The organism is Streptomyces anulatus (genome assembly GCF_000721175.1).
Taxonomy (GTDB): Bacteria; Actinomycetota; Actinomycetes; order Streptomycetales; family Streptomycetaceae; genus Streptomyces; species Streptomyces anulatus_C.
The window spans coordinates 166,406-253,919 of sequence record NZ_JOEZ01000021.1; the positions used below are offsets into that span (position 1 = coordinate 166,406).

88 protein-coding genes, 1 tRNA gene and 1 pseudogene (1 of these 90 only partly in view) are annotated in these 87,514 nt (G+C 71.1%); 34 read left to right on the plus strand and 56 right to left on the minus strand.

All coding sequences use genetic code 11. From position 1 onward, the window contains the following. Positions 1-409: the 5' end (the start) of a hypothetical protein gene (locus IG90_RS0124625; protein ID WP_030588538.1), read on the minus strand. The gene continues 881 nt to the left of window position 1, outside the view; only the first 409 of its 1,290 coding nucleotides appear in the window; its start codon is at positions 407-409; its stop codon lies off the left edge, out of view. A gap of 63 nt (positions 410-472) precedes the next feature. Then, positions 473-886 (minus strand): hypothetical protein, encoded by a 414-nt coding sequence (locus tag IG90_RS0124630; RefSeq protein ID WP_206433940.1) that lies wholly within the window; start codon positions 884-886, stop codon positions 473-475. A 401-nt stretch (positions 887-1,287) separates the two neighbouring features. Between IG90_RS0124630 and IG90_RS0124635 the strand changes: the two genes are divergently transcribed. Continuing rightward, positions 1,288-3,126 (plus strand): S9 family peptidase, encoded by a 1,839-nt coding sequence (locus IG90_RS0124635; RefSeq protein ID WP_030588543.1) that lies wholly within the window; start codon positions 1,288-1,290, stop codon positions 3,124-3,126. A 51-nt stretch (positions 3,127-3,177) separates the two neighbouring features. After that, the gene (locus IG90_RS0124640) at positions 3,178-4,005 is read left to right on the plus strand and encodes an SURF1 family protein (RefSeq protein ID WP_051860170.1); all 828 of its coding nucleotides are present in this window, start codon (positions 3,178-3,180) and stop codon (positions 4,003-4,005) included. Here the strand turns inward: IG90_RS0124640 and IG90_RS0124645 are convergent. The 11 genes from IG90_RS0124645 to IG90_RS0124695 form a co-directional block, all read right to left on the minus strand. Further along, positions 3,975-5,180, minus strand: a complete 1,206-nt coding sequence (locus tag IG90_RS0124645; RefSeq protein WP_233436039.1) for a hypothetical protein — start codon at positions 5,178-5,180, stop codon at positions 3,975-3,977. The genes IG90_RS0124640 and IG90_RS0124645 overlap by 31 nt on opposite strands. Beyond that, positions 5,177-5,752 (minus strand): SigE family RNA polymerase sigma factor, encoded by a 576-nt coding sequence (locus IG90_RS0124650; RefSeq protein ID WP_030588553.1) that lies wholly within the window; start codon positions 5,750-5,752, stop codon positions 5,177-5,179. The genes IG90_RS0124645 and IG90_RS0124650 overlap by 4 nt, the downstream gene beginning before the upstream one ends. Positions 5,753-6,110: 358 nt before the next feature. Beyond that, positions 6,111-7,184 carry an aspartate-semialdehyde dehydrogenase gene (locus IG90_RS0124655; RefSeq protein ID WP_030588555.1) on the minus strand — a complete coding sequence of 358 codons (1,074 nt, stop codon included), beginning with the start codon at positions 7,182-7,184 and terminating at the stop codon, positions 6,111-6,113. Then, a complete protein-coding gene (locus IG90_RS0124660; RefSeq protein ID WP_030588557.1) occupies positions 7,181-8,452 on the minus strand; it encodes an aspartate kinase in 1,272 nt (423 codons plus the stop codon). Before IG90_RS0124660 ends, IG90_RS0124655 begins: the two co-directional genes overlap by 4 nt. A gap of 216 nt (positions 8,453-8,668) precedes the next feature. Next, on the minus strand, positions 8,669-9,247 hold the full coding sequence (locus IG90_RS0124665; RefSeq protein WP_030588559.1) for a Uma2 family endonuclease: 579 nt from the start codon (positions 9,245-9,247) through the stop codon (positions 8,669-8,671). Between the two features lie 50 nt (positions 9,248-9,297). Then, complete coding sequence (locus IG90_RS0124670; protein WP_030588560.1) at positions 9,298-10,281, minus strand: hypothetical protein; 984 nt, start codon at positions 10,279-10,281, stop codon at positions 9,298-9,300. 332 nt (positions 10,282-10,613) lie between these two features. Continuing rightward, positions 10,614-11,132, minus strand: a complete 519-nt coding sequence (locus IG90_RS0124675; protein WP_030588561.1) for an SgcJ/EcaC family oxidoreductase — start codon at positions 11,130-11,132, stop codon at positions 10,614-10,616. A gap of 147 nt (positions 11,133-11,279) precedes the next feature. Further along, positions 11,280-11,612: a helix-turn-helix transcriptional regulator gene (locus tag IG90_RS0124680; RefSeq protein ID WP_030588562.1), complete on the minus strand. Its 333-nt coding sequence runs from the start codon at positions 11,610-11,612 to the stop codon at positions 11,280-11,282. Between the two features lie 290 nt (positions 11,613-11,902). Continuing rightward, complete coding sequence (locus IG90_RS0124685) at positions 11,903-12,562, minus strand: DUF5063 domain-containing protein (protein ID WP_030588564.1); 660 nt, start codon at positions 12,560-12,562, stop codon at positions 11,903-11,905. Between the two features lie 83 nt (positions 12,563-12,645). After that, a complete protein-coding gene (recR, locus tag IG90_RS0124690; protein ID WP_018961762.1) occupies positions 12,646-13,245 on the minus strand; it encodes a recombination mediator RecR in 600 nt (199 codons plus the stop codon). Positions 13,246-13,354: 109 nt separating this feature from the next. After that, positions 13,355-13,699 (minus strand): YbaB/EbfC family nucleoid-associated protein, encoded by a 345-nt coding sequence (locus IG90_RS0124695; protein ID WP_073775674.1) that lies wholly within the window; start codon positions 13,697-13,699, stop codon positions 13,355-13,357. Positions 13,700-14,044: 345 nt separating this feature from the next. Between IG90_RS0124695 and IG90_RS0124700 the strand changes: the two genes are divergently transcribed. After that, positions 14,045-14,842 carry an SLATT domain-containing protein gene (locus tag IG90_RS0124700; protein WP_030588570.1) on the plus strand — a complete coding sequence of 266 codons (798 nt, stop codon included), beginning with the start codon at positions 14,045-14,047 and terminating at the stop codon, positions 14,840-14,842. 173 nt (positions 14,843-15,015) lie between these two features. Here the strand turns inward: IG90_RS0124700 and IG90_RS0124705 are convergent, their stop codons facing one another. From IG90_RS0124705 to IG90_RS0124715, 3 genes are all read right to left on the minus strand, one after another. Then, the gene (locus IG90_RS0124705) at positions 15,016-15,666 is read right to left on the minus strand and encodes a hypothetical protein (RefSeq protein WP_030588574.1); all 651 of its coding nucleotides are present in this window, start codon (positions 15,664-15,666) and stop codon (positions 15,016-15,018) included. A gap of 60 nt (positions 15,667-15,726) precedes the next feature. Further along, positions 15,727-16,473, minus strand: a complete 747-nt coding sequence (locus IG90_RS0124710) for a GntR family transcriptional regulator (RefSeq protein WP_033894619.1) — start codon at positions 16,471-16,473, stop codon at positions 15,727-15,729. A 210-nt stretch (positions 16,474-16,683) separates the two neighbouring features. Beyond that, positions 16,684-18,066, minus strand: coding sequence for an aspartate aminotransferase family protein (locus tag IG90_RS0124715; RefSeq protein ID WP_030588580.1), 1,383 nt, complete (start codon positions 18,064-18,066; stop codon positions 16,684-16,686). Between the two features lie 494 nt (positions 18,067-18,560). On the opposite strand from IG90_RS0124715, the gene IG90_RS0124720 reads away from it, so the two are divergent. The 3 genes from IG90_RS0124720 to IG90_RS40815 all read left to right on the plus strand — a co-directional run bounded on the left by IG90_RS0124720 (position 18,561) and on the right by IG90_RS40815 (position 22,962). Next, positions 18,561-20,282, plus strand: a complete 1,722-nt coding sequence (locus tag IG90_RS0124720) for a serine/threonine-protein kinase (RefSeq protein ID WP_030588583.1) — start codon at positions 18,561-18,563, stop codon at positions 20,280-20,282. 391 nt (positions 20,283-20,673) lie between these two features. Beyond that, on the plus strand, positions 20,674-21,627 hold the full coding sequence (locus tag IG90_RS0124725; RefSeq protein ID WP_030588585.1) for an aldo/keto reductase: 954 nt from the start codon (positions 20,674-20,676) through the stop codon (positions 21,625-21,627). Positions 21,628-21,699: 72 nt separating this feature from the next. Beyond that, the gene (locus IG90_RS40815) at positions 21,700-22,962 is read left to right on the plus strand and encodes a serine hydrolase domain-containing protein (protein WP_030588588.1); all 1,263 of its coding nucleotides are present in this window, start codon (positions 21,700-21,702) and stop codon (positions 22,960-22,962) included. 103 nt (positions 22,963-23,065) lie between these two features. Here IG90_RS40815 and IG90_RS0124735 read toward each other — a convergent pair whose 3' ends face one another. After that, entirely contained in the window at positions 23,066-23,701 is a 636-nt protein-coding gene (locus IG90_RS0124735; protein ID WP_051860168.1) for a TetR family transcriptional regulator, read from the minus strand. 111 nt (positions 23,702-23,812) lie between these two features. Between IG90_RS0124735 and IG90_RS0124740 the strand changes: the two genes are divergently transcribed. From IG90_RS0124740 to IG90_RS0124785, 10 genes are all read left to right on the plus strand, one after another. Next, complete coding sequence (locus IG90_RS0124740; RefSeq protein ID WP_030588590.1) at positions 23,813-24,934, plus strand: IS701 family transposase; 1,122 nt, start codon at positions 23,813-23,815, stop codon at positions 24,932-24,934. Between the two features lie 122 nt (positions 24,935-25,056). Beyond that, positions 25,057-25,500, plus strand: coding sequence for a MarR family winged helix-turn-helix transcriptional regulator (locus IG90_RS0124745; protein WP_030588591.1), 444 nt, complete (start codon positions 25,057-25,059; stop codon positions 25,498-25,500). 250 nt (positions 25,501-25,750) lie between these two features. Beyond that, positions 25,751-27,196, plus strand: a complete 1,446-nt coding sequence (locus tag IG90_RS0124750) for an AMP-binding protein (protein WP_051860167.1) — start codon at positions 25,751-25,753, stop codon at positions 27,194-27,196. Beyond that, positions 27,196-27,465: an acyl carrier protein gene (locus IG90_RS0124755; protein ID WP_233436038.1), complete on the plus strand. Its 270-nt coding sequence runs from the start codon at positions 27,196-27,198 to the stop codon at positions 27,463-27,465. Before IG90_RS0124750 ends, IG90_RS0124755 begins: the two co-directional genes overlap by 1 nt. A 104-nt stretch (positions 27,466-27,569) precedes the next feature. Then, the gene (locus IG90_RS0124760; RefSeq protein ID WP_030588594.1) at positions 27,570-27,944 is read left to right on the plus strand and encodes an ectoine synthase; all 375 of its coding nucleotides are present in this window, start codon (positions 27,570-27,572) and stop codon (positions 27,942-27,944) included. An 82-nt stretch (positions 27,945-28,026) separates the two neighbouring features. Next, the gene (locus tag IG90_RS0124765; RefSeq protein WP_030588595.1) at positions 28,027-29,157 is read left to right on the plus strand and encodes an acyl-CoA dehydrogenase family protein; all 1,131 of its coding nucleotides are present in this window, start codon (positions 28,027-28,029) and stop codon (positions 29,155-29,157) included. Positions 29,158-29,171: 14 nt separating this feature from the next. Beyond that, the gene (locus tag IG90_RS0124770) at positions 29,172-29,927 is read left to right on the plus strand and encodes a transglutaminase-like domain-containing protein (protein ID WP_030588598.1); all 756 of its coding nucleotides are present in this window, start codon (positions 29,172-29,174) and stop codon (positions 29,925-29,927) included. A gap of 79 nt (positions 29,928-30,006) precedes the next feature. Then, positions 30,007-30,822 (plus strand): maleate cis-trans isomerase family protein, encoded by an 816-nt coding sequence (locus tag IG90_RS0124775; protein WP_030588600.1) that lies wholly within the window; start codon positions 30,007-30,009, stop codon positions 30,820-30,822. Then, entirely contained in the window at positions 30,819-31,061 is a 243-nt protein-coding gene (locus tag IG90_RS0124780; RefSeq protein ID WP_030588603.1) for a DUF6253 family protein, read from the plus strand. Before IG90_RS0124775 ends, IG90_RS0124780 begins: the two co-directional genes overlap by 4 nt. Before the next feature lie 55 nt (positions 31,062-31,116). Beyond that, a complete protein-coding gene (locus IG90_RS0124785) occupies positions 31,117-31,884 on the plus strand; it encodes a 4'-phosphopantetheinyl transferase family protein (RefSeq protein WP_030588606.1) in 768 nt (255 codons plus the stop codon). A 90-nt stretch (positions 31,885-31,974) separates the two neighbouring features. Here the strand turns inward: IG90_RS0124785 and IG90_RS0124790 are convergent, their stop codons facing one another. Further along, positions 31,975-32,898: a ScbA/BarX family gamma-butyrolactone biosynthesis protein gene (locus IG90_RS0124790; protein ID WP_233436037.1), complete on the minus strand. Its 924-nt coding sequence runs from the start codon at positions 32,896-32,898 to the stop codon at positions 31,975-31,977. A gap of 243 nt (positions 32,899-33,141) precedes the next feature. Here IG90_RS0124790 and IG90_RS0124795 point away from each other — a divergent pair, with 243 nt between their 5' ends. The 3 genes from IG90_RS0124795 to IG90_RS0124805 all read left to right on the plus strand — a co-directional run bounded on the left by IG90_RS0124795 (position 33,142) and on the right by IG90_RS0124805 (position 35,404). Then, entirely contained in the window at positions 33,142-33,846 is a 705-nt protein-coding gene (locus tag IG90_RS0124795) for a ScbR family autoregulator-binding transcription factor (protein ID WP_233436036.1), read from the plus strand. Positions 33,847-33,917: 71 nt separating this feature from the next. Further along, the gene (locus IG90_RS0124800; protein WP_030588614.1) at positions 33,918-34,637 is read left to right on the plus strand and encodes a hypothetical protein; all 720 of its coding nucleotides are present in this window, start codon (positions 33,918-33,920) and stop codon (positions 34,635-34,637) included. Then, a complete protein-coding gene (locus IG90_RS0124805; RefSeq protein ID WP_030588617.1) occupies positions 34,634-35,404 on the plus strand; it encodes an SDR family NAD(P)-dependent oxidoreductase in 771 nt (256 codons plus the stop codon). The genes IG90_RS0124800 and IG90_RS0124805 overlap by 4 nt, the downstream gene beginning before the upstream one ends. A 117-nt stretch (positions 35,405-35,521) precedes the next feature. Here IG90_RS0124805 and IG90_RS0124810 read toward each other — a convergent pair whose 3' ends face one another. From IG90_RS0124810 to IG90_RS0124830, 5 genes are all read right to left on the minus strand, one after another. Beyond that, positions 35,522-35,938, minus strand: coding sequence for a DMT family transporter (locus IG90_RS0124810; protein ID WP_030588620.1), 417 nt, complete (start codon positions 35,936-35,938; stop codon positions 35,522-35,524). Positions 35,939-36,013: 75 nt separating this feature from the next. Next, entirely contained in the window at positions 36,014-36,334 is a 321-nt protein-coding gene (locus IG90_RS0124815) for a DMT family transporter (protein WP_030588623.1), read from the minus strand. Between the two features lie 52 nt (positions 36,335-36,386). Then, positions 36,387-36,866, minus strand: coding sequence for a nucleoside deaminase (locus IG90_RS0124820; protein ID WP_030588626.1), 480 nt, complete (start codon positions 36,864-36,866; stop codon positions 36,387-36,389). Between the two features lie 126 nt (positions 36,867-36,992). After that, positions 36,993-38,129: an oxidoreductase gene (locus IG90_RS0124825; protein ID WP_233436035.1), complete on the minus strand. Its 1,137-nt coding sequence runs from the start codon at positions 38,127-38,129 to the stop codon at positions 36,993-36,995. Position 38,130: 1 nt separating this feature from the next. Continuing rightward, positions 38,131-38,790, minus strand: a complete 660-nt coding sequence (locus IG90_RS0124830) for a DsbA family oxidoreductase (protein ID WP_030588631.1) — start codon at positions 38,788-38,790, stop codon at positions 38,131-38,133. Positions 38,791-38,994: 204 nt separating this feature from the next. Here IG90_RS0124830 and IG90_RS0124835 point away from each other — a divergent pair, with 204 nt between their 5' ends. Further along, the gene (locus IG90_RS0124835; protein ID WP_030588634.1) at positions 38,995-39,615 is read left to right on the plus strand and encodes a GNAT family N-acetyltransferase; all 621 of its coding nucleotides are present in this window, start codon (positions 38,995-38,997) and stop codon (positions 39,613-39,615) included. A gap of 164 nt (positions 39,616-39,779) precedes the next feature. On the opposite strand, the gene IG90_RS0124840 is transcribed toward IG90_RS0124835, so the two are convergent. Next, positions 39,780-41,237 carry a helix-turn-helix domain-containing protein gene (locus IG90_RS0124840; protein WP_030588637.1) on the minus strand — a complete coding sequence of 486 codons (1,458 nt, stop codon included), beginning with the start codon at positions 41,235-41,237 and terminating at the stop codon, positions 39,780-39,782. Positions 41,238-41,598: 361 nt separating this feature from the next. Here IG90_RS0124840 and dnaN point away from each other — a divergent pair, with 361 nt between their 5' ends. Next, on the plus strand, positions 41,599-42,726 hold the full coding sequence (gene dnaN, locus IG90_RS0124845) for a DNA polymerase III subunit beta (protein WP_030588640.1): 1,128 nt from the start codon (positions 41,599-41,601) through the stop codon (positions 42,724-42,726). 101 nt (positions 42,727-42,827) lie between these two features. Here the strand turns inward: dnaN and IG90_RS0124850 are convergent, their stop codons facing one another. Both IG90_RS0124850 and IG90_RS0124855 read right to left on the minus strand, forming a co-directional pair. Next, positions 42,828-43,712 carry a glycoside hydrolase family 19 protein gene (locus tag IG90_RS0124850; protein ID WP_030588643.1) on the minus strand — a complete coding sequence of 295 codons (885 nt, stop codon included), beginning with the start codon at positions 43,710-43,712 and terminating at the stop codon, positions 42,828-42,830. A 630-nt stretch (positions 43,713-44,342) separates the two neighbouring features. After that, positions 44,343-45,626 (minus strand): adenylosuccinate synthase, encoded by a 1,284-nt coding sequence (locus IG90_RS0124855; RefSeq protein ID WP_030588646.1) that lies wholly within the window; start codon positions 45,624-45,626, stop codon positions 44,343-44,345. 186 nt (positions 45,627-45,812) lie between these two features. Here IG90_RS0124855 and IG90_RS0124860 point away from each other — a divergent pair, with 186 nt between their 5' ends. Both IG90_RS0124860 and IG90_RS0124865 read left to right on the plus strand, forming a co-directional pair. Continuing rightward, entirely contained in the window at positions 45,813-46,694 is an 882-nt protein-coding gene (locus tag IG90_RS0124860) for a hypothetical protein (RefSeq protein ID WP_030588648.1), read from the plus strand. Between the two features lie 32 nt (positions 46,695-46,726). Beyond that, positions 46,727-46,999 carry a DUF1876 domain-containing protein gene (locus IG90_RS0124865; RefSeq protein WP_030588650.1) on the plus strand — a complete coding sequence of 91 codons (273 nt, stop codon included), beginning with the start codon at positions 46,727-46,729 and terminating at the stop codon, positions 46,997-46,999. 172 nt (positions 47,000-47,171) lie between these two features. On the opposite strand, the gene IG90_RS0124870 is transcribed toward IG90_RS0124865, so the two are convergent. From IG90_RS0124870 to IG90_RS0124945, 17 genes and pseudogenes are all read right to left on the minus strand, one after another. After that, positions 47,172-48,377, minus strand: coding sequence for a cytochrome P450 (locus tag IG90_RS0124870; RefSeq protein WP_030588652.1), 1,206 nt, complete (start codon positions 48,375-48,377; stop codon positions 47,172-47,174). Positions 48,378-48,425: 48 nt separating this feature from the next. Further along, positions 48,426-49,094, minus strand: a complete 669-nt coding sequence (locus IG90_RS0124875) for a response regulator (protein ID WP_030588654.1) — start codon at positions 49,092-49,094, stop codon at positions 48,426-48,428. Beyond that, positions 49,091-50,452 carry a sensor histidine kinase gene (locus tag IG90_RS0124880; protein WP_030588656.1) on the minus strand — a complete coding sequence of 454 codons (1,362 nt, stop codon included), beginning with the start codon at positions 50,450-50,452 and terminating at the stop codon, positions 49,091-49,093. The genes IG90_RS0124875 and IG90_RS0124880 overlap by 4 nt, the downstream gene beginning before the upstream one ends. 153 nt (positions 50,453-50,605) lie before the next feature. Continuing rightward, entirely contained in the window at positions 50,606-51,433 is an 828-nt protein-coding gene (locus IG90_RS0124885; RefSeq protein WP_030588658.1) for an SDR family oxidoreductase, read from the minus strand. Positions 51,434-51,536: 103 nt separating this feature from the next. Then, positions 51,537-52,442, minus strand: coding sequence for an alpha/beta hydrolase (locus IG90_RS0124890; protein ID WP_030588661.1), 906 nt, complete (start codon positions 52,440-52,442; stop codon positions 51,537-51,539). 116 nt (positions 52,443-52,558) lie between these two features. Beyond that, on the minus strand, positions 52,559-53,806 hold the full coding sequence (kynU, locus tag IG90_RS0124895; protein ID WP_030588663.1) for a kynureninase: 1,248 nt from the start codon (positions 53,804-53,806) through the stop codon (positions 52,559-52,561). Next, positions 53,799-54,647, minus strand: a complete 849-nt coding sequence (locus IG90_RS0124900) for a tryptophan 2,3-dioxygenase family protein (protein ID WP_030588665.1) — start codon at positions 54,645-54,647, stop codon at positions 53,799-53,801. The genes kynU and IG90_RS0124900 overlap by 8 nt, the downstream gene beginning before the upstream one ends. Before the next feature lie 230 nt (positions 54,648-54,877). Next, positions 54,878-55,291: a DUF3151 domain-containing protein gene (locus IG90_RS0124905; protein ID WP_030588667.1), complete on the minus strand. Its 414-nt coding sequence runs from the start codon at positions 55,289-55,291 to the stop codon at positions 54,878-54,880. Between the two features lie 217 nt (positions 55,292-55,508). Then, positions 55,509-55,619: pseudogene (locus IG90_RS46120) on the minus strand (MFS transporter); the annotation flags it as partial. A 161-nt stretch (positions 55,620-55,780) separates the two neighbouring features. Further along, complete coding sequence (locus IG90_RS0124910; RefSeq protein WP_030588669.1) at positions 55,781-56,944, minus strand: MalY/PatB family protein; 1,164 nt, start codon at positions 56,942-56,944, stop codon at positions 55,781-55,783. A gap of 92 nt (positions 56,945-57,036) precedes the next feature. Next, entirely contained in the window at positions 57,037-58,068 is a 1,032-nt protein-coding gene (gene fbaA / locus IG90_RS0124915) for a class II fructose-bisphosphate aldolase (protein ID WP_030588671.1), read from the minus strand. 141 nt (positions 58,069-58,209) lie between these two features. Continuing rightward, entirely contained in the window at positions 58,210-58,749 is a 540-nt protein-coding gene (gene pyrE, locus IG90_RS0124920; RefSeq protein WP_030588674.1) for an orotate phosphoribosyltransferase, read from the minus strand. 48 nt (positions 58,750-58,797) lie between these two features. After that, positions 58,798-59,604, minus strand: a complete 807-nt coding sequence (locus IG90_RS0124925; protein WP_030588676.1) for an aldose epimerase family protein — start codon at positions 59,602-59,604, stop codon at positions 58,798-58,800. Positions 59,605-59,642: 38 nt separating this feature from the next. Further along, entirely contained in the window at positions 59,643-60,569 is a 927-nt protein-coding gene (locus IG90_RS0124930; RefSeq protein WP_030588678.1) for an SRPBCC family protein, read from the minus strand. A 127-nt stretch (positions 60,570-60,696) separates the two neighbouring features. Further along, entirely contained in the window at positions 60,697-62,295 is a 1,599-nt protein-coding gene (locus IG90_RS0124935) for a polyamine aminopropyltransferase (RefSeq protein WP_030588681.1), read from the minus strand. A gap of 67 nt (positions 62,296-62,362) precedes the next feature. Beyond that, positions 62,363-62,884 carry a DUF2617 family protein gene (locus IG90_RS0124940; protein ID WP_030588684.1) on the minus strand — a complete coding sequence of 174 codons (522 nt, stop codon included), beginning with the start codon at positions 62,882-62,884 and terminating at the stop codon, positions 62,363-62,365. 321 nt (positions 62,885-63,205) lie between these two features. Further along, positions 63,206-63,487: a hypothetical protein gene (locus IG90_RS0124945; protein WP_030588687.1), complete on the minus strand. Its 282-nt coding sequence runs from the start codon at positions 63,485-63,487 to the stop codon at positions 63,206-63,208. Positions 63,488-63,626: 139 nt separating this feature from the next. On the opposite strand from IG90_RS0124945, the gene IG90_RS0124950 reads away from it, so the two are divergent. Next, positions 63,627-64,823, plus strand: coding sequence for a pyridoxal phosphate-dependent aminotransferase (locus IG90_RS0124950; protein WP_030588690.1), 1,197 nt, complete (start codon positions 63,627-63,629; stop codon positions 64,821-64,823). 94 nt (positions 64,824-64,917) lie between these two features. On the opposite strand, the gene IG90_RS0124955 is transcribed toward IG90_RS0124950, so the two are convergent. Continuing rightward, a complete protein-coding gene (locus IG90_RS0124955; RefSeq protein ID WP_030588692.1) occupies positions 64,918-65,463 on the minus strand; it encodes a type III secretion system chaperone family protein in 546 nt (181 codons plus the stop codon). Positions 65,464-65,624: 161 nt separating this feature from the next. Beyond that, complete coding sequence (gene clpB, locus IG90_RS0124960; protein ID WP_030588695.1) at positions 65,625-68,222, minus strand: ATP-dependent chaperone ClpB; 2,598 nt, start codon at positions 68,220-68,222, stop codon at positions 65,625-65,627. A gap of 177 nt (positions 68,223-68,399) precedes the next feature. Here clpB and IG90_RS44385 point away from each other — a divergent pair, with 177 nt between their 5' ends. Next, a complete protein-coding gene (locus IG90_RS44385; RefSeq protein ID WP_030588698.1) occupies positions 68,400-68,801 on the plus strand; it encodes a pyridoxamine 5'-phosphate oxidase family protein in 402 nt (133 codons plus the stop codon). Between the two features lie 124 nt (positions 68,802-68,925). Here the strand turns inward: IG90_RS44385 and IG90_RS0124970 are convergent, their stop codons facing one another. Both IG90_RS0124970 and IG90_RS0124975 read right to left on the minus strand, forming a co-directional pair. Then, positions 68,926-69,246 carry a Rieske (2Fe-2S) protein gene (locus IG90_RS0124970; RefSeq protein WP_030588701.1) on the minus strand — a complete coding sequence of 107 codons (321 nt, stop codon included), beginning with the start codon at positions 69,244-69,246 and terminating at the stop codon, positions 68,926-68,928. Beyond that, positions 69,243-69,482 (minus strand): hypothetical protein, encoded by a 240-nt coding sequence (locus IG90_RS0124975; RefSeq protein ID WP_030588704.1) that lies wholly within the window; start codon positions 69,480-69,482, stop codon positions 69,243-69,245. Before IG90_RS0124975 ends, IG90_RS0124970 begins: the two co-directional genes overlap by 4 nt. Positions 69,483-69,583: 101 nt before the next feature. On the opposite strand from IG90_RS0124975, the gene IG90_RS0124980 reads away from it, so the two are divergent. Both IG90_RS0124980 and IG90_RS0124985 read left to right on the plus strand, forming a co-directional pair. After that, positions 69,584-70,594, plus strand: a complete 1,011-nt coding sequence (locus IG90_RS0124980) for a helix-turn-helix transcriptional regulator (protein ID WP_206433845.1) — start codon at positions 69,584-69,586, stop codon at positions 70,592-70,594. A 231-nt stretch (positions 70,595-70,825) separates the two neighbouring features. Next, the gene (locus IG90_RS0124985; RefSeq protein ID WP_030588709.1) at positions 70,826-71,350 is read left to right on the plus strand and encodes a hypothetical protein; all 525 of its coding nucleotides are present in this window, start codon (positions 70,826-70,828) and stop codon (positions 71,348-71,350) included. 73 nt (positions 71,351-71,423) lie between these two features. On the opposite strand, the gene IG90_RS0124990 is transcribed toward IG90_RS0124985, so the two are convergent. The 4 genes from IG90_RS0124990 to dnaK all read right to left on the minus strand — a co-directional run bounded on the left by IG90_RS0124990 (position 71,424) and on the right by dnaK (position 75,659). Next, complete coding sequence (locus tag IG90_RS0124990) at positions 71,424-71,870, minus strand: heat shock protein transcriptional repressor HspR (protein WP_030588712.1); 447 nt, start codon at positions 71,868-71,870, stop codon at positions 71,424-71,426. Position 71,871: 1 nt separating this feature from the next. Further along, on the minus strand, positions 71,872-73,062 hold the full coding sequence (gene dnaJ / locus IG90_RS0124995) for a molecular chaperone DnaJ (protein WP_030588716.1): 1,191 nt from the start codon (positions 73,060-73,062) through the stop codon (positions 71,872-71,874). A gap of 96 nt (positions 73,063-73,158) precedes the next feature. After that, positions 73,159-73,809, minus strand: coding sequence for a nucleotide exchange factor GrpE (gene grpE / locus IG90_RS0125000; RefSeq protein ID WP_030588720.1), 651 nt, complete (start codon positions 73,807-73,809; stop codon positions 73,159-73,161). Beyond that, complete coding sequence (gene dnaK / locus IG90_RS0125005; protein WP_030588723.1) at positions 73,806-75,659, minus strand: molecular chaperone DnaK; 1,854 nt, start codon at positions 75,657-75,659, stop codon at positions 73,806-73,808. The genes grpE and dnaK overlap by 4 nt, the downstream gene beginning before the upstream one ends. A 587-nt stretch (positions 75,660-76,246) precedes the next feature. Here dnaK and IG90_RS39745 point away from each other — a divergent pair. From IG90_RS39745 to IG90_RS0125025, 4 genes are all read left to right on the plus strand, one after another. Continuing rightward, positions 76,247-76,900, plus strand: a complete 654-nt coding sequence (locus tag IG90_RS39745) for a sugar transferase (protein ID WP_033894642.1) — start codon at positions 76,247-76,249, stop codon at positions 76,898-76,900. Between the two features lie 95 nt (positions 76,901-76,995). Then, entirely contained in the window at positions 76,996-79,263 is a 2,268-nt protein-coding gene (locus tag IG90_RS0125015; RefSeq protein ID WP_030588729.1) for a (Fe-S)-binding protein, read from the plus strand. Positions 79,264-79,540: 277 nt separating this feature from the next. Further along, positions 79,541-80,692, plus strand: a complete 1,152-nt coding sequence (locus tag IG90_RS0125020) for an FG-GAP repeat domain-containing protein (RefSeq protein ID WP_030588732.1) — start codon at positions 79,541-79,543, stop codon at positions 80,690-80,692. A gap of 118 nt (positions 80,693-80,810) precedes the next feature. Beyond that, positions 80,811-81,767 (plus strand): Yip1 family protein, encoded by a 957-nt coding sequence (locus tag IG90_RS0125025; RefSeq protein ID WP_030588735.1) that lies wholly within the window; start codon positions 80,811-80,813, stop codon positions 81,765-81,767. An 82-nt stretch (positions 81,768-81,849) separates the two neighbouring features. Here the strand turns inward: IG90_RS0125025 and IG90_RS0125030 are convergent, their stop codons facing one another. Further along, complete coding sequence (locus IG90_RS0125030) at positions 81,850-82,350, minus strand: phosphoribosyltransferase (RefSeq protein ID WP_030588738.1); 501 nt, start codon at positions 82,348-82,350, stop codon at positions 81,850-81,852. Between the two features lie 6 nt (positions 82,351-82,356). Then, positions 82,357-82,932, minus strand: coding sequence for a dCTP deaminase (gene dcd, locus IG90_RS0125035; protein WP_030588741.1), 576 nt, complete (start codon positions 82,930-82,932; stop codon positions 82,357-82,359). A gap of 524 nt (positions 82,933-83,456) precedes the next feature. Between dcd and IG90_RS0125045 the strand changes: the two genes are divergently transcribed. Further along, positions 83,457-83,530 (plus strand) — tRNA-Gly (locus IG90_RS0125045). A gap of 259 nt (positions 83,531-83,789) precedes the next feature. Here IG90_RS0125045 and IG90_RS0125050 read toward each other — a convergent pair. Together IG90_RS0125050 and IG90_RS40820 are read right to left on the minus strand one after the other, a co-directional pair. Beyond that, positions 83,790-84,314, minus strand: a complete 525-nt coding sequence (locus tag IG90_RS0125050; RefSeq protein ID WP_209443571.1) for an ImmA/IrrE family metallo-endopeptidase — start codon at positions 84,312-84,314, stop codon at positions 83,790-83,792. Next, complete coding sequence (locus IG90_RS40820) at positions 84,307-84,612, minus strand: helix-turn-helix domain-containing protein (RefSeq protein WP_051860164.1); 306 nt, start codon at positions 84,610-84,612, stop codon at positions 84,307-84,309. Before IG90_RS40820 ends, IG90_RS0125050 begins: the two co-directional genes overlap by 8 nt. 138 nt (positions 84,613-84,750) lie before the next feature. Between IG90_RS40820 and IG90_RS0125060 the strand changes: the two genes are divergently transcribed. Next, positions 84,751-85,791: a hypothetical protein gene (locus IG90_RS0125060; protein WP_051860163.1), complete on the plus strand. Its 1,041-nt coding sequence runs from the start codon at positions 84,751-84,753 to the stop codon at positions 85,789-85,791. 466 nt (positions 85,792-86,257) lie between these two features. Beyond that, positions 86,258-86,758 (plus strand): hypothetical protein, encoded by a 501-nt coding sequence (locus tag IG90_RS0125065; RefSeq protein ID WP_030588753.1) that lies wholly within the window; start codon positions 86,258-86,260, stop codon positions 86,756-86,758. Positions 86,759-86,814: 56 nt separating this feature from the next. On the opposite strand, the gene IG90_RS0125070 is transcribed toward IG90_RS0125065, so the two are convergent. Beyond that, positions 86,815-87,514 (minus strand): tyrosine-type recombinase/integrase (locus IG90_RS0125070; protein ID WP_411572639.1); only part of this gene is annotated, 700 nt, incomplete at its 5' end.

Genomic DNA, 87,514 nt, shown 5'->3' on the forward strand with positions numbered 1-87,514 from the left:
CGATCAGCACCATCACGATGGCCAGGAGCTGGAGTGCGTACAGGTCGGGAAGGACACCGACCACCCACAGGCCGCCCGCCATGACTCCGGCGGTCAGCGTCGAGAGGCACGCCACGGTGACGAGGACGGGTTGCAGCGCGATGCGCCACGTGGGCTGGACGGCGCCCAGCTGCCAGGCGCCCAGCGCCTTGAGCCGGGTGGCCTCAACAGCGGTGAGCCCCGCCGCGGCGGCCGCGGCCATCGGGACGGGGGCGTGCGCGGCGTAGGAGGCGGCCTGTGCGGCCCAGGGCAGGTCGATGAGCTGCTCGATACGCCGGGTGCTGGTCAGGAAGACGTAGCAGAAGAAGGCCCCGATGAAGGGCGTGGCCAGCACGGCCGGGTGCGTGCGGAGAGAGGTGGAGAGTCGCATGGGGCCTCGTCGTGGAGCGCAGAGCCGGGCCTCCGCGCAGGGCGCGCGGAGGCCCGGCAGGGATCAGTCGGCCTTGGTGGTGTCCACGTTGACCTTGTTGACGGCGACGGCGCAGGAAATGCAACCGGAACCGATGTTTCCGATCTCGAAGTAGTAGCTGTCCCTGGGCAGCCCTTCCTCCGTGGCCGTGCTCTTGGAGCCGGAGCCGTTGAAGCAGGCCGTGAACTTGGAGGAGTCGTGCATCTTGTCGCTCCCCCAGTCGATCTGCTGCCAGAGCTCCACGTTGACGCTCGTCCGGCCGTACACCTCTTTGCAACCGGTGAAGTTGATTTCGTTGTACGACTCGTCGACCCACTGCTGGGACATCTTGCCCTGGTCGCCCACCCAGTTATAGGCGGTCCAGTTCGCCCAGGCACCCGTGTTCGTCGCGAACACGAGCGCCGCGGCGGCTCCGGCGACAAAAACAGCCTTGCGCATACGACTTCCTACCATGGGAATCCCCTCCCTGGACTTTCCGGTCGCCGAGACCCCCTCGAACGGAAAACCGAAAAGTCGCCGAACATTAGCACTGGTCAGCGGGTTTCGAAGCCCATTAGAAGCAGCACATGTCCGGTTCATCCGATCTTGATCCGATCCATTACACCCTCATCGAAATCAGAAGAACCGGACTCCTGCATTCCGCCGACTTCCCGTGCGACTTCTGTCACGCCGCCGAAGGTTGACAATCGCCCGGCCCCCATGGATGAGGCATCTTCGAACTCCGCAATTCGACCCCGAATTCAGCCCCGGGAATTCCGTCCCGACCCGCACGCGCCCCCCGGCGAGAGGCATTCCGCATCCCGCTACGGGCAGGCCGGGCGATCGGGTTGGATAGGGGGATGACGACTGATGCAACAGCAGTACCCGACTGGGAGAAGCGGTTCCGCGCGCCCCGGGTGTCCCTTCCCGACTGGGCCGAGGACGCGCCCGACCGCTCGCTGTTCGTCTCCAACGCCACGGGGACCTACGAGCTGTACGCGTGGGACCGGGCGAGCGGGCGGCAGCGGCAGGTCACCGACCGGCCGAACGGCACGACGGACGGGGTGCTGACGCCGGACGGGGAAGCCGTCTGGTGGTTCAGCGACACCGACGGCGACGAGTTCGGGGTGTGGATGCGCCAGCCGTTCGGCGGCGGGGAGGACGAGCCGGCCGCCCCCGGCCTCGCACCCTCCTACCCGGCGGGCCTGGCCATCGGGCGGGACGGTTCGGCGGTGATCGGCCGCTCGACCGACGAGGACGGCACGACGGTCCACGTGGTGCGGACGCCGGGCGCCGAGCCCGTCGAGATCTACCGGCACCGGGAGTCCGCCGGGGTCGGGGACCTCTCCCACGACGGGACCCTGATCGCGCTGGAGCACACCGAGCACGGCGACGCGATGCACTCCGCGCTGCGCGTGGTGCGCCCCGACGGCTCCACGGTGGCCGAGCTGGACGACACCGAGGGCGGCACCGAGGAGCTGGGGCTCGCCGTGCTGGGCTTCGCCCCGGTGGCCGGCGACACCCGGCTGCTCGTCGGGCATCAGCGCCGGGGCCGCTGGGAGCCGATGATCTGGGACCCGGTCGCGGGCACGGAGACCGCGCTGCCGGTCGACCTGCCGGGCGATGTGGGCGCCGAGTGGTATCCGGACGGCTCCGCGCTGCTCATCGAGCACAGCTTCGAGGCCCGCAGCGAACTGTGGCGGTACGAGCCGGGAGCCCCGGAGCCCGTGCGCGTGGAGACCCCCGCCGGCACGGTGTCGGGCGCCACGGCCCGCCCGGACGGCACGGTGGAGTACCTGTGGTCCTCGGCCGCGCAGCCGCCCGTGGTGCGGTCGACGAGCGGCGCGGTGGTCCTGGACCCGCCGGGTGCGAAGGCCCCGCCGTCGGTGCCCGTCGAGGACGCGTGGGTGGAGGGGCCGGGAGGCAGGATCCACGCCCTCGTGCAGAAGCCCGCCACCGGCGAAGGGCCCTTCCCCACGATCTTCGAGATCCACGGCGGCCCGACCTGGCACGACAGCGACGCCTTCGCCTCCGGTCCCGCCGCCTGGGTGGACCACGGCTTCGCGGTCGTCCGGGTCAACTACCGGGGCTCCACCGGTTACGGCCGCGCCTGGACGGACGCGCTGAAGCACCGGGTCGGCCTGATCGAGCTGGAGGACATCGCGGCCGTGCGGGACTGGTCGGTGGCGTCCGGGCTCGCGGACCCGGAGCGGCTGGTCCTGGCCGGAGGTTCGTGGGGCGGCTACCTGACCCTGCTCGGCCTCGGCACCCAGCCCGGCTCCTGGGCGCTGGGCCTGGCGGCCGTACCCGTCGCGGACTACGTCACGGCCTACCACGACGAGATGGAGGCCCTGAAGGCGATGGACCGCACGCTGCTGGGCGGCACGCCGGAGGAGGTTCCCGAGCGCTTCGAGGCCTCGTCCCCGCTGACGTACGTCGACGCGGTGAGCGCCCCCCTCTACATCTCGGCGGGCGTCAACGATCCGCGCTGCCCCATCCGTCAGGTGGAGAACTACGTGGACCGGCTCGCGGCGCGCGGCGCGGTCCACGAGGTGTACCGGTACGACGCCGGGCACGGCTCGCTCGTGGTGGAGGAGCGGATCAAGCAGGTGCGGCTGGAGTTGGAGTTCGCCCTCAAGCACCTGGGAGGAGGCGTGGCCGCCTCCACGGGCCCCGGGGCGGGCGTGAGCGCCGGATGAATCACGGACCCCGCTCCGGGCGCCCGGGGCGGGGAACCGTACCTTTGAGGGGTGTACCGGTTCCTGCTGACCCCGCGATGGTGGGGGATCAACCTCTTCGTCGTGCTGGCCATCCCGTTCTGCGTGTTCATGGGCACCTGGCAGCTCGGCCGCTTCGAGGACCGTGTGCAGTCGCACGAACAGGCGGAGAAGCGGCCCGATCCCAGCACGCGGGCCGCGAAACCCCTGGACGAGCTGCTGCCCGTCGACAAGGTGACGTCCGGCCGCCCGGCCGTCGCCACCGGCACGTACGCCGACCAGTTCCTGGTGCCCGGCCGTGAACTGGACGACCGGCAGGGCTTCTACGTCCTGAGTCTGCTGCGTACGGACAGCGGCAAGGCCCTGCCGGTGGTACGGGGCTGGCTGCCCGGTTCCGCGAGCGACGCCCCGGTGCCCGCCGCGCCGGAGGGCGAGGTCACGGTGACCGGCGACCTCCAGGCCTCCGAGAACACCAACAGCGACGGCGTCGACGTCCGGGGCGGGCTCCCCGCGGGCCAGGTCGGCATGATCAGCGCCGCGACCCTGGTGAACCTCGTCCCGTACGACGTGTACGACGCCTGGGTGACGCTTCCCGAGGCCGGGGCGGGCGCTACGGGCGGTGCGTTGAAGCCCGTGCCCGCCGCGGCCCCGCAGGGCAGCGGCCTCGATCTGAAGGCCTTCCAGAACCTGGGGTACACGGGCGAGTGGTTCGTCTTCGCCGGCTTCGTGCTCTTCATGTGGTTCCGGCTGGTGCGCCGCGAGGCCGAGGCCGAGCGCGACATCGCGCTGGGCCTCGTACCGGAAGACGCGCAGGACCCGCCCTCGCCGGACTACGACGTGGCGAGCACGCCCGTGCGGTAGATCGTGCCCGCGCAGGCGTTGGGGATCTTCGTCTCCGCGGTGGGCGCTCCCGTCTCCGGGGTGTGCGTCACGGCGACGCTGCCCTCCGCCGTGCCCCCGTCCTCGTACAGCGACTGCGCCTCGACGCCGGACTGGTCGGTGCCCTCGCCGACCGATCCGCCCGCGCCGTCCGCCGACGGGGTCGGGCTCGGTGAGGGCCCCACGGCGGGACAGGTGTCGGTCGGCACCCAGGCGAACTTGACCTCGTACGCCATGGCCGGCTTCAGCAGCACCGTTCCCGGCTCCTGCGAGGGGTCCGGCAGCCCGGGGGCCGCGTCGCCCGCCGCGTGCTGGACGACGCCGATCCTGAGCGGGTCGGCCGCGCCGGTGGCGGTGAAGCCCACCGTGCCGTTGCTGCTGACCGTGCAGTCCTTGCCGGACACGTTGGCGATCTTGAAGCTGCCGTAGACCGTGCCGTCGGCCCCCGGTGCGTCGGTGCTCGCGGAGGCGACGCCGAGCTGACTCGGGTCGCAGACCGGCAGGGACGCGAAATCGGCGCTCGGGGAGTCGGTCTCCTCGCCCGCCACGGCCCCGTCGGGGTCGCTGCCACCGCGTTCGGTGGGGCTGGGGTCCGGGTCGGCCTCGCCGATGCCGCCCTCGCTCTCGCGCTCGGTGGGCTCCACGGTCCGCCGGCCGGGCTCCTCGGGGCCGGTGTCGTCCCCGTTGCCGCCCTGGGCCTGCTCGCCGTGTCCGGCGATGGCGGGGCGGGCAGTGGACGGGCCGTCCGAGGCCGCGACGTGGACGAAGGCGGGGACGGCGGTGCCGATCAGCAGGGCCGCGGCGGCCGCCCCGACGACGGCCTGCCGTCGCCTGGCCCGGCGGGCGGGGACGGCGCGGTGGAGATGGTCGAGGGTCCCCTCGGAGGGGGCGAGCTCGCGCACCGCGCCCTGCAGCATGCGGCGCAGGGCCACCTCGTCCAGCTCGTCCGGGTCCTCGCCGGTCTCGTCGTCCACCCGCGCGGGCGGCGCGGGTTCCGGGGTCCGGCCCGGCTCGGGTCCGGCGCTCCCGTCGTGCGGGCGGTCCGGATCGGTGTGCGGAGTCTTCTCCGGCCCGTGGTTCACCATTCCGCTTCCCGTCGGGTCATTCTCGTTCCTGTGCTCGGGGCCCTGTCCGGGGCGCTGCTCGGGCCCGCTCACGCCTGGGCCTCCATCACGACGCGCAGCGCCGCGATACCCCGGGAACCGTACGCCTTGACCGACCCCAGGGAGATACCCAGCGTCTCGGCGACCTGGGCCTCCGTCATGTCCGCGAAGTAGCGCAGCACCAGCACCTCGCGCTGGCGTCGCTGCAGCCCCTTCATCGCCTTGATCAGCGCGTCCCGCTCCAGCTGGTCGTAGGCGCCCTCCTCCGCGCTCGCCATGTCCGGCATCGGCTTGGAGAGCAGCTTCAGCCCGAGGATGCGGCGGCGCAGTGCGGAGCGCGAGAGGTTCACCACGGTCTGGCGGAGGTACGCGAGGGTCTTCTCCCGTTCGCGGACCCGGTTGCGCGCGGAGTGCACGCGGATGAACGCCTCCTGCACCACGTCCTCGCAGGACGCGGTGTCGTCCAGCAGCAGGGCCGCGAGGCCGAGCAGGGAGCGGTAGTGGGCGCGGTAGGTCTCGGTGAGATGGTCGACCGTGGTTCCGGCTGCCACGCTCTCGTCAGCACCTCCGCGCTGCGAGGGCAGCTGGGCCGGGCGCGCAGCGGGCATGGGCGCGATCACCGGCATGCCGCCGGGCGCGCGGGGCCGCCGGAGCGGACGCGTCGACGCGCCTCGCAACGGGCCCACCACTGTGATGTCGAGAACCTCTGCCACGCCTGTTGGACACGCTGCCCCCCGTCAGGGTTGTACGCGGACGGTGCCACGTTCAGCACTGTGCGACATGCCCTCATACGTACCTGCTCTTCCCCAAATGCCCCGTCATAGCGTCTGGCCACGCAAGAGTGACCGCATAGACGCCGCCCGGCCGAGGTGCGGTTGCAGATGGCCGGGAGATCATCGTCGGATAAGACAACGTCCCAGCTCAAGAGGTTCAGACCAGCAAATCACTCATAGGGCGTTCACAGATCCTACAAAATAGGTTCGATCATGCCCGGGGGAATTCGGCGGCAACCGATTCGGCGATCTGCGCCACGTTCAAAGCCGCACCTTTTCGGAGATTGTCACCGCAAAGGAACATTTCCAGGGCGTGCGGGTCGTCCATCGACCGCCGGACGCGGCCCACCCAGGTGGGATCGGTGCCGACCACATCGGACGGAGTGGGGAAATCTCCGGACTCCGGACTGTCGAACAGCACCACGCCGGGGGCGGTCGCCAGGATCTCGTGCGCCTTGCCTACGGCGACCTCGTTCTCGAAGCGGGCGTGGACGGACATCGAGTGCGTCGCGACGACGGGGACGTACACACAGGTCGCGGTGGCCTTGAGAGCCGGCAGAGCCAGCACCTTGCGGCACTCCTCGCGGATGGCCATCTCCTCGGAGGACCAGCCGTCGCCGGCGTGGGTTCCGGCCCAGGGCACGACGTTCAGGGCGACGGGCGCGGCGAACGGGCTGTCCGCCGTGGCGGCCTCGTCACCGAGGGCCCGGCGTACGTCCCCGGGCCGGGTGCCGAGATCCGTGCCGGCCACCAGCGCCAGCTGCTCGCGCAGGGCCGCGACGCCGTCCCGGCCCGCACCGCTGACCGCCTGGTAGGAGGAGACGATCAGCTCGCGCAGCCCGAACTCGGCGTGCAGCGCGCCGACCGCGACGATCAGCGACAGCGTGGTGCAGCTCGGGGACGCGACGATGCCGCGCGGCCGGAGCCGGGCGGCGTGGGGGTTGATCTCCGGGACGACCAGCGGTACGTCGTCGTCGAGCCGGAAGGCCGCCGAGTCGTCGACGACGACGGCGCCCTTGGACGCGGCGATCGGGGCCCAGTGGGCGGACACGTCGTCCGGCACCAGGAAGAGGGCCACGTCGATGCCGTCGAACACGTCCTCGGCGAGCGCGAGCACCTCGGTCTCCTCGCCGCGCACGACCAGCTTGCGGCCGGCCGAGCGCGGTGAGGCGACGAGTCTGACCTCGCCCCAGACGTCCGCGTGCTGCGAGAGGATCCGGAGCATGACGCCGCCGATCGCCCCGGTCGCACCGACGACCGCGAGCGAAGGGCGGCGTGCGGTCATCGGCCGGTGCCTCCGTAGACGACTGCCTCGTCGGAGTCGCTGTCGAGACCGAAGGCGGTGTGCACGGCGCGCACGGCCTCGTTGACGTCGTCGGCACGGGTGACCACCGAGATGCGGATCTCGGACGTCGAGATGAGCTCGATGTTGACGCCCGCGTCGGACAGCGCCTCGAAGAAGCCGGCGGTGACGCCCGGGTTCGTCTTCATACCGGCGCCGACCAGGGAGATCTTCGCGATCTGGTCGTCGTAACGGAGCGAGTCGAAGCCGATGGAGCTCCTCGTCCGCTCCAGGGCGTCGATGGCCTTGCGGCCCTCGGCCTTGGGCAGGGTGAAGGAGATGTCCGTCAGCCCGGTCGTCGCGGCGGAGACGTTCTGCACCACCATGTCGATGTTGATCTCGGCGTTCGCGATGGCGCGGAAGATCGCGGCCGCCTCGCCCGGCTTGTCCGGGACGCCGACGACGGTGACCTTGGCCTCCGAGACGTCGTGGGCGACTCCGGAGATGATCGCGTGCTCCACCTTCTGGTCCCCTTGCGGCTCGTTGCTGACCCAGGTGCCGCGCAGTCCGGAGAAGGACGAGCGGACGTGGATCGGGATGTTGTAACGGCGTGCGTACTCGACGCAGCGGTGCAGCAGCACCTTGGAACCGGACGCGGCCAGCTCCAGCATGTCCTCGAAGGAGATCCAGTCGATCTTCTTCGCCTTCTTCACGACCCGGGGGTCCGCGGTGAAGACGCCGTCGACGTCGGTGTAGATCTCACAGACCTCGGCGTCCAGCGCGGCGGCCAGCGCGACGGCGGTCGTGTCCGACCCGCCGCGGCCGAGCGTGGTGATGTTCTTGCCCTCCTGGCTCACGCCCTGGAACCCGGCGACGATGGCGATGTTGCCCTCGTCGATCGAGGTCCGGATGCGGCCGGGCGTGACGTCGATGATGCGCGCTTTGTTGTGGACCGAGTCGGTGATGACACCGGCCTGGCTGCCCGTGAACGACTGGGCCTCGTGGCCCAGGTTCTTGATCGCCATCGCCAGCAGGGCCATGGAGATCCGCTCGCCGGCGGTCAGCAGCATGTCGAATTCACGGCCGGTAGGCATCGGAGACACCTGCTCGGCGAGGTCTATCAACTCGTCCGTCGTGTCACCCATCGCGGACACCACGACAACCACCTGGTTGCCGTTCCTCTTGGCGTCGACGACTCGCTTGGCGACCCGCTTGATGCCCTCGGCATCGGCTACGGAGGAGCCTCCGTACTTCTGCACGACAAGGCCCACGTGCGCTCCTCGCTCAGTCATTACTGCGGTCGGCTCAGTCTAACGAGCAGTCCGGAATCGACCCGTCCATACCAGATGGTGAGATGTCCCGCTCATCACCCGGTACGGCGTGTCGCCCCGAACCGCTCGTACGGGGCTGTTGCCCACCCAGCCCGGGAGCACTCCCGTTTGTGTCCCAGCCCACACGATCGGGCACGGACCGGCGAGCCGGGAGGGTCAGTCGGCGTACTCCTTGAGCTTCTCGGTGTCGAGCGTGAAGCCGACGGGCTCGGGCAGCTCGACGACCGCGCCGAAGGGCCGGGTGGTGGCGGAGCGGTACGCGCCCTTCTCCGGCTCGGTGAAGACGGTGACCGAGCACGCCTCACGGTCGACGAGCAGGTAGACCGGAATGCTGGCCGCCGCGTAGCCGTCAGGCTTCTCGACCCGGTCGCGCCGGTTGGTGTCGGCGTCGCGGGAGGTGACTTCCACGGTCATCAGTACGCCGGTGGGGGCCGCCCACTCCCCCGTCCCGGCGAAGTGCTCGTCGGGCGCGAGAACGCCGTCGGGCCGGGCCCGGCCCTTGCGGTACGTCTCGACGGCGAGGCCCTGCTCGGGATAGAGCCACAGGTCCGGCCGATGCTGCATGCAGAGCTTCTGCAGCCACTTGACGATCTCCGCGTGATTCCCGTTCGGCACGGGCTTTACCTGGACCTTTCCATGGATGAACTCCAGCCGCACCAGTTCGGGGGCTCGGCGGGCGAGTTCCTCGAACTCCTCGACACTCATCTGGGGCTGGGCGGTGGTCCTGGGGGTCATGGCGTCGCCTCCTTGCCTCCATGGTGCCCCGACCGGGATCTCCTGCACGCTCATCGGCGCGACCTGGGGGCCGGGAGGACCGGGCGGACGGTGGCCGAGCGGAGTTCGGCCATGCGGGCGGCGACGTCGACCTCGGCGCGCGGGCGGGCCAGGAATGTGTCGGGTACATCGCCGCTCAGACCGGCCGCCTCGTCGCGGGCGATCTCGGCGCGGCAGTCGCGGCAGACGCCGTGGTCCAGCGTGGTCGTCGTCTCGTCCTCGTCGCAGAAGAGGCACATCATCACGGCGCCCACGATCTGCTCGCTCGGGTGGTCCTTCTCCTGCCGGGGGGCGGGGCTCGGCGGCATCTTGGTCTCCAGTCGTTTACGGAGGAGGGGTCCGGCGGAGTGCACGGACGCCGGCAGGCCCGAGGTCAGGGCCTGGGTGATCTGTTCGCGGCCGACGCCGCGCGCCAGCCACTCCCCGACCAGGTGTTCCAGCTCCACGCAGTCGCCCTCGGAGAGCTGGAGCCGGGGCTCGCGGCGGCCGAGCCCGGCGAGGAGGCCGTACGCCTCCGAGCGCGGGGCCCGGACGCCGGGCTCCGGCTCCTCGACCGTTTCCACGGCGGCAGGTGCCGGGGGCTGCCCCGGCGCGTCCATGCCCCGGACGAACCGCACATGGGCGGCCCACCAGTCGGCGTCGCGGGCGGTCCGGGAGAAGTACGTACGCGTCACCCAGCGCATCTGGCCGTCGGCCACGGCGACGTGGACCTTGATGCGGCGGAGGTGTCCGGCCCGGGTCAGCCGGTCGAGCGCGCTGCGGCACGCCTGTTGCCCGTAGTCCGGCAGCTCCTCGGCGAGCACCTTGTAGCCGATCGCCGCACCCTCGGGGAGCCGGTCGATGTACGCGGCGATGGCCGCCTCACGCGGCTCCAGGCCGGCGAAGTCGTCGGCGCGGGGCGGGGCCTGGTCGGGGGCGTGACGCTTTCCGAACCCGACTTTCGCCATGGGGTGGGCGGGAGCGCGCAGGGCGGCACTAAGGTTGGCAGCAGCCATGGGGATCGTTCTTTCTAAGGTGGGCGATCTCTGACGGTCAGACCCCGGTCGGTGTTCTGAGCACCACCGGGGTTGTCCGTTTTACGGATAGTGGGTTGCTGATCGTGAACCTAGAGCGTGCATACGCTCCGGCGCAACCCGATCACCAACCGTCACTTTTGGTCGAACTCGCGCAGTCCGCAGCGCAGTTCGGAACCTGGTCGGGGAGGGTGGGTGGGTGGGTTCAACCCGACCACCCATTCCTACAGAAAGGGCTCGGAGCCCGGCGCTCGCGACTCGGGGCTTGAGCCTCGGGCGGACCTGCGGGATTGCGGGATCGGACCCTGACCGGTTCAGCTCGCGGTCAGCGTCTCCACGTCGAAGACCTGGGTGTTCTGCGCGGCCGCGATACGCCAGACCCCGTCGTCCTTCGCCAGGAAGTAGGTCGGGGTGCCGGGGACCGCCTCCGGATGGGCGGCCACGAGCGCGGAGGGGTCCTCCTGGCCGTGGAACATCTCGTCCAGGAACGCACCGTCCCTGGTGGCCGGGCGCTGGCGGATCTTGACCGCGGCCACGTCGGGGCGGATGAAGAGGATCAGGTCGACCGTGTACGTGGCGGTCACCGGGGAGTCCGCCTGCGGGGGCAGCACCTTGCGGGTGAAGGCGCTGATCTCCGGCAGGCCCGTCAGCCGCTTGCCGTGGGCCGTGGTCCAGATGGCGTCCTCGCGAAAGCCGTCGAGGAAGTCGTCGGCCAGCGCGTTCTGCTGGGCGTGCTGCACACCGGCGACGAACGCGACGATGGCGTCCACGTCCTCCTGCGGGGCCAGTACGCTGATGACAGTGGGCGCGGTGGCGGGAGTCGTTGCGCTCATGCGGAATCTCCTTGTGGGATGCGGCCGTTGCGTCGGCCGGTCCCCAGGAGCCTCTTCCCTCAAGCTCGGTTGAGGTCAAGGGCCGACGCGGCCCACCCGACCAGTCTGACCCTCAAGGCTGATCGGGCATTCCGCGAAGACCGCCCCTCATGCCGCCCCGACCGTTCGATCCCCGTACTCGATGGACACCTTGATCCTGGCACCGAGCGCGGCCGCGTAGGTACGCATGCTCTCCAGGTTGTGGATCTCGCCCCGCTCGATCTGGGAAACCCGCGCCTGCGAAATGCCGACGGACTTGGCCACCTGCGCCTGGGTCAGACCCTGCTCCTCGCGGATCACCCGCAGATGGTGTCCCAGCACGTACGCCTCGGTAGCGGTACGCGCCGCCTGCCTGCGCCCTTCCCGCTCGGCGTCGGTCGCCTCCGGGGCGGCCGCACGCATCCGCTGCTTCACCTCGGCCCAGCTGCTGTGCTCGCTCATCGGACACCTCCAGGGTCTGAGGTTATGGATGCGGCACCCCTGGAGCCGGTCCACAAGCGGACGGCCCAACTAGGCCCGCTGTCAGCCAGCATGTCGACCGCCGCTTCGACAAGATCAGCCGTCACGGGATCCTCCTCCGCCAGCCTGAGCAGCCACAGCTCCACCTATGAGTGAAGGTTGATCTCCCAGTTCATGCTTCGCATCTCAGCGTACGCCGCACCGAATAAAAGCGTTTCCTTATATCCTCTGCTCAAACGAGTGAACGGGAATCGGTGGCCCGGCTGCTCCGGCTACTTCACCGGGCGCAGGCCCAGCGGGGCCGCGATCTCCTGGAGCATCACGCGGCCCGCCTCCTCGGCGAGGTCCTCCTCGCCCGGGTCCTGGTCGGTGTCCAGGCCGTCCAGCTCCTCCAGGGGCTGGCCGAGGCGGATGTGGGCGACCAGGGACTGGAGGGCGCGGAGGGTGGCGGAGGCGGTGGAGCCCCAGTTGGAGAAGTACGAGAACTGCCACCACCACAGCGCCTCGGCGGTGCGCTCGGCGTCGTAGTGCGCGAGCCCGTGACCGAGGTCGGTGACCAGGTCGGCCAGGTCGTCGGAGATCCGGTGCGGGACCGGGGCCTTGCGGGGCTCGTACGGGTCGAAGACCTCGGAGTAGACGTCGATCGGCTCCAGGAGCACCGCGAACCGCTCGCGCAGGCCGTCCGCGTCCGGCTCGGGGCCGAGGTCCGGTTCGTACCGCTCGTCGGGCAGGACGTCCTCGTACGCGCCGAGGCGGCCGCCCGCGAGCAGGAGCTGTGAGACCTGGAGGAGCAGGACCGGGACGGCCTCTTCCGGCTCGTCGACCTTGGACACCTCGGTGACCGCGACGATGAACGTCTTGATCTGGTCCGCGATCTGGACGGCGAAGTCGCCCGGGTCCTGCGTGACGGAGTTCAGCGTGGCGTCAGACATCGAGGGGACCTCCCGTGGGCGCGGTCACAGACGGTGAAGCGGACGGCTGTACGTGAGAGGGCCGAGGGGGTACGGCGGTGGGGTCAGACATCCAGCAGCCGCCTCCCCTCGAAGGCGCGGCCCAGGGTGACCTCGTCGGCGTACTCCAGGTCGCCGCCGACCGGCAGACCGCTGGCCAGCCGGGTCACCCTGAGACCCATCGGCTTGACCATCCGCGCCAGGTACGTCGCGGTGGCCTCGCCCTCCAGATTGGGGTCGGTCGCGAGGATCAGCTCCGTGATGGAGCCGTCCGCGAGCCGCGCCAGCAGCTCACGGATGCGCAGGTCGTCCGGGCCGACGCCCTCGATGGGGCTGATCGCCCCGCCCAGGACGTGGTAGCGACCCCGGAACTCACGCGTCCGCTCGATCGCGACGACGTCCTTGGGCTCCTCGACCACACAGATGACGCTCCGGTCGCGGCGCGCGTCCCGGCAGATCCCGCACTGCTCCTGCTGCGCGACGTTGCCGCACACCTCGCAGAAGCGGACCTTGTCCTTGACCTCCAGGAGGGAGTGCGCGAGCCGGCGTACGTCCGTGGGCTCGGCCTGCAGGATGTGGAAGGCGATCCGCTGCGCGCTCTTGGGACCGACGCCGGGCAGCCTGCCCAGTTCGTCGATGAGGTCCTGAACAACGCCTTCGTACAACGGAACGCCTTTCTTTGCTTCCTGCTCCGTACCGTAGTGGGTACGGGTCGGTACCAGTAGGCCCCGCGGGCCTGCCTGTGGCCGGTCCGGTCAGTCCGGTCCGGTCCGGTCAGAACGGCAGGCCGGGGATGCCGCCCCCGCCGCCCAGGCCCTGCGCCAGCGGGCCGAGCTTCTCCTGCTGGAGCGCCTGCGCGTTCTCGTTGGCCGCCTGGACGGCCGCGACGACGAGGTCGGCGAGCGTCTCGGTGTCCTCCGGGTCCACCGCCTTCGGGTCGATCACCAGGGCGCGGAGCTCGCCGGAACCGGTCACGGTGGCCTTCACGAGACCGCCGCCCGCCTGTCCCTCGACCTCGGTCCTGGCCAGTTCCTCCTGGGCCGCGGCGAGATCCTGCTGCATCTTCTGGGCCTGCTGGAGCAACTGCTGCATATTGGGCTGACCACCACCGGGAATCACGGTCACTCCTGGCATTTCGACGACGAATGTTTCGGTAAGCCGAGCCTACGTGCTCCCCGGTCACCGCGCTCCACCCGCCGGGGACCAACTCTTTCGGGTGAGATCTGGGACCCGGCGTGATTGCTCCTATACCTGACCAGCGGCCGTGCACAGACGGGAATCCCGCGATTTCGACCCCACGGCCCACCATTCGGCGGTAGGAAGGGCATGCACATCGGCACACGAGCGCGCATGTGCGGTGACGCAGAGTTACCCAGCGGGGGCCGTCGGTCGTGCGGGCCGGCCCGGTCCCGGGAAAAGCCCTACGCGTCCGTCCCGTCCGTCAGAGTGCAGAGGAGTGCCCCGGTGAGTCAGCCGGAGATGCAGCCCGAGGGGCCGCCCCGCAAGGAGTCCGATGCGGGATCCGGTGAGAACGGAGCCGAGCATTCCGCATCTGCCCCGGGCAGGGTCCGCCCCGCCGGGCGCGATCTGACCGGGCGCCCGTTCCCGCTCGGCGACTGGGGCGAACCGGCCGAGCGGCTCGACGAGCTCTACCGCTGGGTCGAGACCGGCGCCCTGGACACCGCCGACTGGTATCTGAACGACCGGGTCTGGAAGCGCCGGGCCGCCAGGGCCCTGCGGATGGGCACCGCCGCCGGGGTGGTCGCCGGGGCCGCCCTGCCGCTGCTCGATCTGACGGGAACGCTGAGCGGGTCGGCGGGCTGGGGCTATCTGTCGCTGCTGCTGGGGGCCGCCTGCATGGCCGGCGACCGGTATTTCGGCCTCACCTCCGGGTGGATAAGGAACCTCGCCACGGCGCAGGCCGTGCAGCGGCGGCTCCAGGTGCTCCAGTTCGACTGGGCCTCGGAGTGCGTACGGGAGATGCTCGGGCCGACCGAGGGCACGGCCAGCGAGGCGGCCGAGCGGTGCCTGGGGGTGCTGCGGAGGTTCTCCGAGGACGTCACGGAGCTGGTGCGGTCGGAGACGGCGGACTGGATGGTGGAGTTCCGGGCGGGGCCCGCGCCGATGGGCATGCAGGCCCTGGCTTCGGGGAGCGCCGGGGGGCGGGGTGAGGCGGGGGTGCCGGGGCGGTTCTCGATGCCGTCGGTGGCGGCCCGGCCGAACATGCCGCGGCAGCGGCCGCCGGAGTCGCCGCCGCGGTGAGGACGCCGGTGCGGTGGGGTGCCGGGGGTACGGGGTGACCCTCCGGGGGCGCTGCCCCCGGACCCCCGGTCCTCAATCGCCGGACGGGCTGGATATTGGCATCCCGGTCCGCAAGGGGCAGCGGGCGGGCTGGATGGTGGCGTCCCGGCCCGCGGACGAAGCAGGCGGGGTGGTCAGCTGAAGATGATCATTGAGCCTTGTGCCAGGCTGCGGGTCGCTGCCGCGTGGAGGCCCAGCCAGACGTGGCGCTCGCGGGCGAACGGGCTGTCGTCGTAGGGGATCGGGGCCGCCGGTTCCTCCAGGGCGGTGGGGCGGGAGGGGGGCTGCGGGGCGGCCGGCGGGTTGGCCGCGTCGATGCCGATGGACGGGGCCACGAACTCCAGCTCCCGCAGCAGTCCGTGCGCGGAGCCCAGCGGTCCGCCGCCCGCCAGGAGCGCGTCGTCGGAGAGCGGGGCCGGGAAGTCCACCGGGACGTACGCCCCGGCGTGGTCGTAGTGCCAGACCAGGTGCGACTGCCGCGCGCCCTGCTCGAACATCTCCAGGAGCTGCTCGTAGTCGCCGTCGAGACCGGCGACGGGGGTGACCGCGAGGCCGCTCAGCTGGAGCAGGTAGGCGCGGCGCAGGAAGTGCAGGGCGTCGTAGTCGAAACCGGCCACGGGGGCGACGTCCCCGGTGAGGCCCGGCATGTAGGCGTAGACGGGGACGGCCGGCAGACCGGCGTCGTTCAGCGCCTTGTCGTAGACGGCGATCTCTTCGGCGAAAGGATTGTCGGCGCTGTGGCACAGCACATCGACGAGGGGGACCAGCCACAGGTCACAGGCCACGAAGTCTCGCTCTCCAACGGGTTCGGGCGATCGTCGGGACAGCGTAATGCGGGGCGAACCTCACGCACAGTGCCCCGGGGCCTCCGGGGGTCCGGAGGGCGTGGGGGGCGCCGACGGCTCCGGGGTGTCTCTCGTGGGCTCCCGCCCCTCCAGGCGGTCCGCCCAGGCGAGCGCGTGCGCGTAGTAGGAGCGCATGGCGGTGTGGACCTGCTCGTGGTCGCCCCGGGCGATGGCCTCGACCAGTTCCTCGTGGCCGAACCACAGCACGTTCTCGTCCATGCCGTCGCGGCGCAGCCGGTGCACGGCGAACACCCAGGCCTGGACCCGGAGCTTGGTGAGGAAGTCGGCGATGTAGGCGTTGGGCACGAACTGCCCGAGCTCCCGCCAGAACCTCAGGTCGTACCCGATCAGTACGTCGAGGTCGCCGCCCTTCGCGGCGCGGACCGCCTCCGCGGCCCGCCGCCGGATCGGGGCGAGGGCCTCGGGCCGGACGGCGACCCGGTCGGCGGGGTTACGGAAGAGGCCCTCGACGACGAGGGCGCGGGCCTCGGCCATCGCGCGGTAGTCGGCGACGGTGAACTCGCGTACCTGGAAGCCGCGGTGCTGGTCGGAGGCGAGGAGCCCCTGTGCGGAGAGGTCGAAGAGCGCCTCGCGGACGGGCGTCGCGGAGACCCCGTACTGCTCGGCGATCTGCTTGACGGTGAACTCCCGGCCCGGCGGAAGACGCCCGGCGAGCACCTCGTCACGCAGCGCGTCGGCGATCTGCTTGCGCAGGGTGTTGCGCGTCACACCTCCGCTCGGACTCATACCGGCCCCCATCCGTCCGTCCCGTCCGCCCCGTTCGCCGGCCGTTCCCGGCGGGGGTCACTCTGGCTCGGGTCACCATAAGCCAGGGCCGCCGCCGTGCCCGATTCCGGGCACGGCGGCAGGACGTGCGGGGGCGGTCGCGTACGGAACCGGGTCATCCGGTCACCCGGCCTGCGGGCCGGGAGGGCCGTTACGCACCCTGCGGTGCCGTCACGCGCCCTGAACCGTGTACGTGTCGGCGACGGAGAGCGCGATGTCCAGGGCGGCGAGCCCTTCCTTGGCCTCGGCCTCGGAGACGTTGCAGGCGGGGACGGCATGGGTCCGGTTCATGTTGATGAACGGCCACAGCCCCTGCTTCTTCGCCGCCGCGCCCAACGCCGCCATCGGGGCGTTGGCCTCGCCCGAGGCGTTGTACGGGACGAGCGGCTCGCGGGTCTCCCGGTCGCGGACCAGGTCCAGCGCCCAGAACGCGCCGAGGCCGCGGACCTCGCCGACCGAGGGGTGGCGTTCGGCCAGTTCGCGCAGACCCGGGCCGAGGACGGTCTCGCCGATGCGGGCCGCGTGCTCGACGACCTTCTCGTCCTCCATCACGCCGATGGTGGCGACGGCGGCGGCGCAGGCCAGCGGGTGCCCGGAGTAGGTGAGGCCGCCGGGGTAGGGGCGGGTCTCGAAGGTGGCGGCGATCTCGGCGCTGATGGCGACTCCGCCGAGCGGTACGTAACCGGAGTTGACGCCCTTGGCGAAGGTCAGCAGGTCCGGCACGACGTCGAAGTGGTCGGCGGCGAACCAGGCGCCGGTGCGGCCGAATCCGGCCATCACCTCGTCGAGCACGAAGACGATCCCGTACCGGTCGCAGATCTCACGGACGCCCGCGAGGTAGCCCGGCGGCGGGGTCATGATGCCCGCCGTGCCCGGGATGGTCTCCAGGATGATCGCGGCGATGGTGGCCGGGCCCTCGAAGGCGAGGGTGTCCTCCAGGTGCTGGAGCGCGCGGGCGCACTCCTCGGCCTCGTTCGCCGCGTGGAACGGGGAGCGGTAGAGGAAGGGGGCCCAGAAGCGGACGACGCCCGCCGAGCCGTTGTCGGAGGGCCAGCGGCGCGGGTCGCCGGTGAGGTTGATCGCGGTGGAGGTGGCGCCGTGGTACGAGCGGTAGGCGGAGAGCACCTTCGTACGGCCGGTGTGCAGCCGGGCCATGCGGACGGCGTTCTCGACGGCCTCGGCCCCGCCGTTGGTGAAGAAGATCTTGTCCAGGTCACCGGGGGTGCGCTCGGCGATGAGGCGTGCGGCCTCGGAGCGCGCCTCGATCGCGAACGCGGGAGCGAAGGTGGCGAGTCTGCCCGCCTGCTCCTGGATCGCGGCGATCACGGTGGGGTGCTGGTAGCCGATGTTGGTGTAGACGAGCCCGCTGGTGAAGTCGAGGTAGCGGTTGCCGTCGTAGTCCCAGAAGTAGGACCCCTCGGCGCCGGCGACGGCGAGCGGGTCGATGAGGCCCTGGGCGGACCAGGAGTGGAACACGTGCGCGCGGTCCGCGGCCTTCACGGCCGCACCGGCCGCGGGGTCGGCGTACGGGGCATGAGGGGCATGAGGGGTCATGCGGCGAGCGTAGGCGCTGGTGGAGGCCGTCTCCATGGCCACTTTGTACGGCCTGGGGCGGATGGATCGGCAGGGTGTCGGGTCCGGGGCCGGCCCCCAGCCCGCCCCACGCGGAGTTCGCCGCGGCTGGCGGGGGAGCTGGGGGAGGAGGGGCTGGCGGAGACGGTGCGGGTGCTGGAGCGGTTGTCGGGTGCGGTGGAGAACCTCACCACTGCGGGGCCGGCCACCCCGGACCCGGCCGATTCCAGCCCGTCCGGCGCTTGAGGACGGGAACCGGGCGGTGTCGGCCTCGGTCTGAGCGAGTTGGCCCCTCCGGGGTACCGCGGACGGGCTGAGGGTGCCCGGCGTCCGAAGGGTGCGCGGCGGACGGGGCTGGGCGTGTACGTGGAACCGCCGGGCGGGCGCGTCGTGTCATAGGCGGGGAGCCCGGAGCGGGGCCGGCGTCGGATCGCGGCGCTATCCTCGTGCGGGCAGCACGGGGGAGGAAGCGCACCATGGACAAGCTCGGGTCCGACGACCCGCACCGCATCGGTGCGTACCGTCTCCTCGGCCGCCTCGGCGAGGGCGGCATGGGCCAGGTCTTCCTCGCCCGCTCCGACCGCGGCCGCACCGTCGCCCTCAAGCTCGTCCGCCGCGAACTCGCCGAGCAGCCCGAGTTCCGCGCCCGCTTCCGCCAGGAGGTCCGCGCCGCGCACCGGGTCGGCGGCGCGTGGACCGCACCGGTGCTGGACTCCGACACCGAGGCCCCCGTCCCCTGGGTCGCCACCGGTTACGTCGCCGGGCCCTCCCTCCAGCGCATCGTCTCGGGCCACCCCGGCGCCCCGGTCACGGCCTCGGGGGCGTACGGGCCGCTGCCGCCCCGTTCCGTACGGTTCCTGGGGTCCGGCCTGGCCCACGCGCTCCAGCACATCCACGGGGCCGGGCTCATCCACCGGGACCTGAAGCCCTCCAACGTCCTGATGACCATCGACGGCCCCCGGGTCATCGACTTCGGTATCGCCCGCGCCCTGGAGTCCGTGCCCGACGGCGATCTGACCCGTACCGGCGCCCTGGTCGGCTCGCCCGGCTTCATGGCACCGGAGCAGGTGCGCGGCGAGCGCGTGACCACCGCGTGCGACGTGTTCTGCCTCGGGGCCGTCCTCGCGTACGCCGCGTCGGGCCGGCTGCCGTTCGGTACGGCTCAGAGCGGCGGGGTCCATGCCCTGATGTTCCGGATCGCCCAGGAGGTCCCGGACCTGACCGGTGTTCCGGAGGAGCTGGCCGACGTCGTCGGGGACTGCCTGGCGAAGGACCCGGCGGCCCGCCCCGGCACCGGCGAGATCCTGGCCCGCCTGGGCGAGGCGGAGGCGGACGAACCCTGGCTGCCCGGCACCCTCATCGCCCAACTCGGCCGTCATGCGGTGGAGTTGCTCGACGCTGAGGACCCGGAGGACCCGCGCGACCCGCAGGCCCCCCATCACCCGCAGGCCCCCCGCAGCGCGCCCGCCGCCCAGAGCAGCCCGATACCGCCGGCCCCCGCCCCGATACCGCCGGCCGCCCCGGCCGCCCCGACGCAGACCGCCCCGTCGCCCCACCCGTACGCGCGGCCCCACCCGTACGCCCAGCACCGCCCGCCCTACGGCCCCACCGCCGAGCAGCCGCTCCCCCCGGCCTACTTCGCGCCCACGCCGCCCCCGCCCGCCCGGGAGCGCCGCTCCGCCGGGGCCACCGCCGCGCTCATCGCCGTCGCCGTGGTGGTGGCTACAGGGGCGGGCGGATCGGTGTACGCGTTCATGAACGGCGACGGCACGGGGAAGACCGCATCCCCCGGCCCGTCGAGCTCCGCCGGGGCCGGCGGCGGGCAGCAGGGCGGAACGGGAGCCGTCCCCGAGGACTTCCTGGGGACCTGGTCCGGCTCCATACCCGGCGCGCAGGGCCCGTCCTCCCGGACCTTGACGATCCGGCAGGGCGACGTGGGCGACCAGGTCCTCGCCCTCACCGCCGAGGGGCCCCTCGCCTCCGGATCCACGTACCACTGCGAGTTCACCGCCCCCCTCTCCGACCGCCCGGCCGGGGACGGCCCGGTCCGCATCGGACCCTCGACGGTGTCCTCCGGCCGCCCGCTCTCCTCCTGCACGCCCGGGAAACCCACCGAGCTGACCCTGCTCCCGGACGGCAGCCTGCGCCGGTCCACGGCCGGGACGGGCGAGAGCCTGATCTACACCAAGTCCGACTGATCCGACCGATTCGCCTGGTCCGACCGAGCGGACGGGTGGGCGTCGCGGGCATCTCGCCCCGCGAGGTCGCGCCCCGCGAGGTCGCGCCCGCGCGGGCGTGCCGCCCGGCTCGATGACGTACCGCTTCTCCGGCATGGACTTCGACCCGGCCACCGCCCGCCGGCCCGACGCGCTCATCGAGGGCCTGTCCATCCATCGCGCCCTGGAGACCGAGCCCCACGAGCGCGCCCCGACGGTCGAGGCGAGAGCCCGGATCACCGCATCGCACCGCACCTGGACTTCCCGAAGTCGTCGAAGGTCGGCAAGTAGCGACGGGTTGCTGGGCTTCGAGCTCTCCGGCTGTTGCTATGAAGTGGTCGCTTTCCTCTGTGGAGAAGGGAGTTCTCGCAGGATGCGAACCACAACACTGGGCAGGGACGGGCCGGTCGTCGGCCGGCTGGGACTGGGGGCCATGGGCCTCTCCTACCGTTACGCCCCGGGCCTGAGAGACAGGACCAAGGCCGTGTCGCTGGTCCAGGAGGCGGTGGACCTCGGGGCCAATCTCGTCGAGACGGCCGGTGCCTACGCGGCCGGGGACAACGAGCGGCTGATCGGTGAGGCCATCCGCGGGCGCCGGGACGAGGTCGTGCTGTGTACCGGCGGCGGGCTGCTCGGTGACGCGGACGGTGGCCTGCGGCCCGCGGGCGGTCCGCAGGCACTGCGGGACGCGGTCGACGAGAGCCTGCGCCGGCTGCACGTGGACCACATCGACCTCTATCTGCTGCGCCGCGTCGATCCCGGCGTGCCGCTGGAGGAGAGCTGGGGCGCGCTGGCCGAGCAGGTCTGGGCGGGAAAGATCCGCATGCTGGGGCTGCCCGTCGTCACCGCGCAGGAGGCCCGCGACGCCGAAGCCGTGCACGAGGCGGCGGCGATGGCCGCCGAGGTGTCGCTGTTCACGCGCTGCGGCCTCGACGACGTCGTGCCGTACGCGGTGGAGCGCCGGATCGCGCTGCTCGCGGGCGCCCCGCTCGGCCGCGGCCTGCTGACCGGTGCGCTGTCCGGCTCCGACGACCTGGCCCCGGACGACTGGCGGCGCACCCAGCCCCGCTTCGCCCCGCGCGCCATCCGCCACAACTTCGCCCTTACGCAGGCCGTCGCCCATGTGGCCGCCCGGCACGAGGCCACACCCGCGCAGGTCGCCCTGGCGTGGCTGCTCCGGCTCGGCGACCACGTGGTGCCGCTGCCCGGCACGAGGGCGTCGTACCACCTCGCGGAGAACCTCGGCGGCGACCGGATCCGGCTGACCGAACAGGACCTGACCGACCTGGAGTTCCTTCCCTACCCGGCGGGCGCACCCGAGGTGTGAGCCGGGCCCCCGGCACCCACCGCGCACCGCACAGCGCTGTCCCTGACTCTCCACCTCTTCTGGAGTTCTGACATGACGACCTCTCTGGTACGGCAGGTCCTCCCCCGGCCGCGGCCGCGGGCGGCGACGGCCGACGTGCACGGAACCACCGCGCCCGGGTTCGCCTCCGTGGGCCGCTTCTTCGAACGAGCCTGCAGAGAAGCGGGGCCGCCCGGATCGCAGGGAGCCGCGCTGGCGGTCGTACGGGACGGCGAACTGGTCGTCGACCTGTGGCAGGGCACCGCCGATCCGGTCACCGGGGCGCAGTGGACCGGCGACACCCTGGAGCCGCTGCTGACGGGCTCCCACGGAATCCTGGCCACGGCGGTCCTGCTGCTCGCCGACATGGGCGCGCTCGAACTGGACCGGCCGGTCGCCGACTACTGGCCGGAGTTCGCGGTGCGCGGCAAGGGCGCGGTGACCCTGCGGGACGTGCTGACGTTCACCGCCCGCCTCCCGGGCATGGAGGCCGGCCTCGACCAGCGGGACGTCGAGAACCCGCGCGTGATGGCGGCGCTGCTCGAACTGCACGGCCCGGAGGAGGACCCCCGCGCCGGTGGCGTGCTGCACGGGCCGTGGACCGCCGGGTGGATCGCCGCCGAGGTGATCCGCCGGGTCGACGGCCGCGATCTCGATCTGTTCTTCCTGGAGGAGATCGCGGGCCCGCTGGGTCTCGACGTCCACTTCGGCCTCGTACCCGACCAGCTGCCGCAGGCCGCCCGTATCTCGTACGACGCGGACTTCCGCGCCCGTTTCGCGGCGCTGGACGGCGGGGCGCGGGACGGCGGGGCGGACCAGGCGCGCGAGGCGGATCTCTTCGGGCGGGTGTGGAACAACCCGTCACCGTTCCCCGCGGACGCCGGGGTGTGGAGCGAGAGCCGGCGGCGTTACGCGGTCATCCCCTCGCTGGGGGCGTACGCGTCGGCCCGTGGTCTCGCCCGGCTCCAGGGCGTCCTGGCCGCGGATGCCGTACGGGCCCCGGGCGAGGAGCCGCTGCTGTTGTCGCGCCGCACGCTCGACCAGGCGCGGAGCTTCTGGGTCGAGGGCCTGGACCCGCTGCTCGGCGGGATCAGCGCGTACGGCGAGGGCGGCCTCCAGCTCCTCGACGAGGGCCTCCACCCGGCCGTCCGCTCCGGCGCCTTCGGCCACCAGGGCCCCGGCGGAATCGCCTACCAGGCCTGGCCGCAGGCCCGGGCCGGGGCCGCGTGGGTCCGCAACCGGCTGACGGCGGGCCCGGACACGCAGGTCCTGGACGAGGTGGCGGGCGCGGTGGCACAGGCACTGCGGACCGCCTGACCTCAGGCACCGCGGGACCGCCTGAGCCAGGCAACGCGGACCGCCTGACACAGGCACCACGGACCGCCCGGGCCACCGCGGGACGAGGGGCCGGGACCCGGCTTCAGGCGGGTTCCGCCCCGTCCTCCGTCAAGCCCGCCCGGTCCGCCCGGTCCGCCCCGCCTTCCCGGCCCGCCGGGTCGACCGCGAGACCGTGGAGGACGACGTCCCAGACCGAGTCCCACACCGAGTCCCAGGCCGGGTCCCGGGTTTCGTGGTGAGCGGCCATGGCGCCCTCCGCGAGATGCGCCAGCAGGGCCACCGCGTCCTCGGGAGACACTCCGGGGCGGAGCCGCTGCGCACGGTGGGCCCGGGCGAGCAGACCACGGAGCGCCGGCAGCCAGACCTCGGCCAACGGCGCTACGCCCTCGGGCCGGTCGGCTTCCAGGCGGCGCACCGCGCGTACGAAGGGGTCCTCGTGCGCCAGCCGGGCCAGAGCGCCGATCAGGGTACGCAGTTCCCGCAACGGGTCGGCGGCCGCGATGTCCTCCACGCAGCGCCCGAAGCGGGCCCGCCCGACCCTGCGCACCTCATCGGCCAGGACGGTCTTGGTCCGGAAGTGGAAGGTCAGGGCGCCGATCGAGGTCGCCGCCCGCCAGACCACCCGCTGGAGGGAAGCACCGTCGTAGCCTCTCTCCGCGAACTCGTCGGCGGCTGCTTCCAACACGGCCTGGCGCGTTCTGGCCGCCCGTTCCTGCATGCGCCTTCTCCTTGGACCTCGGCAAGTAGTCGTGCTCCCCGAAAGAAATATAACGAACATTCTCTATGTTTGTTAGTCTGCTCAGCGACGCTCACCTGGGAGGGACCTGCAGTGACGACGACGTACGAGACGCCCGACACGGCGACGGAAAGACCGCCGGGCGATCTGTCCCGGCTCCTGTTCGGCCACTTACACCGCTCCGACCAGCAGCGTTGGGGGCATGTGTATCTGCAGGGACTGCTGCGGACACACGGGAAGAAGACCGTGCGCCGGATGGCGGCCGTGGTGACCGGCTCGGAGGCGGCGTCGGCGTCGCTGCACCAGTTCGTCAACGCCAGCCCCTGGCAGTGGGCCCCGGTCCGCGGCGAGCTGGCCCGCTGGGCCGCCCGGTCGCTGCCGGTACGGGCCTGGACCCTGGCGCCGGCGGTGCTGCCCAAGCGCGGCGACCGCTCGGCCGGGGTGCACCGGCGCTTCCTGCCGGATGTCGGGCGCACCGTCAACTGCCAGCTGGGCCTCGGCCTGTTCCTCGACGCCGGGCGGACACACGTGCCCGTCGACTGGCGGCTCTTCCTGCCTCCCCGGTTCACCCGTGACGAGGCGGTGCGCGCCCGGGCGAAGATCCCCGCGACGGCCACGGCCCAGATGCTGTGGGAGCACGCCCTGTGCCTGGTCCAGGAGATGACGTCCTGGTCGAACGGGCGGACGGCGCCGGTCGTGGCCGATCTGACGGCCCTGTGCGACATCGCACCGCTGGCGCGGCGGCTGCACGACGGCGGGCACGCCTTCGTCCTCGCCATCCCGGGCCAGACCGCCCTCGCCGGTCCTGAACTTCCGCCCGGCGAGAGGGAGTCGGCGCGCGGCCTGCTGCTGCGCCGGGGCGTACGGCACCCGGCGGGGCCGGGGCGGCAGGTCGTCTCGTGCGACGCCCCGGCACACGGGCTGCGCCCGGACGGCGAGCGCGGCCACGGGGCGGGCCGGCTGCTGGCCGAGTGGGACACGGCCGGCGGGCGCCCGGGGCGGATCTGGCTGACGAACATCACCGACCGCCATCCGGCCGAACTGCTGGAGCTGGCCCGGTCACCCAGGGGTGCGCAGGACGCGACCCGTCGCATGGGCGAGGACTTCGGCCTCCTCGACTTCGAGGGCCGCTCCTTCCCCGGCTGGCACCGGCACATGACGCTGGTCTCGGCCGCCTACGCCAGCAGCACCCTGGAGGGCATGACCACACACTGACCCATTGCTTGCTTATACAAGTATATCGCGGCTGGGGCCCTCTTTACGGGCACCGAACTCCCCAGATGATTGCATGGGCATGTATCTTGTTGTTCATCGCAGTCGAGAAGGGGAGCCGTTCCATGACGATCCAGCAGCAGCCACGCGCCGCCTCCGATCAGACCATGTGGGAGGCCGTCCTCGGCCTGCACGCCTTCGTGGAGCGCCAGCTCGCGCACGCCCTGCAGCGCCGCTACGGCGTCGGCCTGTCCGAGTACCGGGCCCTGGAGGCCCTCACCCAGGCGGAGAAGGGTGAATGCCGCATGCAGGAGCTCGCGGACCACATCGGTCTGGGCCAGAGCTCCGTAACCCGCCTGGTGGGACGCCTGGACAGCGCCGGCTACGCCTACAAGGACAACTGCGCCGACGACAAGCGCGGTGTCTTCGCCGTGATCACCGACGAAGGCCGCAAGCACTACCAGGATGCCCGCGCCACGTACGCCGACGTGCTCAGCTCGGCCCTCAACACCGCGAGCGCCGACGACCAGCTCGCCCGGGCGGTGCAAGCGCTGCGCAGCGCTGCCTGACGCGACCACGACAGACGGCGGGAGGCGTCCGGGGTAACCCGGCCCCCGCCGTCTTTTGCATGTTCGGGCTTGTTCACCGGCGGATACGGCAGGGTGCGTGACCTGTGACCTGGATCACTCCCGCGCCATATTTATATGCTTGACCATGCAAACACAATCCCGTAGGTTCTCTCTCGTAGCCAGGACAGCCCATCCACCTGAGGGGGGACCGTTGCCTTCGCCTCGCCTGTTGCAGGCATTCAGCAGACACGTGCAGGAACAGCCCGACAGCACCGCGCTCGTCTTCGCCGGACAACAGGTCACCTACGCGGACCTGGAGCGGCTGACCCGCCGCACCGCCGCGGACCTCGACGGCGCCGGCTTCGGATCCGTACGCGCCCTGTGCGTCCCGGCCCACAAGTCGCCGGAGACCGTCGCGCTGCTGCTGGCGGCCTGGCGTCAGGGGATCAACACCCTGGTCCCGTCGCCCGGTCTGGGCGCCGCCGCCCTGTCCACGCTCATCGCCCAGGCCCACGGGCCGCTGCTGGCCACCGTGGTCACCGGCGGCGGCGTGACCCTGTCGCGGGAGGAGACCGACCCCGCGCAGGCGGACGGCTTCAGCATCCCCGACCCCGAGGAGACGCTGCTGACCCTCACCACCTCAGGGTCCACCGGCGTACCCAAACTCGTCCCGATCCGCAGCGAGGCCTTCGACCGCTTCGGGGACTGGGCGACGGACGCGTTCGGGATCGACGAAGGCACCAGTTCGCTGAGCTTCTCGCCGCTCAACTTCGACCTGGCGCTCCTCGACGTCTGGACCGTGCTGGAGGCCGGCGGCACCGTCGTACTCGCCGACGCCGGGGCCAGCGGGGACGCCGGCTATCTGCGTGACCTCGCGCAGCGCAACGACGTCACCCTGGTCCAGGGGGTGCCGCTGCTGCACCGGCTCCTGGCCGCGGACGGCGCCCGCTATCCGGCGGTCCGCACGGTCGTGTTCACCGGGGAGGCCGTCTCCGAACAGGGGTTGCGGGACACCTTCGCCGCCTGCCCGGACGCCCGCTTCCACAACGTCTTCGGCTGCACGGAGACCAACGACAGTTTCATCCACGACATCGATCCGGGCACGTACGTGCACCCGCTGCCCATCGGCGTACCGATCGACGGCACCGACGCCGTGCTGCTGATCGAAGGGGCCGACGGCACCGAGGTCCTACGCGGCCCCGGCACCGGCGAACTCCTGGTCCACACGCCCTTCCAGACCTGCGGCTACCTGGAACAGGCCCGCAACGCGCACGCCTTCATGCCGGACCCGCGCGGCGGCGGCGCCATGTTCTACCGCACCGGCGACCTCGTCCACCGCGACGCCGACGGCCGCCACTTCCTCCAGGGACGTACCGACTTCCAGGTCAAGGTGCGCGGCGTGCGCACCAACACGCTGGAGGTCGAGACCGTCCTCGGGGCGCACCCGGACGTCATCGAGGCCGCCGTCGTCGCACTGCCCTGCCCCGAGGCCGGCACCCGGCTGCACGCCGAAGTGGTGCGCCGGGACGGCACCTCCCTGAGCACGCTGGGCCTGCGGGCGTACGCGGCGAAGCACCTGCCGCGCCACGCCGTGCCCAGCTCGGTCGGGCTCGCCTGCACTCCGCTGCCGAAGACCCCGACCGGCAAGCCCGACCGTAATTCGATCAAGAACACCCAACTGAATGGAGCCTCTTGATGAGCACCCTGAGCAACGCTGCCAACGACCCGATCCGCGACTACATCGTCCAGGAGTTCCTGGCCGGAGAGGACGCCGAGGACCTGACCGACGACTTCGACCTCATCGAGAGCACCGTCGTCAACAGCCTCGGCCTGGTCCGCCTCATCTCCTGGATATCCGACACGTACGGCATCCCCGTCGACGACATCCCGCTGGAGCCGGCCGCCTACCGCACGCTCGCGGACATCCGCGACTTCGTCGGCCGGGCCGCTCCCGCCGTGGCCTGACGGACCGGCCCCTCCAAGCGCACGACCCGCCCAGCCCGCACGGCCCGCCCACGCGGTGCACCACCAGCACACGTCCAGAACTCAGCGATGACAGGAGTACTCCCATGATCGTTCGTTCTCTTTCCGACGTCCCCGCAGTCGAGTGGGGCAGCGGCACCAGCCACCGCCTGCTCACCGAGGCCGACGGTATGGGCTTCACCGTCTGCGAGACGCTGGTCCGCCAGGGCACCTCCAGCGCGCTGCAGTACCTCGGCCACCTGGAGGCCTGCTACTGCATAGGCGGATCGGGTGAGGTCGTCACCACCGATGGCGTCCACCACAAGATCGCGACCGGGACCATCTACGCCCTGGACAAGAACGACGCCCACCACCTGATCGCCTCCGACGACGAGGACCTCCTCCTCGTCTCCGTGTTCAGCCCGGCGCTGCGTGGCGACGAGAAGCACTCGCTCTCCGAGGACGGCTTCTCCCGCTACTGATCCGCACAGCCGGGTGCGGGGCCGCGACGGCGCGGCCCCGCACCCGGCACCCAGCGCCCAGCGAAAGGCAGGCAGAACACCCATGGCAGCAGAGAAGCCCGCAGACACCTACGGCATCACAGCGCCCTACGGCGACGAGCTGAGCGACGACGTCACCCGCTGGGACCGCGCCGGCGAGTTCCCGCACGAGAAGTGGAAGCCGCTGCAACGGTCCGGGCTCTTCACCCTCCCCTTCGCTCCGGAGTACGGCGGCGCCGGCCGGACGCTCACCGAGACCATGGCCGCGCTGGAGGGCCTCGGACACACCAGCCGGGACGCCGGACTGAACTTCTCGGCGTCCACGCAGATCGTCAGCGTCGGCATCCCGCTGCAGGCGTTCGGCTCGGAGGACCTGCGCGGCCGCTACCTGCCGCGGGTCACCTCCGGCGAGGCCATCACCGCGCACGCGATCACCGAGCCGAGCCACGGCTCGGACGTGATGAACATCCGGACGACGGCCGTCCGGGAGGACGACGCGTACGTCCTCAACGGCAGCAAGATGTTCATCACCAACGCCCCGGTCGCCGACCTCTTCCTGCTCTACGTCCGTACCGGCAAGCCGGGCGCCTTCGGACTCAGCACCTTCCTCGCCGAGCGCGACACACCGGGCCTCACCATCGGCGAGCCGCTGGAGACGATGGGCCTGCGCACCTCCCCGATCAGCGAGGTCACGCTGGAGGACGTACGGCTGCCCGTCGGCAACCGGCTGGGCAGCGAGGGCGCCGGCTTCCTGATCATGGATCACGTGATGAAGCGGGAGATCCTCTTCTCCTTCGCCGTCAACCTCGGCGAGATGACCCACCGTCTGAAGCGGGTGGTCGAACACGCCACCACCCGCCAGCAGTTCGGCAGCGCCATCGGCAAGAACCAGGCGGTCGCCCACAAGATCGCGGACATGAAGATCGCCGTGGAGACCGCCCGCAAGTGGCTGTACGACACCGGCCGCAAGGTCGAGCAGGGCAAGGACGCCTCGACGGACGTGGCCGCCACCAAGATCGTCGTCAGCGAGGCCAACCAGCTCACCGCCCGGCACGCGATCCAGATCTTCGGCGCCCGCGGCTACCTGACCGACACGGGCATCGAACGCGAGCTGCGCAACGCCACCGCCGGCTCCATCTACTCCGGCACCAACGAGATCCAGCGCAACTGCATCGCCGCCCTCATGGGCCTGTGACGAGAGGCACCCGCATGACCGACACCCTGGCCCACGCCACGTCCCACCGGCCGGCCGCCGACGCCACGGCAGAGCAGCCGACCGCCGGGGAAAGCGCCCGCCTCACGGCGGCCACCGACTTCCTCGACCACGAGCACGAGCGCGTCAAGGCCTTCGTCGACAAGGCCCTGGACGGGATCGACCGCGAAGCCGCCACCCAGGTCGAGCTCGCCGTCACCCTCTACTACGCGGTGCGCGACGGCATCCACTACGAGGTCTACGGCGCCGACCTGTCGCCGGAGGGCCTGAAGGCGTCCAGCATCATCGCCGGCGGCAAGGGCTTCTGCCTGCACAAGTCCGTGCTCTACGCCGCCTGCTGCCGTTCCGTCGGCATCCCCGCCCGGCTGCACTACAGCGACGTCCGCAACCACCTCGCCTCCGACCGGCTGCGCTCCTACATAGGCGGCGACGTCTTCTTCCACGGCCTGGCCACCGTGTATCTCGAAGGCCGCTGGCTGCAGGTGACCCCGGTCTTCAACAAGCTCCTGTGCCGGCTGTACGGCATGACCCCGCTGGAGTTCGACGGCCGCTCCGACAGCCTCTACCACCCCTTCGACGCACAGGGCCGGCAGAGCATGGAGTTCCTCACCGACCACGGCGACTTCGACGACGTCCCGTACGCGTTCGTGATGGACACCATGCGCCGCAAGCACCCGAAGTTCCTGGACGAGGGCGGCACCGGCACCGTCAGCGGCGGCTCGCTCGCCGACGAAGCCGACGCGGCGGTCTGAGCCGCGGCGGCGTACCCGTGACCACACAGCCGTGCACAGCCACACCCGTGACGCCACAGCAGACGAGGAGAAGCACCCCATGACGCAGTTCCAGGCCCGTGAGGACGGCTGGGCCGTGACCGCCCGCGTCGGAGTCGTCGTTCCGCACGCGGACGTCGGGCCCGAGTCCGAGCTCCAGGCGATGGCACCGCGCGACGTCTCCATCCACGGTTCACGCGTCCACTTCGGGGCGATGCGCCCTGGCGGCGAGATGGACCCCAAAATCCCGCACGACCCGGTGCGCGCCTTCATCGACCCGCCGTTCATCGACGACGCCGTCGAGCTGCTCGCCGCCGCCCCGCTGGACTCCATCGCCCTGGGGTTCACCAGCTCCGCCTACGTCCTGGGCGCCGACGGCGAGCAGAAGCTGTTCGAGCGGCTCGCGGAGCGCACCCGCGGCATCCCGCTCACCGGCACGACCCACGCGGCCGCGGCCGGCTTCCACGCCCTGGGCGCCGAGCAGGTCGCGCTCGTCAACCCGCCTTGGTTCGACGACGAGTTGTCGGCGCTGGGCGCCTCGTACTTCGGCGAGCGGGGCTTCGACGTCGTCCACCACGCCCCCTGCGGTCTCCCCAGCAACCAGAAACTGATCACCCCGGAGGCGCTGGTGCGGTGGATCGAGACCACCGTCGCCCCGCAGCGGCCGCAGGCGGTGCTGGTCGCCGGCAACGGCATCCGCGCCGTGGGCACCATCGCCGGCCTGGAGGAGCGGCTCGGGTTTCCCGTGCTCACCGCGAACCAGGTCCTCTTCTGGCACGCGCTGCACGCCGCCGGCGGGAGTGAGGCGGCCGCGCGGATCACCGATTACGGAGCCCTGTTCGGCGTCCGGCCCGACGGCGCGGGCGCGGCCCGATGAGCATGCTGCCCGCATACGGCTACCAAGCCGCCGTGCAGGAGACCTGCGATACGCCGGAGTACCACATCCCGCTCGTGTGCTGGCACGACGACGGGACCGGTGTGCGCGGCCTGGTGCTGTACCGGGGGGCGCTGCGCCCCGCGGAGCAGGTGCCGGGGTTCCGGCGCTATCTCACCTCCGAGGACCTGGAGCAGCACGCCATGACCGGCCCGTGGCCGCTGCTCACAGCAACCGCCTGATCCGACCCGTGGCGGGGACCGGCCGGGTCCCCGCCACATCAGGAGCCGTATCGACATGGCACACGACCTCAAATGGTCCGACGCTCCTCCGGGAGAGGTCCTCGATCCGGTCGGCATCTGGATCGTCCGGGCCCCGGCCGGGCAGCGCCTCACGCCCGGCGGGGACCCGCCCGACTGGCTCGACGAGAAGGAACGGCGCCGGCTGGCCGGGATACCGCAGCAGGCCGGCCGGGAGGCCTACGCCTTCGCACACTGGGCGCTGCGGAGCATCCTCGGGTCCTCGCTCGGCTGCTCACCCAGGAGCGTCGGTTTCCTGCGGCAGCCGTGTCCCGGCTGCGGCGGGGCGCACGGACGGCCGGCCATCCGCGATCCGGGCCCGGGCGGCGAACCGCCGGAGTTCTCGATGTCGCACAGCGGGGACCACGTCGCCATCGCGGTCGCCGAGGCCACCATCGGCATCGACATCGAGTCCTGGCCGACCCCGGAATCCGTCGCCGGCTACCTGCCGTTCCTCCACCCGAAGGAGCAGGAGTGGCTGGGCGGCCGTCCCGAGGACGAGCTCGTCCGGGACTTCGCCCGCCTGTGGACCCGCAAGGAGGCCATGGCCAAGGCGACGGGTCAGGGTATGGCCGCCGTCATGAACCGGCTGGATCTCACCGGCCAGCCGCTCGGCTGGCGGGTACGGCAGCTGCTCGCACCACACGGGTACGAGGCCAGCTTCGCGGTCCCGGCCTCGGTGCACGTAGCGGTCACGGTGCACGAGGAGCTTCCGGAGCCGATGCCGGAGCCGGTACGGGCGGCCCGACCTGGCGGACGGGCCTGACCCGGTGCGGACCCGGCCCGGTCGGGCGGCGGGCGGTCCGTGTCCCCGACAGGGATACGGACCGCCCGCCGCTCCGCGTGGGGCACCGGGCTAGATCGTCACCTCGGAGGTGAAGACCCGGACGCCGTGCTGCTCCACCGACACACCCACCCGGCGCCGGCCCGTGCCGTCGGGGACCGGCTCGCCGGCCACGACGACGGCGGGGGCGTCGAGCTCGACGTACCGCGCGAAGTGCGTCTTCATCCCGTGGACGGCCGAGGAGCCGCCGCCGACGGCGTGCGCCGCCTGCCGGGCGGCTTCGAGCAGAAGCATGCCGGGCGCGTGATCGACGGCGTGGTCGAACAGCACCGGGTGTGCGGGGTCCACCCGCAGCATCCACCGCCCGGGCGCGCCGCCCGGAACGGGAGAGAGCACCACATCGTCCGGGGAGAGCCGGTCCACCCGGTTCGGATCAACGGGCGGGCCCGCCGGGAGGCAGTTGGCGAGCGCGGTGTCGACGTCCGCGTAGCTCCCGCGCAGCCGCCGGTACACGGCCGCGGGCTGGTTGTTGAAGCGGGTGTGCGCGGTGCCCATCCGCCGCTCCCCCAGGTGGACTTCGATGTCCATCGTCATGCCGGCGAACCTGCTGCCGCGGCGGAGCACGTCCGAGCAGGTCACCACCAGGCGCACCTCCTCGTCGACGGTGGTCACCAGCGACGCCAGCGGGTCGACCGAGAAGCTGAAGTGCTCCCACGCCTGTCTGTACTCCCGCGGTACGTCGTGCACGGCGTGGGACAGCAGCGGCACCGTCTGGCGCACGCTCTCGGCGAGCAGCATCGGGTCGTACGCACCCCGCGACGGCCGGTAGAAGGCGTGCCCCCGCGGCCAGCGCCCCGTGAGCACGTAGCGCCCCGGGGACTGCTCGGCCCACGCCGTGAGCAGGACTTCCTCGCTCCGGAGCTTGTGCACCTGCCACTGGTGCACCTGCGACTGCTGGACCGGCTGGACTTCACGGTTCAGGACAGAAACAGACAACTTGGCCCCCCAAGGTCGGTAGTTGTTTCGGGTGATTACACAGCGATGCTCACTGGCGACTCCGTGTACCCGACTCAAAAATAATGATCCTTCTGTTTTCCCGAGTCAAGAGGGCGCGGCATTCTGATTTTTCCGGAGGCTGAATTGGCTCCATAGCCAACTCAACCTCCCCATAACGGACTTGCCTGTTACGTGGTTGACTCAGGTAACGTAAGGATCATTCTTTTTGGGAAGGTGAGAGATATGGCGCAACCGAAGCAAGAACGGGCGGAACAGACCCGCCGCGTTCTCCTGCACGCAGCCGCAGAGGTGTTCGACGAGTTCGGTTACGCGGGGGCCAGCATCACCCGCATCCTCAAGCGCGCCGGCGTGACGGCGGGGGCGCTGTACTTCCACTTCGGCTCGAAGGAGGAACTGGCCAAGACGGTGATGAACAGTCAGCCGGAGACCCTCGTCCCGCTGCTCGCCGCCGGCGGTCTGCAGCGGCTCATCGACCTCACGCTCGTGTGGTCGTGGCAGCTCCAGCGCGACCCGCTGCTCCGGGCCGGCGTACGGCTGACGAACGAACAGGCTGCCATGGGGGGCTCGTTGAACGCCGACCCGTACGAGAACTTCCGCGGGATCATGACCGGCTGTCTGCACGAGGCGCGGGACGAGGGGGAACTGCAGCCGGGCATCGATCCGGTCGTGGTCGCGGAGTTCGTGGTCGCCGCCTGTACGGGGATGCAGATGTACTCCAACGTCGTCAGCGGGCGCAAGGACCTTCCCGAGCGCACCCAGCAGATGTGGAACCTGCTCCTCCCGGGCCTCGCGGTCCCGTCGGTGATCATCCGCGCCGACGCGACCCCCGCCCGCGGCATCGAGCTGATGCCCGGACAGCCCGAACCGTCCGGACAGCCCGAACCGTCCGGGCCGCCCACCTCGTCCGAGCCGCCCGGCTCACCCTGACCGCACAGTCCGCCCAGCCCGCCCGACTGCCCTGCCCGCCCCGTCCGTTTCGACGATCACTACGGAGCCGCATGCTTTCCCTGCGCCTGGCCGCCCTGAACATCGATGGTGTCCTGCTCAACGACACCTTCAGCCCGGTCATCCATCACTTCATCGTCAGCAGAGGCGGTACGTACTCCGCCGAGCTGGAACGCTCCATATTCTCCCAGCCGCAGCACATCGCTGGCCGGCTGCTCTCGGCCGCCGTGGGCGGCGGCATGACGGGCGAGGAGGCGCTCGCCGCCTACTTCGAGGACCGCGCCGCCCACCTCGACCGCCACCCGGTCACGATCACGCCGGGCACCCGCGACCTGCTCCTCCGGCTGCGGGCCGCCGGCCTGCTCACGGTCTGCTACGGCGGCCTGGGCAAGGACCACTTCGACCACCATCTGGGCCGCTACGCCGAGCTGTTCGACGGGCCGGGCTACGTCTGCACCAACGACTTCCGCCCCGGCCTCCGGGAGATCACCGAGGACGTGTTCGGGCTCCGCCCCGCCCAGGCCCTCTTCGTCGACGACGTCGCCCGGGTCGCCGACGTGGCCCGCGACCTCGGCGCCGCGTTCGTCGGCCGCCCCTCCGACTTCGTCCACAGCCACCAGCGCGCACTCATGCGGGAGGCGGGCGTACGCCACCTCATCAGCTCTCTCGACGAGCTCGACGACGGTCTGCTGCACCGGATCGACCGGGAGATGAGCGCGGACGCGGCGCGCGGCGACTCCCTCTCCGCGGCCGGCCGGGGGACGTACGCGTGACGACGACCGGATCGCTCCTGTCAGGCAAGGTGGCGCTGATCACCGGTGCCTCCAGCGGAATCGGCGCCGCGGCTGCCCGGCACTTCGCCGACGAGGGGGCCGCAGTCGTGCTCGTGGCCCGCAGGGCGGGCCTGGTCGAAGAGGTCGCCGAGCGCATCAGGAAGGACGGCGGCCGGGCCGTGGCCGTACCGGGCGACGTCACCGTCCGGGCGGACATGGACCGTGCGGTCGCCACGGCGGTCGACCGGTTCGGCAGGCTCGACTGCTCCTTCAACAACGCCGGTTACGCCAGCGCCGGAACGGTCCTGCACGAACTCCCCGACGACGTCTTCGACCGCACCATGGACGTCAATCTGCGCGGCGTGTGGAACTGTCTGCGCGCCCAGATCCCCGCCATGCTGCCGGCGGGCTCCGGTTCGGTCGTCAACACCTCCAGCGTCGCGGGCGTACGCGCCACCTCAGCCTCGGCGCCCTATGTGGCCGCGAAGCACGCGGTCCTCGGCCTGACCAGGGCGGCGGCGGCCGAGTACGGCGAGTTCGGCATCCGCGTCAACGCCCTCGTGGTGGGCAGCACCGATACGGAGATGATGGACGGCGTCCTCACGGGCGGGCCCGCCGTGCGCACCGGCTTCGGCGGCAAGGCGATCCAGCAGCGCCTCGCCGATCCGGCCGAGATCGCCCGCGCCGCCGCCTGGCTCTGCTCGGACGCCTCGTCCTTCACCACCGGATCCGCCCTCGCGGTGGACGGCGGCAGAACCGCGAAGTGACGGACGTACGACTCCGCCGGACACGCCTACGCCCCAGGCGCCTGCTGCCCTGATCGGGAAGGGGCAGCAGGCGCCTGGGGCGTACTGTCGGATACAGCGTCCGACGTCTGGAGAAGGTCAGACCTGAGCCGGGCTGGGCCGGTCCGCGAGCTGCCCGGACTCCTGGGTCCCGGCGACCGCCTCGGGCTTCGTACGGTCGGCGAGCTTGAGCCAGACGACGCCGACGATGATGACGGTCAGCCAGATGCCCTTGGCCGGGGTGAGGGTCTCGTCGAAGAAGAGCGGGCCGAGAACCGCGGCGCCGACCGCGCCGATACCCGCCCAGACGGCATAGCCGATGCTCACGTCGATCGTGCGGAGGGCGAGGCTCAGTGCGTAGAGCGTCAGCAGGAAGAACACCACCGCGACCAGGGACCAGGTCAGGACGGTGAAGCCCTCGCTGCCGCCGACGGCGAGCGCGTACCCGATCTCGAAGCCTCCGGCGAGAAGGAGCGAGAGCCAGGCGTTGGTGGAGCTCTTGGCTGCGTTGGACATGGGAGGTGAGTCCTCTCTCAGGGAAGTCGTCAGGTCGTTGCGTGGGGGTGCGAGGCCGGGAGTGGGGCTCCGGGCTCAGGCGGAACCGCTCAGCTGCAGGCCGACGACGCCACCGATGACGAGGAGGATGCCGATCGCCTTGTTCACGTTCAGACGCTGGCCGAAGAACAGCGCTCCGAGGACGGTGATACCGACGCCCGCGACGGAGGTCCACAGGGCGTAGCCGACGCCGACGTCGAAGGTCAGCAGCGCCTTGCTGAGGAAGAAGGTCGCGGCAGCACCGCTGGCCAGGGTGATGCCGGTCCACTTGCGGTTCTTGAAGCCCTCGGCCTTTCCGGCGGCGATGGCGACCAGGATCTCGAAGGCGACGGCGATGGCGAGGTAGAGCCAGTGCATGGGAAGTCCTTCCGTGCGGTGGGGTGAGAGGGGGTGAGGAGGTGTCAGAGCGTTATCGCGCGGCCCGGCTCAGGGTGAGGAAGTCCTGGAACGGCTGCTCCGCCTCGGGGAGCTGGAGCGCCGTGACCTTGATGGGCCAGTCCGCCGGGTCCTCGGCGAAGAGGGTGTACGTGCTCGTGTAGTCGAAGCCGTACCGGGCGGCGGTCCTGCGGTCGGCGGCATGTGCGATGTGGCCGATGCCGGCGTACCGCGCCGCCAGGTAGCACAGGGCACAGGGTTCACCGGAGGCGATCAGGGTGGCGCCCGCCACGGAGCGGATCCCGTGCTTGGCGGTGGCCTCCCGGAGGGCCACGACCTCGGCGTGGGCGGTCGGGTCGTTGTCCTCGCGGACCCGGTTGAAGCCGGTCCCCAGGATCCGTCCGCCGGCCACGACCACGCCGGAGAAGGGGATGCCGCCCTGCGCGACGTGCTCACGGCTGAGCCGGATCGCTTCGTGGGCGTAGCCCATCAGTTCGCTTTCGTGTGTACCCATGAGCGGTTCGTCTCCCGAGTTGCCCTGTATCGTTCATTTGCCTGCACATGCAAAAGAATGGTTCCCATGAGGCGCCACCGAAAGCTTGGGCCGCTGGGTTAATCTTGCATGTGCATCTAAAAACTGTCAAGCGTGTGCGTGCGCCCGAGCGTTGTCCAAGGTCGCCAGCGGCTCCAGCAGCCGGGGGTCGAACTCCGCCCGGACCATGCCCGCGGCCACGCGGCGCGGCAGGTCGGGGTTGGCCAGCGCGGCCGTCCCGATCGCCAGGAGGTCGGCGTGCCCCTCGTCCAGGACGCGCCGCGCCACCGCGTCCCTGTGCAGCCCGCCATTGGCGATGACGGGGAGTCCGGTGACCGTACGGGCGAGCGCGGGAAGCGTCCGCCCCTCCGGGAACCAGTCCCGTCCGCTGCCCGCGAGATGCAGATAGTCGGCGCCGGCCGTGGCGGCCGCCGTGAAGATGGTGCGCGCCTCGGCGTCACCTCCCGGCCACCGCCAGGCGGGGTCGTTGACCTTCCCCTGGGAGAGGCGGACACCGACCGTGAAGCCGGTCCCGGTCGCGCCTCTGACCTGGGCCGTCACGTCCCGTACGAGCCGCAGGCGCGCCTCGACGTCACCGCCGTGCTCATCGGTGCGCAGGTTGGTGTACGGGGTGAGGAACTGGTCGAGCAGATAGCCGTTGGCCGCATGGATCTCCACGCCGTCGAAGCCGGCGTCGCGGGCGCGGACCGCGGCGGCGGCGAAGCCGTCGACGGCCTCGGCGATCTGGCGGCGGGTCATCTCCATCGGCACCGGCCAGCGGCCACTGCCCCGGTACTTGTCCAGTTGCTCACCCAACGGCCGTACGGCCGAGGGGCCGGCCGCCCGGTCACGGAACCGGTTGCCCTGCGAGACGGCCCCGGCGTGCATCAGCTGCAGGACGACGCGCGCCCCGGCGGCACGCGCCCGCTCGACCACGGGCCGCCAGGCGGCGGCCTGGGCCTCGTCCGTGATGCCGGGCTGGTGCAGGTACCCCTGGCTGAAGGCCCGGTCGGTGTAGGTCCCTTCGGTGATCAGGAGTCCGAAGCCGCCCTCGGCGAAGGCCGCGTAGTAGTCGGCCATCTCCGGCGTGGCCAGGCCGTCCTCGGTCGCGGAGACCCGGGTCATGGGGGCGACTGCGAATCTGTTGCACAGCTCGAGCCCCGCGAACCGGCAGGCGGAGAGGGCGGGATGGGTACCGGGCTGCTCGGCGGCGATGCCGGGCAGGTCAGCAGCGGTGCCGGGCAACTCAGCAGCTCCCGTCGATACCGCAGGCGGCTCCGTAGACGGCGGCGTCCTCCGCCTGCCGCGCCTGGGCGTCCAGGATGGCCTTGCGCAACTGGGCGGGACGCGGAACGCCTTCGATCCGGGTGTCACCGATGAGCATGGTGGGAACGGCCTGCACCCGGTGGGCCGCCGCTTCCCGCAGCGCCTCCTGGTGCCGGGCGCGATAGGTGCCGTCCGCCAGCGCGGCCCGGAACCCGTCCTCGTCCAGGCCGACCTCGCCGGCCAGGGCGACAAGGACGTCGACCTGCCCCAGGTCACGGCTCTCCTGGAAGAAGGCGCGGAACATCCGCCGGGTGTACGCGGTCCCCTGGCCGTGCTCGGCCGCGTACTGGTAGCCCTCGAACGCGAGGGCGGTGTACGGCTGGGGGGACACGTCGGGGAGCGTGATGTCGACCCCCAGGCGGCGGGCCATGGGGTAGACGGCGCGCTTCCAGATGTCGGGCAGGTAGTCGTCCTCCGGCCGCAGGGTGGGCTGGGGGTGCGGACGCAGCTCGAAGGGCATCCACTCGACCTCCACCTCGACGCCGACGTCGTCGATCGCCTCTTCGAGGGGGCCTTCGGCCAGCATGCAGAAGGGGCAGACGTAGTCGGACCAGATCTTGATCTTCACGGGATCAGCCATGCGCAGACCTCCAGGTCATTGATCGCGCAAGCAACAACTTCCCCCGGCAGAGCGGCAGGAGTTGACGGACGACCAGAAGGTTGCACGATCATGCACTTTAGTGTCAAGCCCGCCCGCACCCCGCGGAGGCGGCGGGCCGAGAACCGGCCAGGACTGGCGGGAAATCCCTTGCGGGAGCGCTCCCGCACCTGAAGGATCCCGCGCATGACTCCTCCGCCGCCGCCCGTGCTGCGCCCGTACCGCCCCGGGGACCGCGAGGCCCTCTTCGACATCTGCGTACGCACCGGACACGTGGGCGAGGACGCCCGCCACCTCTACCCGGACCCCGGCCTGCTGCCGGACATCTTCGCCGCGCCCTACGCCGTCCTGGAACCGGGCCTGGCCTTCGTGGTCGAGGACGGCGGGCGCGCGGTCGGCTACATCCTCGGTACGGCGGACACCGCATCCTTCGTCGACCGCTACCGCGCCGAATGGCTCCCCGGCCTCACCGGCCGCTACCCGGCCCCGGTACCCGAACCGGCCACCCTCGCCGAGGCGATGACCGCCCTGATGCACGACCCCGAGCGGATGATCCTGCCGGAGCTGGCCGACTATCCGGCCCACCTGCACATCGACCTGCTGCCGAGCCACCAGGGGGCGGGGTACGGGCGGCGGCTCATGGAGACCTTCCTCGCCGCCCTCGCCGAACAGGGCGTCGAAGCCGTCCACTTGAGCATGCTCACCGCCAACACCAAGGCCCGCGCCTTCTACGACCGCGTCGGCTTCCACGAGATCCCGGTTCCGGACCCGGGGGCCGTGACGTATCTGGGCCGCTCGACCCGGTGACGCGGCCCGCTCGGGCGCGAGGCGGCGCAGGGGCGGAGGCGCGGGGCGTGGTGCCGCGGTGAGTGACGGCCCCCGCGACCACTTGGGACGTGTTTCGAAAGTCCCGCCTGCTCGGCCTCCGGGCGGACGGCGCTACTTTCGAAACACGCCCTAGGCGACGCCTCCTACGCCGCCGCCAGGTCCCGGGACCGCAGCGCGAGCCACAGGTCGTAGCGGGCGCTCGGGGGCCGGAGCAGCGAGCGCCGGAGGACCGTTTCGAGCCGGGTGAGGCGCTTGCGGGCGCCGGGCACGCTGATGCCCAGCTCGGCGGCCGCCGGCCCTAGGCGGCCCTCGCAGCGCAGCCAGGTGCGCAGGGTCTCCTCGGAGCCGAGGACGGGGGCCAGTTGCTGGTCGGCCCAGTCCCGTACGGCAGGGCGGCGCAGGATGGCGTCGAGGTCCCGCACCGCCCCTCGCGTGCCGGATCCGGTGGTGGCGTACGGGGCGGGCTCGGGGGTGCACACCGGGGCGGGGGTGGCGCGGACGCGCAGCGCCAGGTCCAGCGCGGCCTGGTCGGCCAGCCGGTGCAGGTCGAGGCCGAGCAGATCGCCGATGAGTCTCAGCCGGGCGGCGAGGGTGTTGCGGTGGACCTTGAGGTGGTCGGTCGCGTGCGACGAGAACGCCAGCCAGGAGGCGGCCGTGGCCGCGAGCTCCTGGCTCCCGGGGTCCTGCGCGCGGCGCGGCACATGGGTCAGGAGCGGCGTCAGCAGCTCGTTCGCCCACTGCCGGCCGGCCGGTCCGACGACGAGCGCGGGATCCGGCGAGACCCCGAACCGGGCGTGACGGGTCGGCAGTTCGCGGGCGGCGGCCAGGGCGTGGAAGGCCTGACGGTAGCCGGTCCCGGTGTCGGCCAGCGGCACGGGCTCGCTGACGCCCACCACGCAGTCGCCCACCCTGGCGGCGACGGCCTCGTCGACCGGGACTGCCTCCCGGCCCTGCTCCTGTGCGGGCATCACGAGGATGAGGTGGCGGGCGTGGACGGGGCACCGCACGATCCAGGACCGGCCGCCGTCCGCGTCCACGCAGACCTGGACCACCTCGTCGCGCCCGTCGCCGGAGCACTCCACGACACATACCCGTACCGGATCGGGAAGCCGGGGGCGCAGCGCACCCGCGACCTGCTGGGCGATGGAGAGCTGGCCCGTCATCAGCAGGTGCAGCACCGCCTCGCGCCCCCGGGACTCGGCGAGTTCCACCCGGCGGCGTCTGCGCTCCAGCGTCTCGGCCTGCCGGCACAGGGCCAGCGGCAGGACCACGTCGGCCAGGAGCGTGGCGAGCCCGGCGGCCACGGGCCGGGGCGTGACGACGACGAGCATCGGGGCGGCGTGGTCGTCGGCGCTCAGGGGGAACAACAGGGCGGTGTGCGCGCCGGTGTCGAGGGAGTACGCCCGCGCCCCGCGCTCCGTCAGGGCGTTCGCGCTCTCGGCGACCAGCCCCGCGACATCGGGGACCACCGCCCTCGCCGTGCGGGCCGCCGCGTGCAGCACCGTCCCGTCCGGCCCGACGAGCCCGGCCCAGCCCTCGGCCCGCCCGGCCAGCCAGCGCAGCAGCGCGGCCGTTCCGCCGGAGCGGGCCAGCCGGTGCATGCGCAGAAGATCGTCCGCGCGCTCCCGTGCTCGCACCCCTCCCCCGTTCCCGCCCAGGACGCGGCGGCGGTGCGGGTGGACCGATCCGCCCGACTGTGCGGACTGATACCCCCGCGGCCGCCCCACTGGGCGTATTGAATCTCCCGGTCTCCCTGCCCCCCGTTCTATCGTCCGAACGTGTTCCGGCACGTCGGGGGAGACGGGGGAGGCCGGAACACGGTAACGCGGGAACGCGGCGGCAGCGGCTCACGGGGGTGGTCGCTGTCGCCGGTTCCCGCGCCCCCCGGATTGTCAGTGGTGCCTCTTACCGTCGTACGGAGAAGTCGGCTTCCGGCTTTCGACGTCCGAGGAAGGCACCCCCATGGAGTTCCGCATCGAACGCAGTGCCCTGACCGAGGCCGTGGCCTGGGCGGCCCGCGTCCTGCCCGTGCGGTCGCCCGTCCCGGTGCTGGGCGGGCTGCTGCTGGACACGGAGGGCGGGAGCGGGGGCGAAGGCGGGCGGCTGCGGATCTCCGGGCTCGACTACGAGGCGTCCGCGCGCATCGACGTGGACGCCGAGGTCCTGCGGCCCGGCAAGGTGCTCGTCATGGGGCGGCGGCTGCTGGACATCTGCAAGGTGCTGCCCGAGGGGCCCGTGGAGTGCGCGGTGGAGGGCTCGCGGTTCACGGTGTCCGGCGACGGCGCCCGGTTCGGCCTCTCCGTGCTGCCGCTGGACGACTACCCCGCGCTGCCCGCGCTCCCGCGGGTCCGGGGCGCGGTGGACGCGGAGCTGTTCGCGGCGGCCGTGGCCGATGTGGCGGTGGCCGCCGGGCGCGACGACACGCTGCCCGCGCTCACCGGGATCCGGCTGGGACTCGACGGCGACACGATGACGCTCGCCGCGACCGACCGGTACCGCTTCGCCGTACGGACCGTCCCGTGGAAGGCGACCGCCCCCGGCGAGAGCGCCGACGTCATCGTCTCCGCCCGCCGCCTCACCGAGATCGCCCGCTCACTGGGCCGGTCCGGGCTGGTGAGCGTCGCCCTGGACACCGGTTCGGCGGGCTTCGAGCACACCGGGATGCGGACCACCGTACGGCTGCTGGAGGGCCGGCTGCCGCGCCACGAGAAGCTGTTCGCGATGGAGGCCCCGGCCGTCGCCGTGGTGGACCGGGCCCGGCTGACGGAGGCGGTCAAGCGGGTCTCCGTCGTCGCCGACGGGGACAGCCCGGTGCAGATGACCTTCTCCCGCGCCGACTCCTCCGTGACTCTCCGGGCGGGTTACGAGGACGACGTGGCGTCCCAGCGGCTGCCGGCCGCCCTGGAGGGCGCCGAGGAGCTGACCGTGGCCTTCAACCCCGGGTATCTGGCGGACGCCCTGGCCTCGTTCACGGATCCGTCGCTGCGGCTCCTGCTGCTGGGGGCCGGACAGCGCGCGATGATCACGGACGGGGCGGGCACGGACACCCACCGGCACCTGCTGATGTCGGTGAAGCCGCAGTTGGGGTGATGCGGTTGGCGTGAGCGCCGAAACGGGGGGTGGGCCCGGCGGCGAGCCGGACGCACCCCCCCGTTCGGGTGGGGGTCACAGGTCCTCGTGAGGACCGGGGGTCAACAGCTCAGGTTCGAGCCGGTGGTGGTGCCGAGGATCTGGGTGAACTGCGTGAACTTGTTGACGCGGCTCTGGACCTGCGCCGGGTTGCCGCCGTTGCACTCCAGGGCCCCGTTGATCGAGCGGATCGTCTCGCCGAAGCCGGCGTTGTTGACGATGGCGTTGTGCGGCGTCATGGTGCCGGGGCCGTTCTGGGTGTTCCAGTACCAGAGGCCGGTCTTCCACGCCACGGCGGCGTCCTGCTCCACCAGGTACGGGTTGGCCAGCAGGTTGATGCCCAGGGCGTCACCGGCCGCCTTGTAGTTGAAGTTCCAGCTCAGCTGGATCGGGCCGCGACCGTAGTAGGCGGCCTGGCCGGCCGGGCAGCCGTAGGACTGCGTGGTGTCGCAGTAGTGCGGGTAGTTCGCCTCGTTGACTTCCTTGATGTAGAACAGCCCGCCGGTCTCGTGGCTGACGTTGGCGAGGAAGGCTGCGGCCTCGCGCTTCTTCACCTCGTCGCTGCCGGTGTTGGCGAAGGCCGGGTAGGCGCTCAGGGCGTCGGTCAGGCCCTTGTACGTGTAGAAGGCGTTCCGGTTCGGGAACATCTGGTTGAACTGCGCCTCGCTGACGACGAAGCCGTTGTTCTCGCCCGGGTCCTCGCCCCCGCTGCCGCAGGCCCCCTTGTCGGCCCACACGTCCGACGTGCCCGGACGCTCGTTCTGGGTCCACCACTTGGCGGTGTAGTTGCGGCCGTTGTACGAGACCGCGCCGCCGTTCGTGTAGACCGAGGACGAGTTCCAGGCCGTGGCGCAGGTGGCTGCCTGGGCGGTGGCGGCGGGAAGGACGACGAGCGCCGCGACGATCGCGCCGAGCGCGACCAGCAGACTCATGACACGTCGGATCACGTGATCACACTCCTTGGACGCGGCGCGACGTCCGGCCGTGCGCCGCCGTGGGGGTGCCGACACTCAAGCGAGGATGGTCTGGACCTGTCAAGGTCTAGACCATCCTCGTCAAGGATGCGGGTCCACCCGCCTCGGCCCGGACCGGCCGGCGCGATCGCGTCAAGAGGGCCCTCAACAGCCGCTATTCCGCAGGGAGTCCATCCGGGTCCCCCTCGGACCGGGGTGGGACCGAAGGTAAAATCTTCCGGGCCGCCCAGCATGCGGACGGTTCCATCCACCCGGCGGACCGGCTCCCGGGACCCGCGCGCGCTCCCGGCAGATTCAGCGGGTCAAATCCCGAGGGCGTCCCCGGCGGCGTTGCAGTCGGAGAGCGCCACGTCCGGCAAGCGACCTGTTTCCACTTCGAGGCGGACGCGGAGTGGTTCCACGACGACGCCTGCGTCGGCCACGGCGTCGCCGCCCTCTCCCCGGCCGCCGCCGGATCGCCGTGCGCGCCGCGACGGACACCGGCCAGCCCACCGGGGGGTCCCGGCCTTGGGCCGGAAACGCCGCAGGGCCCCGGATCACAACGGATCCGGGGCCCACGGGCACCGCACAGGCACTACAGCCCCACGGGCAGGGTGCCGCCCCCTAGAGGAACGAGTTGATCTGGATCGTCTCGGTCCGGCCGGGGCCGACTCCGATAGCGGAGATCGGGGCGCCCGACATCTCCTCCAGGGCCTTCACGTACGCCTTGGCGTTCTTCGGCAGGTCGTCGAAGGTCTGGGCCTTGGTGATGTCCTCGGACCAGCCAGGAAGGTTCTCGTAGATCGGCTTCGCGTGGTGGAAGTCGGTCTGGTTGTACGGGAGCTCCTCGACGCGCTTGCCGTCGATCTCGTACGCCACGCAGACCGGGATCTGCTCCCAGCCGGTGAGGACGTCGAGCTTGGTGAGGAAGAAGTCGGTCAGGCCGTTGACCCGGGTCGCGTACCGCGCGATCGGGGCGTCGAACCAGCCGCAGCGGCGGTCACGGCCGGTGGTGACACCGCGCTCGCCGCCGATGCGCCGCAGCGCCTCGCCGTCCTCGTCGTGCAGCTCCGTCGGGAACGGGCCGGCCCCGACCCGCGTCGTGTAGGCCTTGAGGATGCCGATGACCCGGCTGATCTTCGTCGGTCCGACACCGGCGCCGGTGCAGGCGCCGCCCGCCGTCGGGTTCGACGAGGTGACGAAGGGGTACGTGCCGTGGTCGACGTCGAGCAGCGTGCCCTGGCCGCCCTCGAAGAGGACGACCTTGCCCTCGTCGATGGCATCGTTCAGGATCAGGGTCGTGTCGGCGACGAACGGCTTGATCTGCTCCGCGTACTGGAGCATGTCCTCGACGACCTTACCGGCCTCGATGGCCCGGCGGTTGAAGACCTTGGCCAGGAGCTGGTTCTTCTGCTCCAGGGCGGCCTCCACCTTCTGCACCAGGATCGACTCGTCGTAGAGGTCCTGGACACGGATCCCCACCCGGTTGATCTTGTCGGCGTACGTCGGACCGATACCCCGGCCCGTCGTGCCGATCTTGCGCTTCCCGAGGAAGCGCTCGGTCACCTTGTCGAGCGTGACGTTGTACGGAGTGATCAAATGAGCGTTGCCGCTGATCAGAAGCTTGGACGTGTCGACGCCTCGCTCGTTCAGACCGCTCAGCTCGGAGAGCAGGACCGCCGGGTCGACCACGACACCGTTCCCGATGACCGGGGTACAGCCCGGCGACAGGATTCCGGAGGGGAGGAGATGCAGTGCGTACTTCTGGTCGCCTACGACGACCGTGTGACCGGCGTTGTTCCCGCCTTGGTATCGCACGACATAGTCCACGGATCCACCGAGGAGATCGGTGGCCTTCCCCTTGCCCTCGTCACCCCACTGAGCACCGAGCAGCACAAGTGCGGGCACAGGCGTACACCCCTTCCGGGCGGGGCATGTCCAAGGTCAGGGGGCGTACGTAAAGGTCGTACCTGCCGCACGACGATGTACGGCAAAGCCTGAGCCGTCGAACCGGGTGCCCCGGAATAGACGAAGCCCCTGGCGCAATAGCGCAAGGGGCTCTTGCACCAAGATGCTACCCGAGGAAGGACCGAGGTGTCGGCTGCAGAGCCCCCCGGCGACGGCGACGACCAGCTCCTGGTGGTCATCGACCCGGTCGCCCGCCGGACCGACGGCGAGTCCGTGCGTATCGCGAAGGACGTGCTGAGCGCCGGCTCGCACGCCAAGATCTGCCTTCCGGACACCCCCGAGGAGTTCGCGCGGGCCCTGTCCCGGCGGGGTTCGCGCAGGCCCGTGGTGGTCGGCGACGATCGCGCGCTGCTGCGCGCGGTGGCCCAGCTGCACCGCGAACGGGAGCTGGCCGACGGCGTCCTCTCCCTGATCCCCGTCGGCGCCGCGCACGCCCTGGAGGTGGCGCACGCCCTCGGCGTCCCCCGGGGCGCGGTGGCGGCCGCGCGGACCGCGCTGGACGGTGCGGTGCGGCGCCTGGACCTCCTGGTCGACGACAGCGACGGCGTGGTCCTCGGCCGGCTGCGCATACCCGCCCCGGCGCCGCTGCCCGGTCAGGGGGGCCCGCCGACGGGCGTCACGGCCGTCTGGGACACCTGCCGCTCGCTGATGACGTCCCTGGTCCGCCCGGCCCCGGTCGCCGCCGCCACGGTCCCGGGCACGCACCGCCTGCGCATCGAGGCGGACGGGGTGCTGCTGAGCGACCTGGACACGCCGGTGCGGGGCATCTCGGTGACCTCACAGGGCGGCGGGGGCCTGGCCGACGTCGTCGTCCGCACCGCATCGGGCGAGGACCTGACGGCGGAGGCCAAGGCCGTCACCGTCTCCGGCGCGGACTTCCGCTACCGGGCGGACATACGGACCGGGGGGCCGGTGCGCACCCGGACCTGGACGGTCCGGGCGGGCGCCTGGGGGCTGATGCTGCCGGGCCCGGCGAGCGCGGACGGGACAGCGGGCGCACCCTGGTAGGAGACGCCCGGAACGTCCCGGAGGTGTTGGTCATGACCAGGATCGCTGTCGGATGGCACATCGACCTCGAATTCGAGGAGGACACCCACCGCACCCGCGCGGCGGCGCTCGTCCGCCTCTCCGACGGAACAGAGGTACGCGCCCACGGCTACGCCAGCCGCCACCCCTCGGACGCCGACCAGCAGCGGGTCGGCGAGGAGATCGCGGGGGCCAGGGCGCTGAACGAACTGGCGATGAAACTGCTGACAAAGGCGCACGACGAGATCGACGAGGCGTCGGGCAGGTCCTCGTTCCCGCTGACGTAGTGCGAGGGGCTCCGCCCCGGACCCCGCTCCTCGCCGCCATCGGCGGGCTCGGCATCGGCGGGCTCGGCATCGACGGGCTCGGCATCGACGCGCCGGCCGGAGCGCCCGGGCCGGAGCGCCGGGCGCGGCTTGTACGCCCCCTGCTGAGGCACCGGGCCGTGGAAGCCGCGCCCTACACTTCCGCCCGCAGTTCCTTCAGCCCCCGGATCACATACCCCGGCTGCCACTGCGGCTCGGCCGTCATCCGCAGCCCGGGCGCCTTGCGGAGCAGCTCCCCGAAGGAGGCGGCCAGCTCCAGCCGGGCCAGCGGGGCGCCCAGGCAGAAGTGGATGCCCGCGCCGAAGGTGATGTGCGGGTTGTCCTCGCGCGACAGGTCCAGCGCGTCCGGCCGGGCGAACCGCTCGGGGTCCCGGTTGGCCGAGCCGAACAGCAGCGCCACCTCCGCCCCCCGCCCGATCACCTGGCCGTCGATCTCGATGTCGTCCAGCACCCAGCGCTCGAACATCTGCAACGGGGTGTCGTAGCGCAGGAGTTCCTCGATCGCGGTGGGCAGCAGCGCGGGGTCGGCGCGCAGGGCGGCCAGCTGTTCCGGGTGGTGGAAGAGCGTGCGCCAGCCGTTGACGGTGGTGTTCACCGTCGCCTCGTGGCCGGCGTTCAGCAGGAGCACACAGGTCGAGATCATCTCCTGCTCGGTCAGCCGCTCGCCCTCGTCGTGGGCGGCGATGAGCGCCGAGATCAGGTCCTCGCCCGGGTTCGCGCGCCGCTCGGCGATCAGTCCGCGCAGATACGCGGAGAAGTCGACGGAGGCGCGGACGGCGGCCTCGGCCGTCTCCTGGGAGGGGTTCAGCTCGAACATCCCGCAGATCGCCGCCGACCAGGGCCGCAGCAGGGCCCGGTCCGTCTCCGGGACGCCCAGCATCTCGGCGATCACCGCGACCGGCAGCGGCTCCGCGACGTCGGCCAGCAGGTCCCCGCCGCCCTTCGCCACGAACGCGTCGACCAGCCCGGCCGCCAGCCGCCGCACGGTCGGGGCCAGGTTCTCGACCGTACGCGGGGTGAACGCCTTGGAGATCAGCCGCCGGATCCGGGGGTGGTCGGGGGCCTCCAGGTCGAGGATGCCCTGCCCGTTGAGCGTGGTGAACGGCTCGTGTGCGGCGGGCGGCGGGGTGCGGCCGAACTCCTCGTGGCTGAAGCGGTGCAGATACGTCCGGCCGAGCCGCCGGTCGCGCAGCAGGGCCGACACGTCGGAGTGGTGCGGGATCAGCCACTGTCCCGTCGGCTCGAACCAGTGCGCCCGGCCGGCGGCGCGCAGCGCGGTGTAGGCGGGGTAGGGATCGGCGACGAACGCGGGCGACCAGGGATCGAAGGACACGTGCATGCCCCGACGCTACCCGCGCCCGCGCCCGCCGCAAGGGGGGCCGGGGTGCTATCCCGGAGTCACCAGCCGCGCCTCGTACGCGAAGACCGCCGCCTGGGTCCGGTCGCGCAGCCCCAGCTTCACCAGGATGCGGCTGACGTGCGTCTTGATCGTGGACTCGGCGACGATCAGGTGCGCGGCGATCTCCGCGTTGGAGAGCCCCTGCGCGATCAGGACGAGCACCTCCGTCTCGCGCTCGGTGAGATCGCCGATCCGGGCCAGCGCGGGCGGCCGCGGGGTCTCCGCGAGCTTGGAGAACTCGGTGATCAGCCGCCGGGTCACCGTCGGGGCGAGCAGCGCCTCGCCCGAGGCCACCACCCGTACCCCGTCGGCGAGCTGCCGGGCGGAGGCGTCCTTGAGGAGGAAGCCCGAGGCCCCGGCCCGCAGCGCCTGGTAGACGTACTCGTCGAGGTCGAAGGTCGTCAGCACCAGGACCTTCGCGTCGGCGTCCCGCGCGACGATCTCGCGGGTCGCCTCGATGCCGTTCATCTCCGGCATACGGATGTCCATCAGGACGACGTCCGGGCGCAGGGCGGCGACCTGGGCCAGGGCCTGGCTCCCGTCCACCGCCTCGCCCACGACGGTGATCCCCGGCATCGCGTTGAGCAGGACCGAGAAGCCCTCGCGGACCATCATCTGGTCGTCGACGATCAGGACCCGGATGTCGGTGTCGCTCATGCGCGGCCGTCCCGCTCGACGAGAACGGTGTCGGCGTTGCCGGTCGCGTCCGTGACCGGGTCCGTCCTGCCGCCGGCCGCGTCCCGCGCCTCCGGTTCCTGGGACAGCGGTACGGGGAGGAAGACGGCGATCTCGTAGCCGCCGTCCGCGGTCGTCCCGGCCGTCATCTCGCCGTTCAGCATCGCGACCCGCTCCCGCATCCCGGTGATCCCGTGCCCGGCCCCCGGCGAGGGCTTGACCAGGCCGCGCGGGGGCCCGTTGACCACGCGCAGCCCGAGCCCGCCGAGGACATAGCCGAGCTCGACCCTGGCGGCGGCGCCCGGCGCGTGCCGCAGGCTGTTGCTCAGGGCCTCCTGGACGATCCGGTACGCCGACAGCTCGACGCCCTGCGGCAGCTCGCGGACGGCCCCGGTGATCACCTTCTCGGTCTCCAGGCCCGTCTCGCGGACGTTGTCCAGGAGCCCGTCGAGCGCGGCGAGGGTGGGCTGCGGGGCGTCCGGGGCCTCGTAGTCCTCCGCCCTTACGACCCCGAGGACGCGGCGCAGCTCGGTGAGGGCGGCGACGGCGTTCTCCCGGATGGTGACGAAGGCCTGCTCCAGCTCGGGCGGCGGGTTCTCGACCCGGTAGGGGGCGGCCTCGGCCTGGATCGCGACGACCGACATGTGGTGGGCCACCACGTCGTGCAGCTCCCGGGCGATGGTGGTGCGCTCCTCCAGCAGGGTGCGCCGGTCGCGCTCGACGGCGGTGACGGTGCGCTGCACGGTGACCTCGCGCTCGGCGTCGCGCCGGATCTGGATCACGGCGACGACGAGCAGCGCGAAGGCGGAGAGCGTGGCCAGGGGCGCAATGCTCGACGGTTCGCCGCCTTCCAGCAGCATGCCGAACAGAAGGGTCAGCAACCACATCCAGGCGGCCGTACGGGGCCGGGTCCGGGCGGCCACGACCACCATGACCACCATCTGGGCGACGAAGACGCCGGGGCCCAGGAGCCCGTCGCTGCCCAGGATCGCGCAGAAGACGATCGCCAGCATCGAGCCCCAGTACGCGGCGACCGGCCTGATGAGGGTCATCACGACCGGAATCGCGGGCACCACACCCATCAGGAAGCGGTAGTGCCAGTTCGCGAATCCGGCCATCATCACGACGAAGGCGGCGAACAGCACCAGAGCGTGCGGGGTCCAGACGACGACCCTGCGCATCCCCTCGGGCAGCCGCCGGATCAGCCGTCCGTCGGGGTTCAGAGGCGGCAGGGGACGGTAGTCGAACACTCGGCGCAGGAGGTCCTCCCGCAGGCCGTCTATCGCCCCTGCGGCCGCCCGGAACTCCGGGCTGCTGGTCTTTGTCTGGGTCTCGGTCACGCTCTCACGGTAGGCGGCCGCGGACGGGAGGTCGTCAGCATCGCTACGGATTCGGGGGCGTCCCCCTCAAGGACTACCTGCCTCCCCCGTATCGCGTCAGGGACCGGAAAGCGCCTGGTCGGACCCCCGGTCGGCCCCCGGCCGGACCCCCGGTCAGGCTCCCGCGCGGAAGTGGTCCGCATGCTCCTCGGCCCACTGCGCGAAGGTCCGCGCCGGCCGCCCGGTGACCTTCTCCACCGTGTCGAGCACGGTCCGGCCCTCCGGCGGGGTGTCCCGGTAGACGTCGATCAGGAACGCGATCACGTCCTCCGGCATGCCCTGGCCCCGCCAGGTCTCCAGCGCCTGTTCCTCGGTGAGCTCGACCAGCTCGACGTCCGCGCCGCGCGCCGCGGCGACGGCCGCCACCTTGTCGCGGACGGTCAGCACCTGCGGGCCGGTGACCAGGTACTCCTGGCCGCCGTGACCGTCCTCGGTGAGGGCGGCGGCCGCCACCGCACCGATGTCCGCCTCGTGGACCATCGCACTCAGCCGGCCGGTGAAGGGCTCGCGCACCACGCCGTCGCTCCTGATGCCGGGCGCCCACTCCAGGGCGTTCGCCATGAACTCCACCGGCATCACGACGGACCAGGCGAAGTCGCTCGCGCGCACCGCCGCCTCCATCGGGGTGGCCCCGCCGCCGTGCAGCACGGTCACCCGGCGCACGCCCGCCTTCCCGGCCAGACCGAGGATCTCCGCACCGGTCTCCAGCGGGGCGAAGAACTCTCCGCCGAAGGTGATGAGGTGCAGTCCGGTCACCCCGTCCAGCGCGGGGACCAGCGACGCCGGGTCCGTGAGGTCGCCGCGGACGACGTCGACGCCGGCCGGGAGCTCCGCCCGCGCCGGGTCGCGGGTCAGGGCCCGGACGTGCTCGCCGCGCTCCAGCAGCTGCTCGACCACACGGCGGCCGACCGTTCCCGTGGCCCCGGTCACCAGGATCGTCATGAGGTTCTCCTTCGTCGGTTCCCACTCCGTCCGAGCGGCAACAGAACCAACGTAGAGACCCTTGCGGACACCTTTGGTCCGCAATCAGGCGGGCCTCAGGAACTCACCAGGCGAGCTGAGTGATCTCCTCGGCCACGACGGCGCAGGCGTCGGCGGCCGGATCGATCAGCGGGAAGTGCCCGACGCCGCCGAGCAGCGTCAGTCCGACCATCTCGCCGGACCTGGCCGCCGCGTCGACGTACGCCTCGGACACGGCCTGCGGGACGACGATGTCGTCGACGCCCTGCACGATCGCGGTGGCGATCCCGGTCGGCAGCAGCACCCCGGGGTCGGCGTGCGCCGCGCGCTCCTCGAAGTCCGCTTCCCCGCCCAGGAGTTGGGTGACCGCACCGCCGCACACCCCCAGCTCGACCGCCGTCGTGAAGTCCGCGATCGGGGCCAGGGCGACGACCCCGCGCAGCGGCGGCGGGGCGGGCAGCCGCCACGGCGACCCCTCGGGCAGGACGTGCCGCGCCGCCGCCCACAGGGCGAGGTGCCCGCCCGCCGAGTGCCCGGTGACCACGATCCGCCGCACATCGGCGCCCGGCAGCTCGCGGGCGGCCAGCACGGGCATCGCGTCCAGGGCCGCGGCCACGTCGTCGAAGGTCTCCGGCCAGCGCCCCGCGACGGGATCGGCACCGCCCGGCCGGGTGCTCTCCTCGCCGCCGCGCTGCTGCGGGATGCCGTCGCCGCCGCGCCGGTACTCCACGCTCGCCACGGCGAAGCCCCGGCGGGCCAGGAAGTCCGCGAGCGGGGAGGCATGGGCCCGGTCGTACGGGGCCCGCCAGGCACCGCCGTGCAGGAGGACGACGAGCGGGGCGCCGGTGCGGCCGTCGCGCGGGGCGTAGAAGTCGATGACCTGGTCGGGGTGGTCACCGTAGGCGGCGGACCGGTCGGGGGCGACCTCCGGATGCGCGAACGCCGACTCCATCTCGGCGACGTCCCGATCACGCGCGGCAGAATCCGACATGCTGCTCAACCGTCCTATGCCTGTGCCTGTGTCCCGTGCCCAACTGGGCTGACCTGCGGGGACGGTACCAGCCCTCGGCACCGCCCCCGCCCGGCCGAACAGACCGTGACGAACCGTCAGCCGACAGTGTCCCCGGCCGTGCCCCCGGCGGGCACATCGGCCAGCACCTCGGCCAGAATCCGCGCCGCCCGTTCCGCGTCGGCGAATCCCACGTACAGCGGGGTGAAGCCGAACCGCAGCACGTCCGGCCGCCGCAGATCACCGACGACGCCCCGCTCGATCAGCCGGCGCATCACGGGCTCCGCCTCGTCGCAGCGCAGGGCGACCTGGCTGCCGCGTTCGGCGTGCGCGGCCGGGGTGACGGAGGTGACCCGGCCCGCCGGTGCGTACGCGTCGACGCACTCCAGGAAGAAGTCCGTCAACGCCAGCGACTTGGCTCGCACGGCGTCCACACGGACCCCGTCCCACACGTCCAGCGCCGCTTCCAGCGTCAGCATGGAGACGATGTCGGGCGTGCCGACCCGGCCCCGCACGGAACCGTCCGCCGGGGCGTAGTCGGGGGTCATGCCGAACGGGTCGGCGTGCGAGTTCCAGCCCGGCAGCGGCGAGTCGAAGGCGGCCTGGTGGCGTTCGGCGACGTACAGGTACGCGGGCGAACCGGGGCCGCCGTTCAGGTACTTGTAGGTGCAGCCGACGGCCAGGTCCACCCCGTGCTCGTCGAGCCCGACGGGCAGCGCACCGGCGCTGTGGCAGAGGTCCCACACCGCGATCGCCCCCGCCGCGTGGACGGCGGCGGTCAGCCCGGGCAGGTCGTGCAGCCGGCCGGAGCGGAAGTCGACGTGGTTGAGCAGCACGGCGGCGGTACGCGGACCGAGCACGTCCGGTACGCCGGTGGGCGCGACGGGCACGATCCGGTGACCGGTGAGCCGGGCGGCGGCGGACGCGATGTACCCGTCCGTGGGAAAGGTGGTCGCGTCAACCAGGATCTCGTCGCGTCCCTCCCCGGCGAGCCGGCTCGCGGCGACGACCGCCTTGAAGACGTTCACGCTGGTCGAGTCGGAGACGACGACCTGTCCTGCGGCGGCCCCGACGAGCGGGGCGATCCGGTCGCCGATCCGCTCGGGCGCGGTCCACCAGCCGCTCTCGTCCCAGGACCTGATGCGCAGCTCGCCCCACTGACGGGTGAGGACGTCCTGCACCCGGGCGGGGACGTGGACGGGGAGCGCGCCGAGGGAGTTGCCGTCGAGGTACACGCCGTCGTCGAGCGCGAAGAGCCCCCGCTGAGGGGCGAGCGGATCGGCGGCGTCGAGGACGGCGGCGCGCTCGCGAAGGCCTGTCTCCGTGGCGCGTGGGGTCTCAGACATGACTGCGCGCCGTCCACAGCTCGGGGAACACGTTCTTCGTGGCGCGCTTCTCCAGCCAGGCCACCCCGGCGGAGCCGCCGGTGCCGGTCTTGGAGCCCATCGCGCGCCGGGTGGCGACGAGGTGGTCGTTGCGCCACCGCCAGACGAGCTCGCCGACATCGGTGAGCAGCTCGCCGAGGCGCACCAGCTCGTCGTTCTGGTCGTCGGAGGCGTAGATCTCCGCCCACACGGCCTCGACCTCGGGCGACGGCTCGTACCGCTTGGTCAGGTCCCGGCCGATGACCGACTCGGGAACGGCATATCCGCGCCGGGCCAGCAGGGCGAGCGTCTCGTCGTACAGGCTGGGCTCCCCGAGCGCCTTCTCCAGCTCGGCGTACACCCGGGGCGCGCCCCGGTGCGGCACCAGCATGGAGGCGGACTTGTCGCCGAGCAGGAACTCCATCCGCCGGTACATCGCGGACTGGAACCCGGAGCCCTCGCCGAGGGATCCCCGGTAGGAGTTGAACTGGGCGGGGGTGAGTCCGGCCAGCGGCCGCCAGGACTCGTTGAGCGCCTCCAGCTCGCGCAGCGAACGCTTCAGGGCGTCGCGCGCGACGGGTATGCGGTCCTCGCGCAGGGCGCGGGTCGCGGTCTCCCACTCATGGACGATGACCGTGAACCACAGCTCCATGACCTGGGTGGTGACCAGGAAGACCATCTCGCCGGGATCGTCCGAGCGCAGGTGCTGGAGGTGGGTCAGGACATCCGCCTGGACATAGTCCTCGTACGGAGTCGTTCCCGCGAAGTCCAGGTGCGGGGTGTCCGCACCGGTGGCTTCGGGGTCGGGGTGATTCGTCGACATCGCTGTCTCCTCGACACGAGCTTCCGGGTAGCGGTCCGCCCCTTCCGTGAGGTGATGGAGCTCCGGTCCCCTGCTCGCATACTAGTGCCGCGTCAGCCAAGGTTCGCCCCGTCGCGACGCCCGGCACGCACTCTCGCCGCACCGGCCGAAAGCCCGAGTACGTCCAGTACGAGGGCTTCCCCCTGGGCGCCTCCCCGCCCGGTGTGCGTGGGCGGGGAGCGCCGAGAGGGTCAGCTGAGGATGTCGGCGGCGGTCGGCGAGGAGTCCCGCAGGAACGTCGAGCAGCGCTCGTGCTCCTCGGTCTCCCCGATCGACCCGGCGGCCCGCGCCAGGGCGTGCAGGGCGCGCAGGAAGCCACGGTTCGGCTCGTGCTCGAACGGGACGGGGCCGTGGCCCTTCCAGCCGGCCCGGCGCAGGGAGTCGAGGCCGCGGTGGTAGCCGGTACGGGCGTACGCGTACGACTCGATGACCCGGCCGCCCTCGTACGCCTCGTCGGCGAGCTGCGCCCAGGCGAGCGAGGAGGTGGGGTACTTCGCGGCGACCTCGGCGGGCGGGGTGCCGGCGGCGAGCAGCTCGCGCGGCTCGGGGTCGTCGGGGAGATGGGTCGGGGCGGGGCCGCCGAGCAGGTTCTCGTGGATGGACATGGGTCAAGTGTGCCTGCCGCGACGGCCCGGCGGCACCACGCCCCGGCTCCGCGGCACAGCGCGTTCACACGGGCTCCGGGGCCCGCCCTCCCGTCGGTGCTCCGGCTCCAGCGGTGGGGCGACGACCCCGCAGTGCACCGCGCACTCGGCCCGCTCGCCGCGGACGGTGCGGCGGCCGGGGTACGCACCGTCCACCAGGCGATGACCGCGCCCGCCGCAGGAACACCCACCGCCCCCCGGGCCCGTCGACGAGCCACCCGCCCACGAAGGGCCCCACGGCCGCCCCGACCCCGCCGAACCCGGACCAGAGCCCCACGGCCCGCGCCCGACGGACGAGGCGACCCGAATCTCACCGGGCGCGGAGGCAGCGGCCGTGGAAGCAGCTCCCCCCGCCCCCCCTCCCCGCACACGACGGCCCGGGGCGGCCGATTCAAGCCCCTCCGGCGATTGAGCAGCGGGGGTCCGGGGGCGGAGCCCCGAATCCACCGGCTACCGCACGGCCTCCACCGCCCGCACCAGCGCCCCCACGCCCACCTCGGCCTTCCCCCGAGGACACCCCACGTTCAGCCGGACGCACCCGGGCGCCCCGTAGACGGAGCCCCCCATGATCGCCACCTTCTCCCTCTCCACCAGCACCCGCTGCAACTCCGACTCGTCCACCCCGAGAGGCCGCAGATCGATCCACGCCAGGTACCCGGCCTGCGGCGGCACCCACCCCAGCTCAGGAAGGTCGGCCCCCAGCCGCTCCGCGACGTGACCCAGGTTCCCCGCCACATACGCCCGTACCGCGTCCAGCCACGCCGCCCCCTCCCGGTACGCCGCGATGTGCGCGGTCAACGACAGAACGGCGGGCGACGCCAGCCCCTCCGCCGTCTCCATCCGGCGCAGGAACTCCGCCCGGTCGGCCGGATCGCCGATCAGCCCGTACGAACCGGTCAGCGCCGGGAAGTTGAACGCCTTCGACCCGGAGGAGACGAGTGCCCAGCGCCCGGCCCCCGCCACCCGCGTCCACGGCACATGGACGCGCCCCGCAGGCCCCTCGTGCACGAAGTCCGCGTGGATCTCGTCGCTGATCACCGCGACCCCGTACCGCTCGGCCAGCGCGGCGGTCCGGGCCAGCTCCCCGGCCGTCCACACGTACCCCGTCGGGTTGTGGGGCGAGCACAGCACCAGCACCTTCGCGTCGGGCCGGGCCAGCTCGCGCTCCAGCGCCTCCTCGTCCCCCACCGGCACCCCCCGCAGCTCACGCCCGAGCCCGGTGATCGCCTTGCGGAAGCCGTCGTACGTGGGGGTGTGGACGACGACACCGTCCCCCTCCCCCGTCCACATCTGGAGGAGCTGGGAGAGCTGGGAGAGCACGGACGGGCCGTAGACCAGCTGCCCGGTGTCGATCGTGGTGCCGTACCGGGTGGCGTACCAGTGCGCTATCGCCGAGCGGAAGTCGTCCTGCTGCCAGGTGGTGTAGCCGAACACCCCGTGCTCCAGGCGGGCCCGCAGCGCGGCCAGGACCTCGGGCGCCGTGGCGAAGTCCATGTCGGAGATGGTGAACGGCAGCAGCCCGTCCGCCCCGAACCGGTCCGCGACCCCGTCCCACTGGACGCACCAGGTGCCCCGGCGGTCGACTACGGTGTCGAAATCGTAGGGCGCGCCCACGACAGGTCCTCTTCTTTCTCCCGGCACGGCAGCGGGCCCGGCCTCCTGAAGGAGGACCGGGCCCGACACCGTACGTCCGTGCGAACGGGTGGTTACTTCAGCTTCGTGCCCGTGGAGCGCAGGTGCCCGCACGCCTCGGTGACGCGCTTGGCCATGCCGGCCTCGGCGGCCTTGCCCCAGGTGCGGGGGTCGTAGGTCTTCTTGTTGCCGACCTCGCCGTCGACCTTCAGCACGCCGTCGTAGTTGCGGAACACGTGGTCCACGACCGGGCGGGTGAAGGCGTACTGCGTGTCGGTGTCGAGGTTCATCTTCACGACGCCGTTCTCCAGCGCGGTGGCGATCTCCTCGGCGGTGGAGCCCGAACCGCCGTGGAAGACGAAGTCGAACGGCTGGCTGCCGGCCGGCTTGCCGTACTTCTCGGAGACGCCAGCCTGAAGGTCCTTCAGCAGCTCGGGACGGAGCACGACGTTGCCCGGCTTGTAGACGCCGTGGACGTTGCCGAAGGAGGCGGCCAGCAGGTAGCGGCCCTTCTCGCCCAGGCCGAGCGCCTCGGCGGTGCGCAGCGCGTCGTCGACGGTCGTGTACAGCTCGTCGTTGATCTCGTGCGTGACGCCGTCCTCCTCACCGCCGGTCGGGGTGATCTCGACCTCAAGGATGATCTTGGCGGCGGCGGCCTTGGCCAGCAGCTCCTGGCCGATGGCCAGGTTGTCGGCGAGGGTCTCGGCGGAGCCGTCCCACATGTGGGACTGGAACAGCGGGTTGAGACCCTTGGCGACGCGCTCGGCGGAGACGTCGAGCAGCGGACGTACGTACCCGTCCAGCTTGTCCTTGGGGCAGTGGTCGGTGTGCAGCGCGATGGTGACGTCGTACTTCGCGGCGACGATGTGCGCGAACTCGGCCAGGGCGACCGCACCCGTGACCATGTCCTTGTTGTGCTGGCCGCCCAGGAACTCCGCACCACCGGTGGAGATCTGGACGATGCCGTCGCTCTCGGCCTCCGCGAAGCCACGCAGGGCGGCGTGCAGAGTCTGGGACGAGGTCACGTTGATGGCCGGGTAGGCGAACTTGCCCGCCTTTGCCCGGTCGAGCATCTCGGCGTACGCCTCGGGGGTTGCGATGGGCATCTGACCGCTCCTTGGGATGTGCGGGTGTGCAGGCTTGAGTCCCTGACCTGGGGGCGACGTCATCGTCGCCCCCATCTTCCCAGACTCCTCATCGGGCTCCACTCGGCGGACCCTGTTTCACGTGAAACCGTCCGCCCGGGCTCAGCCCAGGTCGAGATCGGCCACCGAGTAGACGTGGACGTACGGCAGACCGGCCTCGGCGATCGCCGGGGCGGCCCCGCGCTCGACGATCACGGCGACGGCGACGACCTCCCCACCCGCCTCGCGCACCGCCTCGACGGCGGTCAGCGGCGAACCGCCCGTCGTCGAGGTGTCCTCGACGACCAGGCAGCGGCGGCCCTTCACATCGGTGCCCTCGATCCGGCGCTGCATCCCGTGCGCCTTCTGCGCCTTGCGGACGACGAACGCGTCCAGGGTCGTTCCGCGGGCGGCGGAGGCGTGCAGCATCGAGGTGGCGACCGGGTCGGCGCCCAGGGTCAGCCCGCCGACGCAGTCGTAGTCCAGCTCGGCGGTGGCGTCGAGCATGACCTGGCCGACCAGCGGCGCGGCCTTGCCGTCCAGCGTGATGCGGCGCAGGTCGATGTACCAGTCGGCTTCCAGACCCGAGGAGAGGGTCACCTTGCCGTGCACCACGGCCTTGTCCTTGATCTGCTGGAGCAGGTCAGCGCGTACGTCAGTCATGTCCACGAGGGTAAGCGGTACGGGCCGGGCCCACGGCCGGGCACCGTTTCAGAGCCGCGTCCAGCTCCAGGTCGTCGTGATCTCCAGCGGGTCGATCGGGGTCACCAGCCGGGGCGTGGTGTTCAGTCCGTTCGGTGGCCCGGACTGCGGCTCCACGCAGACGGCCTCGTCCTGCTCGTCGTAGATCACCACCCACTCGCTCCGGCTCTTCACCGTCAGCTCCAGCCGCTCCGGCCAGGTGAGCTTCACGTCCACGCCGTCGGGCATGCCGAAGCAGTCGTCCCACGGGCCGGGCAGGGGGTCGATGCGGCGGCCGGTGGGCAGATGGTCCGCGCCGCGCTCCTCCTGCCAGGCGGCGTCGAAGGACAGCTCGGCGTCCCGGCCGTCGAGGGTGCGGTGGAACCAGGGGTGCCAGCCGGCCTGGGCCGGGAAGGAGTTGCCGTACGTCTCGACGGCGAGGCCGAGGAGCAGCGTGTCCTCGGTCAGCTCGAAGGTCTGCGTCACCCGGCCCGGGTAGGGCCAGGGCTCGGCGAGGTCGTAGTAGAAGGCCGCCCGGCCCTCGTCCGCATCGGCGGCCGTGTGGACGGTGTGCCAGGAGGTGTCCCGGCCGGTGCCGTGGATGGCGTGCGGCGGGGAGTTCAGCGGCAGCTCGTGGAGCGCGTCACCGTTGCGGAACTGCCCGTACCCGGTACGTCCGCACCAGGGCACCATCGGGAAGCAGCCGTACCGCTCGCCCTGGCGGAGCAGTTCGGCGCCCCCGATCCGCAGGCTGCTGATCCGGCAGCCGTGCAGGGGGTCGACGGTCAACTCGGCTTCGCCGACGGTCAGCCTGACGTTCTCTTCGCTCCTGCTCACCCGACGACCCTACTGGCCGCCGCTGCCTCCGAAGCCCACTACCTCCGGCGCCGCAGTGCCCGGCCCAGCACCACGGCGGAGGCCAGCGCGAGGGCGGCGGCCGGGGCGACCCACCGCAGGGTGGTGCCGGCGCCGCCCGCCTCCGGGGAGGGCACGGGGGCGTAGCGTCCCCGCGGGGGCGCGTGGTCGACCTCCTCGGCGCTACGCCCGATCATGGTGCGGCGGGCGTGCGCGGCCTCGGCGGGCGGTTCGTCCGGAACGGTGAACTCCACCCCGGCGACAGGGTCGAGCGAGGGAGGCGGCACGGGCGAGTCGAACACGGACCCGGAGTCGTCGTCGCCCGCGTCTGCACCCGCATCGGCACCGGCACCGGCACCGGGAGAAAGCGCTTCGTCGGCCTCCGGAGAAGGGGCGCCGTCCTCGTCGCCCTCAAGCCCCTCGGCGGCCACCGCACCGTAATCGTCGCCACTCTCCTCGCCCTCGCCCTCGCCCTCCCCCGCGTCCTCGTCCCGCGCCGCCAGGGACTCCGTCACCAGCTGCTGGGTGAAGCGGTCCAGGAGCCGGTGGGCGGCCGCGAGTGCCGCGCCCTCCTCCAGCTCGACCAGCCGCCCGTCCCCGCCCGCCGTACCGCTGTACGCGAGGGTCGTCCCGCCGTCCGCCTCCGTGAGGCCGATGGTCAGGGCCAGCTCGACCGCACCGGTGCCCCGGGCCTCCACGCCCTTCCCGGTCACCGAGAAACGCTGCCCGTCGGAGCCTCCGCCGCCCTCCGGGCCGGTGAGCAGCAGCTCGCCCCGGTAGGTGATGGTGTGGCCGCCGGCCCGGAGCTTCAGCCGGCCCGCCAGGGGCGGCGCCGACGCGTCGGCGTCCTGCTGGAGGCCGGGAACGCAGCGGGCGACCCGGGCGGGGTCTTCGAGCGTGCGCAACAGGGTCGGGACGGGAACCGGAACGAACACCTCATGCTCCATGGCAACCGAGCCTAATCGGCCCCGGCCCGGACGTCAGCGCGTCCGCCCGCGGAAAGCCGGACCCGCATGCCGGGAAGGCGTCCGACCGCTTGGCGCGAGGCCGTCCGACCGGGTCCCCGGGGCGGGCTCACGCGTCCTCCCAGTAGCGCGGGTGGATCAGCGTCGACGGGATCAGCCCCGGCAGCCGGGCGTCGGCAGCGGCCCGCGCCCCCTCGCGCAGCTCCCGACCCCCCAGCGACCGCGGTACGGGCCCTCCGGCGGCCAGCGCGGGCCGCGGCGCCCGGCCTGGTCCGGCGAGGAGGAAGCCCCAGCCCTCCCCCTCCCGCTCGTCGCCGCGGCCCCGGTCCGGGCTCGCGGCGAAGCCCGCGTACCGGCCGGCGACGTGGTACGGGCGGGTCGCGAGGCCGCCCGCGCGCATTGAGGCCTCCACCGTCCAGAAGGTCCGCGGCCGGGCCCCCAGCGGCCCCGCGTGCACCACGAGCCGCCCGTCCGGGGCCAGGGCCTCCGCGACCAGCCCGTAGAACTCGGCGGAGTACAGCTTCGTACTGGCGGTGATGCCCGGGTCCGGGAGGTCGGAGATCACCACGTCGTAGCGTCCCCGGTCGGACCGGAGCCAGGGGAACGCGTCGGCCCCGACCACCGTGACACGGGGGTCGCGGAAGGCGTGGCCGTTCAGCTCCGAGAGGGCGGGGTCCGTACGGGCCAGTCGGGTGACGGCCGGGTCCAGCTCGACGACGGTGACCGAGCGGACGTCCCGGTAGCGCAGCACCTCACGGGCGGCGAGGCCGTCGCCGCCGCCCAAAATGAGCACGCGGGCGCGGGGCCCGTTCATCGCGGGGTGCACCAGCGCCTCGTGGTAGCGGTACTCGTCGCGGGCGCTGACCCGCAGCCGGCCGTCCAGATAGAGGTCGAGGGAATCGCGGTCGGCCCCGGTCAGGACGACCTCCTGCACCCCCGTCCGCACGGCGACCCGCACCTGGTCCCCGTACACCGCCCGGCGCGCCGCCCGCTCGAAGTCGTCGACCAGCACCGTGGCGGTGCCCAGGAGCGCGATCACCGAGACGTTGACCAGGACGAGGAGCCACCGGGAACGGGAACTGAGGTCGCGCCGGAACACCCACAGGACCAGCGCGCCGCCCGCCGCCGCGTTGACCGCGCCGGTGAACAGCGCACCGGTCAACTGCCCCAGCATCGGCAGCAGCAGAAAGGGGAACGCGAGACCGCCGACCAGCGCGCCCACGTAGTCGGCGGCGAACAGGTCGGCGACGGCCCCGCCCGCGTCCTGCCGGTCGACGCGCTGGATCAGCGTCATCAGCAGCGGGATCTCCGCGCCGATCAGCACCCCGATCGCCAGCGAGAACCCGACCAGCGCGTACTGCGACTCGCCGAGCCAGGCGAACGAGGCGTAGAGCACCAGCGCCGAGGAGCCGCCGATCAGCGCGAGGGCCGCCTCGACCATCCCGAAACCGACGGCGGCATGGCAGCGCAAACGTTTCGCGAGAAGGGAGCCGATGCCCATCGCGAACACCATCACGGACAGCACGACGGAGGCCTGGGTGACCGAATCACCGATCAGGTAGGAGGCGAGTGCGACCAGTTCGAGCTCGTAGACGAGACCGCAGGCGGCGCAGATGAAGACCGCGGCCAGCACGAGGACCCGGCCGGTCCTCGGCCGTACGGGAAGCCGAGCCGCGCCCCCTCGCAGCGGCACCTGCTGATCGATCATGCGGCGAACGCTACGTGACCGCGACGTCGCGGTTTGTCACCCACACGGGTGCGAGTCCCCTGGCCGCTCAGGCCGCGGGCGCGGGAGTCCGCACCCCCACCCGGGTCCGGGTCACCACCAACTGCCCTTCCTGCGGATACGCGTGCCAGGTGCGCCACCGCACCTGGCCCTCGGTGCGCTGGGCGAGCATCGCGGTGAAGGCGTGCGGGCTGCCGGGGAAGGTGCCCGCCAGTCCGTGCGGGTGGTCGCTCACCAGGGCGAGCAGTTCCTGGGCCCGCCCGGCGAACTGCCCCTGGGTCAGGGTCTCGACGCGCGCGGCGAATTCGTACTCCCAGCCCCCGAGCCGCTTCGCGACGCCGAGGGGCAGGGGGGTGGTGCTGCCGGGCATACAGGCCACGGTCTCGGAGCAGACGTCGCGGTCCTCCTGGAGGAGTACCTGGTGGGAGGCGCCGAGCAGCCTCAACTGGAGTTCGGCGCCGTCGAGCCGGAGGTCGAGGACCGCCAGGGCGGGCAGCGGCTCCCGTCCCAGCATCCAGGCCAGGTCGGCGGCGCGGGTATCGGAGTAGGCCGTCTGGAGGGTGGTGAGCATGGGTGGGCTCCGCAAACACACATGGACACATGGACAGCAGGACGCCCCGGGATGACTGCGCGTGGGAGGTGGGGAGCGCCCGATCTGGTCCAACTGGGGTCCGAGGGCTGAATGTTCTCTTCGTTGAGGGAATCACGAAGTACGCCGCGCTCACAGCGCTTTCGCCCAACTTGCCGTGGTTTCCATCCCCTCGGGGGCTCACGGGTTCAACTGTTCAACCGAAAACGTCCGCGTCGCTCAACAAAAAGGCGTCCGAAGGGAGTTCACCCTCCGGACGCCCGGTGCCGGGTCACTGTGGGTGACCGTGCGGCGGTGGCCCGGTCAGCTGCCACCCCCGCCGCAGCCGCCCCCGCCCCCGCCGCACGACGAGCCGCCGCCGCAGGAGTGGCCGCCGGAGCCACCGCTGCCGGAGTCGGTGCCGCCCGCCCACCAGGCGCCACCGGCGCCACCGCCGAGACTCTCGCCGCCGGCCGACGCCCTGCTCGTGGAGCGGCGGCGCCAGTTGCGCGAATTCGACGACCTGCTCCCACCGGTGGCCCGCAGCACGATCAGCAGCCCTCCGACGACAGCCGCGGCGATCAGCACCGCGATGAAGACGCCCATGCTCCCCACCCGCCCTTCTTTCCCCCGAAGCGAGGTCCCCCGTCGCTTCCCCGTTGCTGTGTGACAACGGGATGCCCACCGCCGCCGCGCGCCAAAGCGGACTTGAGCAACTCCAGAGCTTCGGCACAGGATGGCGCCCATGACACAGGGACGAGCGCCCCAGGGAAACCCGGCGCAGGGACGACCGCTGCTCAACCGCCGCCTCGCCGCGTTCGGCACGACGATCTTCGCGGAGATGTCCGCGCTGGCCGTACGGACCGACTCCATCAACCTCGGCCAGGGCTTCCCCGACACCGACGGCCCCGAGGAGATCCGGGAGGCGGCGGTCCGGGCGCTGCGCGCCGGCCACGGCAACCAGTACCCACCGGGCCCCGGCGTCCCGGAACTCCGTAACGCCGTCGCCACCCACCAGGAGCGCTTCTACGGCCTGACCTGGTCCCCGGAAACGGAGGTCCTGGTGACGACCGGGGCCACCGAGGCGATCGCCGCCTCCCTGCTCGCCCTCCTCGAACCGGGCGACGAGGTCATCGCGTTCGAGCCGTACTACGACTCGTACGCCGCCTGCATCGCGATGGCGGGCGCGAAGCGCGTACCGCTCACCCTGCGCGCCCCGGACTTCCGTCCGGACCTCGACGAGCTGCGCACCCTGATCACCCCGCGCACCCGTCTCCTGCTCCTGAACACCCCGCACAACCCGACCGGCGCGGTGCTCACCCCCGACGAACTGGCCGGGATCGCGGCCCTCGCGGTGGAGCACGATCTGCTGGTCGTCACCGACGAGGTGTACGAACACCTGGTCTTCACGGGGGCGCACCACCCGATCGCCGCGCTCCCCGGAATGCGCGAACGCACGGTGTCGGTCTCCTCGTCGGGCAAGACCTTCTCGTACACCGGCTGGAAGATCGGCTGGGTCACCGGGGACGCGCCCCTGGTGGCGGCCGTGCGCACGGCGAAGCAGTATCTGACCTTCGTGAGCGGGGGCCCGTTCCAGTACGCCATCGCCGAGGCGCTGGCCCTGCCCGACGCCTTCTTCACCGACTTCCGCGAGGGCATGCGCCGCAAGCGGGACCTGCTGGCGAAGGGCCTGCGCGCCGCGGGCTTCCGGGTGTACGAGCCGGCGGGGACGTACTTCATCACCACCGACATCGCCCCGCTCGGCGACGAGGACGCGTACGCCTTCTGCCGCGCCCTGCCGGAACGCTGCGGGGTGGCGGCGGTGCCGAACTCGGTCTTCTACGACGATCCGGAGGCGGGCCGCAGCCAGGTCCGCTTCACCTTCTGCAAGAAGGACGATGTGCTGGAGGAGGCGGTGGAGCGGCTGGGGCGGCTCGGCTGAGCACGCGGACGGCCCGGCAGACGGTCGTGATGGCCGCCTCCCGGGCCGTTCGGCACAGCTGTGGGACACGCCAGGGCGTGTCCTAGGGCACGCCCTAGGCGCCCGCGGGCTCCTCGCCGTCCTTCTCGCCCTCGGCGGGCTGGATGCCGAGGCGCTCGACGAGCCACTTGTCGAACTCGATCGAGGCGCGCACCCAGCTCACCGTCGAGGAGACGAAGTGCTCCAGGCTGACGCCGGTGCCGATGAGCATCTGCGCCTCACCGATCAGCCGGACGGAACCCGCCTCGCCCTCCTCGCCCTCGTGGGCGTGGGTGTAGACCTTGGGCCACAGGGTGCGGCGGTTCCAGTCGTCGATGGCGTCCAGCAGGACGGGACGCTGGTCGAGCGCGTGGGGGCGGTCGTAGAACGTACGGACCGAGAAGACCTGCTGCTCGTCCTCGCCCCGGAACATGAAGTACGTCCGGAACTCTTCCCACGGCGCCGCGAGGTCGCCCTCGTCGTCGACGACGTACTTCAGCTCCATCTGGTCGAGGAGCTGCTTGACGAGGTCCTGGTCAGGGACGACGGGGCCCTCCGGTCCTGCCGCCTGCGGTTCGGGCTGGCCCCCGAAATTAGGAATCGAGGACGGATCGATGCTCACCGTTATTTCCCTTCGTGCGGTTGCGGCCATCCTCTCCCATGGCGGGCGGGGCATGGCAAGCCCGCACGGCCCCTATCCGCCACAAGCTGACAGGGAGCCGGTGGGGGAGGGGGCCGTACGGGCTGTCCCTGACAGCGCGTGGCGGGCCGCGTGCCCGGGTGTTACGAGGCTGGGCCGGCGACCGGGCCGACGGTCAGTCCGTCCTCGGCCCGGTCCACCCGGACGGTGTCGCCGTCCGTGATCTCGCCGGAGAGGATCTCCCTGGCGAGCCGGTCGCCGATCGCCGTCTGGATGAGGCGGCGCAGCGGGCGCGCCCCGTACGCCGGGTCGTTGCCCTCCACGGCGAGCCAGGCCAGCGCCTCGGGGGTGACGTCGAGGGTGAGCCGCCGGTCGGCGAGGCGGCCCGCGAGGCGGTCCACCTGGAGCTTCGCGATGTGCGCGAGCTCGTCGCCGGAGAGCGCCGAGAAGACCACCAGGTCGTCCAGCCGGTTGATGAACTCCGGCTTGAAGGAGGCCCGCACCACTTCCAGCACCTGCTCCTTCTTGACCTCGGGCTTGACCAGGGGGTCCATCAGGAACTGGCTGCCGAGGTTGGAGGTGAGGACGAGGATGGTGTTGCGGAAGTCGACCGTGCGGCCCTGGCCGTCGGTGAGCCTGCCGTCGTCGAGGACCTGGAGCAGGATGTCGAAGACCTCGGGGTGGGCCTTCTCGACCTCGTCCAGGAGCACGACGCTGTACGGGCGGCGGCGGACGGCCTCGGTGAGCTGGCCGCCCTCCTCGTAGCCCACGTAGCCGGGCGGGGCACCGACGAGGCGGGCGACGCTGTGCTTCTCGCCGTACTCGCTCATGTCGATGCGGATCATGGCCCGCTCGTCGTCGAAGAGGAAGTCCGCCAGGGCCTTGGCCAGCTCGGTCTTGCCGACGCCGGTGGGGCCGAGGAAGAGGAACGAACCGGTGGGCCGGTCGGGGTCCGCGATCCCGGCGCGCGTGCGGCGTACGGCGTCGGAGACGGCCTGCACCGCCTCGGACTGGCCGATCAGCCGCTTGCCGAGCTCGGACTCCATCCGCAGCAGCTTCTGGGTCTCGCCCTCCAGCAGCCGCCCGGCCGGGATACCGGTCCAGGCACCGACGACGTCGGCGATGTCGTCCGGGCCGACCTCCTCCTTGACCATGGTGTCCTTGGAGGCTTCCTGCTCCGCCTCGGCGGCCACCTCCAGTTCCCGCTCCAGGCCCGGGATCTCCCCGTACAGCAGCTTGGACGCGGCGTCGAAGTCGCCGTCACGCTGGGCGCGTTCGGCCTGTCCGCGCAGTTCGTCGAGGCGCTCCTTGAGCTCACCGACCCGGTTGAGGCCCTGCTTCTCCTTCTCCCAGCGGGCGTTGAGGCCGCGCAGCTCCTCCTCCTTGTCGGCGAGGTCGCGGCGCAGCTTCTCCAGGCGCTGCTTGGAGGCGGCGTCGGACTCGTTCTTCAGCGCCAGTTCCTCCATGCGCAACCGGTCGACGGAACGCTGGAGTTCGTCGATCTCCAGCGGGGAGGAGTCGATCTCCATGCGGAGCCGGGAGGCGGCCTCGTCGACCAGGTCGATGGCCTTGTCGGGGAGGAACCGGGAGGTGATGTAGCGGTCGGAGAGGGTGGCGGCGGCGACCAGCGCCGAGTCCGCGATCTGCACCTTGTGGTGGGCCTCGTAACGGCCCTTGAGACCGCGCAGGATCGCGATGGTGTCCTCGACCGACGGCTCGGCGACCAGCACCTGCTGGAAGCGGCGCTCCAGGGCCGGGTCCTTCTCGATGCGCTCGCGGTACTCGTCGAGCGTGGTCGCGCCCACCATGCGCAGCTCACCGCGGGCGAGCATCGGCTTGAGCATGTTGCCCGCGTCCATGGCGGAGTCGCCGCCCGCGCCTGCGCCCACGACGGTGTGCAGCTCGTCGATGAAGGTGATGATCTGGCCGTCGCTCTCCTTGATCTCGGAGAGGACGGTCTTCAGGCGCTCCTCGAACTCGCCGCGGTACTTCGCGCCCGCGACCATCGCGCCGAGGTCGAGGGAGACCAGCCGCTTGTTCTTCAGGCTCTCGGGGACGTCACCCTTGACGATGCGCTGGGCGAGCCCCTCGACGACGGCGGTCTTGCCGACGCCGGGCTCACCGATGAGCACGGGGTTGTTCTTCGTCCGGCGCGACAGCACCTGCACGACGCGGCGGATCTCCTGGTCGCGGCCGATGACCGGGTCCAGCTTGCCCTCGCGCGCGGCGGCCGTGAAGTCGGTGCCGAACTTCTCCAGGGCCTTGTACTGGCCCTCCGGGTCGGGTGTGGTCACGCGACGCCCTCCCCTGCTCGTCTCGAATGCGGCCAGCAACTTCTTCGCACCGGCGCCCTGCCCGTCGAGGATCTCACCCGCACGGCCGCCCTTGGCGGCGATGCCGATCAGCAGGTGCTCGGTGGAGATGTAGTCGTCGCCCAGCTCCTTCGCCCGCTGGGCGGCGTCCTGGATGACGGCGAGCAGCTCACGGTTGGGCTGCGGCGGGGCCACGGTGGAACCGGTGACGCTGGGCAGCGCCCCGAGCAGCCGCTCGGTCTCGCCGCGCACCAGCGCCTGGTCGGCCTCGGCGGCGGCGAGCAGGTCGACGATGTTCTCGTTGTCCTCACCCTCCAGCAGAGCAAGAAGCAGATGCCCCGGGGTGAGGTCGGGGTGCCCGTCCTTCACGGCCCTTCCGGTGGCCGCGTTGATGGCATCCCGGCTCTTGTTGGTCAGCTCGGCGTCCACGTGTGGTTACTCCTCCTCGCAGCTGGCGGGTCCTGCATTGACCTGAACAACGTGCACAAAGTTGAGTCTATTCCACTCAAGGCCCTGAGTGCACGCGCTGCGGCGCCGGGCGGGCGGGCGATGCCTGTACGCACACGCGCCGCGCGCCCGCTCGGAGGGTGCTCGTACGCTGCCCCCATGGCAGACGTACACGATCCCGCTCCCGCATACGTCGCGTTCTGGCGCGAGAGCCACCTGTCCACCTTGACGACTCCCCGCCCGGACGGCACGCCGCACGTGGTGCCGGTGTGCGTGACGTACGACCCGGAGGCCGGGGTGGCACGCGTGATCACCGACGGCGGCAGCCGCAAGGTCGCCAACATCCGCGCCGCCGGCCCCGACGGGGCACGCGTGGCCGTCTGCCAGATCGACCGGGCCCGCTGGGCGACCCTGGAGGGCCGCGCGGTCATCCGCACCGAGCCGGAGGCCGTCGCGGACGCGGAGGCCCGCCACGAGGAGCGCTACGGCCGCGCCCCGCGGATCAACCCGACCCGGGTCGTCATCGAGATCACCCTCGACCGGGCGCTCGGCAAGGCCTGACCACCACCCCTGGGCACCTGCCCCCCGGACGGGAACAGCACAACGGCGCCACCGTGTTCAGGTCACGGTGGCGCCGCTGTGTGGGGGAAGCGCCTGGAGCGACAGGTGACGACGGGGGAATCGCTCAGGCACTGCGGGGGGTGGCGGAAAGGGGTTCTGCGTCGAACAGCTCGTGGTCCCGCTGATCGAGATTGACGAAGATCATGCCGTACCTGACGGCGCAGCGGACCGGCTGCGGCGCCCCACGGGGCCGGCGGAGACAGCGATAGGCGCGGACGTCCTCGTCCTCTTCCATCACCACGACGATCGGCTCTCCGAACAGGGTGACCATCAACGAGTCGCCACGGCGGGGGAGGGCCGTGAGCAGATCGATGAAATGCCACCCTGAGCGATAGGCGGTTGCCATCTCGCGCCGGAAGGTGCGGTCGTCCGGCGGGGTGGTCATGCGACCGTGCGGGCCGGAGCGACCCAACCGATGTCGCCTGGGACCGCGGCGGGCGCGATCCAACCGATGTCACCGGGGGCCGCGGCGGGCGCGACCCAGCCGATGTCGCCGGGTGCTGCAGCCTGAACAGCCTTCTGCTCGCCGCTGCCGCCCGTGACGCCGACGCCCGTCAGCCCGAGTCCAAGGGCCGCGACGAACGAGGCGGCAAGCGCCGAGCGAAGCATTCGCTTGTACATAGTCGGCTTCGTCCTCACTTGTGGATTCTTCTCCCCCGCACCTAAGACGATGTCCCACCTGGGCACGCGAACACCACTGGGTCGATGCATCATGTTCCTGAATGTTCAGGAACCTGGGGGGTGGAGAAATGACCACAAGCAGCATAAAGACGACACATCCTCACGGGATCACCGAACTATGCGAAGCAGGGGGGCGTCTTTACGCCACCGCGCTCCGGTCCGGCCGTATCGCCCGATCCGAGCTGGAACCCGCTCCGTGCCTGATGGAATTCGCCCTGCTCCATCCCGACCCGGACGACCCGGGCTGGCTCCGGCCGGTGCCGCCGTCAGCGGCGTTGGCCCAGCACCTGCATCCCATAGAACGCGAGATCCAGGAACGCCGACGGCATTCGGTGGAACTGACCGAGTCCTTCGAGCCTTTCATGGACATCAGCGCCCAGGGCCCGCCCATGACCCATGCCATCACCGTGCTGGAGGGCGTCAACCGGATCAACGCCGCGCTCGACCTCGCGACCACGGAATGCCGGGCCGAGGTGCTCACCGTCCAGCCGGGCGGCGGACGGAACGAGGACCAGCTCAGCAAGTCGCTGGAGCGCGGGCTGTCCGTCGTCCACCGCGGGGTGCGCATCCGCACCCTCTATCAGCACACGGTGCGCCACAGCCCCAGCACCCTGGCCTACGCCGAGCGCATCGCCAACGACAACGTGGAGATCCGGACACTCGAGGAACTCATAGAGCGCCTGATCGTCTTCGACCGCACGGTCGCCTTCATCCCCGCCCAGGACGACCGCCAGGTCGCCCTCGAACTACGCCACCCCGGCCTCGTCGAATACCTCGTCAAGGTCTTCGAACAACTCTGGACCCGTGCCGCGCCTCTCCTCGAAGAGGTCAAGTACGACCCGATGCCCCAGGGAATCAGCGGCGTGCAGCGTTCCATCGCCCAACTTCTCGTCGAGGGGCATGTCGACGATTCCATCGCCCGCCGACTCGGCATGAACGTCCGGACCTGCCGCGCCCACGTGGCCAAACTCTCCGCCGCCCTGGGCAGCAGCAGTCGCGCCCAACTCGGCTATCTGATCGCGCGTTCAGGAATCCTGGACCAGAGCTCCTGAGCCTCTCCCGGCCACCGCTCTCCCCCTCCTCGCCCATCCCCTGGCAGGGACACGGCCGCACAAGGGGGAGAGCGCGGCCGCGCGGGCACATCGAGACGGACCGCAGCGGCGCATGACCGGGTGAGCGGTGAACTCCTGACCGCCCCCGCCCCCTGAGAGGATCTGGTACGTCAGTCCTGACCGACCTGACGGCGAACTCCCTCCGCGCGACCGAAGGACCACGAAGCCCCGATGACCGACACCACCCCCATACCCGCCGCCGTCGAGGACGACCACCACGGGGACATCCTGGTCGAACTCACCGGTGAGCACGGCGAGATGCTCGTCGTGAGCGGCGAGGGCATCCCCCGCGTCGTCCTCACCCGCGCCCCCGGCGCGGAGGTGGACGACCACATCGTCATCGGCACCCGCGACCCCCGCCGGCTCACGCTCACCGTGGACGGCCGGGAGGCGACGATCGTGCCCGGGAAGGGGAAGCTCCGCCGCCGCTCCTACCGGGTCGACGTCCGCTGCGCGGGTGCGTCCTACCGGCTCGTGCCCGACTCGGTCCCGAGCAGCCGGCTGACCCGCGACGGCAGGCACATCGGGGACTTCTCCTCGGACGGCGACCGGCGGGTGCTCGCCGAATGGCGGGACGGGGCCACGGTCGAGCCGGCCGACGCGGCGATCGGCTACGCCCTGGCCGCCGCGTTCGGCACCGGCGGCCAGCCGATGTGGATGATGGCGGTCGACGCGATCAGCGCCGCCCTGCCGTAGGCCGGAGCGATACGCCGACGGGGCCGGGAGAGCGAGTGAACGCTCTCCCGGCCCCGTCGGCGTACAAAGGGCCCTAAGGCCGCTTCGGCTTCGGCCGCCAGACCACCAGCGCGCCGGTCTGCTGCACGTCCTGGTACGGCACCAGGTCCCGGCGGTACGAGGCGTGCACCTGGGCCTCCCGCTGCTGCATGGCGACCGCCGCGCCGTCCACCGCCGCCGAGAGCTCGGCGACGCGCTGCTGGAGCGCGGCCACCTGGTTCTCCAGCTCGATGATCCGCTTGATGCCCGCGAGGTTGATGCCCTCGTCCTGCGACAGCTGCTGCACGGTGCGCAGCAGCTCGATGTCGCGGGCCGAGTAGCGCCGGCCGCGCCCGGCCGTACGGTCCGGGGAGACCAGGCCGAGACGGTCGTACTGGCGCAGTGTCTGCGGATGGAGGCCCGAGAGCTGGGCCGCGATCGAGATCACGTACACGGGTGTCTCATCGGTCAGCTGGTACGGATTGCGTCGACGGCCGTCCATCTCAAGCTCCCTTCGCGGCCTGGAACAGTTCCGCCCGCGGGTCCTCGTCCGCGGTCGCCTTCCGGTAGGCCTCCAGGGCGTCCCTGGCCTCCTGGCCCAGGTCCCTGGGGACCGCGACCTCCACGGTGACCAACAGGTCGCCGCGGGTGCCGTCCTTGCGCACCGCGCCCTTGCCCCGGGCGCGCATCGTACGCCCGTTGGGGGTGCCGGCGGGAAGCTTCAGGGTGACAGGGGGTCCCCCGAGGGTGGGTACCTTCACCTCGCCGCCGAGCGTCGCCTCCGGGTAGGTGACGGGCACGGTGACGGTGAGGTTGTCGCCCTTGCGGCCGAAGACCGGGTGGGCGCCGACGTGGACGACGACGTACAGGTCGCCGGCCGGACCGCCGCGTTCGCCCGCGCCGCCCTTGCCGCGCAGCCGGATCCGCTGGCCGTCGGAGACGCCCGCCGGGATCCTCACCTGCATGGTGCGCGCCGACTTCGCCCGGCCGCTGCCCTTGCAGACGTCGCAGGGGTCCTGAGCGATGAGGCCCCGGCCCTTGCAGTCCACACAGGGGTCGGTGAGCGAGAAGCCGCCGCCGCTGCCGCGCGAGACCTGGCCGGTGCCGACACAGGTCGGGCAGACCCTGGGGGTGCCGTTCTTGTCGCCGGTGCCGGAACACGCCTTGCAGGGCGCCTGGCTGGACATCCGCAGCGGGACCGTGGCCCCGTCGACCGCCTCGGTGAAGCTGAGCGTCACCTCGGACTCGATGTCCTGGCCGCGCTTCGGCTGGACGCGGGTGCCCGCGCCGCCGCGGTTGAACAGCCCGCCGAAGACGTCGCCGAGACCGCCCCCGCCGCCGAAGCCGCCGCCCGCACCGCCCTGTCCGCCGCCCGGGGCTCCCCCGCCGAAGAGGTCGCCCAGGTCGAAGTTGAAGTTGCCGCCCGCACCACCGGGGCCGGGCCGGAAGCCGCCGTTGCCGAATAGGGCGCGCGCCTCGTCGTACTCCTTGCGCTTCTTGGGGTCACCGAGGACGTCGTTCGCCTCGGAGATCTCCTTGAAGCGCTCCTCCGCCTTGACGTCACCCTTGTTGGCGTCCGGGTGGAACTCTCGGGCGAGCTTCCGGTACGCCTTCTTGACCTCGGCGTCGGTGGCGTCCTTGGGGACGCCGAGGACCTTGTAGTAGTCCTTCTCGACGAAGTCCTTCGTGCTCATCGACGTCCCTCCTTCCGGACGATCGGCCGAGCGGCCGGCCCGTGGGCCGGCCGCCGGGCCGGTCGGTGTGCACCGTGGTGATCAGACGCGTTGCCGTCAGACCTCCTCGGTGCCACCGCTCTCCTCGTCGTCGGTCTTCTCTTCCTTGGCCGCGGTGGGCGTGGCGCCCGGCTGCGGCTCGGCGACGGCCACCCGCGCGGGGCGGATGGTGCGCTCGCCGATGCGATACCCCGGCTGCAGGATCGCCACGCAGGTCGTCTCGGTGACGTCCGGCGCGTAGCTGTGCATCAGGGCCTCGTGGATCGTCGGGTCGAAGGGCTCGCCCTCCTTGCCGAACTGCTGGAGGCCCAGCTTCGCGACGGTGGTCTCCAGCGATTCCGCGACCGACTTGAAGCCGCCGACCAGCTCGCCGTGTTCCCGCGCGCGGCCGACGTCGTCGAGCACGGGCAGGAGCTCGGACAGGAGGTTCGCGACGGCGATCTCCTTCACCGTGACCCGGTCCCGCTCGACGCGGCGACGGTAGTTCTGGTACTCGGCCTGGAGCCGCTGGAGGTCCGCGGTGCGCTCACCGAGCGCGGTGCGTACCTGGTCCAGCTGTGCGGTCAGACCGACGGTCGGGTCGGTGTCCCCGGCCGGGGCCGCCGCCTCCTCCTCGGAGGGTTCGGCAGCCTTCGGCTCGGCGTCATCAGGGGTGGCGCCGGAGGGGACGTCGGGCTTCTCCTCGAAGCCCGGAGTCTCCTCGGTCACGCCGCACCGCCCTTGGTGTCCTTCTCGTCGTCCACGATCTCGGCGTCGACGACGTCGTCGTCGGCCTTGTTCTGGGCGCCGCCCGGGGCCTCGGCGCCGGGGGTCGCACCCTCGGCCTGGGCGTTGGCGTACATCGCCTGGCCCAGCTTCTGGGAGACGGCCGCGACCTTCTCGGTGGCCGTACGGATCTCGGCGGAGTCCTCGCCCTTGAGCTTCTCCTTCAGCTCGCCGACAGCGGTCTCCACCTCCGTCTTCACGTCCGCGGGGACCTTGTCCTCGTTGTCCTTGAGGAACTTCTCCGTCTGGTAGACGAGCTGCTCGCCCTGGTTGCGCGACTCGGCGGCCTCGCGGCGGGCGTGGTCCTCCTCCGCGTACTTCTCGGCCTCTTCGCGCATCCGGTTGACCTCGTCCTTCGGCAGCGAGGAGCCGCCGGTGACGGTCATCTTCTGCTCCTTGCCGGTGCCGAGGTCCTTGGCGGCGACGTGCATGATGCCGTTGGCGTCGATGTCGAAGGCGACCTCGATCTGCGGCACACCGCGCGGGGCCGGCGGCAGACCGGTCAGCTCGAACATCCCGAGCTTCTTGTTGTACGCCGCGATCTCGCGCTCGCCCTGGTAGACCTGGATCTGCACGGACGGCTGGTTGTCCTCGGCCGTCGTGAAGATCTCGGAGCGCTTGGTCGGGATCGTGGTGTTGCGCTCGATGAGCTTGGTCATGATCCCTCCCTTGGTCTCGATGCCGAGGGACAGCGGAGTGACGTCGAGGAGCAGGACGTCCTTGACCTCGCCCTTGAGGACACCGGCCTGGAGCGAGGCGCCGATGGCGACGACCTCGTCCGGGTTCACACCCTTGTTGGCCTCCTGGCCGCCGGTCAGCTCCTTGACGAGCTCGGCGACAGCGGGCATACGGGTGGAGCCACCGACGAGAACGACGTGGTCGATCTCGGAGAGCTGGATGCCCGCGTCCTTGATGACGTTGTGGAACGGGGTCTTGCAGCGGTCCAGGAGGTCCGAGGTCAGCTGCTGGAACTGCGAGCGCGTGAGCTTCTCGTCCAGGTGCAGCGGGCCCTCGGCGGACGCCGTGATGTAGGGCAGGTTGATCGTGGTCTCGGTCGAGGACGAGAGCTCGATCTTCGCCTTCTCCGCGGCCTCGCGGAGACGCTGGAGAGCCATCTTGTCCTTGGACAGGTCCACGCCGTGCCCGTTGGCGAACTGCTTCACCAGGTAGTCGACGACGCGCTGGTCCCAGTCGTCACCACCGAGGTGGTTGTCACCGTTGGTGGCCTTCACCTCGACGACACCGTCGCCGATCTCCAGGAGGGACACGTCGAAGGTGCCGCCACCGAGGTCGAAGACGAGGATCGTCTGGTCGTCCTTGTCGAGGCCGTACGCCAGTGCGGCGGCGGTCGGCTCGTTGACGATGCGCAGGACGTTGAGGCCCGCGATCTCACCGGCCTCCTTCGTCGCCTGACGCTCGGAGTCGTTGAAGTACGCCGGGACGGTGATGACCGCGTCGGTCACCTTCTCGCCCAGGTAGGACTCGGCGTCACGCTTCAGCTTCTGCAGGATGAAGGCGCTCATCTGCTGCGGGTTGAAGCTCTTGCCGTCCAGGTCGATCTTCCAGTCAGTGCCCATGTGGCGCTTGACGGAGCGGATGGTCCTGTCGACGTTGGTGACCGCCTGGCGCTTCGCGACCTCGCCGACGAGCACCTCGCCGTTCTTGGCGAAGGCGACGACGGACGGCGTGGTCCTGGCGCCTTCGGCGTTGGTGATGACGGTGGGCTCGCCGCCTTCGAGAACGCTGACGACGGAGTTAGTCGTGCCCAGGTCGATGCCGACCGCACGTGCCATTTCAATTCCTCCAACTGACTACTTGAGTGGATCTGACTCAAGAATGCACGACGCCCGTCCAGGAGTCAACAGACCTGAGTCTCTTACGCTCAACTTAAGTGCTCACATAGCGCACACCCGACCCTCGCCGGGCCGCCCTCGTCACCCCACCACCACACCCGCGCACGCCACACCCCTCGCGCACCGCCCACCCCACCGTCTCACCGTGGGATCGTTCTGTCACAAAATGCCGTGAGACAGTCACAATCGTCATCGACCGGCAGGTTTCACCGTGGATCGTCACACCACCGAACCTCGAACCCCGGGCGGGCGCGATGCAGAACGCGAGGAAGCCGCGCGTACGGCGGAAGAACCGGAAGAGCTCGAAGCACTCGAAGAGCCAGAAGGGCCGGAAGAGCCTCAAGAACCAGCAGAAGAACCACGAGAACCGGCAAGCCCAGCAGCCTCGACCGACCCCGCCGCCCCAGCGACGCCTGGAGCCGTACGAGGCGAAGCCGCCCGTGCCGGAACCGGGCAGCCCGAAGCCGTACGCGCCGAAGCCCTACGCGCCGGAACCGAGCAGCCCGCCCCCGTACCCGTACAGAACGGTGACCGGAACGGCCAGGAGTCACTTCCCCTCGCGCCCCGCGGCGCGTCTGGCCGGCCTCACCGACCGGGCCGGGTGGCTGGCGGACCGCTTCACCCCGCGCACGACGGCCGAACGGGCCCTGGACCTGATCCTCGGCCTCGCCCTGCTGATCCTGACCGCGCCCGCCGTCGCCGTGGCGGCCCTCGCCCTGGCCGCGCGGCGCACCCCGGGCGGCGCCTGGGACCGCCGGCCCAGGACCGGCCTGGGCGGCCGGGTCTTCGAACTGCGGACCCTGCGCACCCGGAGCTTCCGCCTGGACGTACTCTCCCGGCTCCCCCATGTCGTACGGGGCGAACTCGCGCTCGTCGGCCCCGCCCCCCTGCCCCCGGGCGACCCGCGCGCCGCGGGGCCGGGGGCCCGGAAGTGGCGGCAGGAGATGCGGCCGGGCCTGACCGGGCTGGCGCAGGTGCGCGCCCGCTCCGGCATGCCGTGGGACGACCCCGCCCTGCTGGACCAGCACTACGCAGAGCACCATGGAGTGGTGCTCAACCTGGCGATCCTCGCCGAAGCCGCACGCGATCCTCTGCGGACGCGGCTCCGGAAGGCCCGTCGCACGAAGGCACGCCTGAGCGACGCAGATCACCGACGACCCGGCTACAGCGCGGTGGAATAAGTGGATAGTGTCAGCACAGACTAATTAAGTTACTGCTTAGTAGTGGTGGGCAGTAACAACTGGATCCCGCTCTCGCAGGCCCGAGGAGCCCCGAAATGCAACTCGCCGCGATCATTGTGTCGCTGGTGCTGACGGTCGTCGGCGTTGCGCTCATCACCCGAGCCGTCGCGCAGATCTACCGCTTCGTCCGTCTGGGACAGCCGGTACCAGCAGGCAGCCGCACCAACGACCCCAAGCAGCGGACGATCACCCTGGTCAAGGAGTTCCTCGGCCACACCCGGATGAACCGGTGGAAGATCGTCGGCTTCGCCCACTGGTTCGTCGCCATCGGCTTCCTGACGCTGCCGCCGACACTGCTCCAGGCGTACGGACAGCTCTTCCAGGCGGACTGGGTGCTGCCGATCATCGGCGGCTTCCTGCCGTTCGAGATGTACATCGAGTTCATCGGCCTGATGACGGTCGTCGGTATCGTGGCCCTGATGGTGATCCGGCTGCTGAACCTGCCCTCCCGGGCCGGTCGCAAGTCGCGCTTCGCGGGCTCGAAGGCCTGGCAGGCGTACTTCGTCGAGTACATCATCCTGACCATCGGCCTCGCGATCCTGGTGCTGCGCGGGCTTGAAGGCGCGATCCACCACGTCGAAAGCTACGACGCCGCCTACTTCGTGTCCTACCCGCTGGTCCTCGCCTTCAAGGGGCTGAGCGTCGGCACCCTCCAGACGCTCATCTACTTCACCGCGATGATCAAGATCGGCACCTCGCTGATCTGGATGATCACGGTCTCGCTCAACACCAACATGGGTGTCGCCTGGCACCGCTTCCTCGGCTTCCCGAACATCTGGTTCAAGCGGAACGCCGACGGCGACGTCGCGCTCGGCGCGCTGCTGCCGATGACGTCGGGCGGCAAGGAGATCGACTTCGAGGACCCGGGCGAGGACGACACCTTCGGTGTCTCCCAGGTCGAGCAGTTCTCCTGGAAGGGCATCCTCGACTTCTCCACCTGCACCGAGTGCGGCCGCTGCCAGTCGCAGTGCCCCGCCTGGAACACCGGCAAGCCGCTCTCGCCGAAGCTCCTGATCATGTCCCTGCGCGACCACGCGCACGCCAAGGCCCCCTACCTCCTGGCCGGCGGCGGCAAGGACATGGAGGGCAACGAGAAGGCCACCGAGGAGCAGCTCAAGGACGTTCCCGCGGCCGCCCTCGCCGAGGCCGAGCGCCCGCTGATCGGGACCGCCGAGGAGAACGGCGTCATCGACCCGGACGTGCTCTGGTCCTGCACCACCTGTGGTGCGTGCGTCGAGCAGTGCCCGGTCGACATCGAGCACATCGACCACATCGTCGACATGCGCCGCTACCAGGTGATGATCGAGTCCGCGTTCCCGTCCGAGGCGGGCACGATGCTCAAGAACCTGGAGAAGAAGGGCAACCCCTGGGGGCTGGCCAAGAAGGCCCGCGTCGAGTGGACCAAGGAGGTCGACTTCGAGGTCCCGATCGTCGGGAAGGACGTCGAGGACCTCACCGAGGTCGACTACCTGTACTGGGTCGGCTGCGCGGGCGCCCTGGAGGACCGGGCCAAGAAGACCACCAAGGCCTTCGCGGAGCTGCTGCACATCGCGGGCGTCAAGTTCGCGATCATGGGCGGCGACGAGAAGTGCACCGGTGACTCCGCCCGCCGCCTGGGCAACGAGCCGCTGTTCCAGCAGCTCGGCCAGGAGAACGTGGCCATGCTGAACATGGCGTACGGCGAGGACGACGAGGACACGGCGACGAAGAAGCCCAAGTCGTCGAAGAAGATCGTCGCGACCTGCCCGCACTGCTTCAACACGATCGCGAACGAGTACCCGCAGCTCGGCGGCGAGTACGAGGTCATCCACCACACGCAGCTGCTCCAGCACCTCATCGACGAGGGCAAGCTGATCCCGGTGACCCCGGTCGAGGGCCTGATCACGTACCACGACCCCTGCTACCTGGGCCGTCACAACAAGATCTACACCCCGCCGCGCGAGATCATCGCGAAGGTCCCGGGCCTGCGGAACGAGGAGATGCACCGCCACAAGGAGCGCGGCTTCTGCTGCGGCGCCGGTGGTGCCAGGATGTGGATGGAGGAGCGGATCGGCAAGCGCGTCAACAACGAGCGCGTCGACGAAGCCCTCGCCCTCAACCCGGACATCGTCTCCACCGCCTGCCCGTTCTGCCTCGTCATGCTGACCGACTCGGTCAACGGCAAGAAGAACGACGGCCAGGCCAAGGAGTCCATCCAGGTCGTGGACGTCTCGCAGCTCCTCCTGGAGTCGGTGAAGACCCCGGCGGACCCGGCGGGCGAGTCGGAGCAGGTGGACGCACCGGAGCCCGAACCGGCAAAGTGACGTAACGCGTCAACACGACGAGCGGCCGGACCTGCCTCGAGGGCGGGACCGGCCGCTTTTCCGTGCCCGGGCCGCCGCGTCGCGTGCCGTACGGAAAGTGACGACCGCCGCATGTGAACTCGGGCATGTACGCGACGACGTATCTGGAGCATCATGTGCCCCGGAGAAACCCGATACGGGTCAGGAACCACGCACCGGCGGACGACGACGGACACCGGCAGACCCCTGCAGAACCCGACAGACCTGACAGACCCGAACGAGCGACGAACGAGGCCCCGTGCGCCCACGCATCACGCACCCGAAGACGGCGGTCACCACCAGGGCGACGGCCGCCCTCGCCGTGGGCTGCGCGGGCCTGCTGCTCGCACTCGCGGGCTGCGGCAGCCCCTCGGCCGCCGACGGGCTCTCGTCCTCCTCCTCGTCCGACGGCAAGAACGGCGACACCCCGCCCAAGGCGCAGGCCCAGTCCCGGGCGGAGACGGCGCGCGTCCCCGTCCCGCGCGGCGCCGGCAGCCGTGTCCCGTACGACTTCAACGGCGACGGCCACCGCGACCTGGTCATCGACGACCTGGTGAAGGCCCCCGAGGACAGCCACGGCGACGACGCGGGCATCGGCATCGTGTACGGCTCCGACGACCGCCCCCTGGACCCGGCCGCGCGGCAACTGCTGAGCGCCCGGGCGAACGCGGCGAAGTCCGGCGACACCCTGCCCGCCGCGTTCGACGCCGAGACGGCCTGCGACCTGGACCGCGACGGCTTCACCGACCTGATCGTCTCCACCGACCCCCCGTACAACGGCATCGGCGCCCCGCCCGTACCCCTCCAGGTCCTCTTCGGCTCCCCGGCCGGCCTCACCGGCAAGGCGGTCACCGTACGCATCCCGGCGAAGGCCCGGTTCGGCAACGAGTGGCCCGAGCAGCCGGTCTGCGGCGACTTCGACGGCGACGGCAAGGCCGACCTCGCGGTCACCGCCAGCGCCGGCCAGGTCACCTTCCTGCACGGCCCCTTCACCCGCACCGGGGCCCCGCGCAGCGCGGAACTGCTGCCCGACGGCGGCCCGTACCTCTACGCCCCCGAGCCCCAGGCCGACACCAACAGGGACGGTTACGACGACCTCGTCGCCGCCACCCGCCCGCACGCCCCCGGGCAGGCGGCCAAGGGGACCCTGCTGCTCGGCTCCGCGAAGGGCCCGGCACGGCCGGGCGGCGCCTACGCGTTCAGGGCGGAGGAGCTCCCCGAGGCCCCGCTCACCACCACCGCCCGCACCCGGACCGCCCTCCTGGACCACGGCGACTACGACGGCGACAAGAAGCCGGACACGGTGGTGCGGACGTACCGGGGCGAGCGGCAGGACCTGATCGCCCTGTACGCGGCGGGTAACACGGACGAGCCGGTTGTCACCTTCTCCACGGCCCTGTTCCTCCCCTGAACTCCCCCTCCCGGGGACCGGGGTGCGGCCCTTAGGGGATGTCACAGCTCGGCCGCAATGGCGGACGGGTTCCCCGGGGCCCCACTCCCCGCCCCCGGGGACCAGGTACGTTCGACGGGTGGCTGGATTCAGGATCGGACGCGGCCGGGACAACCGCACCCCGCAACAACCGCAAGCGCGGCAGCAGCCGTACGGAGGGCAGGCACCACAGCCGCCGTACGGTGCTCAGCCGTGGCCGACGACAGGAGGCCCCGGCAACGGCGCGGCGCCACCGCCGTACGGAGCCCCGCAGGGCCCGTACAACACCGGCGGCTACGCGGGACACGGCGGGCAGGGCGGACACCGCGGACATAACGGCCAAGGCCACGGCGGCCACGGCGAACCGGAGTACTTCGGCGACCCGTACGCGGACCCCGCACCCCACGACCCGTACGCCAACAACCCGGGTCACACGCAGGTGTTCCGCGTCGACGAGGACCCCTACGGCGACGGCGACGCCTACCGCGCCGGTTCCGCCCCCGCCCAGCCGGCGGGCCCGCGGCTGCGCTGGAAGGAACTGCTGACCGGCATCGTGACCCGCCCGGGTCCGACGTTCTGGCAGATGCGGGACTACCCGGTCTGGGGCCCGGCGCTGGTCGTCACCTTCATCTACGGCCTGCTCGCGTTGTTCGGCTTCGACCAGGCGCGCGAAGAAGCGATCAACGCGACGATCTCGACGGCCATCCCGTACGTCCTGTTCACCGGCGTCGGCTTCGTCATCGGCGGCCTGGTCCTCGGCGCGGTGACCCACACCCTGGCCCGCCAGCTCGGCGGCACGGGCTCGTGGCAGCCGACGGTGGGCCTGTCGATGCTGATCATGTCGATGACCGATGCCCCGCGGCTGCTCTTCGCCCTCTTCCTGGGCGGCGAGAACTCCCTGGTCCAGATCGTGGGCTGGCTGACCTGGCTGGCGGCCGGGGCGCTGTTCTCGTCGATGGTCGGCAAGTCGCACGACCTGCCGTGGCCGAAGGCGCTGGGAGCGTCGGCGATCCAGCTGATCGCACTGCTGTCGATCATCAAGCTGGGCACGATCTGAGGAACGTACGACGAAGGCCCCCGGGCGCGCGGAACGCGCTCCCGGGGGCCTTCTCACGCAACCCGCACGACTCGGCGGGGGGTCAGGCGTCGAGAACCTGCCCGCCCCGCCGTACGACGGGCTTCTCCACGCTCCACGGGAAGTTGATCCACTGATCGGTCTTCTTCCACACGTACTCGCACTTCACGAGGGAGTGGGACTTCTCGTAGACGACGGCGCTGCGCACTTCGGCGACATGGTCGACGCAGAAGTCGTGGACGAGCTTGAGCGTCTTGCCGGTGTCGGCGACGTCGTCGGCGATCAGGACCTTCTTGTCGGAGAAGTCGATCGCGTTGGGCACGGGCGCCAACATGACGGGCATCTCCAGGGTGGTCCCCACCCCGGTGTAGAACTCCACATTGACCAGGTGGATGTTCTTGCAGTCCAGCGCGTAGGCGAGCCCGCCCGCGACGAACACGCCGCCGCGCGCGATGCTCAGCACGACATCGGGCTCGTACCCGTCGTCGGCGACGGCCTGCGCCAGCTCGCGCACGGCCCGCCCGAAGCTCTCGTAGTCAAGGTTCTCCCGCACGTCACCAGCCATGGTTGATCACACCTGGGTCCGATGGAAGTTCTGGAACGACCGCGAGGCCGTCGGCCCCCGCTGCCCCTGGTACCGCGACTCGTAACGCTCGGAGCCGTACGGGAACTCGGAGGACGAGGTCAGCTTGAACAGACACAGCTGCCCGATCTTCATGCCCGGCCACAGCTTTATCGGCAGCGTGGCGAGGTTCGACAGCTCCAGGGTCACGTGCCCGGAGAACCCGGGGTCGATGAACCCGGCCGTCGAGTGCGTCACCAGACCGAGCCGCCCGAGCGAGCTCTTGCCCTCCAGCCGCGAGGCCAGATCGTCGGGGAGCGAGATCACCTCGTACGTGGACGCCAGCACGAACTCGCCGGGGTGCAGGATGAACGCCTCGTCACCCTCCGGCTCGACGGTGCGCGTCAGGTCGGGCTGCTCGACGGCCGGATCGATGTGCGGGTACCGGTGGTTCTCGAACACCCGGAAGTAGCGGTCCAGCCGCACGTCGATGCTCGACGGCTGCACCATCGAAGGGTCGTACGGATCGATACGGACTCGGCCGGAGTCGATCTCGGCCCGGATGTCCTTGTCTGAGAGAAGCACGTCCCGAGGATACGCAGAACGCGCGAGCCCGCCCCAACCGGACCACCCGCGCGCCTGCCGGACATCCTCCGCCCCGACTGCCTACGGCCTCTCCCTACCGCCTGCCGCTGCTTCCTACCGCTTCTCGAACGCCACCGGCACGGCATGCCGCAACCGGGCACACCGAGGACACCGGATCAACCGCCCGGGCCCGATCCGGCCGGCCCCGAGCTGCTGCATCGGGAACGACGAGGTAGCGAAAACGTGCCCTTCGGCACAGCGGACGACGGTGCGCTCCATCGACTCCATCAAGTCCCTTCCCCAACCACATATGGACGAGAAAGCCACATTAGGGGATGAACGGGACGCCACTCCACGCGGCACTCCGACCACCCACGCTACGCCCCCAACTCCCGCCCATCACAACCCTGTCCACCCTCCCCCTCCCACCGACCACACGACACGGAGGCCCCACGGCTCATCCGCCGGGGGCCTGACATGGGGTAGAGTGTGCGACGATGCAGCGCCGGTGATCGGCATGCTTCGCGGGTGTAGTTTAATGGTAGAACATGAGCTTCCCAAGCTCAGAGCGCGAGTTCGATTCTCGTCACCCGCTCCACATGAAAGCCCCAGGCCAGCGACCCGGGGCTTCTTTGCTGTCTAGACCTCTTGCGGTGCGGCGTGCCCTCCGCGTGCCCCAAGTGGCCCTTAATCGCCCCCTAGCCGAGGTGGCACTCATCTATCTCGGCACCACCAGCCCGGCGGCGACTCGCTCTTCGTCGGCGAACACAAGTGATCTGCGCCACCTTCGGCGGGGACGTGCAGGCTATTCTCCAGGGCAGGATGCGCACCCTTGGAGTGACGCCGCCCCCGCGTCCTCAGCTGACCAATCCCGAGTTGATCAAACGAAAGCCCATCGCCGACGCACTGACCTCGAAGCGCTCGGCAAGCGCAGTCGTGCATCGGTCAGGATCCTGCCTGATCGCCACCGGCAGCAGCATGAGTTGTTCGCGCACCATATCGGCCGGCATCAGCAGGCTCGCAGCGAAGGCATTCGCCTCAATCTCTTCGCGATCCGTAGCGGTGCTGGACAGCCCATCACGCAGGTTGATGCGAACAGGGCGGTCTAGGACGACCTCGCGCCCCGGGTGCAGCAGGAGGTGTCCGAGCTCATGGGCGATAGTGAAGCGCTGACGCAAGGGGGGTTGGGAGTCGTTGACCCCGATCACCGGCGACTGCCCGTCCCGCCGGAGCAACATCCCTGACACGTCACCATCTTTGAAAGAGCTCCTAGAGACCATCGCTCCCTGATGCCTGACGAGCCGCTCGACGTTGACGGGCGGTGAAAACACTCCGCAGTCACCAAGCAATTGAGCTGCGCGAGCCTCGGCCCGTCTAGCCACGATCTTCCTCCTCAGCATTCGCGAGCACATCCTGCGCCCACGAGCGTGCATCCTCCGGCACTGCATCCAGGATGTCTGGCTGATCGCCGGGAGTCGGCAGAAGCGCTTCCGGCTCCACCCGCAAGGCTGCGGCGAACTCGTAGAGCATGTGCAGCGCGACTCGCTGACGACCCTTCTCAATGTTGCTGATCGACGTCCGATTGAGTCCCACGGCCTCACCTAGGGCCTGTTGGTTCATCCCGCAGGCGATGCGGGCCCGTCGAACACGTTCCCCAAAGCGCTCATAGAAATAGTCCATCAGTTCCCATCCTGGAGCACCATCACTGCCGGCTCCAGTCTCCCAAACCATGTTTGTGAGACTGGAATAACACAGTGGTTTGGCAAACTGGAACATAGGGCATCCCTTGGGGCAGGAAGCACAAGGAAGGAAGTTCTGATGCAGAAGAAGCCTCTAGCAACCCTGCTCAATGAGGGCCGCCGCAAGATCCAGGTGACAGACGATGAGCTCGCGGAGGCAAAGCGCCGCCGCAGCTTGCTGACCGCATGTATGAGGCGAGCGTTTCCTGGGTCGACCTGCTACTTCAACGGCAGCGTGGCGCACGGCGACGCGAACACCCCCCTGACCGATGTCGACCTCGGGGTCATCCTGTCTCCCACCGACGCGGAAGGCTACGGACCTGAGGGTAAGGATGCTCTGTCGCTGATGGAGCGAGCGCGCGCCGCGATCCGGGCTGGCTTGGAAGACGAGTTTCCCAACCTCACGATTGAGGTCGTCGGCCGGAGACGTGCGGTGCTCGTACGCTTCGGCGCCCCGGTGACCAAGGGGCAGCAGGACTTCACGGCCGACGTCATGACGGCCATCCCCCACCCCACCGGTGTGGGTCTGTTCATCCCCAACAACAAGATCGCAGCGAGATGGGACAGGGCCGATCCGGTCAGGCATACGCTGATGGTGCACAAAGCCATCGAGGACACGAACATGGTCTTCGCCCGGGTCGTGAGGCTGCTCAAGCACTGGAACTCGACCCACAGCAAGCCTCTCTGCTCCTGGAACATCAAGGCGCTGGCTTTGGGATGCATCAACACGCCCATGCCTCTGATCGAAGCCCTGCAGCTCTTCTTCACCTATGCGGCAGAGCAGCTCGAAGACGGAGCCACCCCTGACCCCGCGGGCGTAGCAGGAGACATCCCTCTCGGCCTGCCGATCACGGACGTGCGCAAGCGCCTACGAACCGCCAGGGACTACATCGACCTCGCTGTCGACCACGAGGCAGCAGGACGTCCACTCAGCGCCCAGCACGCACTCCACCAGGTACTGCCAGAGATCATCCCCGACATCGACCCCGCTGACGCAGAAGCTGCCGCCGAGGAAGAGGCAGCGCGTCTGGTTCAAAGCGTGGCAACGACCGGAAGCGCCGCCTCCGGCCTTGGCCTCCTGACCCCCCGGGTTACCCCGACTCGCGCTTGGGCCCCGTAGGCATGGCCCTCTGGTACGGGGTGCAGCCGGCGTGGTGGGCACCTCTGGAGCGAGAGGCGCGCCACCGCTTCGGCGGCGCACTCCAACATTCCTACAAAGCAGAGACGTTGACCTACAGGGTCAGAGGGTTGGACGTTGCGGGAGCCCAGCCGCTCGATGTGGAGATCCGCTTCTTCAAGCACCCGCCGTACGAAACCTACGGGCTTCAGCCAAGCGAATTCCCCCGCGTGCACGCAAACCCAGGTGCGGCGTCAAAGCATCGGTACCCGGTAGACGATGCCCTTTGCCTCTGGCACCCGTACGATCCTGAGGAGCACCGGTGGACAAGCAAGAGCGGGCTTCTCGACCTCATCGAGGTCGCTCGTACGCACCTGTTCCTTGAGCACTACTGGCGCCTGACCGGAGGCGACCAGGGTGGCCGGTGGCTCGTGAGGGATGCGCCGCACGGCATGCCTGGGAGTAGTGCGTGGAGATCGTCTCAGCCGCAGAGGCGGCGAGCGGCTGGTCATGGGCACAGACCACCGCCCTGACTGTCCCCGTAATCGCGCTACTCGGCGTCTACATCACCTACACGCTGAACCAGCGTGCGGTGAGGAGAGAGCGACGGTCCAAGACCTTCGCAGAGGCTCTGACAGCAGTCGAGGAATACCTGGAGATGCCGTACCGAATCCGTCGGCGGCCTGACCTTCCAGAAGCGCGTCGGGAGTTGACCGACGAGGTCAGCTCCATCCTGGCACGCATGGCCTTCCACCAAGCGTGGTTGCAGATCGAAGCGTCGTCGGTGGCCGGACCGTACGCCACTCTCGTTGCCACCGCTCGGGCTGAAGCGGGTGTTCAGATGAGCGTGGCTTGGCTCCACGCCCCCATCACATCCGACAGCGGCATGAACTTGGGTACCGCGTACTCCCGGGAGAGATCCAACGCCGCCAAGACCGCTTGCATCAACGCGATGCGTCGGCACCTCTGATGGCGATGAGTGGGACGCGGCGCCGGGGCGAGCGGTAGCCCGCCCGCCCCCCATCCTCACGCCTTGGAACTGATTGGCCTCCGACCGGCCTGAGCACGCTGCTGACGCACCCGTACGTCGATGCCCTCCGCCACCTCCTGCTGCCGCTCCCCGTCGGAGTGCTGGTAGATCAGCGCCGCCTTCTCCGAGGACTGGCCGGCGCGGACCATCGTGTCCTTGAGCGTGGCGCCCGACTGGGTGGACAAGGTGTGGCCGGTGTGGCGGAGGTCGTAGAAGCGGAAGTCCTCCGGCAGGCCCACCTTGGCGCGCGCCCTGCGCCACTTGCGGCCGAAGGTGGACCGCCGGAACGGCGCGCCCCGCTCACCGACGAACAGGAGGCCGTTGGGCTCCTTCTCCGCGTACCAGTCCAGGTGGCGTTTCACCTCGATGTGCAAGAAGGCCGGGAGGAAGACGGTTCGGCGTCCGGCGGTCGACTTCGTGTCGCCCTCGACCCGACGGCCCGTGGTCAGCTCCGGCGCGGCGTCGCTGATCCTGGCCGCGAGCGGTTCGAGCGTGACGTCGGGCCGCCGCAGCGCCGCCTGCTCCTCCGGACGCATCGGCCCGTAGGCGCCGAAGTAGACCATCAGCCGCCACCTGGGGCCCATGACGTCCGCTAGCTGTATTGCCCCGGGAGGTTGTGGACGGGTGATGCAGCTCTCGGCTGAGGGATCTTGAACGGGTGAGGGCCTTCCGGGTTCGGTGTGGATTGCGACGTCT

Excerpts from the sequence above, each read along its gene's own strand:
- IG90_RS0124810 (WP_030588620.1), bottom strand. The coding sequence starts at position 35,938 with ATGTCCAACGCAGCCAAGAGCTCCACCAACGCCTGGCTCTCGCTCCTT.
- dnaN (WP_030588640.1), top strand. The coding sequence starts at position 41,599 with ATGGAGTTCCGCATCGAACGCAGTGCCCTGACCGAGGCCGTGGCCTGG.
- IG90_RS0124945 (WP_030588687.1), bottom strand. The coding sequence starts at position 63,487 with ATGGGCGTCTTCATCGCGGTGCTGATCGCCGCGGCTGTCGTCGGAGGG.
- IG90_RS0124760 (WP_030588594.1), top strand. The coding sequence starts at position 27,570 with ATGATCGTTCGTTCTCTTTCCGACGTCCCCGCAGTCGAGTGGGGCAGC.
- IG90_RS0124840 (WP_030588637.1), bottom strand. The coding sequence starts at position 41,237 with ATGCACCGGCTGGCCCGCTCCGGCGGAACGGCCGCGCTGCTGCGCTGG.
- kynU (WP_030588663.1), bottom strand. The coding sequence starts at position 53,806 with ATGTCTGAGACCCCACGCGCCACGGAGACAGGCCTTCGCGAGCGCGCC.
- IG90_RS0124890 (WP_030588661.1), bottom strand. The coding sequence starts at position 52,442 with ATGTCGGATTCTGCCGCGCGTGATCGGGACGTCGCCGAGATGGAGTCG.
- IG90_RS0124685 (WP_030588564.1), bottom strand. The coding sequence starts at position 12,562 with ATGTCTGACGCCACGCTGAACTCCGTCACGCAGGACCCGGGCGACTTC.
- IG90_RS0124665 (WP_030588559.1), bottom strand. The coding sequence starts at position 9,247 with ATGACCCCCAGGACCACCGCCCAGCCCCAGATGAGTGTCGAGGAGTTC.
- IG90_RS0124785 (WP_030588606.1), top strand. The coding sequence starts at position 31,117 with ATGGCACACGACCTCAAATGGTCCGACGCTCCTCCGGGAGAGGTCCTC.
- IG90_RS0124675 (WP_030588561.1), bottom strand. The coding sequence starts at position 11,132 with ATGAGCGCAACGACTCCCGCCACCGCGCCCACTGTCATCAGCGTACTG.
- IG90_RS0124755 (WP_233436038.1), top strand. The coding sequence starts at position 27,196 with ATGAGCACCCTGAGCAACGCTGCCAACGACCCGATCCGCGACTACATC.
- IG90_RS0124865 (WP_030588650.1), top strand. The coding sequence starts at position 46,727 with ATGACCAGGATCGCTGTCGGATGGCACATCGACCTCGAATTCGAGGAG.
- IG90_RS0124770 (WP_030588598.1), top strand. The coding sequence starts at position 29,172 with ATGACCGACACCCTGGCCCACGCCACGTCCCACCGGCCGGCCGCCGAC.
- IG90_RS0124815 (WP_030588623.1), bottom strand. The coding sequence starts at position 36,334 with ATGCACTGGCTCTACCTCGCCATCGCCGTCGCCTTCGAGATCCTGGTC.
- IG90_RS0124970 (WP_030588701.1), bottom strand. The coding sequence starts at position 69,246 with ATGACCACCCCGCCGGACGACCGCACCTTCCGGCGCGAGATGGCAACC.
- IG90_RS0124835 (WP_030588634.1), top strand. The coding sequence starts at position 38,995 with ATGACTCCTCCGCCGCCGCCCGTGCTGCGCCCGTACCGCCCCGGGGAC.
- IG90_RS0124630 (WP_206433940.1), bottom strand. The coding sequence starts at position 886 with ATGCGCAAGGCTGTTTTTGTCGCCGGAGCCGCCGCGGCGCTCGTGTTC.
- IG90_RS0124985 (WP_030588709.1), top strand. The coding sequence starts at position 70,826 with ATGACCGACACCACCCCCATACCCGCCGCCGTCGAGGACGACCACCAC.
- IG90_RS0124775 (WP_030588600.1), top strand. The coding sequence starts at position 30,007 with ATGACGCAGTTCCAGGCCCGTGAGGACGGCTGGGCCGTGACCGCCCGC.
- IG90_RS0125060 (WP_051860163.1), top strand. The coding sequence starts at position 84,751 with ATGCAGAAGAAGCCTCTAGCAACCCTGCTCAATGAGGGCCGCCGCAAG.
- IG90_RS0124735 (WP_051860168.1), bottom strand. The coding sequence starts at position 23,701 with ATGCAGGAACGGGCGGCCAGAACGCGCCAGGCCGTGTTGGAAGCAGCC.
- IG90_RS0124875 (WP_030588654.1), bottom strand. The coding sequence starts at position 49,094 with ATGAGCGACACCGACATCCGGGTCCTGATCGTCGACGACCAGATGATG.
- fbaA (WP_030588671.1), bottom strand. The coding sequence starts at position 58,068 with ATGCCCATCGCAACCCCCGAGGCGTACGCCGAGATGCTCGACCGGGCA.
- IG90_RS0124670 (WP_030588560.1), bottom strand. The coding sequence starts at position 10,281 with ATGGCTGCTGCCAACCTTAGTGCCGCCCTGCGCGCTCCCGCCCACCCC.
- IG90_RS0124930 (WP_030588678.1), bottom strand. The coding sequence starts at position 60,569 with ATGGAGCATGAGGTGTTCGTTCCGGTTCCCGTCCCGACCCTGTTGCGC.
- IG90_RS0124720 (WP_030588583.1), top strand. The coding sequence starts at position 18,561 with ATGGACAAGCTCGGGTCCGACGACCCGCACCGCATCGGTGCGTACCGT.
- IG90_RS0124635 (WP_030588543.1), top strand. The coding sequence starts at position 1,288 with ATGACGACTGATGCAACAGCAGTACCCGACTGGGAGAAGCGGTTCCGC.
- IG90_RS44385 (WP_030588698.1), top strand. The coding sequence starts at position 68,400 with ATGGCAGACGTACACGATCCCGCTCCCGCATACGTCGCGTTCTGGCGC.
- IG90_RS0124940 (WP_030588684.1), bottom strand. The coding sequence starts at position 62,884 with ATGCTCACCACCCTCCAGACGGCCTACTCCGATACCCGCGCCGCCGAC.
- IG90_RS0124900 (WP_030588665.1), bottom strand. The coding sequence starts at position 54,647 with ATGTCGACGAATCACCCCGACCCCGAAGCCACCGGTGCGGACACCCCG.
- IG90_RS40815 (WP_030588588.1), top strand. The coding sequence starts at position 21,700 with ATGACGACCTCTCTGGTACGGCAGGTCCTCCCCCGGCCGCGGCCGCGG.
- IG90_RS0124975 (WP_030588704.1), bottom strand. The coding sequence starts at position 69,482 with ATGTACAAGCGAATGCTTCGCTCGGCGCTTGCCGCCTCGTTCGTCGCG.
- dnaJ (WP_030588716.1), bottom strand. The coding sequence starts at position 73,062 with ATGAGCACGAAGGACTTCGTCGAGAAGGACTACTACAAGGTCCTCGGC.
- IG90_RS0124885 (WP_030588658.1), bottom strand. The coding sequence starts at position 51,433 with ATGACGATCCTGGTGACCGGGGCCACGGGAACGGTCGGCCGCCGTGTG.
- IG90_RS0124830 (WP_030588631.1), bottom strand. The coding sequence starts at position 38,790 with ATGGCTGATCCCGTGAAGATCAAGATCTGGTCCGACTACGTCTGCCCC.
- IG90_RS0124780 (WP_030588603.1), top strand. The coding sequence starts at position 30,819 with ATGAGCATGCTGCCCGCATACGGCTACCAAGCCGCCGTGCAGGAGACC.
- IG90_RS0124935 (WP_030588681.1), bottom strand. The coding sequence starts at position 62,295 with ATGATCGATCAGCAGGTGCCGCTGCGAGGGGGCGCGGCTCGGCTTCCC.
- pyrE (WP_030588674.1), bottom strand. The coding sequence starts at position 58,749 with ATGACTGACGTACGCGCTGACCTGCTCCAGCAGATCAAGGACAAGGCC.
- IG90_RS0124680 (WP_030588562.1), bottom strand. The coding sequence starts at position 11,612 with ATGAGCGAGCACAGCAGCTGGGCCGAGGTGAAGCAGCGGATGCGTGCG.
- IG90_RS40820 (WP_051860164.1), bottom strand. The coding sequence starts at position 84,612 with ATGGACTATTTCTATGAGCGCTTTGGGGAACGTGTTCGACGGGCCCGC.
- IG90_RS0124800 (WP_030588614.1), top strand. The coding sequence starts at position 33,918 with ATGCTTTCCCTGCGCCTGGCCGCCCTGAACATCGATGGTGTCCTGCTC.
- IG90_RS0125015 (WP_030588729.1), top strand. The coding sequence starts at position 76,996 with ATGCAACTCGCCGCGATCATTGTGTCGCTGGTGCTGACGGTCGTCGGC.
- IG90_RS0124990 (WP_030588712.1), bottom strand. The coding sequence starts at position 71,870 with ATGGACGGCCGTCGACGCAATCCGTACCAGCTGACCGATGAGACACCC.
- IG90_RS0124655 (WP_030588555.1), bottom strand. The coding sequence starts at position 7,184 with ATGACCGCACGCCGCCCTTCGCTCGCGGTCGTCGGTGCGACCGGGGCG.
- IG90_RS0124795 (WP_233436036.1), top strand. The coding sequence starts at position 33,142 with ATGGCGCAACCGAAGCAAGAACGGGCGGAACAGACCCGCCGCGTTCTC.
- IG90_RS0124715 (WP_030588580.1), bottom strand. The coding sequence starts at position 18,066 with ATGACCCCTCATGCCCCTCATGCCCCGTACGCCGACCCCGCGGCCGGT.
- IG90_RS0124980 (WP_206433845.1), top strand. The coding sequence starts at position 69,584 with ATGTTCAGGAACCTGGGGGGTGGAGAAATGACCACAAGCAGCATAAAG.
- IG90_RS0124765 (WP_030588595.1), top strand. The coding sequence starts at position 28,027 with ATGGCAGCAGAGAAGCCCGCAGACACCTACGGCATCACAGCGCCCTAC.
- IG90_RS0125030 (WP_030588738.1), bottom strand. The coding sequence starts at position 82,350 with ATGGCTGGTGACGTGCGGGAGAACCTTGACTACGAGAGCTTCGGGCGG.
- IG90_RS0124650 (WP_030588553.1), bottom strand. The coding sequence starts at position 5,752 with ATGCCGGTGATCGCGCCCATGCCCGCTGCGCGCCCGGCCCAGCTGCCC.
- dnaK (WP_030588723.1), bottom strand. The coding sequence starts at position 75,659 with ATGGCACGTGCGGTCGGCATCGACCTGGGCACGACTAACTCCGTCGTC.
- IG90_RS0124950 (WP_030588690.1), top strand. The coding sequence starts at position 63,627 with ATGACACAGGGACGAGCGCCCCAGGGAAACCCGGCGCAGGGACGACCG.
- IG90_RS0124905 (WP_030588667.1), bottom strand. The coding sequence starts at position 55,291 with ATGTCCATCCACGAGAACCTGCTCGGCGGCCCCGCCCCGACCCATCTC.
- IG90_RS0124745 (WP_030588591.1), top strand. The coding sequence starts at position 25,057 with ATGACGATCCAGCAGCAGCCACGCGCCGCCTCCGATCAGACCATGTGG.
- IG90_RS0124710 (WP_033894619.1), bottom strand. The coding sequence starts at position 16,473 with ATGAGTCCGAGCGGAGGTGTGACGCGCAACACCCTGCGCAAGCAGATC.
- IG90_RS0124820 (WP_030588626.1), bottom strand. The coding sequence starts at position 36,866 with ATGGGTACACACGAAAGCGAACTGATGGGCTACGCCCACGAAGCGATC.
- IG90_RS0124725 (WP_030588585.1), top strand. The coding sequence starts at position 20,674 with ATGCGAACCACAACACTGGGCAGGGACGGGCCGGTCGTCGGCCGGCTG.
- IG90_RS0124870 (WP_030588652.1), bottom strand. The coding sequence starts at position 48,377 with ATGCACGTGTCCTTCGATCCCTGGTCGCCCGCGTTCGTCGCCGATCCC.